The organism is Latilactobacillus sp. (assembly GCF_033176295.1).
In the GTDB taxonomy this organism is placed as follows: domain Bacteria; phylum Bacillota; class Bacilli; order Lactobacillales; family Lactobacillaceae; genus Latilactobacillus; species Latilactobacillus sakei.
This window is the reverse complement of sequence record NZ_JAMQEX010000009.1, coordinates 1-82782: the sequence shown is the minus strand read 5'-3', so window position 1 is coordinate 82782 and position 82782 is coordinate 1. Positions and strand designations below refer to the sequence as shown.

General features: G+C 40.7%; 75 protein-coding genes, 7 tRNA genes and 1 pseudogene. 63 read left to right on the top strand and 20 right to left on the bottom strand.

Annotated elements, in window-relative coordinates; translation table 11 throughout:
• Positions 1-23 precede the first annotated feature (23 nt).
• The 3 genes from NDN60_RS06060 (at position 24) to NDN60_RS06050 (ending at position 292) form a co-directional block, all read left to right on the top strand.
• A tRNA-Asn gene (locus tag NDN60_RS06060) sits at positions 24-96 on the top strand.
• Between the two features lie 44 nt (positions 97-140).
• A tRNA-Glu gene (locus NDN60_RS06055) sits at positions 141-212 on the top strand.
• A 7-nt stretch (positions 213-219) separates the two neighbouring features.
• Positions 220-292: transfer RNA gene (locus tag NDN60_RS06050), tRNA-Thr, on the top strand.
• A 124-nt stretch (positions 293-416) separates the two neighbouring features.
• On the opposite strand, the gene NDN60_RS06045 is transcribed toward NDN60_RS06050, so the two are convergent.
• A complete protein-coding gene (locus NDN60_RS06045) occupies positions 417-1001 on the bottom strand; it encodes an NUDIX hydrolase (protein ID WP_011375286.1) in 585 nt (194 codons plus the stop codon).
• A 412-nt stretch (positions 1002-1413) separates the two neighbouring features.
• Here NDN60_RS06045 and NDN60_RS06040 point away from each other — a divergent pair, with 412 nt between their 5' ends.
• The 5 genes from NDN60_RS06040 to proC all read left to right on the top strand — a co-directional run bounded on the left by NDN60_RS06040 (position 1414) and on the right by proC (position 5195).
• Positions 1414-2874 (top strand): peptide MFS transporter, encoded by a 1461-nt coding sequence (locus NDN60_RS06040; protein WP_099947471.1) that lies wholly within the window; start codon positions 1414-1416, stop codon positions 2872-2874.
• Positions 2875-2999: 125 nt separating this feature from the next.
• Positions 3000-3080: transfer RNA gene (locus tag NDN60_RS06035), tRNA-Tyr, on the top strand.
• A 6-nt stretch (positions 3081-3086) separates the two neighbouring features.
• Positions 3087-3158, top strand: a tRNA-Gln gene (locus NDN60_RS06030).
• Positions 3159-3671: 513 nt separating this feature from the next.
• A complete protein-coding gene (locus NDN60_RS06025; RefSeq protein WP_076632277.1) occupies positions 3672-4268 on the top strand; it encodes a class A sortase in 597 nt (198 codons plus the stop codon).
• Between the two features lie 120 nt (positions 4269-4388).
• Entirely contained in the window at positions 4389-5195 is an 807-nt protein-coding gene (gene proC, locus NDN60_RS06020) for a pyrroline-5-carboxylate reductase (protein WP_099947743.1), read from the top strand.
• 312 nt (positions 5196-5507) lie between these two features.
• Here the strand turns inward: proC and NDN60_RS06015 are convergent, their stop codons facing one another.
• A complete protein-coding gene (locus tag NDN60_RS06015) occupies positions 5508-6428 on the bottom strand; it encodes a Gfo/Idh/MocA family protein (protein ID WP_099947742.1) in 921 nt (306 codons plus the stop codon).
• A gap of 141 nt (positions 6429-6569) precedes the next feature.
• On the opposite strand from NDN60_RS06015, the gene nagA reads away from it, so the two are divergent.
• The 15 genes from nagA to NDN60_RS05940 all read left to right on the top strand — a co-directional run bounded on the left by nagA (position 6570) and on the right by NDN60_RS05940 (position 26068).
• Positions 6570-7709, top strand: a complete 1140-nt coding sequence (nagA, locus tag NDN60_RS06010) for an N-acetylglucosamine-6-phosphate deacetylase (RefSeq protein WP_011375281.1) — start codon at positions 6570-6572, stop codon at positions 7707-7709.
• Positions 7710-7727: 18 nt separating this feature from the next.
• Entirely contained in the window at positions 7728-8429 is a 702-nt protein-coding gene (locus NDN60_RS06005; RefSeq protein WP_099947741.1) for a GntR family transcriptional regulator, read from the top strand.
• Positions 8430-8812: 383 nt separating this feature from the next.
• Positions 8813-10852 (top strand): LTA synthase family protein, encoded by a 2040-nt coding sequence (locus NDN60_RS06000; protein ID WP_011375279.1) that lies wholly within the window; start codon positions 8813-8815, stop codon positions 10850-10852.
• 73 nt (positions 10853-10925) lie between these two features.
• Entirely contained in the window at positions 10926-12470 is a 1545-nt protein-coding gene (locus NDN60_RS05995) for an ArnT family glycosyltransferase (protein ID WP_011375278.1), read from the top strand.
• A 72-nt stretch (positions 12471-12542) separates the two neighbouring features.
• Positions 12543-12989, top strand: coding sequence for a hypothetical protein (locus tag NDN60_RS05990; protein ID WP_143455234.1), 447 nt, complete (start codon positions 12543-12545; stop codon positions 12987-12989).
• Between the two features lie 2 nt (positions 12990-12991).
• Complete coding sequence (locus NDN60_RS05985) at positions 12992-15358, top strand: peptidoglycan recognition protein family protein (RefSeq protein ID WP_099947740.1); 2367 nt, start codon at positions 12992-12994, stop codon at positions 15356-15358.
• A gap of 193 nt (positions 15359-15551) precedes the next feature.
• Positions 15552-17003 carry a glycosyltransferase family 39 protein gene (locus NDN60_RS05980; protein ID WP_011375274.1) on the top strand — a complete coding sequence of 484 codons (1452 nt, stop codon included), beginning with the start codon at positions 15552-15554 and terminating at the stop codon, positions 17001-17003.
• A 53-nt stretch (positions 17004-17056) separates the two neighbouring features.
• Positions 17057-18598 (top strand): DUF6056 family protein, encoded by a 1542-nt coding sequence (locus tag NDN60_RS05975; protein ID WP_011375273.1) that lies wholly within the window; start codon positions 17057-17059, stop codon positions 18596-18598.
• Positions 18599-18608: 10 nt separating this feature from the next.
• Complete coding sequence (locus NDN60_RS05970) at positions 18609-19484, top strand: capsular polysaccharide synthesis protein (protein WP_016265594.1); 876 nt, start codon at positions 18609-18611, stop codon at positions 19482-19484.
• 18 nt (positions 19485-19502) lie between these two features.
• Positions 19503-21062 (top strand): O-antigen ligase family protein, encoded by a 1560-nt coding sequence (locus NDN60_RS05965; RefSeq protein WP_011375271.1) that lies wholly within the window; start codon positions 19503-19505, stop codon positions 21060-21062.
• Complete coding sequence (locus NDN60_RS05960) at positions 21040-22185, top strand: CDP-glycerol--poly(glycerophosphate) glycerophosphotransferase (RefSeq protein WP_016265592.1); 1146 nt, start codon at positions 21040-21042, stop codon at positions 22183-22185. Before NDN60_RS05965 ends, NDN60_RS05960 begins: the two co-directional genes overlap by 23 nt.
• Before the next feature lies 1 nt (position 22186).
• Complete coding sequence (locus NDN60_RS05955; protein ID WP_011375269.1) at positions 22187-23602, top strand: oligosaccharide flippase family protein; 1416 nt, start codon at positions 22187-22189, stop codon at positions 23600-23602.
• A 6-nt stretch (positions 23603-23608) separates the two neighbouring features.
• Positions 23609-23995 carry a glycerol-3-phosphate cytidylyltransferase gene (gene tagD, locus NDN60_RS05950; RefSeq protein ID WP_011375268.1) on the top strand — a complete coding sequence of 129 codons (387 nt, stop codon included), beginning with the start codon at positions 23609-23611 and terminating at the stop codon, positions 23993-23995.
• Positions 23996-24017: 22 nt separating this feature from the next.
• Positions 24018-25094, top strand: a complete 1077-nt coding sequence (locus NDN60_RS05945; RefSeq protein WP_076632288.1) for a glycosyltransferase — start codon at positions 24018-24020, stop codon at positions 25092-25094.
• 20 nt (positions 25095-25114) lie between these two features.
• Complete coding sequence (locus NDN60_RS05940) at positions 25115-26068, top strand: glycosyltransferase (RefSeq protein WP_011375266.1); 954 nt, start codon at positions 25115-25117, stop codon at positions 26066-26068.
• A 43-nt stretch (positions 26069-26111) separates the two neighbouring features.
• Here NDN60_RS05940 and NDN60_RS05935 read toward each other — a convergent pair whose 3' ends face one another.
• Positions 26112-26840 (bottom strand): WecB/TagA/CpsF family glycosyltransferase, encoded by a 729-nt coding sequence (locus tag NDN60_RS05935; protein WP_011375265.1) that lies wholly within the window; start codon positions 26838-26840, stop codon positions 26112-26114.
• A 98-nt stretch (positions 26841-26938) separates the two neighbouring features.
• On the opposite strand from NDN60_RS05935, the gene NDN60_RS05930 reads away from it, so the two are divergent.
• From NDN60_RS05930 to NDN60_RS05905, 6 genes are all read left to right on the top strand, one after another.
• Entirely contained in the window at positions 26939-28402 is a 1464-nt protein-coding gene (locus NDN60_RS05930) for a nicotinate phosphoribosyltransferase (RefSeq protein WP_016265590.1), read from the top strand.
• A gap of 31 nt (positions 28403-28433) precedes the next feature.
• Positions 28434-29261: an ammonia-dependent NAD(+) synthetase gene (nadE, locus tag NDN60_RS05925; protein WP_099947739.1), complete on the top strand. Its 828-nt coding sequence runs from the start codon at positions 28434-28436 to the stop codon at positions 29259-29261.
• A 364-nt stretch (positions 29262-29625) separates the two neighbouring features.
• On the top strand, positions 29626-32289 hold the full coding sequence (locus NDN60_RS05920; RefSeq protein WP_094365840.1) for a cation-translocating P-type ATPase: 2664 nt from the start codon (positions 29626-29628) through the stop codon (positions 32287-32289).
• A gap of 284 nt (positions 32290-32573) precedes the next feature.
• On the top strand, positions 32574-33008 hold the full coding sequence (locus NDN60_RS05915; protein WP_016265587.1) for a hypothetical protein: 435 nt from the start codon (positions 32574-32576) through the stop codon (positions 33006-33008).
• Positions 33009-33073: 65 nt separating this feature from the next.
• Entirely contained in the window at positions 33074-35251 is a 2178-nt protein-coding gene (locus tag NDN60_RS05910; protein ID WP_016265586.1) for a Tex family protein, read from the top strand.
• Between the two features lie 2 nt (positions 35252-35253).
• A complete protein-coding gene (locus tag NDN60_RS05905; protein ID WP_025016264.1) occupies positions 35254-35706 on the top strand; it encodes a SprT family protein in 453 nt (150 codons plus the stop codon).
• Positions 35707-35786: 80 nt separating this feature from the next.
• On the opposite strand, the gene NDN60_RS05900 is transcribed toward NDN60_RS05905, so the two are convergent.
• Complete coding sequence (locus NDN60_RS05900) at positions 35787-36248, bottom strand: GNAT family N-acetyltransferase (protein ID WP_016265584.1); 462 nt, start codon at positions 36246-36248, stop codon at positions 35787-35789.
• Positions 36249-36336: 88 nt separating this feature from the next.
• Here NDN60_RS05900 and NDN60_RS05895 point away from each other — a divergent pair.
• Together NDN60_RS05895 and NDN60_RS05890 are read left to right on the top strand one after the other, a co-directional pair.
• Positions 36337-36421 (top strand) — tRNA-Leu (locus NDN60_RS05895).
• A gap of 127 nt (positions 36422-36548) precedes the next feature.
• Entirely contained in the window at positions 36549-37142 is a 594-nt protein-coding gene (locus NDN60_RS05890; RefSeq protein WP_016265583.1) for an ECF transporter S component, read from the top strand.
• Positions 37143-37189: 47 nt separating this feature from the next.
• Here the strand turns inward: NDN60_RS05890 and NDN60_RS05885 are convergent, their stop codons facing one another.
• Entirely contained in the window at positions 37190-37828 is a 639-nt protein-coding gene (locus NDN60_RS05885; RefSeq protein ID WP_016265582.1) for a lipoprotein precursor, read from the bottom strand.
• A gap of 311 nt (positions 37829-38139) precedes the next feature.
• Here NDN60_RS05885 and NDN60_RS05880 point away from each other — a divergent pair, with 311 nt between their 5' ends.
• The gene (locus tag NDN60_RS05880) at positions 38140-38340 is read left to right on the top strand and encodes a cold-shock protein (RefSeq protein WP_004270163.1); all 201 of its coding nucleotides are present in this window, start codon (positions 38140-38142) and stop codon (positions 38338-38340) included.
• Positions 38341-38413: 73 nt separating this feature from the next.
• The gene (locus tag NDN60_RS05875) at positions 38414-38875 is read left to right on the top strand and encodes a GNAT family N-acetyltransferase (protein ID WP_016265581.1); all 462 of its coding nucleotides are present in this window, start codon (positions 38414-38416) and stop codon (positions 38873-38875) included.
• A 68-nt stretch (positions 38876-38943) separates the two neighbouring features.
• On the opposite strand, the gene NDN60_RS05870 is transcribed toward NDN60_RS05875, so the two are convergent.
• The gene (locus tag NDN60_RS05870; protein WP_099947738.1) at positions 38944-39930 is read right to left on the bottom strand and encodes a Gfo/Idh/MocA family protein; all 987 of its coding nucleotides are present in this window, start codon (positions 39928-39930) and stop codon (positions 38944-38946) included.
• A 157-nt stretch (positions 39931-40087) separates the two neighbouring features.
• Here NDN60_RS05870 and NDN60_RS05865 point away from each other — a divergent pair, with 157 nt between their 5' ends.
• From NDN60_RS05865 to purB, 4 genes are all read left to right on the top strand, one after another.
• A complete protein-coding gene (locus NDN60_RS05865; protein ID WP_011375253.1) occupies positions 40088-40747 on the top strand; it encodes a glycoside hydrolase family 73 protein in 660 nt (219 codons plus the stop codon).
• Between the two features lie 125 nt (positions 40748-40872).
• Positions 40873-41460: a xanthine phosphoribosyltransferase gene (locus tag NDN60_RS05860; RefSeq protein ID WP_056947426.1), complete on the top strand. Its 588-nt coding sequence runs from the start codon at positions 40873-40875 to the stop codon at positions 41458-41460.
• 141 nt (positions 41461-41601) lie between these two features.
• Positions 41602-42714, top strand: coding sequence for an ATP-grasp domain-containing protein (locus tag NDN60_RS05855; RefSeq protein WP_096584291.1), 1113 nt, complete (start codon positions 41602-41604; stop codon positions 42712-42714).
• A gap of 55 nt (positions 42715-42769) precedes the next feature.
• Complete coding sequence (gene purB / locus NDN60_RS05850) at positions 42770-44062, top strand: adenylosuccinate lyase (protein ID WP_011375250.1); 1293 nt, start codon at positions 42770-42772, stop codon at positions 44060-44062.
• 84 nt (positions 44063-44146) lie between these two features.
• Here purB and NDN60_RS05845 read toward each other — a convergent pair whose 3' ends face one another.
• Together NDN60_RS05845 and NDN60_RS05840 are read right to left on the bottom strand one after the other, a co-directional pair.
• Positions 44147-45085, bottom strand: coding sequence for a LacI family DNA-binding transcriptional regulator (locus NDN60_RS05845; protein ID WP_099947737.1), 939 nt, complete (start codon positions 45083-45085; stop codon positions 44147-44149).
• A 4-nt stretch (positions 45086-45089) separates the two neighbouring features.
• The gene (locus NDN60_RS05840; protein WP_016265575.1) at positions 45090-45914 is read right to left on the bottom strand and encodes an HAD family hydrolase; all 825 of its coding nucleotides are present in this window, start codon (positions 45912-45914) and stop codon (positions 45090-45092) included.
• 200 nt (positions 45915-46114) lie between these two features.
• Here NDN60_RS05840 and pcrA point away from each other — a divergent pair, with 200 nt between their 5' ends.
• From pcrA to NDN60_RS05825, 3 genes are all read left to right on the top strand, one after another.
• Positions 46115-48337, top strand: coding sequence for a DNA helicase PcrA (pcrA, locus tag NDN60_RS05835; protein WP_172425603.1), 2223 nt, complete (start codon positions 46115-46117; stop codon positions 48335-48337).
• 106 nt (positions 48338-48443) lie between these two features.
• Positions 48444-50477, top strand: coding sequence for an NAD-dependent DNA ligase LigA (gene ligA, locus NDN60_RS05830; protein ID WP_056947430.1), 2034 nt, complete (start codon positions 48444-48446; stop codon positions 50475-50477).
• Between the two features lie 82 nt (positions 50478-50559).
• Complete coding sequence (locus tag NDN60_RS05825; RefSeq protein ID WP_052039198.1) at positions 50560-51687, top strand: CamS family sex pheromone protein; 1128 nt, start codon at positions 50560-50562, stop codon at positions 51685-51687.
• A 55-nt stretch (positions 51688-51742) separates the two neighbouring features.
• Here the strand turns inward: NDN60_RS05825 and NDN60_RS05820 are convergent, their stop codons facing one another.
• A complete protein-coding gene (locus NDN60_RS05820; protein WP_011375244.1) occupies positions 51743-52327 on the bottom strand; it encodes a hypothetical protein in 585 nt (194 codons plus the stop codon).
• A 329-nt stretch (positions 52328-52656) separates the two neighbouring features.
• Here NDN60_RS05820 and gatC point away from each other — a divergent pair, with 329 nt between their 5' ends.
• From gatC to NDN60_RS05785, 7 genes are all read left to right on the top strand, one after another.
• A complete protein-coding gene (gatC, locus tag NDN60_RS05815) occupies positions 52657-52953 on the top strand; it encodes an Asp-tRNA(Asn)/Glu-tRNA(Gln) amidotransferase subunit GatC (RefSeq protein ID WP_011375243.1) in 297 nt (98 codons plus the stop codon).
• A gap of 2 nt (positions 52954-52955) precedes the next feature.
• Positions 52956-54422 carry an Asp-tRNA(Asn)/Glu-tRNA(Gln) amidotransferase subunit GatA gene (gatA, locus tag NDN60_RS05810; RefSeq protein WP_035145703.1) on the top strand — a complete coding sequence of 489 codons (1467 nt, stop codon included), beginning with the start codon at positions 52956-52958 and terminating at the stop codon, positions 54420-54422.
• The gene (gene gatB, locus NDN60_RS05805; RefSeq protein ID WP_011375241.1) at positions 54422-55852 is read left to right on the top strand and encodes an Asp-tRNA(Asn)/Glu-tRNA(Gln) amidotransferase subunit GatB; all 1431 of its coding nucleotides are present in this window, start codon (positions 54422-54424) and stop codon (positions 55850-55852) included. Before gatA ends, gatB begins: the two co-directional genes overlap by 1 nt.
• 20 nt (positions 55853-55872) lie before the next feature.
• Positions 55873-56901, top strand: a complete 1029-nt coding sequence (locus NDN60_RS05800) for a diacylglycerol kinase (protein ID WP_011375240.1) — start codon at positions 55873-55875, stop codon at positions 56899-56901.
• Between the two features lie 82 nt (positions 56902-56983).
• On the top strand, positions 56984-58348 hold the full coding sequence (gene rlmD / locus NDN60_RS05795) for a 23S rRNA (uracil(1939)-C(5))-methyltransferase RlmD (RefSeq protein ID WP_011375239.1): 1365 nt from the start codon (positions 56984-56986) through the stop codon (positions 58346-58348).
• A gap of 186 nt (positions 58349-58534) precedes the next feature.
• Positions 58535-59833, top strand: a complete 1299-nt coding sequence (locus NDN60_RS05790) for a PTS transporter subunit EIIC (RefSeq protein WP_082267758.1) — start codon at positions 58535-58537, stop codon at positions 59831-59833.
• Positions 59826-60713: an alpha/beta hydrolase gene (locus NDN60_RS05785; protein WP_035145709.1), complete on the top strand. Its 888-nt coding sequence runs from the start codon at positions 59826-59828 to the stop codon at positions 60711-60713. The genes NDN60_RS05790 and NDN60_RS05785 overlap by 8 nt, the downstream gene beginning before the upstream one ends.
• Before the next feature lie 99 nt (positions 60714-60812).
• Here NDN60_RS05785 and NDN60_RS05780 read toward each other — a convergent pair whose 3' ends face one another.
• Both NDN60_RS05780 and NDN60_RS05775 read right to left on the bottom strand, forming a co-directional pair.
• Positions 60813-61730, bottom strand: a complete 918-nt coding sequence (locus tag NDN60_RS05780) for an SPFH domain-containing protein (protein ID WP_011375235.1) — start codon at positions 61728-61730, stop codon at positions 60813-60815.
• Between the two features lie 27 nt (positions 61731-61757).
• On the bottom strand, positions 61758-61952 hold the full coding sequence (locus NDN60_RS05775; protein WP_025016257.1) for a hypothetical protein: 195 nt from the start codon (positions 61950-61952) through the stop codon (positions 61758-61760).
• 145 nt (positions 61953-62097) lie between these two features.
• On the opposite strand from NDN60_RS05775, the gene NDN60_RS05770 reads away from it, so the two are divergent.
• Positions 62098-62847, top strand: coding sequence for a GH25 family lysozyme (locus NDN60_RS05770; RefSeq protein ID WP_076647966.1), 750 nt, complete (start codon positions 62098-62100; stop codon positions 62845-62847).
• 15 nt (positions 62848-62862) lie between these two features.
• Complete coding sequence (locus tag NDN60_RS05765; RefSeq protein WP_011375232.1) at positions 62863-63240, top strand: YxeA family protein; 378 nt, start codon at positions 62863-62865, stop codon at positions 63238-63240.
• Positions 63241-63403: 163 nt separating this feature from the next.
• Here the strand turns inward: NDN60_RS05765 and NDN60_RS05760 are convergent, their stop codons facing one another.
• Positions 63404-63748, bottom strand: coding sequence for a DUF4828 domain-containing protein (locus NDN60_RS05760; protein ID WP_011375231.1), 345 nt, complete (start codon positions 63746-63748; stop codon positions 63404-63406).
• Positions 63749-63961: 213 nt separating this feature from the next.
• On the opposite strand from NDN60_RS05760, the gene NDN60_RS05755 reads away from it, so the two are divergent.
• The 10 genes and pseudogenes from NDN60_RS05755 to NDN60_RS05705 all read left to right on the top strand — a co-directional run bounded on the left by NDN60_RS05755 (position 63962) and on the right by NDN60_RS05705 (position 72690).
• Positions 63962-64960, top strand: a complete 999-nt coding sequence (locus NDN60_RS05755) for a Gfo/Idh/MocA family protein (protein WP_099947736.1) — start codon at positions 63962-63964, stop codon at positions 64958-64960.
• Between the two features lie 12 nt (positions 64961-64972).
• The gene (locus tag NDN60_RS05750; RefSeq protein WP_011375229.1) at positions 64973-66319 is read left to right on the top strand and encodes a DEAD/DEAH box helicase; all 1347 of its coding nucleotides are present in this window, start codon (positions 64973-64975) and stop codon (positions 66317-66319) included.
• Positions 66320-66621: 302 nt separating this feature from the next.
• Positions 66622-66957, top strand: coding sequence for a PTS lactose/cellobiose transporter subunit IIA (locus NDN60_RS05745; RefSeq protein WP_016265558.1), 336 nt, complete (start codon positions 66622-66624; stop codon positions 66955-66957).
• Positions 66958-66983: 26 nt separating this feature from the next.
• Positions 66984-67399, top strand: a pseudogene (locus tag NDN60_RS05740) (DUF3284 domain-containing protein).
• Positions 67400-67414: 15 nt separating this feature from the next.
• On the top strand, positions 67415-68863 hold the full coding sequence (locus NDN60_RS05730; RefSeq protein WP_099947735.1) for a glycoside hydrolase family 1 protein: 1449 nt from the start codon (positions 67415-67417) through the stop codon (positions 68861-68863).
• Positions 68864-69104: 241 nt separating this feature from the next.
• Positions 69105-69632, top strand: a complete 528-nt coding sequence (locus tag NDN60_RS05725; protein ID WP_076645485.1) for a transcription repressor NadR — start codon at positions 69105-69107, stop codon at positions 69630-69632.
• Between the two features lie 72 nt (positions 69633-69704).
• Positions 69705-70901, top strand: coding sequence for an MFS transporter (locus NDN60_RS05720; protein ID WP_094365830.1), 1197 nt, complete (start codon positions 69705-69707; stop codon positions 70899-70901).
• A 56-nt stretch (positions 70902-70957) separates the two neighbouring features.
• Positions 70958-71031, top strand: a tRNA-Arg gene (locus NDN60_RS05715).
• A gap of 349 nt (positions 71032-71380) precedes the next feature.
• Entirely contained in the window at positions 71381-72244 is an 864-nt protein-coding gene (gene fba / locus NDN60_RS05710) for a class II fructose-1,6-bisphosphate aldolase (protein ID WP_011375222.1), read from the top strand.
• Between the two features lie 101 nt (positions 72245-72345).
• On the top strand, positions 72346-72690 hold the full coding sequence (locus NDN60_RS05705) for an iron chaperone (protein ID WP_011375221.1): 345 nt from the start codon (positions 72346-72348) through the stop codon (positions 72688-72690).
• A 31-nt stretch (positions 72691-72721) separates the two neighbouring features.
• On the opposite strand, the gene NDN60_RS05700 is transcribed toward NDN60_RS05705, so the two are convergent.
• From NDN60_RS05700 to NDN60_RS05685, 4 genes are all read right to left on the bottom strand, one after another.
• A complete protein-coding gene (locus NDN60_RS05700) occupies positions 72722-73042 on the bottom strand; it encodes a DMT family transporter (RefSeq protein WP_076638985.1) in 321 nt (106 codons plus the stop codon).
• Between the two features lie 140 nt (positions 73043-73182).
• A complete protein-coding gene (locus tag NDN60_RS05695; RefSeq protein WP_056948023.1) occupies positions 73183-73893 on the bottom strand; it encodes a VIT1/CCC1 transporter family protein in 711 nt (236 codons plus the stop codon).
• Between the two features lie 209 nt (positions 73894-74102).
• A complete protein-coding gene (locus NDN60_RS05690; RefSeq protein ID WP_052006211.1) occupies positions 74103-74294 on the bottom strand; it encodes a hypothetical protein in 192 nt (63 codons plus the stop codon).
• The gene (locus tag NDN60_RS05685) at positions 74294-75526 is read right to left on the bottom strand and encodes an aminopeptidase (protein WP_011375217.1); all 1233 of its coding nucleotides are present in this window, start codon (positions 75524-75526) and stop codon (positions 74294-74296) included. Before NDN60_RS05685 ends, NDN60_RS05690 begins: the two co-directional genes overlap by 1 nt.
• Positions 75527-75690: 164 nt before the next feature.
• Here NDN60_RS05685 and NDN60_RS05680 point away from each other — a divergent pair, with 164 nt between their 5' ends.
• Together NDN60_RS05680 and wecB are read left to right on the top strand one after the other, a co-directional pair.
• A complete protein-coding gene (locus tag NDN60_RS05680; protein WP_025016246.1) occupies positions 75691-76248 on the top strand; it encodes a TetR/AcrR family transcriptional regulator in 558 nt (185 codons plus the stop codon).
• A 96-nt stretch (positions 76249-76344) separates the two neighbouring features.
• Complete coding sequence (gene wecB / locus NDN60_RS05675) at positions 76345-77484, top strand: non-hydrolyzing UDP-N-acetylglucosamine 2-epimerase (RefSeq protein ID WP_011375215.1); 1140 nt, start codon at positions 76345-76347, stop codon at positions 77482-77484.
• A gap of 58 nt (positions 77485-77542) precedes the next feature.
• Here the strand turns inward: wecB and NDN60_RS05670 are convergent, their stop codons facing one another.
• From NDN60_RS05670 to NDN60_RS05655, 4 genes are all read right to left on the bottom strand, one after another.
• Positions 77543-78475, bottom strand: coding sequence for a glycosyltransferase family 2 protein (locus tag NDN60_RS05670; protein ID WP_016265548.1), 933 nt, complete (start codon positions 78473-78475; stop codon positions 77543-77545).
• A gap of 1 nt (position 78476) precedes the next feature.
• Positions 78477-78899 carry a GtrA family protein gene (locus NDN60_RS05665; RefSeq protein WP_056948027.1) on the bottom strand — a complete coding sequence of 141 codons (423 nt, stop codon included), beginning with the start codon at positions 78897-78899 and terminating at the stop codon, positions 78477-78479.
• Complete coding sequence (locus NDN60_RS05660; RefSeq protein ID WP_099947734.1) at positions 78892-79374, bottom strand: GtrA family protein; 483 nt, start codon at positions 79372-79374, stop codon at positions 78892-78894. The genes NDN60_RS05665 and NDN60_RS05660 overlap by 8 nt, the downstream gene beginning before the upstream one ends.
• Positions 79375-79956: 582 nt before the next feature.
• On the bottom strand, positions 79957-80409 hold the full coding sequence (locus tag NDN60_RS05655) for a flavodoxin (RefSeq protein ID WP_011375211.1): 453 nt from the start codon (positions 80407-80409) through the stop codon (positions 79957-79959).
• A gap of 261 nt (positions 80410-80670) precedes the next feature.
• Between NDN60_RS05655 and map the strand changes: the two genes are divergently transcribed.
• Positions 80671-81468 (top strand): type I methionyl aminopeptidase, encoded by a 798-nt coding sequence (map, locus tag NDN60_RS05650; RefSeq protein WP_099947733.1) that lies wholly within the window; start codon positions 80671-80673, stop codon positions 81466-81468.
• Between the two features lie 170 nt (positions 81469-81638).
• On the top strand, positions 81639-82574 hold the full coding sequence (locus NDN60_RS05645; protein WP_099947732.1) for a YihY/virulence factor BrkB family protein: 936 nt from the start codon (positions 81639-81641) through the stop codon (positions 82572-82574).
• Positions 82575-82782: the final 208 nt, after the last annotated feature.

Below are 82782 nucleotides of genomic sequence, written 5' to 3'. Positions count from 1 at the left end.
GATAGGACGTTGCCACGCTTGATTCCGGTTTAGCTCAGTTGGTAGAGCGCATGACTGTTAATCATGATGTCGTCAGTTCGAGCCTGACAACCGGAGTAATAAAATGAGCGGTTGAGACCCTTCAATCGTTTTTTATTTTCGGCCCGTTGGTCAAGTGGTTAAGACACCGCCCTTTCACGGCGGTATCATGGGTTCAAATCCCGTACGGGTCATCTTTATGCCGGCTTAGCTCAGTTGGTAGAGCATCGGTATCGTAAACCGAGGGTCACAGGTTCGACTCCTGCAGCCGGCACTAAGTGTTATGCATGTGATTCTTGTTAAGCATTGTCAGTCGTTAAGACTAACAGTGCTTTTTTATTACCGCTTAATAGGATAAAAAATGAGACGTTGCTTCCAAATGGAAACAATGTCTTATTTTAGTTTAAGCGATTATTAACCCATTGCCATAATAGCAGTTGTGTTCGGCCTGATATCTTACCGCTTGCTAATATTTCAGCAGCTTGTTTTTTATCAACCCAAATGCTAGTCAATTCTTCAGCGGATTCTAAAGCCGTATTTTGAGAAGGGATTTGATCAATTGTACAGATGGCTAAAGTGATGGCGCCATCTGTAATGCCCGGCGTAGAATAGCTAGGATTAAAGATTTGATCAATATGAACACCTTGATAGCCTGTTTCTTCGACGAGTTCACGTTCAATGGCTTGTTCGACTGTTTCACCAGGTTCAATTAAACCAGCTGAATTACCATAGACATAGTCGTTGAGAGGGAGCCTGAATTGACGTAGTAATAAGACTTGACTATGATCACGATTAAGGCAAAACATGGTGACCGCAGAAGCCGTCACAGGATGTTTAAGGTTGTCAGTTGTTAGATTGGCTTCACGACTGACAAAATGATAATTAATCTCTTCTTGTTTAGAATTTTGATAAGTTGCTTCATAATAATTAAGCCACCGATCCGCTAATAATTTCTTAAGTGTCACTAATTTGAGTTGCGCCATAATGTTCGACCTACTTTCTATCTAATCATTGTACTACAAAGGTTGGAGGTGTGTTTGATACTTAAATCAGACTATAGTCATCGTAATAATAATGAATGCAATAATTTAACATTAATGCGCCTTTATTTGCTGAGAAAATGGTGTCTGAAAATAGCTGAAAGTGGCTAATATTAATCATTAAATTTCTAGAGGAAATAAGTGAAAAATGATTTGAAAATTGATCGTAAAGTGCATAAAAATAAAAAAAAGAATTGCTTTAACATTAAAATAAGATTATAATGTCATTTATAGATTCTAAGCGAATGATAAGAGAGTTCTTGTATAGTGCCGATTTCAACCATTGAAGTCCCTATCTTAACAGCTGTCAATTCCTAGTTTCAAAAATAATAAAGTTTTAAAGTGGGGTATTACAATGGAAGAGAAACATGAAAAGACATTCTTTGGCCAACCGCACGGCCTATCGACATTATTCTTCACAGAAATGTGGGAACGATTCAGTTATTACGGGATGCGTGCAATTTTACTATTCTATATGTATTTTGCTTTAGATAAGGGTGGTCTTGGTTTTGACAAGGCAACCGCAATGTCAGTGATGGCGATCTATGGTTCGATGGTTTACTTAGCCAGTGTTGTTGGTGGTTGGTTGAGTGATCGAATCTGGGGTAGCTTTAAGACCGTCTTCATCGGTGGGTTCTTCATTATGTTGGGCCATATTGTATTAGCGGTACCGATGGGCGCAACTGCTTTATTTATTTCAATCGGCTTGATTGTTGCCGGAACTGGGTTATTGAAACCAAACGTTTCTGAAATGGTCGGTGGCCTATACAGTCAAGATGATCGTCGTCGAGATGCTGGTTTCAGTATGTTCGTCTTCGGGATTAACTTAGGGTCATTCGTAGCACCTTGGGTTGTTGGTACAATCGGACAACAAGTTAACTTCCATTTAGGCTTTTCATTAGCCGCAGTTGGGATGTTCTTCGGTCTTATCCAATACTACCGTGGCCGTTCACAATTTAGTAAAGAAAATTCTAAGCCAAATGATCCAATCGCATCTGACGAACTAAGAGGGATTATCATTAAAGTGGTTATCGGCTTAGTCGTTATTGCACTTGGTATTACAGCTTTACAATTAACAAATAATTTAAACATTGATAATATTGTTTTAATCATCTCAATCGTCGCAATTGCATTACCAATTATTTACTTCTACAACATGCTTTCAAGCAAGAAAATTACTAAAAAAGAACGTTCACGCGTTTTAGCTTATATTCCACTCTTCATCGCTGCCGCTGTTTTCTGGGGTATTGAAGAATCAGGTTCAGTTGTCTTGGCATTGTTTGCTGAAGATCGGACAATCTTGCATATTGGTGGCTGGAAGCTTGCTGCTTCTAACTTCCAATCATTAAATCCATTGTTCATCATGCTTTTAACACCATTATTTGTTTGGTTATGGAGCACATGGAAGAAACAACCATCAGCACCTGGTAAATTCGCCGTTGGTTTGATCTTCGCTGGATTATCATACATGTTTATGGCCCTTCCTGGATTATTACACGGGACAGCTGTTCGTGTTAGTCCATTCTGGTTAATCGGTTCATGGTTAATTGTTGAAATTGCTGAAATGTTAATCTCACCAATCGGCCTTTCGATTACAACCAAATTAGCACCAAAAGCATTTAGATCACAAATGATGAGTATGTGGTTCTTAGCTGATGCTGCTGGTCAAGCGGTCAACGCACAGTTAGTTCGTTTATACTCACCACAAACTGAAATTAAATACTTCTTAGGCATCGGGATCGTTAGTGCGATCTTCGGGATCGTCTTAATTTTCTTCGTGAAACCAATTCATAAGTTAATGGAAGGCGTTGACTAAATTAATTAAAAGAAATCTTGGTTATTTATACAATAATCGAGGTTTTTTTTGCATTTTAGGGTTGATTTTTGTCTGGAAATTTTGTAAACTAATATAGTTGAATCGATGAGATGAGACAGACATATGGAGGAGTAGCGAAGTGGCTAAACGCGGCGGACTGTAAATCCGCTCCTTCGGGTTCGGTGGTTCGAATCCACTCTCCTCCACTTGATTGGGCTATGGCCAAGCGGTAAGGCAACAGGTTTTGATCCTGTCATGCGCTGGTTCGAATCCAGCTAGCCCAATAATATATTAGGTAAGCGCACCGACAATTGTCGGTGCGTTTTTTTGTGACTAAAAAAACACGCTTTATTCATTTATAGAATAAGCGTGCGCGGATTATTGATAGCAGTTCTGAGTTTTAAGGTAAAAAAGATGATTTAATCGCGCTTCAGGTAAGCCCCAGAACTCGAATCTGAAGAGGTTAAAGGAAATCCGACTAATAGTCCGTCGTGTGCCTTATAAACTTCATGGGCCCATGTATAGCCAAGGGAGAGTATTAATTTAAAGAGTGGTTTTGAGAGAAGATAATAGGTAACAAAAAAGGCCGATGAATTAATTTTCACCAGCTTTTTTGTTATTTATTTCATTCGTCTAACAAGTAATAATAGTAATTCACTGATTTCGTTTGCCTCGTCAGCATCAAATGTTAGTAATTCGTCGATAAGTTTTTTTAGATAAAAGGACAATAAAAGCCCCCTGCAGTGAAATGGGTTCGTTGGCTTTTTATAGCATCACTTTGTCTTTTTCTAGGCTTAATGGGCGTCCAAAAGTATCGGCATGATCAGTTGACGCAAAATATCGCCCGCGCACGAACCGTCAAAGTGCGACCGGTCCAGACTAAAAAAGTGGCAGACGATAACGCGCCGCAACCAACTTATTGGGATGAAGATACGCGGGGGATTACAGTTGGTAAGTTGGCAATTCCTTCAATGGGCATTAAATTGCCGATTATCAAAGGCATTGGTCAAACCAACGGGTACGATAATATGCTAAAGGCGGCGGTTACCAATAAACAGGGACAGACAATGGGCAAGCGGAACTATGTTTTGAGTAGTCACGATATTGCCCAGGAAAATGTTTTGTTTTCACCACTTAGTCAAACGAAAGTGGGCGCCGCGATTTATTTGACCGATACGATGCAGGTTTATACCTATCGTGTCATCCGTCGCAAAACGGTTAAGGCCAACCAAGTAGCCATTTTGGATGATGTCCGTCAAAAACGCCTAGTAACTTTGTACACCTGTGATCCTGATGGCGAGATAGTCAACGGTCAGACTTACGAGCGAACAGTGGTTGTGGGCGAATTGGTTAAAACGTCGCAGGCATCAGCCAAAACTTTAGCACGATTTTAAATGAGAAAGCGTCCGACAAAAGTCAATTTTGCCGGACGCTTTTTTAGGATAGATAAGGTGCTAATTGACTTCAACACTTTCTTTCGGTATTCTTGGTTCAATACAAAAAGGGGTGGCAGAATGAAAATTGGTTTTATTGGTGTCGGTAATATGGCACAAGCAATGATTAAAGGCTTAGTTAAAGCCGATCAGATCGCAACAACGGATATTTTGGTCCACGGGGCTCATCCGGCAAATTATGAAGCATTTGCGGCTGAACAACACATTACACCAGTGGCAGATAACATCGCGGTAGTCGAACAAGCTGATATTGTCTTCTTGGCGGTTAAACCATATATTGTGCCACTTATTCTAGAAGAAACAGGCGCTGCTTTTAAAGAAAAGCAACCATTAATGGCTTCAATGGCAGCCGGTCTTTCATTGGCTAAATTAAGCCAACAAGTGGACGCGGATAATCTGCCTATTTTGCGGATTATGCCCAACGTCAACGTTGCTAACCGCGCTGGTATCACAGCCGTTGTCGGTAATGAACAAGTGAGCGCTGATCAATTGAACAGCGTGAAGGACGTCTTGTCACAATTAGGTGGCGTTGTTGAAATTGGTGAAAAAGACTTCACAACTTTCAGCGCACTTGCTGGCAGTTCACCAGCTTTCGTTTACTTATTCATCGATTCAATGGCACGGGCTGGTGTTAAACACGGTTTAACCAAGAAAGCAGCAACTGAAATCGCAGCCCAAGCTGTTTTAGGGAGCGCCCAAAATGTTCTGCTGAGTGACGATTCACCATGGGACTTAATCGACAAAGTATCATCACCAGGTGGCACAACCGTTGCAGGCTTGTTAGCAATGGAAGAAGCAGGTTTAATGTCAGCAGTGGTTAAAGGCATCGACGCAACAATTGAAAAAGACTTGGAAAGCCAAAAATAGCGTGCGGACTCGAACGATTTGACTTTGAGGATTAACCTAAAAATGAGCAGTATGGCAGGTTTTAGCCATACTGCTCATTTTGTAGTTAACCGGAAAAGGCAGTTCGGGGAAGCACATTTCAAATAGCGTGCGTCATTGACGGTTATTTGAGCAATTGCAGTGTATCGTGAATAAACCGACGTAGTCGATTGTTTACGATGCATAGCAAGGTACAGGGGCCAGTTTTGAAAAGCACGTTTAAGTATAAAAAGAGGTCGCAACAAAAGTAATTTTTGTTGCGACCTCTTTTTTACGCCATGTTCTGGCCTATTTTTAACAACGTTGCGCTTGTCTGCACATCGTGTGGCACAACTGATGTGTTAATAAGCTGCTGGCAGGTGAGACGGGATTTTCACCGTTTGTTTGCAGTGCCGCAATAAAGGCTTTGATCATTGGCTCAAAACCGCGGCTGACTAATGTTGGTTCCCAGTCTGCGGGTTGTTGTTGCCGATTATCCGTTGCCGTTTTGGCGGTATATTGCGTCAGATTATCAACGGAGAATAAGCCGTGCGGACTTTGAAGGCTAGCGATTTCTTGGTTAGTGCCACCTTGCATATTTAATGTTGCGGTAATGAGTTGGCTGGCCGTTTCAATGGTTAGTTGGGCGACTTGCAGTTGGTGGTTGGCATCCTGTTTACAATAGGGTTGCACGTTATCGTTCAAACCAACATCATTGGCTAAATAAAGGGCCGTATCAATGGTGTGGATCATTAAATCGTAAATCGCAAAAGCGGCTGGTTGCCGTGTATCGACACGCGTTTTAGTGACGTTAATCAGTTGCTTATTAGGGATGCTTTTTAATTTTTGTAATTGCGGCACAAAACGACGGTTGAAACCCACGGTTAATAATAGGCCTTGTTGTGCCGCTAATTTATAGAGTTCGGCGACTTCCAGTGGATTCTCGCTGAGTGGTTTATCGACAAAAACATGTAATCCATGTGAAAGTGCTTGCTTAACAAGTGTATAATGAGTGTTAGTAGGTGTATGGATAAAAACGGCGTCCAAGGATTTGGCCAAGAGATCTTCAAAAGAGAGACAGCCATTGCTAAAGCGATATTGGTCCTGCAGTTGTGCCAGTTTTGCGGGTTGGCGGGAACATAAAACCCAGTTAACTTGATCTTGTAATTGTGCCATCACTGGCAAATAAGCTTTTTGCGCGATGTTCCCTAAACCGATAACCCCAATATTTAGCATGCTTAAAACTCCTCACAGTAGTTGATAAGGACAGTATACCAAATTTTTAAGAAAACGGTTCAAAGATCACGCCGAGTGCCTTGCATTTTTGGTCTATACCATTTATACTAGAAGTAATTTAATAATAGAGGTGGATGGATAATGACAATCAAAGTTTTAAAACACGCAGTAATCTATACTGGTGATGACGTTATTGAAGACGGCTATATTCGTTTTGACAAACAAATTTTAGCTGTCGGCCCAATGTTTGACTATAAAGCACAAGCTGGCGAAGAAATCCAAGATATGAAGGGTCAAACTATCATTCCTGGCTTCATCGACGTTCACTGTCATGGTGGTTACGGTTTCGATGCAATGGATGGCGATGCTAACCAAATCGACGAAATGGCAACTAAGATGATGCAAAACGAAGGTGTCACAACTTTATTTGCAACAACAATGACACAATCAAACGAAAATATTGCCAATGCCATGCGTGGTGTTAAAGACGCTGCTGAAAAGAACCCATTAATCCAAGGTGTCCATCTAGAAGGCCCATTTATCGCCCCAATCTTTAAGGGTGCCCAACCTGAACAATTTATCAAAGATCCAGACGTTGACTTATTAGACGAATGGAACAAATTATCAGGCAATCGCGTTCGTTTAATTACTTACGCACCAGAAGATCCTGGTTCAAAAGCCTTCGAAGACTATTGTTTAGCACATAACATTGTGCCTTCTGTTGGTCATAGTAATGCCACCCGTGAACAAATGATCGAAAGTAAAGCAACGCACGTTACGCATTTATACAATGCGCAACGTGAATTCAAGCACCGCGAACCTGGTGTCACAGGTCACGCAATGTTAGAAGATAATATGTATGCTGAATTGATCGCAGACGGTTTCCATATCGTGCCAGATATGATTAAATTAGCATATGAACAAAAAGGTGCTGAACGTATTGATTTAGTAACTGACTCAATGCGTGCCAAAGGAATTGCTGAAGGCGAAAGTGAATTAGGCGGCCAAAAAGTAATTGTTAAAGACAAACAAGCACGTTTAGAAGACGGCACACTAGCTGGTTCTGTTTTAACTTACATCGATGCCTTTAAGAATATTCAAGCCTTTACAGGCTGTGATAAATTTGAAGCCGTTATGATGTCAAGTGTTAACCAAGCTGAAGAATTCGGCCTAACACAAAAAGGTAAATTAGAAGTTGGTCGCGATGCTGATTTAAACATCTTAGACCAACAACAAAACTTAGTGGCAACTTACAGCTTCGGCCAAGGTTACCAACATTAATCAATAGGAGTGTGACCCATGGAATCACCTGTTTATATTCAAATTCATAATCAACTTAAAAAAGATATTGAAGCCGGCAAGTGGTCGATTGGGGATCGGATTCCTTCAGAACGTGAACTCGCATTAAACTTTGAAGTCTCGCGAATGACGCTTAGACAAGCCGTCCAAACGCTGGTTGATGAAGGCATTTTGGAACGCCGGATTGGTGCTGGGACCTACGTCGCTAACCGAAAAGTCCAAGAAAAAATGTCCGGGGTAACCAGTTTTACAGATTTAATGACGGCCCAAGGCAAGACGCCATCTAGCAAGACGATTTCTTTTCACATTGCTAACCCATCATTAAGTGAAGCTGAAAAGCTCCAACTAAAAGACGGTGAACAAGTGCTGCGGATGGAACGGATTCGTTACGCGGATAATGTCCCCATTTGTTTTGAAGTGGCCACAGTGCCACAATCATTAGTCGCTGATTTCAGTAAAGCTGAAATCACTAGCTCTTTTTATAAGACGCTGGAAGAAAAAGGTGGCTACCAAATGGGTGGCGCGCAACAAACCGTTTCAGCGCAACCCGCCTCAGAACGCATTGCCGAATACTTGGACATCAAGCGCAACGGCTCAATCTTACGCTTGCGCCAGGTATCCTTCTTGAACGACGGCACACCATTTGAATACGTCCGCACACAATACGTGGGCGAACGATTTGAATTTTATTTGGAAAGATAGGCTGCTAAAAAGGAAGACGACAGTAGATAATAAATCTGCTGTCGTCTTCCTTTTTTGTTTGCATATTGTATATCAGATATTGTAGATGTAATATTAATAGGTATGTAAAGGAGAGAGTTTGAATGGATATTTATTAATGGGAAAATGTTTTTCAAAGTAAAGCATTGGATAAAGCTTTCACTAGATTTATGGTTCGACGACATATTAGAAAATTATGGTATGTTGGTTTCTACCATTTCTATCTAAGCTTATTGTTAGTACTTAGAATTCAGAAAAAAGAGCGTTATTTTCAGAATTATTGGCGTTTTTTAGATAAAGTACATATAACATCAGACGAGTTAGATCGCTTTAAAAATCGATTTAAGGTAAAAAATCTTATCTTATTGAGTGATAGTAGGCAGAAGGCAATTGTTGGCCAAATTCCCGAGTTCTTGATGAGTCTGTTCATTCCCAGAGAAGTTATCGACTCTGGTCGTGTAAAAATAGACGGTTTAGCAGTTGATCAAGAAGGAAAATGGACACCAACGTCAGCAGTAAGTAAGCAAGATTCAACCGGAAAAACTTATTTCGGTGATTTATCTTTTATCTTCAAAAATGGTAAATTTAAAAATAAATATGTTGTGTTTAATAATGGTATTGCATTTAAAACAGTGACGAATATGCTACTGTATTGGTTCGTTCAAATGATGTTAGTCGTTGGTATTAGTATCTTTATCGGGATGGCATCAGTTATCGTTGGGGGGTACAAGTACTCTTTCCCAATGGTTAAGGACGTTTTGATGGATAGCCATCTGTTGATGTTAAATTGTCTAGCACCGATATTGATGGGATTAACGCTCTATTTCTTATTGGGACGTATTTGGTTAGGAACAGGGTTAAATGCCTTGATATTTGTCGGTTTAGGCATTGCTAATCATTATAAATTAATGTTTAGAGATGATGCTGTTCAATTTGCAGATTTACAACTTGTTTCTGAAGCTTCTAAAATGTCACAAAAATATGCCATTCAATTAACTTGGAAGCATGTTGTACTGGTTTTACTCTTCATAGCGGTTTTAATTATGTTACGAAACTACTTTAAACCAGTCATGAAATTCCAATTTAGAATAGTTGGCTTATTTTTGGTGCTGCTATTAACCTTTACGTGGGGGAAAAGTGAGCTATTTAACCCAGATACGTACGGTAAGGCAGCCTATGTTAAGTACGGTAATATTTGGAAGGCTACCAGTCAGTATATGACACGTGGTTTCCCGTACGCTTTTGCACACAGTATTGAAAGCACAGGCGTATCTAAACCAGAAGGCTATAATAAAGCAGAAGCAAAGGCATTATTAGATCAATATAAATCACAGAACATTCCTGATAAAAAGAAAGTTAACGTTGTTATGATAATGATGGAGGCCTATAACGATTTTTCTAAGTATCCACAATTAGAAATCGATCCATCGGTTTATGCAGGTTTGAAGAATGTTGAAAAAGAATCGATATCTGGACATTTAGTAACGAACATCTTTGCGGGTGGGACAATTGATACCGAAAGAAAGACGGTTACGGGTTATAGTAAATTGCAAAACTTTAACCACAATACAGACTCGTTTGCTTGGTATTTCAAGAATCAAGGCTATCAAACCCAAGCCCTACATCCAATGTATGGTTGGTTTTACAATCGAAGAAATGTTGATCCGGTCTTAGGTATTTCTGATTTTAAATATATGGAAAATTACTATAATAAGTACAATCAATTTGTTGTACCGGACAAGACCTTCTTCAAATCAATTCATAGCTTCTCAGAAAAGAGTAAGAAACCTTACTTTAACTTGTCAGTGACCTATCAAAATCATGGGCCATATGCAAATAAATATACCGGAACACCATTATTAAAATGGCAAGATGGCTATAATCAAGCTGATTATGCGATTATTAACAATTATTTAGCAGGAATTAATAAGACGAGTGAAGCAATTGAAGAGTTAACGAACTCATTTAAGAATGATAAACCAACCGTTATTATGTTCTACGGGGATCACAATCCTTGGTTGGGGGAACAAAATAGTGTTTATAAAATGTTGAATATCGATTTAAACTTGGGAACTGCTCAGGGTTATCAAAATTATTATCAAACGCCGTATGTTATGTGGGCCAATAAAGGTGCTAAAAAAGTCTTAAAGAATGATTTTGTTGGGCAAGGTAAGGACTTCTCACCAATGTACCTATTACCAGAATTCTTTAAACAAGCAGACCTTAAAGGCGATTCATACATGCAATACTTACAAAATACTGAGAACAAAATTAGTGTTATCGGTGAAAATAAGTATAAAGTTGGCAATAAATATGTTAAATCTTTAACTGGTAAAGATAAGAAGACTTATGATAATCTGAAAAAAGTTGAATATTATCGATTACACGAAAAAGTAAGTGATTAGTTTTTCGAAAATCAATAAAGGCCGTAGATGTTAAAAATTCTAGGGCCTTTATTTTATGGGAGTGGGGAAAACAATGCGCCATTATGTAAAGAAGAACTGGCCGATTATTTTTATATTAGCCTATTCATTATTGGTCATGTTATTTGTGACAAAATCATCACCGCTATATTATCAAAATGATTGGGTGGATTTAAATTGTTTTTTAACGGTCGGTAAGGGCTGGCATCATGGACTAATACCATATAAAGATCTCTTTGAGCAAAAAGGGCCGGTTTTATATCTAATCTATCTATTAGCAGATTTGATTACTGCCAAATCTTACTTTGGGGTTTATTTGATTGAATCAGTATTGTTTTGTTGTTCATTATTGCTGATTTATAAGATTGCACGGTATTATTCGAAAAAGACACATGCATTACTGAGTGTGATTATTGTGCCAAGTCTTTTATTTATGTCGCCAACCTTTAGTAAGGGGGGGAGCGTTGAAGAATTAATGATGCCTACGACAATCTATCTCTTTTATTTATTGGTTAAATTGGCACATCAGAATTTTGAATTAAGTAAATTAGATTATTTAATGAGTGGGATGTTATTTGGGTGCGTTTTATGGGCTAAGTACACGTTAATTGGTGGTTATCTAGGATTCTTCTTAGCATTATCAATTAGTTTGATAATGCAACGGAAATGGCGTGCATTGTGGCAGAGTTGGTCAATGATTCTATTGGGGAGTGTCGGGATTTCAGCAATCGTTTTACTCTACTTTAAATCGCAGAATGCACTATATGATTTATATTTTAATTATTTCTATGCTAATACGAATTTATACGATGGGAAACATGTTGATATCGTTCATAAAATGATTGCGAGTGTCGTTTATTACATGCAAACAGTCAATAAGTCTTGGTTGTTATACGGTATGCTCATTATTGGTTTGGTCGTTATCTTAGTTAGTAATGGTCTTTTTGAAGATGTATATATTAAATTTATTTACTGTACAGTTTATATTTCAATGGTTGTGACTGTTTTACTGGGGCTAAGGTTGGGCTATGTGATGTTGCCGCTAATGGCTTTTATGGTATTGCCATTAATCTATCTTATTAAGGTAGCCAGTCATAAAATTGAAGAATTGCCTTTACCTATTTGTGTATTTCTGGGCTGTTTAGGCTTAATGATGGTTATCGGCAGCAATACAAATATTAATGAATCAAGGATATTCCCCAACAATCAAACCGTTCATATTGATAAAAACGGTGAAAAAACTAATGTTTATCAAACAGCACAACAAAATTTTGCTGAAATCATCAATAAGAGTCATGATCAGACGTTATTGAATTACCGAAATTTAGATATGGGCTTCTACCGAGCGAGCGGTGTCTTACCGACGACTAAGTACTTTATGACTAACAATATTCCACACGATCAGTTACCTGAAATATTGGATACTCAGAATAGACTAATTACACAAAAGAAAGTTAATTTTGTTGTATTAAGATTACCAATTAACCAGGATTATCGTCAGGGTGTTGCTGATAATGTACTGTCAAATTATCGGAAAATAGCACAACATAGTCAGTTTGATGAGCATGCTTTTACGTATTATTTATTTAAGAAAAAGTAAAGGTGGTTTATATAATTGTCAAATTATTTGTGTTAAAATCGTAAAGGATGATTATATTTCTGGGGGGATACTGTGAAAAAAATAGTGTATGCAATGACAAGTAGCATCTGTTTACTAGTCTTAGCGGGGTGTAATAACGGCCACGATAAGAGTCGTGATACATCGGATAAGACTAAGACAAGTGTTGTTAAAAAGGCAAAGTCTAGCACAAGTAGTAAAAAGCAAACCAGTGTCAAGGAATCTGATCAGAAGTTTAAGTACTCTTTAGTAGGTACTTGGGCAAGTGAAGATACTAAAATGACATATCGCGATGACGGTACTTTAAAACAAGTTTCATCAGCGAGTGGTATGACTAATAAAGGGACTTATAGTATCGTTTCAGAGGGACCTGACTGGGTAAAGGTTAAACAAACGATTCATGTTTCTAAGAAAAGTTCTAACGACCAAACGGTAACTTTAAAATTTAAAGATAAATCGCATTATAATGATGGGATGATTGATTGGAAATTGGGAGAATAATTTTGAAAAAGAGTCGATTACTTAAGAATTTAACAATCTCTTCAGTGGTATTGTCACAAATATTGATTAATACACCCGCCTTTGCTGAAACTACTAGTGCAACTGAAAGCACAGCACAAAATACAAGTGTTGCTACACCTAATGTTGCAAGTAGTAGTCAAATGAGTAGCCAAAGTAGCAGTGTGGCTAGCGTTCAAGAAAGTAAAGCGCCACAATCCTCTGCTAGTGAACAACCACAAACAACTAACAATCAAAGCAGCAGTAAAGCTGAATCAGCTGCGCCTGTGAGTGCTGAAAAAGCCACAGCAGCTAGTTTGAAATTAACGAATGCGACGGATTTTCATGGTGTGATTACAATTAAGAATCACCAAGGGACTAAAATTTTAGATAATGCGACTGGTCAATATACCCGGACACTAGATTTCAAAACAGCTTGGCGTGTTTCTAAAAAAGCCGTTGATAGTACAGGGGAAACATGGTATCAGGTCGCAAATAATCAGTACGTAAAGGGAACGGATAGTTACCTTTCTGGCGCTACGTTCTTTGTTAGTGGTAGTGCTTATGACGGTGTTGCAACTGTTAAGAATACTAAGGGAACAGTTGTCACTAATAGCCTTGACCAAACTGCACAAACGCTTAAGTATCAAACAGCTTGGCACATTTCTTATAAGATGATTGATGTGTTTGGGGATGTTTGGTATAGAGTGTCAACTGATGGCTACGTAAAAGCAGAAGACGTTACAATGGCTCAAAATGTTTTTACAGGTGGCAAAACAATTCCGAAGACAGTCATTTATATCAAGAATACTAAAGGCAGCATGATCATCAATAGTGACGGTCAAAAAGGCCGTGTACTACCTTATCAATCAGCTTGGCGGACAAGTTACGTTGTCTATGATGCTAGTGGTGTTGCTTGGTACCAAGTCGCGGGTGGTCAATTTATTTCATCAAAAGATGTCTATGTTGAAGGTACAACCTACTTTACGAGTGAACAACCACTAAGAGGGGTTGCAACGGTTAATAAAGTAGGTGGGAGTGAGTTAATTAATTCTCACAAAGCTGCTTTAAGAAAATTAAATAATGGTTCGGCTTGGAAAGTATCAGCTATTGCGGTTGATATCTTTGGAGACCAATGGTATAAAGTTGGGAACGAAAACTACCTTAAAGCAAGTGAAGTTAAGTTTAAAAAGGCTGACGTTCTAACAGACACCAAAACAATTAGTAACCAAGTAATCCAAGTTAAAAATCACAATGGTGCACGTATCATGAATACTGATGGCACATTTGGTCGGACATTAGGCTTTAAATCAGGCTGGCGAACACATCAAACGGCTAAAGACAGTAGTGGTGCTATCTGGTATCAAGTGGCAGACAAGCAATACATTGCTAAAAAAGATGTTTACAGCGTTGGTGATCCGTTAATTGTTTCAAGTGCTGACTATAGAGCAATCGGGACAGTTATCAATACTAAAGGAACAGACTTAATCGACGTTAATGGTAAGAGTTCTCGGAATTTAGCCAACTTAACAAGATGGAGTATCAGTAAGAAAGCACAAGATATCTTTGGTGATTATTGGTATCAAGTAGCGGATAAACAATATATCGCAGCTGCTGACGTATTAATCGAAGGCGAAAATATCTTTAGTAAGACTGAACCAATGAACGATTCTGTTGTCATTATCAATAAATCAGGTGCTGAAACAATTAACTCAAGAGGTCAAAAAGTTAAGAAGTTGGCTGTTAATAGTGAATGGCACGTTTCACAAAAGTTGACTGATAAAACAGGAACCGTTTGGTATGCAGTTGGTGGTAATGAATTTGTTAAGGCTAGCGATACAGCACAACGCGCTTTTCATGTTGAACAACGATATATCGCTGGTTTGCCACATAATGAAACCTCAGGACAATTTATCGTAGCGCATGAATCTGGGAGTGTTGGTTCAGAAACAGATCCAGATGCTTTAGAACACGCAATCACTTATATGCAAAACAACTGGACAAGTGCTTATGTGACACATTGGGTCGGTGATGGTGGTCGAATCGTTCAAACAGCACCTGTTGGCGAAATGAGCTGGGGTTGTGGTCCTACAGGTAACAGCAAGGCCTTCGCACAAGTTGAATTAGCAAGAACTAACAATAAAGCTAAATTCCAAAAAGATTACAAAGCTTATATCTGGTTGTTAAGACTATTGGCTGATGAAGCAGGTGTTTCTAAGCAATTAGATGCAAGTGGTAATGGTGTTAAGACGCATGAATGGATTTCATATGCTTATCGTGAAGTTGATCATGTGGATCCCTACGGCTACTTAGCCCAAATGGGCGTTAGCCGTGCGCAATTTGTGCATGATATTCAATACGGCGTGCAATAAAATTTAATAAAAAGCTTCAAGAAGACATAATTCACATTGTGATTATCTCTTCTTGAAGCTTTTTTAATATCGAAATTGAAGTTAATTCTTTAAAAGACAATCTAAGTGAAAATACTAAGAATAACGGGATATTTAATATTATTGAACTAATATGTGATAAAATTAAAAATATTATGTTTAGGAGGTATCTTTGGTGCAAAAATTTATGAACGGCTTTGTAAAGGGTGTTTATACAGTACTTTTGGTAAGCATTTTTGCTTTTATTACGTATTACTCAATCAGTAATTTAGTCACCGGTAATTACCTATCTAATTCTAAATTAATGATTGTTGCTATTGTCTTTTACATATTAATTATCTTGGCATTGGTTTTATTGACCAAGATAACCAGTAAAAAAATATTCTTTATGATTGTAACGGGAATGGCGATATTAGTCAGAATTGGTTGGTTGATTAAGGTCCCGACAGCACCGAGTTCTGATTTTCAAATGATGCATCATGCCGCGATACTAGCGACGCAAGGTGACCTCTCATTTCTAAAGGAAAGTTACTTTCAAAGTTGGCCTTATCAGTTAGGCTTTGTTTATTTTCAAGCATTGATTATCAAAATATTTGGTCAAAATGTGCTTATTCTACAGATAATTAACATCCTTCTAAATTGCGGAATTGCATTTGTTGGGTATAAGATTATTAATCTACACTTTAAAGAAATAACAGGGCGCATTGTGTATACGTTATTGCTATTTTATCCAGCGTATATTTATATGACAGGTGTTTTAACGAATCAATTTCTAGCAACTTTTTTAATTTATTTAGCAATCTATCTATACTTAAAGCATGATCAATTATGGGTTAAAGCAACTGCTGGTGTTTTATTAGCACTCGGGAATATGATGCGACCATTGGGCATTTTGTTGATTATTGCACTTGTCTGTTTTGAAATTACAAAATGGTTATTGGCACCGGATCGGAAAAATATTTTAAAATCACTCGGAAGAGTTACCACTAGTGTTTTGGCCTATTTTCTCATGTTGTTCTTAGTGAATAGCGCTTTGCAAGTAACGCATTTATCCGAATATCCGCTGGAAAATAGAAATCCAACTTGGAAATTTGTATTAGGGTTGAATGATGAAACCGTTGGGAGCTACTCTGCAACGGACTTAAGCTTAATGGATCGGTATCCACTTGGCGCAAAACGAGATAAGCTGGGCAAAGAGATTATTAAGGAAAGAATCCAAGATAAACCTAAGCTCGTTAATTTAATGTTCAATAAAAGTAAGAAGATGTGGACTGCTCGGGATGATGCCCTAATGTGGGGGATGGCAGATAATGTTAAGTTATCTTTAAAGATTAAAAATTGGTTGAATGCGGTTCAGTTTTTGTTCTATATTTTTATTGTAGCAAATGCCTTATTAGCAGTATTCAAATGGCGTGAAACATGGACGGACGGTTATTTATTAAAATTGATGATCATCGGTTATTTTATGGTCCATTTATTAATTGAGATTCAGTCTAGATATCGATTTTTCATTGTCCCGGCATTTATCATGTTAACTGCCATAGGTTGGGTCACTGTCTATGAAAAGATCCACTCAAGGCAAGCAAATGATAAAAAGACTTTAAAAGAGGATATAGTAATAAGGTAGGATTCTAAGACGACTTTATTATCTATGTTTATTACTCGAAAGGACGCTTTAAAATGACAGTTCGTAACAATGAGGCAATAAAAAAATATGGTTTCTTTTTTCTGGTTTTTATTTTCTTTGGTTATCTATCAATTAACTTTCCGTTGACTGGAGATGATTTAAACTGGGGGATAACGACTTTAAAAAATTATTTTGGATCAGGTCAGTTCTTAAATTATGATGGACGTTACGCTGGTAATAGTTTAATTATCATTGCTAGTCATAGTGCGGTATTTAAGGTTTTAAGTTACGCAGGTATTACAACACTAGTTGTCTATCTGGCTGCCCATTTGATTAACAACGTTAGGCAATTAGAAAGAAATACGTTATTAATTCTTATTTTGATGTTAACGATGAGTACAGAGTTGTTTGCGCAAGTTTTAGGGTGGAATGCCGGCTTCTTTAACTATATGGCTTCATTGGTATATCCCTTAATTATTATTAACTTAGTGAAGTATCACTATTCTGATTGGCAAGCATCAAAGTATTTACGTTATAGTATTTTAATAGCGGTTCTTTCAATAATCAGTTGCTTTTTTGTTGAACACGTTACACTATTAAATTTAGCAGTTGCCACAATTTTAATGGGCTATATGCTATACCAAAAAAAGAAAAACTACTTAGTAATTGCTAATTTCATTGGCACATATATTGGTGGCATTTTAATGTTTTCCAATAAAGCTTATTTAAATATATTATTACATCATGACAGTTACCGGGAAACAAGTTTTTCATTGACTAAGGTTTATCATATTATTTCACAACAAATGGATTTTTATCTCTTGATTGATAATCCAATTATTACAGTGTTACTTGCTGTCATTCTGGGTTACTTAATTATTAAAAATCTCCAAAAGCGTTCGGGTAATAAGTTGGGGACTGTGGTTTCTTATCTAGAATTGAGTATCCTGATTGCTTTCATAGAATATCATTATATTTTGTTTAATACCTTTTTAAAGGACTTCGGCCATCGCTATTTAGTATCATGTTTATTATCAATTTTATTCTTATTAGTAATTGTAATTGAAATGGCTAAGTTATCACTGGAAACCCACAATATCGAATATATTGCATTAATTGCAGCTGCTATTGTTTTAATTGTGCCATTCTTTGTAGTTACACCGTTTGGTCCTCGAGGAGCGTTTGCAAGTTATTTCTGTTTGTGTTTGCTAGTAGTTGCCTTATGCAACGAATTGAATGCTGTTAAATTTAGCTTACCAATTATCAGAATAATGATGGTAATGGTTGTTATCTTTTATGCGGGCTTAGCAACACGAATTGGTCATGCGAGTCGTATCAAAAATGATTTTATAACCTATCAGGAAAAACATAACACGCCTAAAGATTATCGTTTATATCTAGAGGTACCGTATAATCAATATTATTGGGCGGTTCATCCACAGGCTACTGATAGTAGTTACAGAGGGTATTATAAGATTAAAACCATAGGGGGCAAGTTGGTCCCATATGCTAAATGGCGTTTAATTGAAAAGAATACGAATAGTAACGCAGAAATGTTTTCTCAAGTTTTAAAAGTTGATAGTCAAAATAAATAGGCGGGATAAAATGAATCTAAAAAAGAGATTGAATTATGTGACGACATTACTTTCTCCAAGCTTTATTAATTTCTACTTAAAGAATAAGCAAACGCCGGTTGCAGATGCCTTGACGTATGTTAAGTTAAAAAAAGAAGCCACAGCGTTTCTTGATCAATATCAAGTACAAACGACAAGCGGCGAAAAAAATAACGTGATTTGGATTTGTTGGTTCCAAGGGATTGAAGATGCACCACCATTAGTCAGACACAATATCGAAACGATTAAGAGACTATATCCCAAACAACATGTGCAAATCATAACATTAGCAAATTTGAGTGACTTTATAACTTTTCCAACATTCCTGCAAGATAAAATTGATGCAGGATTGATTCCTTACGCGCATCTATCCGATTTAGTACGGGTGGCCCTACTAACAAAACATGGTGGCACTTGGATTGATAGTACAGTCTATTTTACGGGGACTAATTTCCCGGGTTATGTTTTTGATGCACCACTCTTTTTCTACAGCAATACACAACAACAAAATCGGGCAATTGCTGCTTCGAGTTGGTTCATTCATAGTGATACTAACCACCCTATCTTAGTATTAACGCAAGATTTATTATATAATTATTGGCAGACGCACGATACGCTAGATAATTATTTTATGTTCCATGTCTTTTTAACGATTGCTTGTGATCACCTAACTGCCGAATACGCAAAGTTACCACGGTTGGGTAACGTTGAACCGCACCTTATGGGAAAAGTGTTGTTCGAACAATTTGATGAGCAACGTTATCAAGAAATAACAGCATTATCAAGTATGCATAAATTAACGAACAAGTTTTCAAAAGAAAATCAAGAAAAAGCCGATACGTTCTATCAATATATATTGAATCATTAATCTTGGAGGAATAAGTCCGTGAACTTTAAAGAATATACAAAAAAATCACTAATTTTATTAGTGTTGCTACAACCGTTTTTGGATATCTACTTTTTATATGTGCCACCAGTCACAAATTGGGTGCCATTTTCACCAGCAACGCTGATTAGAATTTTTCTCGTAGCGATTATTGCGGGACTTTATATTTGGAGTAGTCGTCATAATAAAGTAAATCGATTTGCTTGGCTTTATATGGCTATTCTAGTTATTTATCTAGTGCTACATCTGATCTTTACGAGACATTTTAAATCAACTAGCCCAATCGACTTGGGTTACTCAACAGTAGGGGAGATCTTCTACTGGATTAGAATGGTAATTCCGTTGGTTGTCTTGTTTGTCACAACGCAGATTAAGGTGACTAGAGCTGAGTTTAATAAAGTGATCAAATTTTTAGCGTGGATTATTTCTGGTAGCATTGTGATTACGAACTTATTCAAAATTAGCTTATCATCATATGGTGGTGGCTGGATTCAAGGTAATATTTTTTCATGGTTTGGCGGCGGCCAGCAATGGGCATACTATGGCTTAGCATCAAAAGGCTTTTTCTATTATGCCAACGCAGTTTCAGCTGTCGAAGTATTATTGACACCGATGGTTCTTTATTATTTGGTTGAAAAGCTAGATTTAAAGAGTATTGCACTAGCGACTGTTCAAATGTTTGCGATGCTGATGCTTGGTACGAAAACTGCTTCATTAGGGTTCTTCGTTGTATTAGCTGGTTATATCATCTTATATTTAATTTACAGTTTGTTGTTTAAAGAATTTAAGTTCAAATTTAGCTTATTTGCAACATTTGCAGTTTTAACGTTGGTTGGTGGTGCTATTTTACCAATGTCACCAATGTTTAACCGAACAACAACCGATACGGCTGTTCAAAAGACACAAGATGGTACTAAGAAAGAACAAAAAGAAAAGAAAAAAGAATTAGAAGCTGAAAAAGAAAAAGAGAAAGAACATAAGGATGATCAAATTGACCATCGTAAAGAAACACCTTTGATGAGATATATTAAAAATCATTATCGTGATTATTCATTAAATGCTAGATTTGTGATGGGCGGGTATTCATATCGTGATGATCCACAATTCTGGTATCAAGTAATGAAATGGCCAGTTGGTGATCGCTTAAATTACCGTAAGGTTGAAGAAGCAATGTTAAACCGCGCTAAATCCGTTAATAATGATTCATTAAATAATTGGTTCGGGATTTCTTATACTCGGATGAACCATATTGCCAACTTGGAGCAAGACTTCATTTCACAATGGTATTCAATGGGCTTCATCGGCGTCTTATTATTAATCATGCCTTACGTTTTTGTACTGCTATATTGCTTATACGAAGTAATTCGTGTGCTAGGCAAAAAAGCAACGTTCTTTGAAGTAAGTTTGTTATTTGGATCAGGTTTGGTTATTGCCTTATCAGCATTTAGTGGTAATGTAATGGACTTTTTGGCAGATACAATTATTTTGGCCTTTGCACTAGGCTATGCATTAGTCACAACGAGAGGACTTAAAAAGCATGACGGCTATCGCAACAGTTAAAGCAGTTTTATACCACCGCGTTTGGTTTGGTTTGATTAAATTAGTCACTCCGATGTCAGACGAGACATTTTTTATCAATTCTTTTTTTGGGAAATCATTTTCTGGTAATCCAAGAGCACTCTTTGAAGGCTTGATTGAAAAGTTTCCTAATAGTGACTACATTATTGTTTTAAACGATGAACAAGCGCGACAAACAGTTAAAGCCCAATACCCGGACATTAACATTCAGTTCGTGGCAAGGCACGAGAAGGCCTATTTAAAGGCACTTGCGCGTGCTAAATATTGGATTATGGATATTAACTTTCCATTCCGTCTAAAACCCCATAAAAATGGGGTTTTTGTGCAAACTTGGCATGGTACGCCGCTTAAACATATTGGTAATGATTTACCAGATGATAATGACTTCAAACGTTTGACTGCAAGAGAACCCCTTAACTGGGACTACTTTGTGTCTAATGCACCTGAAGATAATTGGTTATATGAACGGGCATTTAATTTAAAACAAACTAAGATTATGAGCTATGGGTTACCACGGAATGATTATTTAGCAAAGCATAAAGATGATCGTGAATTGGTAGCTAGTTTAAAAGCAAAACTACAATTAGATGCAACACGCAAAACAATTTTATATGCACCAACTTTTAGAGACGATGAACCCACGTTTAAATTAGCGTTAGATTTGGAACAATTTGAAGCACAATTAGGCGATCAATATGACTTGTTAATTCGCTTGCATCCAAACGTGGCAGATCAAATGCCAGACATTGCAGCTTATCCACATGTGCATAACGTCAATCGCTACGCAAGTATCGAAGAGTTGTATCTAGCTGCCGATGTTTTAATGACTGATTATTCATCTGTTTTCTTTGATTATGCGTTATTGGAAAAGCCGATTGTTTTTTACGCGTATGATTTGGATAAATACCAGGATATTCTACGAGGCTTTTATTTTGACTACCAAGCCTTTATCCCAGGGCCATTAGTAACGGACAATCAAGCGTTGTATACATTGCTTAGTCAAGGGCTAACAGCGCAAACGACAAAAGCGTTTAATCAGTTACACAATGCGAATACCGATGGTTCGGCGACGCAAAAAATAATTCAGGAAGTTTGGAAAGTCTAGTATGAAAAAAGCCTCAACAAATATCATTTATAATGCTGTTTATCAGTTGCTGATCATTGTACTGCCTTTTGTCACGACACCGTACGTGGCGCGGGTATTAGGCAAAGAAGCGTTAGGGATTAATTCCTACGTTAACTCGATTCCAGTCTTCTTGAGTTTTATCATTCTCATGGGAATGAACCAGGTTGGTGTCAGAGTAATTGCCCAATCGACAAAAGAAAATCTTGAAGAAAATTTCAAAAAATTATGGGGTTTACAACTTCTTAGTGGTTTAATCGTGATCATTAGTTACATCGTGGTTGTCTGCTTATTCATGAGTTATAAATTCTATTTTCTAATTGAGATTCCATTTTTAATTGGGTATGTCTTAGATATTTCTTGGTTTTATATTGGCCGTGGCCAAGTTAAAACAGTGGTCATGCGAAATACAATTATTAAATTGACACTAGTCGCTACGATTTTTATTTTCGTACACAGTGAACAAGATCTTTGGATTTATCTATTAATCAATAGTATTACTTACCTAGCTAACTTTGTCTTCTGGTTAGGGATTAAAACAGAAATTCCTCAATTCAAGTTTGGACGGATTCATTTTTCTAAGCAATATTTGAAAGAATCAATCACGGTAACCATTCCTTCAGTTGCTGCACAATTTTATACGAGCTTTGATCAAACCATTATTGGCTTATTAGCGGGTTCTGTTCAATTAACGTATTATGCCCAGACGCAAACCATGGCGCGGGCGGTTGTGCAATTATTAGGTTCGGTGACAATCGTCTTAATGCCGATTATGGCTAAGATGGACAGTGAAGAAGCGGATGAAAATCAAATTCAGAATTTATTGAAAGTTTCGTTGGACTATACTTTGATACTTGGCTTGCTATTTACAAGTGCGCTGATGGTCAACGCTAATAAATTTATCGTTTGGTTTTTCGGTAGTCGCTATCAAGCGATGACGGATAACTTCTTCTGGGTTAGTTTACTTGTGGTGATCATTCCTTATGGTGGTATTTATGCCAATCAATTTGCGCTATCAAAAGGGATGTACAGAATTGTCGCGATTCCATACCTAGTTGGCGCGGTCTTCTCCTTAATTGGGAATTTCGTATTCGCCGGTCGCTTTGGGGCTAATGGTGGGACAACCATCATTGTCCTGACCGAATTATTGGTTTGTGGGATGCGGATTTGGTTAGTACGAGGGCACTTAGATTTTAAATTCCTGTGGCATGAACATTGGAAGTACTGGCTAATATTTGGCTTAACGCTATTAATTGGCTTACACATACCAATTAACCTCGGCAGTTTATTCTTCGATCTCGTCGTTCAGACGATTATCGTTGGTCTTTTATTCGTGATATTATTAGTTGGATTAAATACACGTGTCCGGCAAGATCTGATGCGCCTTAAGAAAGGATGATTTAAAATGACAAAAGTTTTAACTTACGGGACCTTTGATTTATTACACTGGGGTCATGTTCATCTCTTAGAACGTGCCAGCCAATTAGGCGATGAATTAATTGTCGGCTTATCAACGGACGAATTTAATGCTGAAAAGCATAAAGAAGCTTACCATTCATATGAACATCGCAAATATATTCTCGAAGCCATTCGATATGTTGATAAGGTAATTCCTGAAAAAGATTGGGAACAAAAAATTAAAGACGTTCAAAAATACGATATTGATGTTTTCGTAATGGGTGATGATTGGAAAGGAAAGTTTGATTTCTTAAAGGATTATTGTGAAGTCATCTATCTTCCCCGGACAACAGGTATTTCAACGACACAAATTAAGCAAGATTTAGAAAACTAAATTAGAATGAAAAGGTGATTACGTGAAGGTTCTTTTTGTAAACGCAGGGAATGAAACGGGCGGTGGTCGCTCACATATTATCGGTTTAATGAAGGCAATGATCGCACTTGGTAAAGATGAGCCATCATTATTAGTTTTTGAAGATGGCCCGGTTGCAGAACTAGCGCGCGCTAATCAGTTACCGGTTGAAGTGTTTGAACAACCAAAAACGTTAACCCCGCATTTCTTGAAACAACTAGCAGCGCATATCAATTCTGAAAACATCGATGTCGTGCATACGCATGGACCACGGTCTAATCTCTTCTTAGCGTTAATTCGGAAACGAATTACGGCGAAGTGGACGTTGACATTGCACACGTTACCTAAGATTGATTATCTGAATAAAGGGTTTAAAGGTAAAATTTTATTGCCGTTAAGTCTCTGGGTACTTAAAAAAGCGGATCATATCTATCTGATTGCCGAACGGTTTAGAAACAGCTTGGTACAACAAGGCATCGATACGAATAAGATGACAACTATTTTTAATGCCATTGAATTTAGTCCGGAAGTACCGACACCAGTTAAGCAACCGCAATTCACGATGATTTGTGTGGCTAGACTAACAGCGCAAAAACACCAACAGCTATTGTTAGAAGCGTTAGCGAATGTTGATTTTGAATATCAACTACACCTGATTGGCGATGGCGAACTAGAAGCAGAGTTTAAGAAGTTAGCAACAGATTATCAAATAACTGATAAGGTTCATTTTGATGGCTTTCAATCAGATGTGGCGCACTTTTATCGACACACCGATTTATCAGTTTTATCGTCAATTCACGAAGGGTTCCCAACCGTCTTGTTAGAATCTGGCAATTATGGCGTCCCTGCGATTACGACCGATGTTGGTGATAGCAAGGTAATTGTGGATAGCCCTGAATATGGCTGGGTTGTGGATAGCTTAGACTTACAAGGATATGTCAAAGCGTTAAATGAAGCTTACGCTGCTTATCAAAATAACCAATTAGTTGGCATGGGCTTAGCGTTTAATAAGCATGTTAGTCAATCATTTTCAACACGCCAGTTAGCGATTTTGATGCATGATTTGTATGCACAATTGTAGGCGTCAACAAGGAGATTACTATGGAAACACCGTTAATTAGTATTGTGATGGCCGTTTATAATGAAAAAGAAACGGAATTACGCCAGTCAATTGAATCAATTCTGAAACAGTCTTATCAAAATTTTGAGTTCATCATTGTTTTGGATAATCCTGATAATCAAGCATTGGCAGCTGTTTTAAATGAATATGCAAAAGAAGAACCGCGAATTGTTTTAATCAGCAACGAGCATAATCTAGGGTTAGCACCTAGTTTGAATCGGGGATTGAAAGCAAGTCGGGGTGATTACATTGCGCGAATGGATGCTGATGATATTGCTGTGCCAGAACGGCTAATGACTGAATTTGATTTATTGCAACAACGGCAATTGGATGTTATTGCATCATCTTCGATTCTGATTGATGAAACTAATGCCGAGATTGGTCGGCATCCACAAATGGTTGAATCAGCAGCTGCCGTTCGTGAGTTATTACAATATGATAATTTCATTGTTCATCCGAGTGTTCTGGGTAAAAAAGCAGCTTTTGAAACAGTTGGTGGCTATCAGGAACAACTAATCGCCTGTGAAGATTATGATTTGTGGTTACGAATGATCGCGGCGGGTCAGCAAATAGGTGTGACTAATGAACCGTTGATGCGTTATCGGATTAGACAAAACAGTATGACTCAAAGTGACATGTTAAAAACCTTTCTAATTTCTGGCTTTTTACGTCAGACGACTGTGTTTAGATTAACAGCGAGTGATGAAGCAATCAAAGCAAAACTGGAAGCTTACCTAACTGAAAAAGGGTTTTACGATCAACATCAAAAAGACCGCTTTAACGCTAATATTAATTTATTGAGCACTGTTAAAAAAACGAAATCAATTGGTAAGGGGCTCCAGTTTCTGGGCATCTTGCTGAGTGACGGTAATGTGAGACGGTACTATTTAGAAAAAATTCAGTACAGCCGAACATTAAAACGATTATCAAAATAAAAAAGCATTGAAGGCAAAATTAAGTTTGTCTTCAATGCTTTTTTTAGTTTTTCTTTTCTTTTTTAACCAAGCGCATGTATTCAATAAGCGCTGGGAAACGGTTCAAGCGACTTGGATGTGATGCAAAACGATAGAACCATTCTAAGTGCATTTTTTGCCAAATTTTTGGAGCCCGGCTAACAGTTCCCGATAAAACATCAAAGCTACCGCCAACACCCATCCAAATGGCGTTAACTTTGTGACGATTGGCTTCGATAAAGGTTTCTTGTTTGGGGAAGCCAAGTGCTGCCAAAATAATATTGGGTTGTGTTCGTTCGATATCGGCAACAATTTTTTGTTCTTCTTGGTCGTCAAAATAACCGTTGTGTTGGCCGACGATGGTGACGTTAGGATATTGTTTTGCAACGTTTTGGCAAGCGGCTTGTAAAACTTCTTCCTTAGCACCAAGCAAATAAACGCTATAGCTGTTTTGATTGGCAATTTCGAATAAGGCCGTCATCGTATCAAAACCGGTAATTCGTTCTGTAAGCGGCGTGCCTAACATTGTGGCGCCTTTAAGAATACCAATACCGTCTGGTGTAATGTAATCGGCTTGGCTAATCGTTTGGAAGTAATCGTTATGTTTAGTGGCATAGAGGGCAATTTCTGGATTAGCAGTAACGATAAAACGGTTTTCGTTAGCGGCTAAGTCTTTTGAAAGTTGCGCAATAAATGCTTGGTTAGTAGTATTGATAAAAGGAATATTTAAAACTGAGACTGTCGGAAATTGCATTTGTAAAACTCCTTCTCGAAATTATGCAGAACTCGCTGTTTTATTGTATAATAGCTTCAACTAAGTATACCAAATATATCTCTAATTAGGAGTGCGACATGCAAAAATTATATCCTGATGATAGTTTGTTGTTACATACAGACTTGTATCAGCTCAATATGATGTTAACTTATTTTAAAAAGGGACTCCATAATCGGACAGCGGTTTTCGAATGCTATTTCAGAAAACTACCTTTTGAAAATGGGTATGCTATTTTTGCTGGTTTGGAACATATCGTTAATTATCTTGAGAATCTCCGCTTTACCGAGAGCGATTTAGCTTATTTACGGGATGAAGTCGGTTATCCTGAAGATTTTTTGACGTATCTAGCAGAATTAGATTTTGATTTAACGGTTCGTTCAGCGGTTGAAGGCGAATTGGTCTTTGGCAATGAACCAATCATGCAAGTAGAAGGGCCACTCGCCCAATGCCAATTGATTGAAACGGCGTTATTAAATATTGTCAATTACCAAACCTTGATTGCAACCAAAGCAGCACGGATCAAATCAGTGGTCGGCAAGGATCCCGTCTTAGAATTCGGGACACGCCGGGCCCAAGAAATGGATGCTGCTTTATGGGGCACACGCGCTGCTTATATTGGTGGCTTTGATGCAACCAGTAATGTACGAGCTTCTAAAATTTTCGGGATTCCAGCAAGCGGAACACATGCGCATTCTTTAGTTCAAGCTTACCGTAACGATTACGAAGCCTTCCGGGCCTATGCTGAAACGCATCGGGACTGTGTCTTCCTTGTGGATACTTATGATACTTTGAAGAGTGGTGTGCCGAGTGCAATCCGAGTTGCGCGCGAATTCGGTAGCCGGATTAATTTCCAAGGTGTGCGGATTGATAGTGGCGATATGGCCTATATTTCCAAACGTGTGCGCCAACAATTGGATGAAGCAGGCTTCACGGACGCTAAAATTTACGCTTCTAACGATTTAGATGAAAAGACAATCCAAAACTTGAAGATGCAAGAAGCTAAAATCGATGTTTGGGGCGTTGGGACGAAGTTAATTACCGCTTACGACCAACCAGCCTTGGGCGCGGTTTATAAGTTGGTTTCAATTGAAAACTCAGATGGTAAGATGGTCGATACCATTAAATTATCAAGTAATGCTGAAAAAGTCTCAACACCAGGCCGCAAGCAAGTTTGGCGAATTACCAAACAAGTTGACGGTAAATCAGAAGGGGACTACATCACATTATGGGATGAAGATCCACTTGAACAAGATACGATTTACATGTTCCATCCTAATTACACATACATCAATAAGACCGTGACCGACTTCAATGCCCGACCAATCTTACGGACTATTTTTGAAAACGGCAAACGGGTCTATACGTTGCCTGAATTAGCGGCAATTAAGAAGTTCTGTGCTGAAAACCTTGATTCACTTTGGGATGAATACAAACGTGACTTGAATCCACAGGATTACCCAGTCGATCTATCACAACGGACTTGGGACAATAAGATGAGTTCAATCCGCAAAGTCAGAGAAGACGTTAATTTAATGCACTAGAATCGATTATTTTTGAAGGAGTATCTGGCAAATGAACGCTTTACAAGCAGAAATTATTGCAGCCTTAAAAACACAACCAACGATCGATCCCGCCAAAGAGATTCGCCAATCGGTTGATTTTATGAAGGCTTATCTAAAGAAAAATACATTCTTAAAAAGCTATGTCTTAGGCATTTCAGGCGGCCAAGATTCAACTTTAGTGGGCGCATTGGCTGAAAAAGCCATGCAAGAGATGCGGGCTGAAACTGGCGATGAAAGTTACCAATTTATCGCAGTGCGGTTACCTTATGGGGAACAAGCTGATGAATCGGATGCGATGGCCGCAATCGAATTTATGGCAGCTGATCAAGTCAAACGGGTCAATATTAAGGGCTCAGTGGACGCGATGGTTCAATCCCTTGCGGAAACTGGTGTAATTGTTAGTGACTTCAATAAGGGCAATATTAAAGCCCGCGTGCGGATGATTGCCCAATATGGCGTCGCTGGTGAAAATAGTGGTGCTGTTTTGGGAACGGATCATTCTGCCGAATCCATCACGGGTTTTTATACGAAGTTTGGTGATGGCGGCGCAGATTTAGTGCCAATCTTCAGACTCAATAAGCGTCAAGGCAAGGCCATGTTAGCCGAACTCGGTGCGCCTAAACACCTCTATGAAAAAGTACCAACGGCGGATCTTGAAGAAGACCGTCCAGCATTACCAGATGAATTAGCATTGGGCGTCACATATGATCAAATTGACGACTATTTAGAAGGTCGTCAGGTCAGTGAAGAAGCCGCAACGAAGATTGAAAACTGGTACAAAAAAACGGCCCACAAGCGTCATTTACCAATAACAATCTATGATACGTTCTGGCAATAAAACAGAGTGCGTTGTCAGTGGTTAGCTTTTGAGCATTTGCAGAACTTAGCGAATTGGTGATGAAATCACCGGTTTGATAAGTTTAGCAAAGCACAGAAAGCTACTGACAAAAGCACGTTTAGCCTTCGAGCCTAGTCTCGTAAACCAATCTAGTTATTAAAACAACTATTTACTTGCCTTTTAGATTGTCTATACCTTATAATGGGGTTAACGATAAGGGAGTAACTGGCAGCTTGTCTGCGATAACGCCACCAACAAGGCAATATTCTGGTGTTATCTTAATTAGTGAGACTTATAGGGATTTTTAGAATTCCTGTAGGTCTCTTTTTTTACCCCCAAAATCAAATTTATAGGAGGCAAGGTAATGGTCGATAAACAAACCACATTTTTTACACAATCAACAGACGCAACACTTAAAGCGCTCGCAACAACGCCACAAGGGTTAACCCAAGAACAGGTTGAAAAACGTTTGGCAGAAAATGGTCGGAATCAATTGACTGAAAAGAAACGCAAAAGTTTAGCGATTCGTTTTTTAGAACAGTTCAAAGATTTTATGATTATTGTGTTATTAGTCGCAGCAATGATCGCGGGCTTTTTAGCACATGAATGGCCAGACGCATTCATTATTCTAGCCGTTGTGATCTTAAATGCGATTTTTGGGGTTTTCCAAGAAGCAAAGGCGGAACAAGCAATTAACGCTTTAAAAGAAATGGCGACACCTGATGCACACGTTCGTCGAGATGGCGAAATCGTGACGATTAAGAGTGAAGAACTCGTAGTTGGCGATATCGTGTTGCTGGAAGCCGGCGATATTGTGCCCGCGGATCTTCGCTTACTTGAATCAGCTGCTTTGAAAATCGAAGAGTCCGCTTTAACTGGGGAATCCGTCCCAGTTGATAAGACCGTTGATACCTTGACTGATCCAGAAAGTGGGATTGGTGATCGGACCAATATGGCGTTTATGAATAGTAATGTTACTTACGGTCGTGGCGTTGGGGTTGTAACGGGGACTGGGATGCAGACCGAAGTTGGTAAAATTGCTGGGATGCTCAACCAAGCCGACGAAACAACGACGCCATTACAGATGAACTTGAGCCAATTAGGTAAGAGTTTGACGATTATGATCTTGATTATTGCTGCAATTGTTTTTGTGGTGGGTTACTTACGCCACGCACAATCACCAATTAACATGTTATTAACTGCTATTTCGTTAGCGGTCGCAGCGATTCCGGAAGGCCTACCTGCAATTGTGACGATTATCCTTGCTTTAGGGACGCAGAAGATGGTTAAAAGAAAGGCTATTGTTCGTAAGTTACCTGCAGTAGAAACACTAGGGAGTACGGATATTATTGCGTCTGATAAAACTGGGACGTTGACGATGAACCAAATGACCGTCGAAAAAATATTTACTAACAACCAATTACAAGATGCTGGCGCAACATTACCAGCGGATAATTTAACATTAAAAATCATGAATTTAGCCAATGATACTAAAATTAAGGCTGACGGTGAAATGATTGGTGATCCGACCGAAACAGCCCTAATCGCGTATGGGCGTGATAAAGATTTTGATATTAACGCAGCTTTAGCAGCCGAACCACGGGTCGCTGAAGTACCATTTGATTCAGAGCGGAAGTTGATGACCACAATTCATCAACAAGCTGATGGTCAATTCTTAATGACCACGAAAGGCGCACCGGATGAATTGCTCAAACGCGTTACGCATTATATCGACGCACAAGGCGTTGTTCAACCGATGGACGATGCAGAGCGCCAATTATTATTAGACACGAACCATGGTTTGGCAAAACAAGCCTTGCGGGTCTTAGCGTTGGCTTATAAAGTCTTACCAAGTGTGCCAGCAACGGTTGATCCAACGATTGAAACTGATTTAATTTTCGCTGGCTTAGTTGGGATGATTGATCCTGAGCGACCAGAAGCAAAACAAGCTGTAACAGATGCGCATTCAGCTGGTATCCGGACCCTAATGATTACTGGGGATCACCGCGATACAGCCGAAGCAATCGCGCTTCGTTTAGGGATTATTACCCCAGAAGAAGATGCGGATGCCGCCGTTATTACTGGCGCTGAGTTAGACCAAATGGATGATCAAGAATTCGCTAAAAAAGTTACTCAATACGCCGTTTATGCGCGGGTTGCGCCTGAACATAAAGTACGAATTGTGAAAGCTTGGCAAAAACACGGTAAGGTTGTTGCGATGACTGGTGATGGTGTCAATGATGCACCAGCCCTCAAATCAGCCGATATCGGTATTGGGATGGGGATCACCGGGACTGAAGTTTCTAAAGGGGCCAGTGATATGGTCTTAGCCGATGATAACTTCTCAACAATTGTGATTGCGGTTAAAGAAGGCCGGAAAGTCTTTGCTAATATCCAAAAATCGATTCAATATCTTTTATCAGCCAACTTGGGTGAAGTGTTAACTTTATTCATGATGACGGTTTTAGGTTGGCAAATTCTGCAACCAGTGCATATCTTGTGGATTAATTTAGTAACGGATACTTTCCCAGCGATTGCCTTGGGGGTTGAACCAACTGAACCAGGGATTATGAATCAAAAACCACGTGGGCGTAAATCAAACTTCTTCTCAGGTGGCGTGTTCCAAGCGATTATCTACCAAGGCCTATTAGAAGGTGGGATTACCTTAGCCGTTTATGCGTTAGCGATTACGTTCCCAGTGCATCAAGCAAGTGGCTTAGCTCATGCGGATGCTTTAACAATGGCGTATGCAACGTTAGGGATGATCCAACTCTTCCACGCATTCAACGTTAAATCAGTCCATCAATCAATCTTTACAGTTGGCTTCTTTAAGAATAAAGCCTTCAACTGGGCTGTTTTAGCTTCATTTATCTTATTAGCCGCAACAATCATGATTCCAGGGCTCAATGGCTTATTCCATGTCTCACACCTTGATTTATATCAATGGGGGATTGTACTAGCAGCTTCATTTATGCTAGTAGTCATCGTTGAAATCGTGAAGTTCTTCCAAAGAAGAGCTGCTAAATAATTTAAGAAAAGACCGCGATAGGCTGATGCTTAAAAAGAAATAGAACGAATAAGGTACTAACGACAAAAGTTATTTTTGTCCTTGGTGCCTTATTTAATTGTTACCTGATTGAAACGTGCTTTTTGAAACTGCCTTTTGTGCTTAGCGACGTATTGCAAATAACCGATTATATCGGTTATTTGCAACACGATGCTAATGCTCGAAGTCAAATGCGTTTCAAACGCACTCTTGCAAGCCGATACCAGAATTAGTATACTGAAGCATAGGAAACTAGGAGGATTAACATGAATAAAACACAACAAAAGTTGGCTAAATACGGCCAAGCTGTTAACGATTTAATCGACAATACTGAAAAAGTGCAAGAAGGCATGAGTAAATATTTCGTCCCTTTAAAAGCGGCCGTTGCTGATGGTAAGTTAGCTGAAATGAGCGAACAGGATTACCAAAAGACAGCCCAAATCTTCAGAGACGGTGTGGATCAATACCACGAATTCTTAGCACAATTTAAGACAGCCGTTGCCCCAGCTCGTTTAATGGGGAACAACCAACGTTTAATCGGTGCTTATACTGATTTCGTTCAAGGTTGCGAAGATTTAATTACAAGCATGCATGATGATCAAACAGTTGATATGCAAGCTTTTGCTGCTTCAGAAATGAACCAAGACAAAGCAACAGAACGAATTTCTAAGTATATCCAAAACATCTCAAAAATTGCTTAGATCAACTCATGACAGTTCCCAAGACGGGTGCTGTTTTTTTATTGAAGATAAAGGTAGGGACGCACATGACTGATATTCAACAACTTGTCACCAAACAACTGACGCAATATCGACCACAACAAATTAATGCCGTGTTAACCTTATTAGACGAAGGTAACACCGTACCGTTTGTGGCGCGCTATCGTAAGGAAAGGACTGGTAGTTTAGACGAAGTTCAAATTCGCGAAATCGAACACACCTTCCAATACTTAACAACGCTTGAAAAACGGAAGACCGATATTATCAAGAATATTGCCGAACAAGCTAAGTTAACGCCGGTTTTACAAAAGCAAATCGAAGCCGCTAGCCAATTACAAGTGCTTGAGGATTTATACCTGCCTTATAAGCAAAAACGGCGGACAAAGGCGACGATTGCTAAAGAAGCTGGGTTAGAACCGTTTGCCAACCTGATTGCGCAATTACCGAACTTTTCAGAACAAGTCCTCCTGGAAAAAGCGGCCGATTATCTTAACCCAGACCAAAAGATTATCGATACAGATGCTGTTTTAGCGGGTGTGCATGAAATTATCGCTGAAAATATTAGTGAAACAGCTACTTTCCGTGACTGGACACGACAATACACCCGTCAAAACGGGCAAATTGTGAGTCAGGTGAAAGATGCCGACAGCGATGATAAGCAAGTTTATCAAATCTATTATGATTTCTCAGCACCGATTAATAAGATTGCGGAACATCAATATTTAGCGATTAATCGTGGCGAACACGAAGGTATCTTGAAGGTGAAGCTAGAAGTTGCCGAAAATATGATCGTTGGACATATTGCTCAAGCCGTTATTCATGGTCAAGACTCAGCTGCCGCCCAAATTATTAAGACAGCTATTGAAGATGCCTATAAACGGTTCATTGGCCCGGCCATTGAACGTGAATTGCGGAAGCAGTTAAAAGAAAAGGCTGATCAACAAGCAATTGCCGTCTTTGGCGATAATTTAAAGCATCTTTTATTACAACCGCCTTTGAAAGGCAAAGTTGTTTTAGGTTTTGACCCTGCTTACCGAACAGGCTGTAAATTAGCCGTTGTCGATGGGACTGGAAAATTTCTAGATAAATTAGTGATCTATCCGCATAAACCAGCTGCAGCGCCTAAACGAGCAGCAGCTGCCGATGAATTCAAGCAATTCCTTGAAAAATATAATGTTGAAATGATTGCAATCGGGAATGGGACTGCTAGTCGTGAATCTGAAGAATTTGTGGCATCAGTTTTAAAAACCATTTCCCGGGAAATCTTTTACGTGATTGTCAACGAAGCAGGGGCTTCCGTTTATTCAGCAAGTGATACAGCGCGGGCTGAATTCCCAGATCTACATGTTGAAGAGCGGAGTGCGATTAGTATCGCACGGCGCTTACAAGATCCCTTAGCAGAATTGATTAAGATTGATCCACAAGCAGTCGGTGTCGGGCAATACCAACACGATGTTGCCCAAAAGGAATTGACGACGCAATTAGACGTAGTCATTGAAGATGTTGTCAATAGCGTAGGGGTTAACTTGAACACCGCTAGCCCACAACTCTTGCAACATATTTCTGGGTTATCAGCGACGACTGCCCAAAATATTGTCCAATACCGTAACGAAAACGGCTTATATCAAAAACGCAGTGAATTGAAGAAAGTGCCGCGCTTAGGCCCTAAGGCATTCGAACAAGCCGTTGGGTTCTTGCGAATCATCGGTGGCGACAACCCATTAGACAATACGGATATTCATCCTGAAAGCTATCCAGTAGCCAAGGCGATTTTAAAATCGTTGGGTGTCACTTTGGAGGCTTTAGGAACACCAGAATTATCAGCAGCAATTAAGCAATTAACAGTGACTGATTTGGCGACCGAATTAGCGGTCGGCTCTGAAACACTTGAAGATATCTTAAGCGGTTTACAAAAACCAGGTCGGGATTTGCGGGATCAAATGACAGCACCACTGCTACGGCATGATGTCTTAACCCTCGCCGATTTGAAACCGAACATGGCCCTAGAAGGAACCGTGCGGAATGTCATTGATTTCGGTGCTTTTGTGGATATCGGTGTTAAACATGATGGCTTAGTTCATATTTCGCAATTGGCCAATCACTTTGTTAAACATCCATCTGATGAAGTTTCAGTCGGTGATGTTGTTCAGGTTTGGGTCTTAAGCGTCGATCAAGAACGTGAACGGGTTCAATTGACGATGAAGGCGCCTAAAGCAACTGATTAATGATGACGGATCAAGAATTAACGCAACTCATTCAAAATATTTCAGTAACCACGTTTAATCGCCCGTTTAGCCACCAAGCAAATTTTAATCGGCGCTTAAAAACAACAGGGGGTCGTTATCATCTGCAAGACCACCACATCGACATTAACCCGTTGATGGTTGCCCAAGGACAGGCTGTTTTAGAAGGCATTATTAAACATGAGCTGTGTCATTACCACCTGCATTTATTGCACCGTGGGTATCGGCATCGAGACCATGATTTTAAGCGGCTTTTACAACAGGTTGGTGGTGCGCGCTTTGCACCACCGGTCACGGCTAAAAAGGCACCACAAAAACGACTAGCCTATCAATGCACCAAATGTGGCCAGTTGTATCAACGACAACGGCATATCAATACAACGCGTTATGTCTGTCGTCGTTGCCATGGTCATTTAAAATTAGTAAAAGAAATTTAAAAAAAGAAGTGTGCCATAAGTATTGAGAGATTAAAAACAGGCCCTGAGACAAAAATAATTTTGTCCCAGGGCCTGTTTTTTTAAACTTGTCGGAGCGTTTGGTTTTGTGTCACAAAGCCTAATTTTTGGTAGAGTTGCAGGGCGGATTGGTTATTGCCCAAGACGGTTAGCTCCAAAAAGGCGAGTTGTTTTTCTTTTTGCCAAGTACGGGCTTTTGCAAGTAACGCCGTTGCAATTCCTTGGCGACGATAGTCAGGATGGACGTATAATGCAGTGACGTAGGCAAATTGATGGCTGATAAAGAGATTGGAAGGACTAGTTTGTGCTGTGGTAACGTGACAAAAACCCGTTATCTGATCCTGATTGCGAGTGATATAGACAGTTTGGCGTTTGTCTTCAACCATCATTTTCCAGGTGAAGAAATCAGGACTGCTCTTTTCTTGATAATTAGTCGGCTGGAATGCGTGCATTTCAGTTGTTAAAGCTTGATAAAGCGTTGTTAAGGCACCAATATCGGTTAAATTAGCGGTTTCGATAAACATTTTTGGCCTCCAGAGCGATTTTTTGTTGACTTCAATTCGGGTTTCTCTTATACTAATGTACGTGGCTTAAAGTCATAAAGCAAGTATCGCGGGTGTGGCGGAATGGCAGACGCGCAAGATTAAGGATCTTGTCGGGAATTTTCCCGGTGGAAGTTCGAGTCTTCTCACCCGCATATGATAACAAGTTAAACGATACCGTTAGCGGTGTCGTTTTTTTGTGTCCTAATTAAGTTTGAGAATTGAATTCAATTTCGTAAATCGCTATAATGGGCAATAAGTTAATGGGAGAGGTAAGTAGAGATGACACGTAATTCATCAGCGTATAAGATCAGCATTCTAGCGATTCTAACGGCATTGTTAATGATTCAGAGTTTTGTACCGATGGTTGGTTATATTTATATTCTACCAGGGTTACCCGGCGTCACCACGATGCATTTAACCGTCATCATTGGGGCGATTATTTTAGGTACTCGTGGCGGCGCAACTCTAGGTGCAATCTGGGGGACATTATCCCTGATTCACGCCTATACAGCGCCAGTCGATGCATTAACCTTATTGATCTTCCAAAACCCGGTAATCGCTATTTTACCGCGTTTGATGGTGGGGTTAGTCGCCGGATTATTATATCAACACTTACACAATACTAAAGCGGGACAACGGGGCTCGATGGCAATCGCCGCTTCCTTTGGCACCATCGTTAATACGACGTTAGTTATTCTATTGACGTGGGCCTTTTATAGCCAACAAGCAGCCGGTATTTATAAAACGGACGTCAGTCACTTAATTATCGTGATGCTGAGTGCCGTAGCGATTAATGCCTTGATGGAAATAGCCCTAGCGGTGATTGTGACACCGTTTGTGGCCAAGCCATTATTAAGATTTAAGCGCGAATAAAAAGAGTCGGGACAAAAGTAATTTTTGTCCCGACTCTTTTTTAGTGGCTAGTCCAATTGTTTTTGAACCTTCTTAGCCTGTGCAGTGACCGTATTAATATTAACCTTAGCGATTTCGGCTTGTTGGTAAATAGCACTATAATATTGATTCAAGCGGTTGATAGGCGCTGCTAAATCATCCGCGTGTGCATCGGCCGATGTGTGATCGGCATAGAAGTCGGTTTCGGCTGTGGCAGCGGCGTCGTAGAAATTCGAAAGCGTTGTGTAATCAAGTGCGGATAGTTTCAAGCTTTGATTTAAATCCTTGATGAATTCAATGGGCAATTCGTCGCTTTCTTGATTAGCAATTTTAATCAGGCGCTTAACGACCGGCTTTAATTCAGCTTGTTGTGTTTTAAGCGTCTTGTAAGCTTCTGCTCGTGAAGCGGCAGTTTGTGCTATTTTAGACCCCTTAACATCTAGGAGGTTTTGATCTGGATATTTTGCTTGGATTTTAAGGTAGCTATCCGGTACGCCCTGGTCGGCATCCTCTAGAGTGCTGAGTGCCGTTTGTTGGGTTTTAGAAATCTGCAAAATAGTGTTGAGGTCGTCTTTGACCTGCTGTTTTGTATCGAGCGGTTTTTCGCAACCGGCTAGTAAGAATAGTAGCCCCAAAATGGGGAGTAATCGTTTTAGTATTTTTAGCATTGTCAGGCACTCCAGTAGTTAAATTCGTTAACTTCATCTTAGCGTAAATACGTCTAAAAGCCAACCGTTTGCCATGGTAGATAACAGAAAAACGTCAATTTAATGGAAAGTATAAAAGTTCGGTTATCGTAGAAAGAAAACGGTTTATTTTTTAGTGTTTAGGGTTGTTTCTCTTTTTTTCATGTGTTACACTATGTTTGTACTTTTTGACAGGTTATGGTTCGAATGTTTCCAAAAGAACTTTCTTCCATCGCACCGACAGAAATACACAAATTTATAACGTGTCTAACGACACAAGGAGGAGTTTTCTCATGGAAAACGGAACTGTAAAATGGTTTAACGCAGAAAAAGGTTATGGCTTTGTAACTCGCGAAGATGGTAGTGATGTATTCGTACATTTCTCAGCTATCCAAGGTGAAGGCTACAAGACTCTTGAAGAAGGTCAAAGCGTTTCTTTCGATATCGAAGAAAGCGATCGTGGACCACAAGCCGTTAACGTAAACAAAAACTAATTTATAAATATTAGTCGTGGATCAACTGTCAATCAGTTGGTCCTTTTTTTATGGGCTAAAGAAAGGCGGCAAGATGTTAGATTATCAAATGATTGCACCAAACGAGCGTGAGGATTACTTACCTTATTTACGACTAGCAGATGAAGAAGTCGGGATGATTCGTCGTTATTTAAATGACGGTCAGCTCTACAGTCTTCCTTTAGCCGGCCAATCAACCGTAATTGGCGTTATGCATGTGACGTTTGCCAAACAGGGACAAGTCGAATTGAAGAATATCGCTTTATTACCAGCTTATCGGGGACAAGGTTATGGGCAACAAGCACTCGGTGATTTGAAACAGATGATGGCTGACTTAGGGTATCGAACATTGCTAGTGGGCACTGGGGATGGTAGCTTAGCGGCAATTGCCTTCTATCTACGCCAGGGATTTCGCTTTGATCATATTCGTAAAGGCTTTTTTGAACAATATCAAGCACCAATTATCGAAAATGGGATTCAATTGCAGGATATGGTGGTTTTGCGTCAACCACTATAAGAAGGCAATATAAAAAGGACTAAGACAAAATTGCTTTTGGTCCTAGTCCTTTTTAATCATTAACCCTTTTAATTTAAGTCTGAAGGTTGTTCAAACGGGTAAACAAACCCCCATTGGGCGCGAGCGTCGGTCATAATGTCCATGACGTCGCTAGTTAGGGCGAGTGTGTCATTTGCTTGATGACCTCGAACAACTTCTTGGAAGTCGTGTAATTCGTAGTTCATGGCGTTGGTAGCATCGCCCGCTTGAATGATTTGAGTAGTACCATCAGGGAAGGTCAATTGGGCCTTGTCTGGTCGTGGATAATCATCGACGGTCACATAACCTTTTTCATAAACCAGCACGCCTTGTTTAGGCATCTTCGCGTGAAGGTTAAGCGTGACCGTCACCATTTCTTGATGGGCATTGTTAAGGAGGAGTGTTGATTGTTGATCGACACCAGATTCTGATGGCACCCACTGTGCGGCAATCAATTCTGGTTTAGCACTCAGCATCCGCCGTGCAAATGCGAGGGCGTAAACACCGATATCTAACATCGCACCACCGGCTAATTCAGGATTGAAAAAGCGATTGGTTGGATCAAGTTCTTTGAAGCTTCCGAAAGTGATTTGAATTGATTTTAGGGCCCCTAAATCTTGGGCAACTTGTTGACGTTCAATTTCTGCAAAAAGCGGCATATGATAAATTGTCATGGCTTCAGCCAAGATTAAATGTTTTTCAGCGGCGAGCGCTTTAGCCGCATTTAATTCACGCCGATTCATCGTGATGGCTTTTTCGCAAAAGACATGTTTACCAGCGTTTAAGCTCGCCATAATGCCATCAAAGTGATAGTTGTGAGGTGTGGCGACGTAGATAATATCAATGGCAGGGTCGGCCAACATCTCAGCGTAGCTACCATAAGCATGGGGAATATGATACTGTTGGGTGAAGGCGTTTGCCTTTTCTAATGAACGAGAAGCAGCACCATAGATTTGGCCGTCCGGTTGGTTGAAGTAAGTTGCAAAACTACCGGCGATATTGCCAAGGCCCATAATGCCCCAGTTAAGAGTTGTCAAATGAATCAGTCCTTTACTATCGTAATCGGTTCTAAACGATATTATAACAATAAAAAAACAAAATAGGAATTAAAGGCAATTAAGCAGATTAATCATTGGGCTTCAGGTTAAATTTGTGTACAATATAGAATAGATTGAATGAAGTAGAGGCAGATTAGTGGCGAAGAAGAAAAAACGACGCACAACGAAAAAATGGTACAGCACTAAAAAGAGACAACCGACAGAATGGCTAGTCGTCCTGCTGGGCGTTTTATTTGTTTTGGGAGTTGGCTTAGTCCTGTATATTCAATATACCGGTGCGCAGACCCAAGAGCGCTTAGCAAACGAGGCCAAACAAGAAGAGTTGGCTAAAGTGAAGAAGAAAAAAGAATTTATTAACCAATTAGCGCCTTATGCGCAAGAATTACAACAAAAATACCACGTCCTCTCTAGTATCACACTGGCCCAAGCCATCTTAGAAAGTGATTGGGGTAAAAGCTCGCTAGCAGCGGATTACCATAACTATTTTGGGATTAAAGGCGACGACCCGGATAATACCAAAGAGATGACCACTAAGGAATACTTGAACGGCCAATGGGTGACGACTACCGCGCGCTTTCGGGTTTACCGTGACTATCGCGAGTCTATGTTAGATCACGTCTTACTTTTTGCACATGGAACGTCTTGGGATCATAATCATTACCAACACGTTGTGGCAGCTACCAATTATACGCAAGCTGCCCAGGCGCTCAAACAAGATGGGTACGCAACGGATCCTAATTATCCGGAGAAGTTAATCGAACTTGTCAAAACCTATCGATTGGACCAATTTGATTGATAAACACCGTAAATAATTTTGTTTATGATAATAAATCTTGAAAAGTCTTAATTAAAGTTGTCGCTAGCTTTTATTTGTGGTAACCTATTTTTAATTCAATTTCAGAAAACAAGGGAGTGCTTGGTGTGCGGTTATTAGAGGAACGTATTAAAAAAGATGGTCAGGTTTTAGGAGAAGATGTATTGAAGGTTGATAACTTCTTAAATCATCAAGTTGATCCAGAACTCATGGCAGCAATGGGTGAAGAGTTTAAACGATTATTTGAAGGTGCCCCAATTACTAAAATCCTAACGGTTGAATCATCAGGCATTGCCCCAGCAGTCTTTGCTGGTCTTGCTTTCCACGTTCCCGTTGTTTTTGCACGTAAGCACAAGAGTTTAACACTCCAAGATAATATGTATAGCGCAACTGTTTATTCATATACGAAGAAGGTTAACAACCATATTTCAATTTCTAAGAAATTCTTGAACGAAAACGATCGTGTTTTAGTGATTGATGATTTCTTAGCAAATGGTCAAGCGGTTGAAGGCTTATTAGAAATTATCGACCAAGCTGGCGCCCAACTTGAAGGGGTCGGCATTGTCATCGAAAAAACATTCCAAAAAGGTCGCGAGTTATTAGATCAACGCGGCATTCACGTTGAATCATTAGCACGGATTGCTGCTTTTGAACAAGGCGAAGTGGTCTTCCTAGACGAAAATAACGAAAATTAATTTGAAAAAGGCCAGTGATGGTCTTTTTTTGTGCGAAAAATATCAAGATTTAGTTAAAGTACTAGGTAGTTAGGGATAGAATTCGCTATAATAGAAGTATCTGAGAATTGAAGTCATGTGCATAAGAAAGTAGGTAGAAAGATGCCAGTTATTTATCCGGGTCAAACGATTGGAATTATTGGAAATGATCAACGTGCGTACATGTTGGCTTTAAAAGCTAAGGAAATGGGCTACCGCGTTGCGGCAATTGTCACCGAACAGACACAAGATTCATCATTAGCCGCAGTACTTGATATTCAGATTGAAGGCGATCCACAGCAATACGAAACACTCGCACGTTTAGGCGATTGTTGCCAGGTGCTCACGTATACGGATGAATCGCTCGATGAAACACTACTAGAACAGTTGGTTCAAGATTACAATGTCCCACAAGGTAGCGATGCGCTCTCAATGACGCAAGATCGTTACCTCGAGAAGGTCTTTTTGAGTGATCTCAATATCAATATCTCACCATATGTGACGGTGGTTGATAAGACGGATATTGAACAAGGGGTTGATTCAATTGGCTATCCCTGTATTTTAAAACCGATTCAACGCGGCTTCGGTCGGCAATATCATCAATACCTTGAATCACCAGCCGATTTGGCCAAGATGGATGATACGTTGGAATTGGGTGCCTACTTATTAGAATCATGGGTCCCTAAACAACAAGAATTGGCCGTGATGGTTGCCAAGGATTATGAAGGCCAAGTTGTCACGTTACCGATTATTGAAAATCAGATGCAAGACCAAGATTTACAATTATCAATTACGCCGGCACGCATCGATCAAGATGTCGCAGAAGAAATTGAACGCTTAGCGACTGTGATTGGGCAAAACCTAGATTATATGGGCATCTTCGGGATTGAATTCTTCTTGACCGCGGATATGAACATCTACGTTAAGCGAATTGTCACCGCACCACATGAAACTGGGGATGTGCTTAACCGCATTTTGAACTTTTCACAATATGAATACCACTTAAAGGCGATTTGCCAGTTAGCAATTGGCCCTTCACGCTTAAATAATGCGGGTGTTTGTTTAAGAACAACGCCAGAACAATGGCCACTGATTCAAACACAAATGAAGATTAAGCCGGATTGGTATTTCAATCGTTGCCAGACAATTGGTGCGCAAGAAAGTGGTTATATCACAGCTGTAGGGCATAATATTCAACCACTATTAGATAATTTTGAAGCAGCGGAATTAATTTAAAAAGAAATCGACCGTTAGTTGATGCTTTCAACTGAACGTATTTGGAGGAAGAAACATGTTAGAACGTTATACACGCCCAGAAATGGGTGCCATCTGGACTACTGAGAATCGCTACCAAGCTTGGCTAGAAGTTGAGATTTTAGCCGTAGAAGCCTGGGCTAAATTAGGCGATATTCCAGCGGAAGACGCCGCTAAAGTGCGCGCTAATGCGAGCTTTGACGTTGAAGAAATTAACCGCCTAGAAGCAATTACACATCATGATGTGGTCGCCTTTACTCGCGCAGTTTCAGAATCATTGGGTGCCGAAAAGAAATGGGTGCACTACGGTTTAACGTCTACAGATGTTGTTGATACAGCACAAGGCTATATTTTAAAACAAGCCAACGACTTAATTCGGGCCGATATCGAACGGTTTATGGCCGTTTTGAAACAAAAAGCTTACGAATATCAAAATACGGTGATGATTGGCCGGACACACGGTGTGCATGCTGAACCAACGACTTTCGGTTTGAAATTGGCGACTTGGTATGCTGAAATGAAACGGAATCAAGAACGTTTTGAACGGGCTGCAGCAGGCGTTGAAGCTGGTAAAATCAGTGGGGCAGTCGGTACTTTTGCGAATATCTCACCAGAAATCGAAGCTTACGTGACAGAAAATCTTGGTATTCGGGCGCAAGATATTTCAACACAAGTCTTGCCACGTGATTTGCATGCCGATTACATTAATACAATGGCAGTTGTCGCAACATCAATCGAACATTTTGCCACTGAAATTCGTCATTTACAACGTACCGAAGTTCGCGAAGTGGAAGAATTCTTTGCTAAAGGTCAAAAGGGCTCTTCAGCAATGCCGCATAAACGTAATCCAATCAGTTCTGAAAACGTTAGTGGCTTAGCCCGCGTCATTCGCGGTCATGTCATCACGGGGATGGAAGATGTTTCATTATGGCATGAACGGGATATTTCACATAGTTCAGCAGAACGGATTATCTTGCCAGATACGACGATTTTATTAGATTACATCTTAAACCGGTTCACACGGATTATTGAAAAATTAACTGTTTTCCCAGAAAAAATGAAAGCCGACATGAATTTAACGCACGGCTTGATTTACAGCCAACGGGTCTTATTGAAGTTAGTTGATTCTGGGTTAAGCCGAGAAGCAGCTTATGATTTGGTACAACCAAAAACAGCCCTTGCATGGGATGAGCAAAAAGATTTCCGTCAATTACTAGAAGCAGATCCAAAGGTCATGGTGCAATTAACACCAGCGGAAATGGACGACGCTTTCGACTACCACTGGCACCTCAGCCAAGTGCAAACAATTTTTGACAGAGTATTTAAATAAGAGTGGTTTTGCCAACGGGTAGGCTCTGAATCTTAATAAAAACAAAAAAACGCCTTAACCGTTATTTATGGTTAAGGCGTTTTTTTATGGGCGAATAAATTCCGATTCAAATGCACATTCATGGTGTTGATTGCTGAGGGCCAGTTCAAATGCTTTTTGCCCTAAAGTGAAAAAGTGATGGTCAATCGTTGGCATTTTTAGGAGGAGACTCGAGAGTTGCTTTTCCTGCCCAATTAAAATGGGGACGGGGAGTTGGTGGTCCAAATGATATTGCCGCACGCCAGCCGCGATATCATCACCATTAGTAAAATAGCAATTAAGAGCTGGTTGGCGTGCAATCAGTTGTTCGGCGGCGCGGTAGCCATCTTCAAAAGAGCGCATGCCACCAATCATCAATTGCTGATCCGGCTTTTGGTGAAAAATCTGTTGATAAGCGCCCGTGACAGCCACCCAAGTGGGGCTTTTGGCTAAATTGCGGCTCAAGAGTAGCCCGATTTGTTGAACCTCAAGCGATTTAAGGTAGTTAAATGCGGCTAAATAGGCCGGTTCACGGTTGGAATACACCGCTGAAATATGGTGCTGCCCCGGATTTTCACAGCAAACAATCTGACCGTAGCGTGTATAGTCTTCTAAAACTGCTAGCGGCAGTTCGTGCGAGGTAAAAATCAACGCCGTAAAATTCTTCCGCTTCAACTGCTCGAGGTAATCGAGCTCAACGGTTCGGTTGTACTCAGAAGGCAGTAACACAATGTGATAGCCACTCGAAAAAGCGGCGTCCATGATCCCATTTAAGAGTTGATTGAAATAGGGATGGTCATTGTGTGGTAGGACGACCCCGATATTTTTATTTTGGCCAAAGCTTAAATCACGCGCCAAACTATTGGGGACGTAATCCAGTTGCTTGATGACCGCTTCAATCGCTTCTTTGGCAGCGTCAGACACGTATTTTTGTTGATTTAAAACGCGGGAGACGGTCGAAACCGAATAGCCGCTTTTTCTAGCAATATCACGAATGGTTGGCATGATTTTAACCTACTTTTTGATTAACTTTTGTAATGTATTTTTTAATCCCGTAGCTAAAGCCACTATGATGATTGGTTTTAGTAATAAATTGACCGGCAGCTTGAATTTGATCACTTGCATTGCCCATCACAATTGGGTGCCCGACGATGCTTAACATCGATAAGTCGTTTTGACCTGCACCAAAAGCAGCACAGTCGGCGGGCGTCAAGCCGGCATTTTTGAGAATAGTCATTAAGGCCTGTGCTTTAGTGGCTTGTTGACTGGTGATTTCTACGTACATTGTACCTGATTGTTGGACGGAAAGGCCAGGTAAGTGAAGTTGGTCAATGAATTGTAGAACGGCTGTGCGTTGTTCATCTTCTGGCACCATCAGCATCACCTTAAAAATTTTAATGAATGGATTTTTCAACTGGTCGTCAAAATTAATGATGGTTGGTAAGAGCCCGGTGAGTTGGGCCTCAGTTTCAATTCCGGCATCAATTTTTTGTGTGTACCAATGCTGTAAATCATAAGCACTTAAACTAATGTCGCTAAATTCGGTTTGTAATGCAGCGACTAGTTGTGCGACAGTTGTTGTTACGAGTGGATATTCGGCTAAGACCATGGGGAATAAATCGGTAGGTTTGTAGATGAGGCCGCCATTAAAAGCAACTTGTGGGGTTGTCAGTGCGAGTTGCTCAACCGTCGCCTGCATTTCTTGCGGCGAACGGGCTGAAACTAATGAGATTGGTAGCGGGCTTGTTTTGACCGTTGCGATATCTTTTTCGGAAAGTTGTCCCGCCTGGTTTAACAATGTGCCATCTAAGTCAGAAAAAATATATTTAATCATAATGAATGCCACCTTTCTTGGATTAATGTGAGTATAATTTATGAAACGCGTCCCAGGTCAAGGCATAAGATTGACCAGAATTGTAATCCGGTTACTAAGGCGTGTTCGCTTTTTTCTACCTATCTAGTTTGTTATAATAAAGACTAATTGCAATTACGGAAGGATGACTATATTTGTCTGAACAAGAGCTCTTAAAAGGAATGAATCCCGAACAAGCTGAGGCGGTTCTAACAACTGAAGGGCCACTGTTAATTATGGCGGGTGCCGGCAGTGGTAAAACGCGGGTGTTAACGCACCGTGTTGCGTATTTAATTGAAGAAAAACATGTATTGCCATGGCGAATTTTAGCCATCACTTTTACCAATAAAGCAGCGCGCGAAATGCGCGAACGGGTGGGCAATTTACTAGGCGAAGGTGCTCAAGATGTTTGGGTTTCAACCTTCCATGCCCTTTGTGTGCGTATTTTACGGCGTGAAATTGAACAAATCGGCTATAACCGGGCCTTCACGATTGCGGATCCTTCTGAACAATTGACGTTGATGCGCCATGTTTGTCGGGACTTAAATATCGATACTAAAAAATATGAACCCAAAGCGATTTTAGGGACAATCAGTAAAGCGAAAAATGCGCTTCAAACACCAGCGGACTATCAAGGTTTAGCCAATGGACCGTTTGAAAAGATGGCGGCAAAATGCTATACAGAATATCAAAAACGACTCCATCAAAACCAAGCGCTTGATTTTGATGATTTAATCATGCAAACAATTCGCTTATTTAGAGAAAATAAGGAAACTTTGGCACATTATCAAGAAAAATTCCAATACATTCACGTTGATGAATACCAAGATACCAATGAAGCGCAATACACATTGGTGAATATGTTAGCTGAGAAGTATCAAAACCTCTGTGTTGTTGGGGATGCCGATCAAAGTATTTATGGTTGGCGGGGTGCTGATATCAGCAATATCATGAACTTTGAACATGATTATCCAGACGCTAAATCAGTGATGTTGGAACAAAATTACCGGTCAACCAAGACCATTTTGGAAGCCGCTAATGGGGTCATTAACCGCAATACTTTCCGGAAACCAAAGGAATTGTGGACCCAAAATGAAGAAGGCCAACCGATTACGTATTATCGAGGCCAGAGTGAACGCGACGAATCTTTATTTGTCATCACGAAGATCCAAGAAGAAATGCAAAAAAATAACCGTAAATACGGCGACTTTGCAGTGTTATATCGGACTAATGCGCAATCTCGGACAATTGAAGAAGCGTTTGTTAAAGCTAATATGCCTTATAAAATGGTCGGCGGACACAAATTCTACGACCGGAAAGAAATTAAGGATATCCTCGCTTATTTACGTTTAGTCGTTAATGCGGCCGATTCAATGAGTTTTGAACGGATCGTCAACAGCCCTAAACGGGGGATTGGCCCTGGCACGCTTGAAAAATTAGGGCAGTTTGCCGATGATCACCAATGGTCATTATTGGAAGCGGCACAAAATGCTGAATTATCAACGATTCCCGCTAGAAGTCGCAATACTTTAATCGACTTTGGGAACGTAATTGGCGATTTAGCGAAGATGCGTGAATTCTTAAACGTGACGGACTTGACCGAACAATTATTGGACAAGACCGGCTACAAGAAGGCACTTGAAGTTGAAAATACACTAGAATCACAAACCCGTTTAGAAAATATTGAAGAATTACTATCTGTAACGAAACAATTTGATGAGCATTATGAACCCGAAGAAGAAGACAGTGATTTATTTGTGGACTTCTTAGCGGAATTATCATTGGTTTCTGATTTGGATTCTGTTGAAGAAGAAGCTAGTGAAGTCACGATGATGACCTTGCATGCGGCTAAAGGCCTTGAGTTCCCAGTAGTCTTTTTAATGGGGATGGAAGAAGGTATTTTCCCACTATCACGGGCGTTATTGGAAGAAGACGAGTTAGAAGAAGAACGGCGTTTGGCGTATGTTGGAATTACCCGTGCTGAAAGTAAGCTTTATTTAACGAATGCTTATTCACGGATGTTGTATGGTCGTCAACAAAGTAACCAAGCTTCACGATTTGTTGGTGAAATTGATGATAAATTATTGGATTACGCGAACGGCAATGCCGGCAGTATTCCAGAACGTAAGCTACCATTTGGCAAGTCGAATAGCTACGCCAGAGCAACCGCTACGACGTATAACGGGCCTAAAACAACCACTAGTCATAAAATTGCCGATACAACCGGTGGCGATAAGAGTGGTAGTTGGCAAGCGGGCCAAAAAGTCCAACATAAGAAGTGGGGCATTGGCACAGTCGTCAAGGTCAACGGCACAGGCGGCGACCAAGAACTAGACATCGCCTTCAAGGAACAAGGTGTCAAGAGACTACTAGCAAGCTTCGCACCAATAGAAAAAGTAGAATAAAGTGCGCAAGCAGGCGATTATACTCTGATGATTAGTGTAATACCGTGAATAACCGGAAGAGTATGCCTAACAGAGCACGTTTCAATCCAACAAAGGAGTGTCCAATATGGGTTTAGCCAAACCAGTTGAAGATTATACCCAGAGTGAGGCGGCTTCACTTGCGCAACAATTGCGCGATCAATTAGCCGACTACAGTCAGGCGTACTATACACAGGATGCGCCCTTAGTGGAAGATCATGTGTACGATGAGTTGTATCGTGATTTAGAGCAGCTCGAAGCCGCTTTTCCGGTGATTGTGACCAATGATTCACCAACTCAAAAAGTCGGTGGCCAAGTCTTACCAGGTTTTACAAAGGTCACGCATGAGATTCCCATGTTATCGATGGGGGATGTCTTTTCTGAAGCCGAGTTGGCAGCGTTTGACCAACGGTTACGAAAAAATACGGCAACGGAAATCGAGTATAATGTCGAGTTAAAAATCGATGGCTTAGCGATTGATTTAATTTATGAAAAAGGCCGCTTTGTCCGGGGGGCCACGCGTGGTAACGGGACAATTGGTGAAGATATTACTCAGAATTTAAAGACAATCAAGGCGATTCCGCAAAAACTAACGCGTCCCGTTTCAATTGAGGTCCGCGGTGAATGTTACATGCCCAAAGCGGCTTTTGCAGATTTGAATCAAAAACGGGAAGCAGAAGGCCAAGAACCGTTTGCTAATCCACGGAACGCGGCGGCTGGTAGTTTACGCCAATTGGATGCTAAGGTGGCAGCTGCGCGTCAATTGAGTGCCTTTATCTATACGATTGTCACGTTTGATGATGTGCAGGCGACAACGCAAAGTGAGGCCCTCCATGTTTTAGCTGAATTAGGTTTTAACGTGAACCCAACGTCTGTTGTCTGCCAAAATATGGCTGAGGTACAGGCGTTTATCGAACAATACCAAGGGACACGGAACGATTTGGCGTATGGCATTGATGGGGTTGTTTTAAAAGTAAATGATCTTGCGCTCCAACGTCAATTAGGCAACACGGTTAAAGTGCCACGCTGGGAAATTGCCTATAAATTCCCACCTGAAGAAGCAGAGACCGTCGTTCGTGAAATCGAATGGACCGTTGGCCGAACTGGGGTTGTGACACCAACCGCGGTTATGGATCCGGTTCAACTAGCTGGGACGACCGTTTCACGAGCATCATTACACAATGCGGATATGTTACGCGATAAAGATGTTCGATTGCTTGATACAGTGCTCTTGCACAAAGCGGGAGATATTATTCCAGAAATTTCGCAAGTTGTTTTAGACAAGCGTCCTAGCGATAGTCAAGTTTATGCCGTACCAACGACTTGTCCATCATGTGGGCACGATTTGGTCCATTTGGATGAAGAAGTAGCGTTGCGTTGCATTAATCCAATGTGTCCGGCTCAAATGAAGGAACAACTCACCCATTTTGCTTCTCGGAACGCGATGAATATCGATGGCTTAGGGCCACGGATTATTACCCAATTGTTGGCAAAAGAGTTGATCCACGATGTGGCCGATTTATACCGGTTAACAGCGGATGATTTAGCCCAATTGGATAAATTTAAAGAAAAATCTATTAATAATTTATTAAATGCAATCGATGCTAGTCGCCAGAATTCGCTAGAAAGGTTATTATTTGGGTTAGGGATTCGCCATGTGGGCGCTAAAGCTGCCCGTTTATTGGCTGAACATTTCCAAACATTAGCAGCCTTGATGGCGAGTGATCAAGAAACTATCATTACGGTTGATACGATTGGCACGATTATTGCTGACAGCCTTGTGACTTATTTTGCGGATAGTCAGGTGCAAACCTTGATGGCAGAATTAGAAGCAGTCGGTGTTAATTTAACCTATACGGGTGTTACTAAAGCCCAAGCGGCAACTAGTGACAGCTACTTTAACGGTAAGACGGTTGTTTTAACAGGTAAGTTAGAACAGTATACGCGTGGTGAATTGAAGCAATTGCTTGAAGACAACGGCGCGAAGGTCACAGGGTCTGTTTCTAAGAAGACGGATGCGTTAATTGCGGGGCAAGATGCCGGTAGCAAACTTGAAAAAGCACAGTCATTGGCAATCCCCGTTATTAACGAAGCTGATTTAGATAATTATTTGGCGCAGTAGGTAAAGTTCGGTATAATAACCAAGAGCGCGCGTTTAATTCATTTAACGCGCTTTAATCGGAATTAAGGAGGCACCATTCTCAGTGGCAAAGTATAAAATATGGGTCGTTGCAGCAGCAACTCTTTTATTGTTAGCAGGTTGCACAAGTCTTCCAGGCACTTCATCGAGTTCAAGTAGTAAAGCGACTAAAAAATTACAAACAACGGGTAAAGTGACCGATAGTATGTATGAAGGCGTAATTGATAATGGTCAGTATAAAACTAGCCAGACTCGGGGATTAACAACGCAACAGAGTAACACCTCTTTTGATGTTAAGAGTCTTGAGAGTGGGCTTCTTAAACTATCCAAGGAACAATTTCCCACTTCAAAATATGTTTTCCAAGAAGGGCAAAGTTTAAAGACCGCCCAAGCGCAAAAATGGTTAGCACGTAAATCTAAAACGAATACAGAGGGCTTAAACCCCGAAGATAATGGCCAAAAAGATCCGAATAAACGGAATCCAATTTATCTCCAACAAATATTGGAACAAGATTATTTAGGTGAAGATGGCAGTATGAAAGGCATGAGTATTGGCCTAGGGATGAATCAAGTTGATTACTATACCAAGGAACAATACGGTGCAACATTTGAAACGAAGATTTCAAAAGCGATGATGACGCAACAAGGCAAACAAATGGCTAATAAAGTTTTAAGCCGGATGCGTCAAAAGAAGGGCCTCAGCGATACGACAATTGTCATTGGACTTTATAAACAAGCCCCTAAGGATAGTTTAGTTGGTGGCACATTCTTCGCTTATGGGGTCAGCAAAAAAGGCAGCACAACGATTGATTCATGGCACGAATTGAATCAAGAAAATCAAGTGCTACCAGTTGTAAATGATGAAAAAGCAATTAATCAAGACGACGCGACAGCTTTTAACAGTTTTAAAACACAAGTTGAAACGTTCTTCCCGAACTTAAGTGGTGTGACCGCTCAGACGCATTATGAAGAAGGCGTCTTAGCAGGCATGAATATCACGGTTAATACGCAATTCTACAGTGAAACGGAAATTATGAGTTTTACACAGTATATTGCGACGGCCGCGGATAAGTATTTACCGCGTAACATTCCGCTTGATATCTCAATTACATCTGCGGAAGGGATGCAAGCCTATGTTGGGCGTGCATCAGGCAGCAAAGGCTTTACCACACACGTTTTCGGTAGTTATTAAATAAGAGATTCAAAAAGCTCCCGGCAATCAGTTGATTGCCGGGAGCTTTTTTTAATTATAGGCCTTTGATAGCATGTGCGATCATTTTTTCTAGGGGTTGCATCACTTGTGCTGAAGCCCAGTCAAATGTGAGTTGCTTAATCGTTGCAACACTTGGCATTGGTTTGAACTTTTCTTTTTTAGGTTGTGCTTTTTTAACAGGTGTTGCTGTTTGTTTAGTAGTAGTAGTTGCTGCTTCTGGTGTTTGTTGTTCGCTAACGGCAGGTGCTGCTTCTGCAGTAGGCTGAGCAGCTGTTTGGGTTGTTGTTGCAACGTCTTCAGTATCAGCTGTTTCGGCAGGTGCTGTTTGGCTTGTTGTGCCATCAGCATATTCCCAATAGTGCTGTGTTTGACCGTTGACAGTTTCTTCAACTTCAACAGGAGAATCGTCGGTGAAGTCCATATCTAGCCAAGCATCATTCACCTCTTCTTCAGCCGCCCGTTCTTCTGCAGCTTTTGCTTGCATTTCTGGGGTGATGCCTGAGAAAGTAACACCGACAGTAGAAGTAGCAGCTGAAACGGATTGATGTTGAATTGTTAGTCCGGCGAATAGGCTAAGGCTAGCAACGGCTAAAAAACGAGTAAATGATGTAATGGTCATAATAAGTTCCTCCTTGTAATAATGGTTAAATGATTATTTCTTCTAACGTATTTGTCTAGTCAATTATATAAGTTTGAACGTATGGTTGTCTACCATTAATTGTTATGAATCATATCGATTACTAATGAGTTGTATAAGATATATTGTTACCAGTAATGATAAAACTAATTAGGGTAAAAAGTTTGAGATAGCAACTAATGGTAACGATTACATGAATAAGTTATAGAAAACGACCAAATTCCGGGGGATGTCACTTTCATCTAGGGCAATATATGGTAAAATTAATCAGAATGGATAAATAGTGACTGAATTAGAAAAGGGGTTTACTCATGATTGATAAAAAACAAGTTCAGCATGTCGCAGAACTTTCCAAATTAGCTTTCAGTGATGAACAATTAGAACAATTCACTGAACAACTTGCCGACATCATGAAAATGACTGATGAATTAAACGAAGTGGATACCACAGGTGTTCCCGTAACGACTCATGTAAATGGCCTCAAGAACATTGTTCGCGAAGATGTTGCCCAACCAGGGACAGATCGTGAAATCTTAATGAAGAATGCACCAGATTCAGCAGACGGCTTATTGAAAGTCCCTGCCATCATGGACAAGGAGGAAGCCTAACCGTGGATTATTTAAACGAAGATTTACAAAGTGTTCATGACAAACTAGTTGCTGGTGACTTAACGGCTAGTCAATTAGTAACGGATACATTAGAAACGATTAAAACCAAAGAACAACAAGTTGATGCTTTCTTAACCATCGATGAAAAAGGCGCTCAAGAAGCAGCTGCCAAAATCGATGCGCAACCAATCGATGCTGATAACTTATTAGCAGGGATGCCAATTGGGATTAAAGATAACTTATTGACAGACGGTGTCACAACGACAGCTGCTAGCAAGATGCTTGCTAACTTCAAACCCGTTTTTGATGCGACTGTTGTTGAAAAATTAAAGGCTAAAAAGGCCATCATGATTGGTAAAACCAACTTAGATGAATTTGCCATGGGTTCTTCAACAGAAACATCTGCCTTTAAGAAGACTAAAAACCCTTGGGACCTTGATAAAGTGCCTGGCGGTTCTTCAGGTGGTTCTGCAGCAGCTGTTGCCGCGGGTGAAGTGGTCGCTGCTTTAGGGACAGATACTGGTGGTTCAATTCGCCAACCCGCTGCTTTTAACGGGATTGTCGGTATCAAACCAACTTATGGCCGTGTGTCACGTTGGGGTGCGATTGCTTTTGCTTCAAGTCTTGATCAAGTCGGTGTCTTCAGTCGAACTGTTGCTGATAACGCAACTGTTTTACAAGCCATCAGTGGTCATGATGAAAAAGACAGTACCAGTGCTGATTATGACGTACCTGATTTCCGGGCTGCTTTAAACGGCGACATCAAGGGCATGAAGATTGCCGTTGCCAAAGAATATATGGCAGAAGGTGTTGAACCAGCTGTTAAGGCCCAAATCGAAACAGCTATCGAAACTTTCAAGTCATTGGGTGCAACGGTTGAAGAAGTTAGCTTGCCACATTCTCAATATGCGGTTCAAACTTACTACATCATTGCTTCAAGTGAAGCCTCATCTAACTTGTCACGTTTTGACGGGATTCGTTACGGCTACCGTTCACCTGAAGCTAAGACGCTTGAAGATGTTTACGTTAAATCACGTTCTGAAGGCTTTGGCGATGAAGTGAAACGCCGGATTATGCTTGGCACATTTGCTTTATCATCAGGTTTCTATGATGCTTACTTCAAAAAAGCGGGTCAAATGCGGACCTTGATTATTCAAGATTTCGAAAAGGTCTTCGAAGATTACGATTTAGTTGTGGGTCCTACAACACCAACAACTGCCTTCAAGTTAGGTGACAAGGGCACGGATCCTGTCACAATGTACATGAATGATATCTTAACGATTCCTGCTAACATGGCTGGCTTACCAGCAATGTCAGTACCTGCTGGTCTTGTTGATGGGATGCCAGTTGGTTTACAAATCATCGGGAAAGCCTTCGACGAAGAATCAGTTTATCGTGCCGGTTACGCCTTTGAACAAGCCACAGAATTTAACAAAAACGTACCAAGCTTTAAAGGAGGACAAGCCTAATGAATTTCGAAACAACAATCGGACTTGAAGTGCATATTGAATTAAAAACCAACTCAAAAATGTACAGTCCATCTCCTGTTAATTATGGTGCAGAACCTAATACCAACACGAATGTTATCGACTGGGGTTATCCTGGGACATTGCCAACTTTGAACAAGGGTGCTTACACGCTTGGGATGATGGTCGCAACAGCACTACATGCTGATATTGCCCGTGATACACATTTTGACCGGAAAAATTATTTCTACCCAGATAATCCAAAGGCTTATCAAATCACACAATACGAACAACCCCTTGGTAAAGACGGTTATATTGAAGTCGAGATTGATGGTCACAAAAAACAAATCGGGATTGCTGAATTGCACGTCGAAGAAGATGCTGGTAAGAATACGCATGGTTCAGACGGCTATTCATACGTCGATTTAAACCGTCAAGGAACAGCCTTGATCGAAATCGTCTCAAAACCTGATATGTCAACACCTGAAGAAGCCTATGCTTACCTTGAAACCTTACGTCAAATCGTTCAATTTACGGGCGCATCTGATGTTAAGATGGAAGAAGGGTCAATGCGGGTGGATACCAATATTTCTGTGCGACCAATCGGCGCTAAGAAATATGGTGTTAAATCAGAATTGAAAAACTTGAACTCATTTAACCATGTCCGTTTAGGGTTGGCTTATGAAATCAAGCGTCAATCACAACTCTTGATTGCTGGTGAAACAATTCGTCCAGAAACTCGTCGTTTTGATGAAAAATCAGGCGAAACCTACTTAATGCGGGTTAAATCTGGTGCGGATGATTACCGTTACTTCCCAGAACCAGATCTACCACCAATGCACATTGGCGATGACTGGTTGAAAGAAGTGCAAGACAATATGCCTGAAATGCCTGCTAAACGCCGGACACGGTATGTTGATGAATTAGGCTTACCAGAATATGATGCGGGTGTCTTAACGAACACGAAGGAAATGTCTGACTTCTTTGAAGCAGCTGTTGCCAACGGTGCCGCACCTAAACAAGTTTCTAACTGGTTGATGGGCGAAGTGAATGCTTACTTGAACGACAAGCAAATTGACCTTCAAGAAACCGCATTAACACCAGAACATTTAGCTCAAATGATCAACTTGATCAAAGACGGTATTATTTCATCGAAGATTGCTAAAAAGGTCTTCCAAGAAATTATCCAAAATGATACGGATCCAAAAGCGTGGGTTGAAGCTAAAGGGATGGTTCAATTATCAGACCCTGCTAAGTTGACACCAATCATCACAGGGATCCTTGATGATAATCAACAATCAATTGACGATTTCAAAAATGGTAAAGACCGGGCAGTTGGCTTCTTAGTCGGTAAGATTATGAAGGAAACACGCGGTCAAGCTAATCCGAAAGTTGTTAATGATTTATTGATGGCTGAATTAAATAAACGATAATCGAGAATTAGGAGATTCATATGCAAAAACGTGCACGGTTAATTTATAATCCAACTTCAGGACATGAAGTAATGAAGCGAAGTGTTGCTGATATTCTGGATATTTTAGAACAAGCGGGTTATGAAGCGAGCGCTTATCAAACAACACCTGAACCAGCATCTGCGCAAAAAGAAGCGACACGTGCTGCTAAAGATGATTTTGATTTAGTGGTTGCCGCCGGCGGTGATGGCACGATCAACGAAGTGGTCAACGGGATTGCCGGACTGGCTAAACGCCCTAAAATGGCAATTATTCCTGCCGGGACAACAAATGATTACGCGCGCGCTTTGAAGATTCCACGTGACAATCCAGTCGATGCAGCGAAAGTGATTTTAAAAAATCAAACGCTCAAAATGGATATCGGTCAAGCAAACGATAATTATTTTATGAACATCGCCGGGGGCGGCTTGTTGACAGAGTTGACGTATGAAGTACCTTCTGATTTCAAATCAATCTTTGGTTATTTAGCGTATATCGTCAAAGGCGCAGAAATGTTGCCTCAGATTAAGCCCATTCAAATGCATCTTGAATACGATGAAGGGACTTATGATGGTCAAGCATCACTCTTCTTATTAGGCTTGACGAATTCTGTCGGTGGGTTCGAACAGGTGGCGCCAGATGCCCAACTGGATGACGGTAATTTTTCATTAATCGTCGTGAAGACGGCTAATATGGCTGAATTGGTTCATCTGATGGCACTTGTCCTAAAAGGTGGCAAGCACGTTGATGATCCACGGATTATTTATACGAAGACGTCTAAGTTAGTGGCTCGACCAGCTGACGAAAACGACAAGATGATGATTAATCTAGATGGTGAATACGGTGGCGATGCGCCAATGACTTTTATTAACTTACAACAACACATCGAAATGTACGTTAATAAAGAGGCCATTCCAGATCACGCAATCACAACGGAGACACCAGAAGAGCTTGCAGCAGAAGATCAATTCGTCAAAGAAGTCGAAGAAATATCAAAAGAAGATATCGACGGTGACGGTAAAATAGGTTAAACTAAACTATTAGGCGAAAAGAGTCCGGCGCAAAACTCAGTTTTGTTTCAGACTCTTTTTAAACAACAAAAAAGAGGTTACTATGAAAATTCAAGCACCAGTAAGAAAAAATGAAAAGTTAACGGTCGATATTATGGATTTGACCTATGAAGGCATGGGTGTTGCCAAAGTTGACAATTACCCATTATTCATCGAAGGTGTTTTACCTGATGAACAAGCCGAAGTAGAAGTCACAAAGGTCAACAAACAATACGGTTTCGCACGTTTGGTTAACTTATTAAAGAAAAGCCCAGATCGTGTTGAATCAAAAGCTAATATCTACTCACAAACTGGGATCGCACCACTTCAACACTTGGCATACCCAGCGCAATTAACGTTTAAACGCAATCAAATCTTAAATGTTTTCCAAAAAGCGCATTTGGATATTCCAGTCCAACCTACACTTGGGATGACTGATCCAACTGGTTACCGTAACAAGGCTCAAGTACCTGTTCGGTTTATCGATGGTGCCTTAATGACCGGTTTCTACCGGAAACACAGTCACCAAGTGATGCCAATGGAAGATTTCTACATCCAAGATCCTAAGATTGATGAAGCAATCAAAGTGGTTCGTGATATCTTACGTCGTTTCTACATCGATCCATACAATGAAGATACGCATAAGGGTGTTTTGAGAACAATCATGGTTCGTCGCGGTTATTACAGCCACGAAATGATGATTGTCTTCATCACACGTAGTAAGAAATTACCTGCTGCCCGTGAAATTGCCATCGAAATCAAGAAGGCTCTTCCAGAAGTGGTCAGCATCATGCAAAATGTTAATGCAGCCCAAACAAACGTCATTTTTGGTGATCAAACAAAATTAATCGCTGGCCGTGACTTTATTCGTGATGAATTAATGGGCTTGAAATTTGAAATTTCAGCACAATCATTCTATCAAGTGAACCCAGTGCAAACAGAAGTCCTTTACCAAAAGGCAATTGAAGCAGCTGAATTAACAGGCAATGAAACAGTGATCGATGCTTATTCAGGTATCGGGACAATCTCATTAGCAGTGGCTAAACATGCTAAGCAAGTTTACGGCGTTGAAGTCGTTGAATCAGCTGTCATGGATGCCCGTCATAATGCTAAAATCAATGCGATTGATAACGTTGAATTCACACTCGGCAAAGCCGAAGATGTGATGGCCCAATGGCAAACAGACGGCCTTCAAGTCGATGCTTTAATCGTTGATCCACCACGTAAAGGCTTGGAACCAAGCTTTATCGAAGCTGTTGGTCAATTGAAACCTGCTAAGATGGTTTATGTCAGCTGTAACCCAGCAACATTGGCACGTGACTTAGACTTGTTAGCCGCACAAGGTTACCAAGCAGAAGGCACACAACCAGTGGACATGTTCCCACAAACATTACACGTAGAATCAGTAACAAAATTAGTACTAAAATAGAGTGCGACATCAGCCGATTATCTGTTAAACACAAGAATCAGCTTTAAAGACCACTAAAAAGGCCGTTTAATCCTCATCATCGAGGGTTAGACGGCCTTTTTAGTGGTCTAGGGAAGAAAGTCGTGCAAAATAGAATCGTTTCGGCTAGAATAAAGCCAATAAGAGAAATGATAAGAGGGTTAACAGATGAAAGTAATCGTTCAATCTAAATTACTGTTATTTGGGCAATGGATCACGCGGGTTCAAACCAATCATCCATTGTATCAAATTATTCAAAGGAGTTTAACGTTGTTGTTTCCGTTTGTGTTAATCGGTAGTTTAAGCCAATTAATTCAACTGACATTGTTTAATCGCCATAGTTTTATCGCCAGTATTTTTCACTTTTCAACTTGGTTAACGAAGCATAATTATATGCAGGTGCCGTTTAATAGTCTAACGAGTTTAACCTTAGGGATTGTGGCAGCAATCGCAGCTTTTGCAACAGCGCGCTATACGGCCAAGTATTATGGTCGGGACGAACAACTGGCAAGCATCACAGGCTTAGTGGCCTATCTTTTATTAGCCTTGCGGTATACGCCCAACGGTGAATTGACGTTTAATGCGAATTTGTTGGGGATGGGGGCGCTCTTCTTCGGCTTACTCGTCGGTTATCTGGTAGGTCTTGTTTTCAGATGGCTAGGGAAAGCGCAACAGGTTGCTAATCCGAATAACGGGTCAATTGTGGGGCGTTCATTGGATTCGTTAGTGCCAATTAGCTTAGTGGTCGTCACTGCAATTTTAGTGGGGTTGTTACTCAACTGGTTGGAAATTTCAATTCTACCGGATCAAGTCATCTTAAAATTACAGAATTTAAAAGCCAATCAAACGAGTTTGATTTTTTCACTCGGAATTGGGGTACTCGTTACAATCTTGACATTCTTTGGGTTAACCAGCATGCCAACGCTTGAGCAGTTTGGCCGTGATGGGTTTGCCGCAACGGCTAACCTAAATTACGCCTTCTTGCACCATACACCATGGCACGTACCTTATCCGTTCACGTTAGGAACACTTTACGGACCATTTGGGGCCATTGGTGGGACTGGTGGCACCTTGGCTTTAGTAATCGCTATTTTTCTTTTCAGTCGTCAGCGTGATCAGCATTTGATTGGCCGCTGGTCGTTGATGCCGGTCCTCTTTAATTTCAACAGTGCCGTTTTAACCGGACTACCAGTCTTAGGAAATGGGTTATACATTATCCCGTTTCTGCTGGTGCCACTGGTTAATATGGGGATTGCGGCCCTGGCGATTGCACTCAATTTGATGCCGGCGGTGGTTTATAACGTGCCACTGGGAACGCCGGGGTTGCTACAGGCGTTTATTGGGACTAACGGTAACTGGATGGCATTGGTGATTAGTTTGCTAAACGTGTTCGTCGGCGTTTTAATTTATAAACCATTCATCCAACTTGCAAATCGTTTGCAGGAAGGAGTTGACCAAGATGTCTAAATTACAACGTAAAAGTTTAATTCTCCTTGGCTTGAGTTTTCTATTTTTAGGCGCGATGATGTGGCCTTCTGCACAATGGACGCGCCAAAACGTCGCAACTTTAACTAAACGCCATGATTCTAAAATGTCTCCGGTGATCTTCATTCCTGGGAGTAGCGCGACTCAGAATCGTTTTGATGAGTTGGTTACCAAACTGAATAAAAAGCGGGGCAATAAGCATAGTTTATTGAAACTAACCGTGGATACCAATAATCACATCAGTTATTCTGGCGAAATTAAGCCGCGGGATAACGAACCTTTTATCGTGGTTGGCTTTGAAAATAACAAAGATGGCTACAGTAATATCAAGAAACAGGCTAAATGGTTCTCAATCGCGTTTACGGCGTTAGCCAAGAAATACCAGTTTAATAATTTTAAAGCAGTCGGGCATTCGAACGGTGGTTTGATCTACACCGCCTTTTTAGAGAATTACTTCAATCGGGATGACATTACCGTTAAAAAATTAATGACGATTGGCTCACCCTATAATTTCGAAGAAACGTCGCTGGCCCATAAATCGCAAATGTTAACGGATTTTATCGCCAATCGGAAGAAGATTCCCTCGAACTTGTCGATGTATTCCATCGCGGGGACTGAGAACTTCGAAAATGATGGGATTGTGCCGGCTCGTAGTGTTGAGGCTGGTAAGTATATTTATCAGGGTCAAGTCAAGCATTATACGGAAATCACGGTTACCGGGGATCAAGCGCAACACTCCGATTTACCGCAGAACCAGCAGATTATCAATCTACTCGAGCAATATATTTTAAGTAAGACGACCAATCGAATGAATCAACCGCCAAAAGCGGGGGCCAATTCGGATGACGAGCAAGAGCACTAAAAAAAGAAGTGTAACTTATAGAACACGTTAAAACGATAATTATTCGGATACCAAAAAGAAGCGGCGGACAAATATATTGTCCGCCGCTTCTTTTGTATGTTATAGATGCTTGTCTTTATTTGCTAATAATTCGCCAACTGCTGGGAGGCTACCTAAGCTGTCAATTGCTTTGTTAGGGAGCACGATGGTGTTATTTTGGCCATCGGCAACGTGTTCCATTGCTTCGATGTTCTTGAATTGCAAGTAAAGTTCGCCGTTATTCACCAAACTAGAGTTGATTAAGTTAATTTGATCCTTAACCGCTTCAGCGACGGTTCTTTGACTTTGCGCTTTCCCTTCAGCTTCCAAGATTTGGGTTTGCTTGTTAGCTTCGGCTTCTAGAATATTGGCTTCCTTAACCCCTTCAGCCTTACGGATGGCAGCGGCTTTGAGCCCTTCAGCTTCCATAATATTGGCTTCTTTTTCACGAGAAGCACGGAGTAATTTGTTCATTGATTCTTGAATATCATGTGCGACTTGAATGGAATCGATATTGACCCGATCAACATTTAAACCGTAGCCGGCGGTCACAGCACTCAATTGTTCAAAAAGGGTGTGATTAATTTGTTCTGTCCCGTTTAAAACATCGTTTAAATCCATATTCCCGATAATCCCACGCAGTTGGGCCCGAGTATCTTGTACCATACTCAAAACAGAATCCTTATTCTTGTAAACATATGAATTAACATCTGTGATGTGGTATTTAAGTGTTTCTGAAATCATGACCACAACGTTATCCTTAGTGATAACTTCTTGTTCCGCTACTTTTAACGGAATTTGTTTCATGTTAACTACTTCAGTGATGTGGTATAAAAATGGGAAGACAAGGTGGAAACCAGGTTCCAAGGTCTTCACGTAAACCCCAAGTCGTTCTAAAATGCCCACTTCACCAGTATGGATCAAGGCAAAAGATGAGAATAAAGTGATGGCAATTAAAACTAAAATGACAATTAATAAAATCGTTAGAAAAATACCCATACTAAAAACTTCCTCTCCAAAGTAAAACTAGTATTCTAAAACATTGTGTTGGGCCGTAACTGTTAAGTATAATGGTGATACATCAGTGACGACAACCAGTAGACCAGTTTCCGCTGGTCCCGCAACACGGTAATGATATAAGACGCCGAAAAAAGAAATCACGCCCGCCGATTGTGCATCGGGCAGCTGGAATGTTAACCCCAGTAAACGCTCATCTAGCATAATCCGCCTCCTTTGAACATATTGTAGACCATTCAAGTGAAAAGGCAAACAAAAGTGACAACGACGAACAAAATTGTTAGGTCGCTTGTTTGCAGTTAATGAAAATAGTAAACTAAGCGTATTAAGCTTAAGTTGGGGTGAAACGATGAAACGTCGAATGACGCCGATTTTTCAAGATAGTTTTCAAAAGCGCTACTGGCGCCGAATAGTTTTACTAAGCCTCTTAGCGATTGCAGTGATCACCGGTATTTGGTGGTGGCTCCAGAATCGAACCGACCGGCCTAACGAGCAACAATATCCCGTCTTAGGGGCTCAAATTAGCCAAGAAGATGGCTACCAAGATTATCAGATTTTGAAAAAAGAAAGCCTAAAATTCGTTTATCTAAAAGCGACCGAAGGGGCTTCCTATAAGGATGATAATTTCGATAGTAATTACAGTCGGGCAGAGGGCTCGGGTATGTCAGTGGGGGTTTATCACTTTTTTAGTTTTGATAGCTCACCTGAAGACCAGGCGCAACAATTTATCAAATCAGTCGGGCAAGATACCGGACATCTACCAATTATGGTTTATCTTTCCTATTACAATGATTACGCACAAAAACCACCGGCAAAAGCCAAGACGCAACGGGCAATTGCCCGGTTTGTGACGCTCGTTAATCAGTATTATCACCAAGATTGTATCATCGGTGGTGCGCCGGCATTATTGAAGCGCTATGTCCCAACCAAGGGCACTTATCCACTGTGGCAAACAACGCAACAACGGCCAACAGTTGGCACTAAGAACGGTTTTTGGCAGTATACCACTGCCAGCAAAATACCTGGTGGCCGAGACGACTCAGAATATCAATTGGCGGTTTTCACCGGTACGCCGCAAGAATGGCAAAAACTTAAATAGAAATGGAGCCTAAATATGTTTAAACGCAAAGGCTGGTTATTATTAATCATCATCGTGATTTTCTTTATTGGCGGCAGCTGGGGAATTAAGGAATATTATTACGGTGGTGAAACCTATTACACACAAATTACAACTGACGGCACGAAGCAGGTCGATAAGGACACAGAAGGTAAATCATATGTTTCTTACCAATACGACCTGCCCGCATACGATCAGGCTGGCCATCAAAAAAAGGTGAGCTTTAATAGTGCTAAAAGTTCACGCTTACAAAAACAAGCCTACCTTGAATTAAAGGTTAACGATCGCAAAGGTGTGATGTCATGGCAAAAGGTAGACAAAGCTGATTTACCAAAAGCAGCCGAAAAGGCATTGGCTAAACAATTAAATAGGTAAAAAAAGAAGTCGCCCAAATTATTTTGGGCGGCTTCTTTATGTATGGATTGGCTTTTATTCACTGCCTCTTGTGCTTAACCACGCGTACTAAACGACCGATTTCATCGGTCATTCAGCACGCTCAGTTAATGCTCAGAATCAAAACGGTTGAAAAGAGCACTCTTTATTTGATTGGGTATTCCGTGTCTTCTGCTTCGTCGTAGATTGAAACCGGTTGGTGGTTTTCACATGTAATTTTGAGTTGGTAACCAAAATGGTCGAGAAAAATAAGCTCGGTTTCACTTAATAAAATTACTTTGCCAGTTAGTGGTTTGTGATCAATCTGGATGAGTAAGTTTGGCGTGATTTCAAGCGTATGTCGTTTATGCGTTTTTTCATCATCGAAAGTCCAATGACCCGCGTAAAAAGTTGCTGTTTTACTGGCTTGAGTGGACCGGGCCTTTTGTTGATATTGATGAATCGTTTGATCAAATAATTCTCGTGGTTTTTTAAATTCAAAAATTCGCATAGTCACACCTCAATTACTCTCTATTTTAGCACGAATTACGTGCCTTGCGTGCAATTAATTATCGGTCTTAAGGCGGATTTTATTAAGAATTATTAAAGAACGCGATTATTTATTAAAATGCTTAATTGAGGCCACTAACTAGTAGTTGATTTTAATAGGTTTTTCTAACGAAAACCCGTATACTAAAACTATTAATTGAAGGAGTTGACTGACATGCAAAAATTAGGCATTATTGGTACAAACTGGATTACAGGACAATTTGTGAATGCTGCACGTGAGGCAGAAGCGTTCGAATTGACAGCGGTTTATTCAAGAACTGAAGAAAAGGCAGAGCAATTTAAAACAGACTATACTGCCCCTGAAGCAAATACGTATACAACCCTCACTGGCTTTTTTGGAAGCCGGGATTTTGAAACCGTTTATATTGCATCCCCCAACAGTTTACATTTTAAACAAGCCAAACAAGCAATTGAAGCCGGTAAAAATGTGATTGTCGAAAAGCCGGCTTTCAGTAATCCGGATGAAATGGCAGATATGATTGCCTTATTAGCGGATCATCCCGATCAGTTCTTATTTGAGGCCGCCCGCCAAATTCATGAAGCTAATTTCAAAATTGTGCAAGACGCGATTGCCAAATTGCCAAGTATCAACGGGGCAACTTTGTCGTATATGAAATACTCATCTCGCTATGATGCCGTTTTAGCAGGTGAAGAACCTAATATTTTCTCACCTCATTTTTCAGGTGGGGCCTTACAAGATTTAGGCGTTTATGTTGTTTACGATGCACTCAGCTGGTTTGGCCAACCCATTACGGTTGATTACCAAGCTGAAATGCTACCAACTAAGGTGGATGGTAAAGGGGTCGCAACCCTTCATTACCCAGATTACGATGTGACTTTAATCTTTGGTAAGACAGTGGATTCATATTTAACATCAGAAATTTATGGCGGCCAAAGCACAATTGTCTTAGATAATGCGGGCACAATTGGTCAAGTCGATTTATACGAAGATGGTGGTCAAAAAATAACATCTCTCGGCGAACAATCACTTGCTAATCCGATGATGGCTGAAGCGGCAACTTTTGCAACGATTATTGCTAATCACGACACAAAACGGTATCATGAATTATTACAACTAAGTCAATCGGTCAATGCCGTTTTATATCAATTAAGACAACCGGCCGGGATCCAGTTTGATGCAGATCAACATTAACGGAGGCAATACATGAGCGTTTCACCATTATTTCAAGCACTATGGGATGAACAAGGGTTTAAGGACCTTTCCCCAATTCAAGAAGCAGTTTACCAACCTTTAAAACAGGATAAATCAATTTTAGGCTTAGCCCCAACCGGTTCAGGGAAGACACTTGCATTTTCGCTCCCCTTATTAGAAAAGATTATGCCCGGTGAAGGTCTCCAAGTCTTAATCTTGGCCCCTTCACAAGAACTCGTCATTCAAACACGAGATGTCATTCAACCTTATGCCAAGGCGATTGACTGTAACGTCCAAGCGATTACTGGGAAAGCTAATGTTAAGCGCCAAATTGAACGATTAAAGACGAAACCAGAAATTATCGTTGCAACCACTGGCCGTTTATTGGAACTCAGCGAACAACGCAAGATAAAATTCCATACGCTACAAGCCATTATCATGGATGAAGCGGATGAATTATTAACGGACAGTGGCTTATCAGAAACCCGCCACATTGTGCAAGAATCACCAGCTGATGTGCAATTGGGCTTCTTCTCAGCAACTTCAACGGACACATTAACCGATTTAGAAACTTGGTTTGGGGTCCCAATCGAAACAATTGATGTGCGGTCAATCGACAAAACTGGTGGGGACGTATTACACGCCTTCATTCCAACTGGTAACGCGCAAAAAGTGAATGTCTTACGGCATTTAGCGCACCAAAAGAATTTTAGAGGCTTGGTAATTTTCAACCAATCTGCCCAATTACTACAAGCAGCTCAAACCTTGAAACACCAAAAGGTAACATATGCTGCTTTATCCGGCCAAGGACGCCAAACAGAACGGCAAAAGGCGTTAAAAGACTTCCGTGAAGGTAAGATTCAACTGCTTTTAGCGACAGATGTTGCTGGGCGGGGCTTAGATATTACTGACTTACCATACGTGATTAACTTTGACGTGCCCAATGCTAAAATTACCTATATTCATCGGGCTGGTCGGACTGGTCGGATGGGTCGCGAAGGAACGGTATTAACGTTGGGGAACCAACATGATGGCCGTAACTTGCGGAAATTGTTGGCACCAGAATATGATTTAGTAACTCGTTATTTGGTCGGCGATCATTTGGAAGAAACCAAACCAGCAGTTGTGAAGGAAGCCGCACCGGTTCAAAAAACTGCTACCACCCCAACGCCACAACCAACGAAAACCCCAGTCGCTGATGACAGACCAATGGGTGAACGAAGCAAGGCAAAAGTGGCTAAGAAACCATTGCCAACACGCCAACCGGCTGAACCTTTGAAACCAAAACGTAAGAAAAATCGTAAACGCGATCAAAAGAATAAGGGCTACCACAAGAAAAATAAAGATTTAACGGTCTAGCCCAAACGGAAAAGAAACCTTAATTTAGTTAAGGTTTCTTTTTTATTTGGTCGCAATTGTGAGAGAGTGGGCAAGCTATTAATTGACAATTCTAGTTAAGCGTTTACAATATAAGTAAGGGTTTTATTTCGTTTGACGGACACTTGAGCGAACGGGCTCGCTGGAAATTGACTTTTAATTTGTAAGCCTTTTATCTAAATTGGACAAGACCACGTTAGACTTAAGTTATCCCTAATGGCCTTGGTACCACGAAGGGCAAGCCCGAAAGTCAGTGACGAGCTAAATTTTAGGAGGTGCCGACAATGGCAGATGAACAAAACTTAGAAACAATCATGGGATTGATTATTAATGGTGGGAACGCCAAAAGTAGTGCAATGGAAGCAATTCAGGCCGCTAAGAAGGGTGACTTTGACCAAGCTGCTGCTAAATTACAAGAATCAGACGCTGCATTATCAGAAGCACACAATGTCCAAACAGGGATGTTAACTAAGGAAGCCAGTGGCGACCATATTGATGTCACTTTACTAACCGTTCATTCTCAAGATCATTTAATGAACGCTATTACGTTCAGAGACCTTGCCGGCGAAGTTGTTGATGTCTATCGTAAGATGGCTGGTTTACCTGTTGAAACGTACTAAAGTTAGAGAAAGAGCGTGATTGCGTTATGGAAATTAAACAAAATTTGAGTATGCCTGCGAGTGATTTCTATCAGAAGATTATGACGTCTGTTTTATTTGATATCAAACAACAAACCGGCGAAAAAATTACCGAAGCGCAACTTGCTAATTATTCGTATCAAAAATCGTTTGGTAATCGTGGTAAAGCAATGCTGAAGGTCACTCAATTGATCAAGGATCAGAGCTATCACTACGAAACAACCTCATCACGAGGGACTCGAGTTATGATATTTTTGCCAATGGCCCCCAAGCAATCCAAGTGATTTACCGGGAACAAGCCAAGGCAAACAGTAAATTACAACAAACAAATGATTTATTGATGGGTGCCGTTTTAGGCTTTATGAGAAAACGGGGCTTCAAAAAAATGTTGAAGCAAATTGAAAAGTCATATCTAGCGGGATAAGGAGAGAGTTTGATTATGGAATATCAACAATTAGCACCATTCCCACAAGATTTTCTATGGGGTTCAGCTTCGGCGGCCTATCAGATTGAAGGGGCTTATCAAGAAGCGGGTAAGGGTCAGTCTGTCTGGGACCAGTTTGTTCGTATTCCTGGGAAGACCTTCAAGGAAACTAATGGGGATGTCGCGGTTGATCACTATCATCGTTATCGAGAAGATGTCGCGTTGATAGCCCGCGCTGGCTTGAAAGCCTATCGCTTCTCAATTTCGTGGCCACGGGTATTGCCTGACGGGCGAGGCACTGTGAATGAAGAGGGGTTGGCCTTTTATGATCGCTTAATCGATGAATTAATTGCTAATCAGATCGAACCGATTGTTACAATTTATCATTGGGACTTACCCCAAGCCTTGCAAGAGGAATATGGTGGTTGGGAATCGCGGCAGATTATTCCGGATTTTACAGCTTATGCAGCCTTATTATTCGAACGTTTTGGCGATCGTGTGCGTCACTGGGTAACCTTGAACGAACAAAATATCTTCATCACGCACGGCTATTTAACCGCAGAACATCCACCAGCAGTGATGGATGCTAAACGGACTTACCAAGCCAATCATATGGCCAATTTAGCCAATGCGAGTGCTATTAAGTTGTTCCACGAAAAAGGTTATCAAGGTGGGATTGGTCCTAGTTTTGCCTATAGTCCAACCTATGCCCTAGATGCTGATCCAGTGAACCAGATTGCGGCTGATGATGCTGAGCAATTGAATGCCGATTTATGGTTGGATGTTTATGCTTGGGGTCGCTATCCGAAGTTAATTCTAAATTATTGGGCGCGTGAAGGACTGCTGCCAGATATCACGGCAGCAGATCAAGCATTACTACAAGACCCATTAGCCCGGCCTGATTTCATGGGACTCAACTATTACCAAACGACAACCGTAACGGCTAATCCGTTGGTCGGTGGCGTTGGGTTAACCAAACAAAATACTTCCGGTAAAAAAGGAACGAGTCAAGCGAGCGGTGTGCCAGGGCTTTTCAAGACGGCTGACAATCCGTATATGCAACAAACCGACTGGGATTGGAATATCGACCCAGAAGGACTTAGAATGGCATTACGGCGCATTGAGAGTCGTTATAGCTTACCGGTTTTAATTACCGAAAATGGTTTGGGTGCTTATGATCGCCTAGATGGTGCTGGTGAAGTGCACGATGATTACCGCATTGCCTTTTTAAAGGCTCACATTCAAGCAATCCAAGAAGCCATTACAGATGGCGTGACCGTCATTGGTTACACAACCTGGAGTTTCACGGATTTATTGAGTTGGACGAATGGTTATCAGAAGCGCTACGGTTTTGTCTATGTTGATCGAGATGAAACCGACGAAAAGGAACTCAATCGCTATCCTAAGGACAGCTTTTATTGGTACCAACGCGTCATTCGAAGTAACGGACAACAATTAAATTAAAAAAATGAAGACCTAGGACAAAAGTGATTTTTGTCCTAGGTCTTTTTTGATATTCGGATATGGATGGTTTTACCGTTTTTTGTCAGTAGCTTTCTGTGCTTAGCGTCACTCGTCAAACAACTGCTTGCAGCAGTTATTCGCCGAGCGGTGCTAATGCTCGAAGCCAACCCGTTTCAAACGCACTTCCTTTTTTGTGCGATTGCGCTTAAAATAGCTGTATTAGATAAAACGAGGTGTGGTAATGACAACCCAACAAAGAAGAGACGCTATTTTGGCGGCGATTAAAGACAGTGACCAACCGATTAGCGCCAAGCAACTAGCCCAAACCTATCACGTGAGTCGCCAGACAATCGTGGGCGATATTGCGCTCATTCGCGCGCAGGGTGTCAATATTATTGCGACGGTCAGCGGCTATTATTATCAAACGACAACCCAACAAATCACCGGTTATCGCGCACAATTAGTGTGTCAGCATACACAAGCCAAGACGCGCGCTGAATTAACCGCCATTGTTCAAAACGGCGGGCGAGTGATTGACGTTACAGTTGATCATCAAGTCTACGGCGAAATAACGGGGCAATTAGGCATCAACAACTTGACAGATGTCAAAGGATTTATGCAAAAAATTAAAAAATATCCCGAACAAAAACTACTCTCAACACTCACTGGTGGGATTCACCTCCACACCATCGAATGCGCTTCTGAACAGGATTTTGAACGGATAAAAGCGGCCTTGTCAGCACTTGATATTCTCTACGTTAATAATTAGGGTGTCTTGACACCTGTAAACCTAAGAAGTATGATAAACACAATTATTATCAACTTTGGAGGCGGATTTGAGATGACAAAAGAACAGCACAAACTATTATGGGCAGCTGGTGGGGCCTGGCTGTTTGATGCGATGGACGTGGGCTTACTATCGTTTGTAATCGCGGCCCTCGCTAAAGAATGGCACCTTAACAGTGGTCAAATGGGTTTAATTGGCAGTGTTGGCTCAATCGGGATGGCGATTGGTGCTGTCTTCTTCGGCGCCTTGGCTGATAAAATTGGGCGGCGGAATAGTTTACTATTCTCGCTATTACTTTTTTCAATTGGGAACGGCTTATCGGCGCTTAGCCCATCATTAATCGTCTTCATGGCCTTACGGTTATTAGTGGGTATCGGTTTGGGTGGCGAGTTACCAGTTGCTTCGACGTTAATTTCAGAGAATACACCGGACGCAACACGTGGGCGGGCAGTCGTCTTACTAGAGAGTTTCTGGGCGGCCGGTTGGTTAGCGGCTAGTTTACTGGCATATTTTGTGATTCCTAATTGGGGTTGGCGCGTTGTCTTATTGATTACGTCACTCCCCGCTGTTTACACGTTGGTCCTTCGGGAGCACGTCAAGGATAGCCACGAACCAGCCACGATTCAAAAGCCATTGCCCTTTATGCAGCGCGTTACGAAATTGTGGCAACCAGCTTACCGCCAAAAAACGGCTTTATTATGGTTTGTGTGGTTCTTAGTCGTCTTTTCTTATTATGGAATGTTTCTCTGGTTACCAAGCGTCATGGTGCTCAAAGGTTTTAGTTTGGTCAACAGTTTTGGTTACGTCTTAATCATGACCTTGGCGCAGCTACCCGGCTACTTTTTTGCAGCTTGGTTAATTGAAAAGTGGGGACGTAAATGGGTCCTCGGTAGTTTCTTAATTGGAACGGCAATCAGTGCCTATTTCTTTGGTACCGCCCAATCAGTCGGTCTATTAATTAGTGCTGGCGCCTTGTTATCCTTTTTCAACTTGGGTGCGTGGGGCGCGTTGTACGCCTACACACCAGAACAATATCCAGCCATTATTCGTGGCAGCGGAAGTGGATTAGCCGCAGCAGTTGGGCGGATTGGTGGGATTGTCGGACCGTTTTTAGTCGGCTATCTCATCAATCAAAAAGTCTCAATCACAGTGATTTTTACGATCTTCACGGTTGCGATTTTGATGGCAGCCGGAGCCGTCCTCTTATTCGGAGTTGAAACGATGCATCAAAAAATGACAGATGTCGACTGAATATTGCTAAATCAACTTTACAGTTAATTCACGAGGTGCGATAATGAAAGTTATAGGCTCTCGTGGCTCAACTGGATAGAGCAATCGCCTCCTAAGCGATAGGTTGCGAGTTCGATTCTCGCCGGGGGCATCTTAAATTAAATAGCAACAACAAGTAGAAGAAGAAAGTTTAGCGCTAATGACGCTAAAATTTTCTTCTTTTTGCGTCAATACGGACGTTAAGAGGGAAAATCATTGTTTAAAGGGCTAATTTATGGGCTGCCAATATCACTATTACTATGGGGTGTTATTATTGTCGTTATTTATTTTTTCATTTGATAATTAAGCACAAAGCCAGTCAAAATTGGGTTGAAAGATTGAATTCGTTTTCATTTTCAGAAAGTTGTCAAAGGTGATTCATATTCAGCAAAAATATGGTAAAATAGACTCGTATTCAAAAATCGCAACTAAAAAGTTGCAATTAATCTGGAGGCTTTTTCATGTCATTAGTTAATGGTACAGAAATCTTTAAAGCTGCTCGTGAAGGTCATTACGCTGTTGGTGCTTTCAACACAAACAACCTTGAATGGACACGTGCTATCTTAGGCGCTGCTCAAGAAACTAACACACCAATCTTGATCCAAACATCAATGGGTGCTGCTAAATATATGGGTGGTTACGAATTATGCAAGAACTTGGTTGAACAAACAATCAAGTCAATGAACATCACTGTTCCTGTTATCATGCATTTAGATCACGGTAACTACGAAGCTGCTAAAGAATGTATCGAAGTTGGTTACAACTCAGTTATGTTCGATGGTCATGATTTACCATTCGAAGAAAACTTAGCAAAGACAAAAGAAATCGTTGCTTTAGCACATGCTAAAGGTATCTCAGTTGAAGCCGAAGTTGGTTCAATTGGTGGCGAAGAAGACGGTATCGTTGGTGCTGGTGAATTAGCTGATGTTGAAGAAGCTAAACAATTAGCAGCTGCTGGTCCTGACTACTTAGCTGTTGGTATTGGTAACATTCACGGTGTATACCCTGAAAACTGGCAAGGTTTAAGCTTTGACCGTTTAGAAGAATTAGCTGCTGAAATCAAGATTCCTCTTGTATTACACGGTGGTTCAGGTATTCCTAAGGAACAAATCCTTAAAGCAATCGACATGGGTATTGCTAAGGTTAACGTTAATACAGAACAACAAATTGCATGGTCAAAAGCTGTTAAAGCATACTACGCTGCAGACAAAGACGAAGCTGAAAAAGGCTTTGATCCTCGTAAAGTTCTTGCACCTGGTACAAAAGCAATCAAAGACACAGTTGAATCACGTATCGAATGGTTCGGTACACCAGCTGTTAAATAATTATTATTTATCAAAAAAGTCCAACTTCGGTTGGGCTTTTTTTATTGGCATTTTTTTGAAGGCTTGTGTTAAGATGATAGCAAAATAGAGGTGGGGCTAAAATGGATAATGTGACACAATATTTGGCTGGTTTAGAAAATGAACGTGATCGTGAGCTTGCACTGTCAATGCACAAGATTATTTGTACGGCGTTGCCGGATGCCGAAGTTAAATTGGCCTACGGATTAGTTGGCTACTACCAACCTAAGGCACTTTGTTATTTTGGCATTAACAAGCGCCATGTTGGTTTCTATCCAACGAATCAACCGATGGCTCATTTTGCAAAAGAAGTCGCGCCTTATCAAACGGGTAAAGGGACGCTGCAATTTAAAAAAGATAGTGCGGCATTTCCAGTTGAGCTCATCCAAAATATTGCACGTTGGCAGTTAGCACAAGCACAAAAATAAGCTTCCCCACAGTGGGCAAGCTTATTTTTGTTTAATGACCGCTCGTCACTTTAATCCCGATAATCCCAATCACGAGTAAAATCACGAATAACCAAGTTAACAAACTAAGATGTTCATTGAATAAAATCACACCGACTAAAATCGCCCCAACGGCACCAATCCCAGTCCAAACGGGGTAAGCGATGCTGAGCGGTAATCCTTTGGTGGCGCGAATTAAAAAGCCAAAGCTAACCACCATCCCGATAATCGTTAATAACGTATAATTGAGCTTGGTAAAGCCCCCGCTCATTTTCATGGTAGTTGCCCACCAAACTTCTGCTAATCCTGCGATTAATAAATCGAACCATGCCATAATATAAAGCCTCCTAATGTTGTCGCGCCACAAAAAAAGGCAGTCAATCACTTCTTCTAAGACCTATAGAAGTGATTAACTGCCCGGTGGCAACGATTAAATTAAACCTATCATAGCAAATTTGGTTAGCAAAGAAAAGGCTAACCAATCGAACCGCCGATTAAGTAAGTGACGACCATTGTTAAGACCCCAGTTAAGACGTTGCGTAAAACGCCTTTGAAGTGGTTGGCATGACCTAACGTGGCACTTGTATAGCCGGTAATGATTAAGGCAACAACAATTGACGCCACGGTCCCACTGACTTTGTAAGGATAAGGAATCGCTAGAATTGTGAGGATTGGTAAGAGCGAACCCAAAATGAACGAGAAGAAGGATGAAAAGGCTGCGTGCCAGGGATTAAAATAGTGGTGTAGTTCAATGTTATATTTTTCGCGGAGCGTAATATCAAGACTATCCTTTTGCATGAAGGCTGTCGCAACTTGGTTAGCGAGGGGCGTTGGTAAGCCCTTTGATTCATAGGTTCGTTGTAGACTAGCTACTTCGGCATCGTATTCGTTTTGAATCGCTTCTTTTTGAAGGCGCATCATTGATTTTTGCGTATCACGTTGTGTGCTGACCGAGACGTATTCACCGCCGCCCATCGAAAAGGCGCCCGCTAACATGCCAGAAATCCCAGCTAAGAAGAGGGTGTATTGACTTTGGTGCGCGCTAGCAACACCGACCACAATCCCAGCAACCGAAATAATGCCGTCATTGGCACCTAGAACACCGGCCCGAATGATGTTGAGTCGTTCTGATAGATGAAAGTGATGTTCTAAGGGTTTAGCGTTGGTGGTTGTGATAGCTTTCATGAGCGATGTCTCCTTAATATTGACTGATTTAACTTCATTATAGCTAATTGAGAAAGATTATCAATGACTTTTGGGAAATCCTTCACAACGAAAGAATCGTGTCAAATCAATTGCTAGGTTAGATTCGAATGGTTATTAAGTACAGGTGTTAATAAGGAAAATAAAAAGGATTGGGGCCAAATATGAATTTGGGACCAATCCTTGTTTAATTATAAAGCTGGTGTTAATAGGGCCTGATGGAAGTAGTAATAAGTGACGACTGTACAGATAATCCCAATTAACGAGATGACCACTAATAACTTAGTGGTTTGTTTTTGAAAATAGTAATAAGCGGTTAAACCGACAAAAAAGGTTGTTAGGCAAATCGAAATACCTAACAGCATAAGCCAAAAAGTTAGCATTAGTTAGCCCAGTCACCGTTTCTGAAGACTGGTACGATTTGACCATCATGTGTTAAACCATCGATATTCATATCACTTGAACCAACCATGAAATCAACGTGTGCTTGGCTACGATTTAAGCCAGCTGCTTTTAATTCTTCTTGTGTCATGTCAGTGCCACCTTTAATTGAAAAGGCGTAAGCTGAGCCTAGAGCCAAATGATTTGACGCATTTTCGTCGAATAACGTATTGTAGAAGGTGATCTTTGATTGTGAGATTGGTGAAGGATCTGGTACTAAGGCGACTTCGCCTAAACTCTTAACCCCTTCGTCCGTTTGTAATAGTTTTTGAAGAACATCGTTGCCTTCTTCAGCAGTGGCTTTAATCACGCGGCCGTTTTCGAAGGTGAATTGCATGTTATTCAAAGTGTTACCAGCATAGCTTAATGGTTTAGTGGATGAAATATAACCGTCAATATGGTTGGCATCAGCTGCTGAGAAGACTTCTTCAGTTGGCATGTTGGCAACGAATGGGCGACCATCGCTACTTTGGTTAGGACCACCAATCCAAATATGGTTTTCAGGTAAGCCGATTGTTAAATCAGTGCCAGGGGCAGTATAGTGAAGGGCTTTGAATTGGGCAGCGTTTAATTCGGCTGCTTTAGCTTGTAATTTCTTGCCGTGTTCTTCCCAAGCTAAAATTGGATCTGGTTGGTCAACACGGGTTGTCTTGAAGATTTCAGTCCATAATTTATCAGTTGCTTCTTGGGCTTCTAAATCAGGGAAGACTTTATGCGCCCAGGCAGGACTAGCAGCTGCTACAACGATCCAACTATTCTTGTTGGCTTGTGTGGCTTGGCGGACCTTGAGCATTGCTTTGCCATTGGCAAGTTGGGCAGCAGCAACGCGATCGCCATCTAAGCCCTTCAAATTATCGGGGTCACTAGACATCACTGAAATCCGTTTAGCATTGTTTGCTAACCAGTAATCGTATTCTTGTTTTTGGAAGTCTGGCACGTCAACCAAGCGTTCTTGCGCCTTGTGTTGCATATTGATGCGATCAATGGCATCGTCTTGCCACTTGATAATTACTTCAGCAGCCCCTAAATCGTAACAAGCTGCCGTAATGTCGCGAGCAAATTCAGCTTGGCTAACTGCAATTTGGATGACAACGGTATCGCCATCTTGGACGTTGATCCCCGTTTTAGCGATTAATGCTGCGTATTTTTCAAGATTATGTTGGAAAGTCGTCATAAAAAATCCTCCTTAAAGCCTATTTGATACCAATATCATAGCATAGGATGATTAAAAAAACTCGCTCCAACTATAAAAACGTTTTCATGTTATTTAATTTTATGGTAGAGTGGCATTAAAGAATCTGTTTTTGAGTCAATAATGTGGTGGGAGGTGCTGGTAACATGGCACGTAAAAAAAGAATAAAAGCAGAACAAATCCTCGATAAAGCATACGAAATTGTTTTGACGGATGGGTTGAAATCAATCACAGCGCGTAAATTAGCAACCGCTTTGAATTGCTCAACACAGCCGATTTATCTTGAATTCGGGAGTATGTCAGAATTGAAACAGGCTGTCTTAGAACATGCTAAGGCGCGTTTGATTTGGTATGTCAGTGAAGAACAGCATCATGACGACGCACTTGTTAATTTAGGTGTGGGCTATATTCGTTTTGCGACGGTTGAACCCGAACTCTACCGGGCGTTATTTATTGATAATCATTTTGGTGCTGCTGAAACACGCGCTTTTGTTAACCAAGTGACGGATATTCGGCTCCATGATTATCAGCCACTCCAACGTCTGACAAAAGAACAGCAACAACAAGTAGTCAATGAAATTTGGATTACAATGACGGGCTTTGCCACGTTAATCAACGCGCACCTAGTGCAATTTGATGAAGAATCAGCCTCAATGCAAATCGGTGTGATGCTAATGCGCTGTTTTGAACTGGAACGGGTCTAAAGAAGTCGTTAAGAAACGATAATAATAATTGTCAATCGTGCGCCAAACGTGTAGCATAGTAAGGGATAGCAATAGTAAGTAGTAGGAGGTCTATTTGTGTCTAAAATTAAAGTAATGACCGTTTTTGGTACCCGACCAGAAGCCATTAAGATGGCGCCACTCGTATTGGAACTTAAAAAGCGCGATACAGAGTTTGAAGCGGTCACTGTTGTCACTGCTCAACATCGTCAGATGCTTGATCAAGTGCTTGAAATTTTTAAAATTAAACCAGATTATGATTTAGATGTCATGAAACAGCGTCAAACCTTGAGTGAGATTACAAGTAACGTCTTGATGAATCTCGATCACGTGATTGCCACTGAAAAACCTGATATTGTCTTAGTGCATGGTGATACCACCACCACGTTTGCAGCTAGTATCAGTGCCTTCTATAATCAAACGGCCATTGGGCACGTTGAAGCAGGCCTTAGAACTTGGGACAAGTATTCACCATTCCCAGAAGAAATGAATCGTCAATTAACCGATGTTTTAAGTGATCTTTATTTTGCACCAACAAGTCAAAGTAAAGCCAACTTATTACAAGAAAACCATAACGAAGATAATATCTTCATTACTGGGAATACTGCGATTGATGCGCTTAAACAAACGGTGCAAAGCGACTATGATCACGATATTTTGAACGTGGTGGATGCTGATAAACGCATGGTTCTAGTGACAATGCATCGTCGTGAAAACCAAGGCGAACCAATGAAGCGGGTCTTCAAAGTCATGCGTCAAGTGGTTGAGAGCCATGATGACGTTGAAATCGTCTATCCGGTTCATCTTAACCCAGTTGTGCAAGAAGCAGCGCAAAGCATATTAGGTAACCATCCACGGATTCATTTGATTGATCCACTAGATGTGGTTGACTTCCATAACTTAGCCGCTAGAAGTTTCTTCATCATGTCTGATTCAGGTGGTGTGCAAGAAGAAGCACCATCACTTGGTAAACCAGTCTTGGTGCTTAGAGACACAACTGAACGTCCAGAAGGTGTTGAAGCTGGGACCTTGAAGTTAGTGGGCACACAACCTGAAATGGTACACGATGCAATGGTTGAGTTGTTAGACAACCAAGAAGTTTATGATGCCATGGCGCAAGCTAAAAACCCATACGGTGACGGCTTTGCTTCAAAGCGGATTTTAGACGCAATTGCGTATCATTTCGAACAAACGAAGGAACGACCAGAAGAATTTTAAAACATGTTATAAACTAAAAGAGGCGCTACGACAGAATTTGTCGTGGCGCCTCTTTTGATTATTTCTTTTCTTTAACAATGTAGACTGGGCGGTTCTTAACTTCTAGATAAATCTTACCGATGTATTTACCGACAATCCCTAAACAAAGGAGTTGTAAGCCACCAATCATTAGAACAACTGAGATGAGAGATGGCCAACCGCTTGTTGGATCACCGAAGATAATCGCACGGACAATGATGAAGATTAGCGCGATTGACGCGATAATAAACGAGAAGAAACCGATAAATGAGGCAATTGCTAGCGGTGTTTCTGAGAAAGTGACAATCCCATCAAGTGAGTACTTGAAGAGTCCCCAGAAAGACCAGCTTGTTGTGCCAGCGACGCGATCTTGATTTTGATATTCAAGATATTTAGTGTCGAAACCAACCCAACTGAAGATACCTTTTGAAAAACGATTGTATTCAGTCATTTCAAGAATGGCATCGACCATTTGACGGGTCATTAAACGGTAATCACGCGCACCGTCCACAATTTTAGTTTGAGAAATATGATTGATAATTTGATAGAACTTTTTAGCGAAGAATGAACGAACGGGTGGTTCGCCAGCACGAGTTGTCCGGCGAGTGCCAACACAATCGTAACCCTCAACTTCGATACCTTGAATCATTTCAGGTAATAAAGCAGGGGGATCTTGGAGATCGACATCCATTACGGCGACGTAATCACCAGTTGCAGCTTGTAAACCGGCGTATAACGCCGCTTCTTTACCGAAGTTTCTCGAAAATGAGATGTAATGCACGTGTTCTGGATCTTGTGCTTGTAATGTCCGCATTGCTGGTAGCGTTTGATCAGCGGAACCATCGTTAATAAATAAGTATTCGATAGCATGATCTGGTAATTGAGCCGCAACTTTTTCAACTGCTGCATAAAATAGTGGGACTGATTCTTGCTCATTAAAACAGGGGACAATAATTGAAATCGTTTTGCTCATGTTAAGCCTCCGTTGACTTATTGAAAATCCATTTACTGAAAATGTAGTTTGCCAGGATAATCACAAATTGATCGATAATCTTAACCACCATGTTAGGACCATGGAGCATTGAAATACCGACAAACATTATCGCAGTATCCATTATATAGGATATACCACGGAAGAAAAAGAAACTAGCTATTTCACGTGAAAAATCTCTAAAAGTCGTGTATTTTGACTGAAAAACCCAGGTTTTATTAGTGAAAAAGGCAAATAGAACTGATAAAAACCAAGCAATGGTATTACTGAGTAAGTAATACATACCAGTATATTGGTCTAAAAGGTAGAAAACAACCATATTGACGGCGGTTGTTAATACCCCGAAGACTAGATACATTAATTGTTCCCAATATTTATGAATGAGATTTTGAATTGTTTTAATCATGATCGCCTCGTTTTAAAATAGTATGATAATGGCGCAGAATACGACCGCGTAAGGCCATCTGCCGCTCACTTTTCTTGAAGGTGTAGCTTGTCGTAATGTAATTGACGATACCGACGATTAATTGATCGACAATCTTGGCTGTCATGCTTTGCCAACCTAAAAATGAAATAGCGACAATCATCAAGCCGTTATCTAAGAAAAAAGAAACGCCGCGGAAGAAGAAAAAAGAGAGCACTTCGCCAAAGAGCGCCTTGAAAGTTGTGTATTTAGATTGGAACACTAAGGACTTATTGGTGAAAAAGCCAAATAAATTCGCCAGTAACCAAGCAACCGTGTTTGCTAACAAGTAAGGCCAAATGATGGTATGGCGAAAGATCCAGTAAGTGAAGATATTGACGAGCGATGCTAGAAAGCCAAAAACGGTGTAGGTCAATAAATCTCGGTATTTAAATAATAGCCGCTTAATAAAAGCCATAAAAAGAGCCCCTAAATTAATAATAGAATGTAAAACTAAAATAAGAAAACTGGGCCCAAAGCAAAAGGGAATTGCCCTAGACCCAGTGGGGAAATATTGAATTGGTGGAAACGTGTTTTGTCTGGCAAATTCTTCCGTTTAGCTACGATTGCCAAACGAACCATTACATGATTCATTCGGCAACCGGGTCTATACTCAGAAGCTAAACGCCAGCCAAAACACTCTGACTTGAAACGTGCTTTATAAACTAGCTTTCTGCGCTTAGCAACATCAGTCAAATCAGCGATTGCATCGCTAATCCGCCTGATTAAGCTAATGCTCAAAAGCTCCCAGTTTATAAACCACTCTGACTTGAAACGTGCTTTATAAAGCTGACTCCTGTGCTTAGCGACACTTGTCAAACTAGCGATTGCATCGCTAATTCGCCAAGTTAAGCTAATGCTCGGAGTCAAACCGCTTTATAAAGCACTCTGATTTGAAATGTGCTTTCTAAGTTAGCATCTTGTGCCTAGCTACGTCTAGCAAATAGGCAACAAAGTTGACTATTCACCAGCCTAGGCTAGTGCTCAGATGCTGACCAGCTTAGAGAGCACTCTGTTTTGCTACTATTTCTGCTACGAATTTTTCTAAGTGTTCAATGTCTTCTGCTTCTGGTGCGAGATCAACTTTAACCACGTCTGAGCCTTTGGTGGCACCGGTTTGTTCGAAGACGCCGGCGAAATCGTCGACTACTTTGCAGAATTCATCATAGAAGGTATCGCCTGAACCACAGACGCCGTAAACCTTACCGGTTAAATCCATTTCTTTTAAATCTTCATAGAAGTCAACGGCTTCGTCTGGTAAATCACCGTCGTCGCCATAAGTGTAGCTGCAGACGATGCAGATGTCTGTGTCTTCAAAATCAGAAGGATCTGCTTGTGAGATTTCTGACGTTTCAACCGAGACGTCTAAGTTTTCGAGAGCTTCTTCAACGATATCGGCAATTTCCTCGTTATTACCGGTCATACTTGCGTAAACTACTTTTGCTGTTGCCATTATTAGGAACATCCTTTCACGTGTGCAATGGTATGATGGCCCGCAACTGACGGACCAAAATAAAGATTCTGCTATATGGATTATAGCAAATGCCTAGAACTAAGAAAAGGCGTTGCGTTTAATCTTAATTAAAAAGCGGTCGGCCGTACACTTTTGAGTCAGATAGCGTATAATATGAGATTGAAGATAGACAGCAAGTCACGCTGTCGATTTACCGTTTCAACGAATAGTGAATTGGTAACAATTATTGGAGGTTTCATTTTGATTACATTAAAATCTGAACGAGAAATTAAAGGCATGGCGGCTTCTGGTGCTGTCATCGCCGGTGTTCACCGCGGTTTACGCGATATTATCAAACCTGGTATTTCAAGCTGGGTCATTGAAGAATTTGCAAATGACTATATCGAAAAACAAGGTGCTAAGGCATCTGAAAAAGGCTTTGAAGGCTATAAGTATGCCACTTGTGTCTGTGTTAACGACGAAGTAGCACATGCAATCCCCCGCAAAAACCTAATCTTAAAAGAAGGCGATATTGTCACTGTCGATATGACCGTTAACTTAGACGGTTACGAAAGTGATTCTTGCTGGACTTATGCGGTTGGTGAAATCGCACCAGAATTACAAAAATTAATGGATGATACTCGCAAAGCACTTTACTTAGGCATTGATCAAGCCGTTGTCGGCAATCGCCTAGGTGATATCGGCCACGCCATCCAACAATATACCGAAGTTGAAAACAGCTACGGTGACGTCCGTGAATTGATTGGACATGGTATTCAACCAACGATGCACGAACAACCAAACGTGCCTTCATACGGTGAAGCGGGCAAGGGCTTGCGCCTTAAAGAAGGGATGACCATCACAATTGAACCAATGGTCATCTTAGGTGGCACATGGCACATCAAGTCAAAAGAAGTCCCTGGCGAAGACTGGGAATATTACGTCTCAGCAGATGGCACACCATGTGCGCAATATGAACACACAATTGCGATTACCAAAGATGGTCCTAAGATTCTAACCTCACAAGATCCAGAAATGGATGCTAAATATTTACTATAAAATTTAGAAACCTTCTCTAAAATGAGAAGGTTTCTTTTTTTGCTTTCAGAAAACTATTAGCCCATAGTTAATTCATGTATAATAGAAATGATAAATATGCCTTAAGAAGTCGGGAAAATAAGCCTTTCAGGTAGAACGGCTAATGGGTAAAAGAGAATTTGGAGTGACATATGACAGTAGACAATCAAAACCAGTTACCGGTGGTAAAACAGGACTTATCCAGACGGCAGAAGTTGATTGCTGTGGTGAAGTTAATGATGTTGCGTTCATCAGAAGCAAGCATTAGTGATAATTCGAAGGTAATCGCATATTATTCGTTATTATCAATCTTCCCACTATTAATCGTTATCGGGAACATCTTACCGTACTTCCAGTTAGATGTAATGAGTGTGGCGGATTACGTCCAAACGGCGATGCCGCCCACGATATTCGACAAGATTATGCCAGTTCTGCAGTCCCTATTGAAGAAACGCAATGATGGCTTATTGTCCGTCGGGATCTTGGGGACGTTGTGGGCAGCGAGCATGGGGATTAATGCCTTAAAAAATAGTATTAACCGCGCGTATCGTGTTGAAAAAGTTCAGAACTTTGTTTTAAAACGCCTGATTTCTTTAGGGAGTACATTATTATTACTTCTATTATTAGTCGGTTTAATTGTTGTTTTTACATTCGGGCAACAAGTTTTGGAATTATTAGTCCCAATCTTTAACATTCCTAAGACATACGTTAATATTTTTAGTAGTTTAAAATGGCCAGTGACGGGGATCGCCTTGTTCCTACTGCTGATTTTCATCTATTTCTTCGTTCCGAATGTGAAAATGCGATTGCGAAGTGTTCTGCCAGGGGCAGCACTGACAACGGTTGGCTGGTTAATTCTTGCACAAGCCTTCTCATTGTATACTCGTTACTTCGGCACGTCATGGAATAGTTACGGCGCAATCGGCGCGGTGATTATCTTACTCTTGTGGCTGAATTATTCCGCAACGATTCTGATGGTGGGGGCTGTCTTGAATGTTGTGATTGAAGAAGCACTGCATGGGCATGTTAACGCCAGTCGCGGTAAGGTTCATGACTTCATTGCGCGTCGGCGCGATCAAAATGAATGACAGCCGAAAAATTAATGAGACAAAGCACAAATATGAATTGAAACGTTAACCAATTATATAGGTTGTAAGAATTCGGGAATCAACCGGATGATTACAACCTATTTTTAGTCGGCAAATTACAAGTTTAATCCGAACAAGCCCGGAATCTTTCAATGGCAGTCTGTTGATGATGTATTTTTAATGGTCGTTGATTAATTAGTTCAAGTGC

Coding starts and splice junctions, on each gene's coding strand:
- nagA (WP_011375281.1), top strand. CDS start 6,570: ATGACAATCAAAGTTTTAAAACACGCAGTAATCTATACTGGTGATGAC.
- NDN60_RS05685 (WP_011375217.1), bottom strand. CDS start 75,526: ATGACGACTTTCCAACATAATCTTGAAAAATACGCAGCATTAATCGCT.
- NDN60_RS05750 (WP_011375229.1), top strand. CDS start 64,973: ATGAGCGTTTCACCATTATTTCAAGCACTATGGGATGAACAAGGGTTT.
- NDN60_RS05960 (WP_016265592.1), top strand. CDS start 21,040: ATGACGGCTATCGCAACAGTTAAAGCAGTTTTATACCACCGCGTTTGG.
- NDN60_RS05645 (WP_099947732.1), top strand. CDS start 81,639: ATGACAGTAGACAATCAAAACCAGTTACCGGTGGTAAAACAGGACTTA.
- NDN60_RS05665 (WP_056948027.1), bottom strand. CDS start 78,899: ATGATTAAAACAATTCAAAATCTCATTCATAAATATTGGGAACAATTA.
- NDN60_RS05745 (WP_016265558.1), top strand. CDS start 66,622: ATGGCAGATGAACAAAACTTAGAAACAATCATGGGATTGATTATTAAT.
- rlmD (WP_011375239.1), top strand. CDS start 56,984: ATGAAAATTCAAGCACCAGTAAGAAAAAATGAAAAGTTAACGGTCGAT.
- NDN60_RS05720 (WP_094365830.1), top strand. CDS start 69,705: ATGACAAAAGAACAGCACAAACTATTATGGGCAGCTGGTGGGGCCTGG.
- NDN60_RS06015 (WP_099947742.1), bottom strand. CDS start 6,428: ATGCTAAATATTGGGGTTATCGGTTTAGGGAACATCGCGCAAAAAGCT.
- NDN60_RS05695 (WP_056948023.1), bottom strand. CDS start 73,893: ATGAAAGCTATCACAACCACCAACGCTAAACCCTTAGAACATCACTTT.
- NDN60_RS05680 (WP_025016246.1), top strand. CDS start 75,691: ATGGCACGTAAAAAAAGAATAAAAGCAGAACAAATCCTCGATAAAGCA.
- NDN60_RS06040 (WP_099947471.1), top strand. CDS start 1,414: ATGGAAGAGAAACATGAAAAGACATTCTTTGGCCAACCGCACGGCCTA.
- NDN60_RS05780 (WP_011375235.1), bottom strand. CDS start 61,730: ATGGGTATTTTTCTAACGATTTTATTAATTGTCATTTTAGTTTTAATT.
- gatC (WP_011375243.1), top strand. CDS start 52,657: ATGATTGATAAAAAACAAGTTCAGCATGTCGCAGAACTTTCCAAATTA.
- pcrA (WP_172425603.1), top strand. CDS start 46,115: ATGAATCCCGAACAAGCTGAGGCGGTTCTAACAACTGAAGGGCCACTG.
- NDN60_RS05900 (WP_016265584.1), bottom strand. CDS start 36,248: ATGTTTATCGAAACCGCTAATTTAACCGATATTGGTGCCTTAACAACG.
- purB (WP_011375250.1), top strand. CDS start 42,770: ATGTTAGAACGTTATACACGCCCAGAAATGGGTGCCATCTGGACTACT.
- NDN60_RS05820 (WP_011375244.1), bottom strand. CDS start 52,327: ATGACCATTACATCATTTACTCGTTTTTTAGCCGTTGCTAGCCTTAGC.
- NDN60_RS05760 (WP_011375231.1), bottom strand. CDS start 63,748: ATGCGAATTTTTGAATTTAAAAAACCACGAGAATTATTTGATCAAACG.
- NDN60_RS06025 (WP_076632277.1), top strand. CDS start 3,672: ATGGGCGTCCAAAAGTATCGGCATGATCAGTTGACGCAAAATATCGCC.
- proC (WP_099947743.1), top strand. CDS start 4,389: ATGAAAATTGGTTTTATTGGTGTCGGTAATATGGCACAAGCAATGATT.
- NDN60_RS05920 (WP_094365840.1), top strand. CDS start 29,626: ATGGTCGATAAACAAACCACATTTTTTACACAATCAACAGACGCAACA.
- NDN60_RS05940 (WP_011375266.1), top strand. CDS start 25,115: ATGGAAACACCGTTAATTAGTATTGTGATGGCCGTTTATAATGAAAAA.
- NDN60_RS05885 (WP_016265582.1), bottom strand. CDS start 37,828: ATGCTAAAAATACTAAAACGATTACTCCCCATTTTGGGGCTACTATTC.
- NDN60_RS05690 (WP_052006211.1), bottom strand. CDS start 74,294: ATGCTAACTTTTTGGCTTATGCTGTTAGGTATTTCGATTTGCCTAACA.
- NDN60_RS05970 (WP_016265594.1), top strand. CDS start 18,609: ATGAATCTAAAAAAGAGATTGAATTATGTGACGACATTACTTTCTCCA.
- NDN60_RS05955 (WP_011375269.1), top strand. CDS start 22,187: ATGAAAAAAGCCTCAACAAATATCATTTATAATGCTGTTTATCAGTTG.
- NDN60_RS05975 (WP_011375273.1), top strand. CDS start 17,057: ATGACAGTTCGTAACAATGAGGCAATAAAAAAATATGGTTTCTTTTTT.
- NDN60_RS05790 (WP_082267758.1), top strand. CDS start 58,535: ATGAAAGTAATCGTTCAATCTAAATTACTGTTATTTGGGCAATGGATC.
- NDN60_RS06045 (WP_011375286.1), bottom strand. CDS start 1,001: ATGGCGCAACTCAAATTAGTGACACTTAAGAAATTATTAGCGGATCGG.
- fba (WP_011375222.1), top strand. CDS start 71,381: ATGTCATTAGTTAATGGTACAGAAATCTTTAAAGCTGCTCGTGAAGGT.
- NDN60_RS05840 (WP_016265575.1), bottom strand. CDS start 45,914: ATGATTAAATATATTTTTTCTGACTTAGATGGCACATTGTTAAACCAG.
- NDN60_RS05800 (WP_011375240.1), top strand. CDS start 55,873: ATGCAAAAACGTGCACGGTTAATTTATAATCCAACTTCAGGACATGAA.
- NDN60_RS05910 (WP_016265586.1), top strand. CDS start 33,074: ATGACTGATATTCAACAACTTGTCACCAAACAACTGACGCAATATCGA.
- NDN60_RS05855 (WP_096584291.1), top strand. CDS start 41,602: ATGCCAGTTATTTATCCGGGTCAAACGATTGGAATTATTGGAAATGAT.
- gatB (WP_011375241.1), top strand. CDS start 54,422: ATGAATTTCGAAACAACAATCGGACTTGAAGTGCATATTGAATTAAAA.
- tagD (WP_011375268.1), top strand. CDS start 23,609: ATGACAAAAGTTTTAACTTACGGGACCTTTGATTTATTACACTGGGGT.
- NDN60_RS05775 (WP_025016257.1), bottom strand. CDS start 61,952: ATGCTAGATGAGCGTTTACTGGGGTTAACATTCCAGCTGCCCGATGCA.
- NDN60_RS05705 (WP_011375221.1), top strand. CDS start 72,346: ATGGATAATGTGACACAATATTTGGCTGGTTTAGAAAATGAACGTGAT.
- NDN60_RS05915 (WP_016265587.1), top strand. CDS start 32,574: ATGAATAAAACACAACAAAAGTTGGCTAAATACGGCCAAGCTGTTAAC.
- NDN60_RS05890 (WP_016265583.1), top strand. CDS start 36,549: ATGACACGTAATTCATCAGCGTATAAGATCAGCATTCTAGCGATTCTA.
- NDN60_RS05730 (WP_099947735.1), top strand. CDS start 67,415: ATGGAATATCAACAATTAGCACCATTCCCACAAGATTTTCTATGGGGT.
- NDN60_RS05770 (WP_076647966.1), top strand. CDS start 62,098: ATGAAACGTCGAATGACGCCGATTTTTCAAGATAGTTTTCAAAAGCGC.
- NDN60_RS05880 (WP_004270163.1), top strand. CDS start 38,140: ATGGAAAACGGAACTGTAAAATGGTTTAACGCAGAAAAAGGTTATGGC.
- NDN60_RS05700 (WP_076638985.1), bottom strand. CDS start 73,042: ATGGCATGGTTCGATTTATTAATCGCAGGATTAGCAGAAGTTTGGTGG.
- NDN60_RS05995 (WP_011375278.1), top strand. CDS start 10,926: ATGCGCCATTATGTAAAGAAGAACTGGCCGATTATTTTTATATTAGCC.
- NDN60_RS05930 (WP_016265590.1), top strand. CDS start 26,939: ATGCAAAAATTATATCCTGATGATAGTTTGTTGTTACATACAGACTTG.
- NDN60_RS05935 (WP_011375265.1), bottom strand. CDS start 26,840: ATGCAATTTCCGACAGTCTCAGTTTTAAATATTCCTTTTATCAATACT.
- NDN60_RS05755 (WP_099947736.1), top strand. CDS start 63,962: ATGCAAAAATTAGGCATTATTGGTACAAACTGGATTACAGGACAATTT.
- NDN60_RS05670 (WP_016265548.1), bottom strand. CDS start 78,475: ATGAGCAAAACGATTTCAATTATTGTCCCCTGTTTTAATGAGCAAGAA.
- NDN60_RS05725 (WP_076645485.1), top strand. CDS start 69,105: ATGACAACCCAACAAAGAAGAGACGCTATTTTGGCGGCGATTAAAGAC.
- NDN60_RS05655 (WP_011375211.1), bottom strand. CDS start 80,409: ATGGCAACAGCAAAAGTAGTTTACGCAAGTATGACCGGTAATAACGAG.
- ligA (WP_056947430.1), top strand. CDS start 48,444: ATGGGTTTAGCCAAACCAGTTGAAGATTATACCCAGAGTGAGGCGGCT.
- nadE (WP_099947739.1), top strand. CDS start 28,434: ATGAACGCTTTACAAGCAGAAATTATTGCAGCCTTAAAAACACAACCA.
- NDN60_RS05660 (WP_099947734.1), bottom strand. CDS start 79,374: ATGGCTTTTATTAAGCGGCTATTATTTAAATACCGAGATTTATTGACC.
- NDN60_RS05785 (WP_035145709.1), top strand. CDS start 59,826: ATGTCTAAATTACAACGTAAAAGTTTAATTCTCCTTGGCTTGAGTTTT.
- NDN60_RS06005 (WP_099947741.1), top strand. CDS start 7,728: ATGGAATCACCTGTTTATATTCAAATTCATAATCAACTTAAAAAAGAT.
- NDN60_RS05765 (WP_011375232.1), top strand. CDS start 62,863: ATGTTTAAACGCAAAGGCTGGTTATTATTAATCATCATCGTGATTTTC.
- NDN60_RS05845 (WP_099947737.1), bottom strand. CDS start 45,085: ATGCCAACCATTCGTGATATTGCTAGAAAAAGCGGCTATTCGGTTTCG.
- NDN60_RS05905 (WP_025016264.1), top strand. CDS start 35,254: ATGACGGATCAAGAATTAACGCAACTCATTCAAAATATTTCAGTAACC.
- NDN60_RS05875 (WP_016265581.1), top strand. CDS start 38,414: ATGTTAGATTATCAAATGATTGCACCAAACGAGCGTGAGGATTACTTA.